A 113,858-nucleotide genomic window follows, 5' to 3' on the forward strand; every position below is an offset into this window, starting at 1 on the left:
TCAACGGCGAAAAACGCCTGGGCTTCATGGCCCGCGGCGTGCCCGGCGCCCATGTGGAAATCGCCCGGCTGCTACCCAATCAGTTGCAGCACCTGGTGGACCAGAGCAGCGGCAGCTTCGCCCGTCCGAATTTTGGCAATGAGTACTTCGACCGTATGGTGGAGCGTCAGTCGCTGGATATTCCGCTGTCGTCCAATGACCCGGCGAAAACCGTCTACGACAACGTCGACCTGAGCCACTACCTCACCGCCAACGGCGGTCGTCGCGGCATCTTTGTGCTCAAGCTCAGCCCTCAGGATGACCCCGCCGAGCGCACGTTCGATTACTCACGCAGCAGCACCAGCGACTTGCGTTTCATCGTGGTCACCGACCTTGGCATCATCGCCAAACGCTCCAGCGACGGCAGCCATGATGTCTACGTGCAATCCATTGGCAACGGCTCGCCGGTGGCCGACGCACAAGTCGACATCATTGGCCGTAACGGTTTGCCGGTCAGCAGCGGCCGCACCGATGCCGAAGGCCATGCGCATTTCGCCAAGCTGGATGAACTGCGCCGTGAGAAAACGCCGCTGATGTATGTCGTCACTCGCGGCAATGACCAGTCGTTCCTGCCGATTGCCCGTCAGTCGCAACAGCTGGATTTGTCGCGCTTTGATGTAGGCGGTTTGGAAGAAGACGGCGCGATTGATCGCCTCAGCGCCTACCTGTTCACCGACCGCGGCCTGTATCGGCCCGGCGAAACGGCGCACCTGGGCATGATCGTGCGCAGCGGCAATTGGAAAGGCGCATTACAAGGCCTGCCGGTGGAGCTGCAAATCACCGACCCACGTGGCCTGGAAGTCATTCGCCAGCCACTGAAACTGTCCACTAGCGGTTTTGAAACCTTTGATTTCCCCAGCAGCGAAGTCGCCCCCGCCGGGGATTACACCGCGACCTTGCAGTTGATTGGCCAGAAAAACACGCGCACCGACCTGGGCAGTGTCAGCTTCAAGGTCCGCGATTTCGAGCCGGACCGCATGAAGGTCAGCCTGAGCCTGCACGACACTCCGGTGTTGGGCTGGATTCCACCGGAACAGGTGGTGGCCAAAGTCACCGCGATGCACCTGTTCGGCGCCCCGGCGTCCGGCCGTCGCGTCACCGCCAAAATGTCCCTGAGCCCTACACTGGCGGCCTTCGACCGTTACCCCGATTACCGCTTCCGCCTCAACGATTCGCTGGAAGAAGCCAGCACCGAAGACCTGGCGGAAACCACTGTCGACGACAACGGCCAGGCGGTGCTCGACCTCAACTTGCAACGCTTCGCCAACAGCACCTATCGCCTGCAAGTGATGACCCAAGTGTTCGAAGCTGAAGGTGGCCGTAACGTTGCAGCGCAAAATGCGCTGCTGGTGTCATCCGCACCTTATCTGGTCGGTGTGAAAAGTCAGGATTCGCTGTCGTACGTCGCCAAAGACGCCCCACGCCAAGTGCAATGGCTGGCCGTCGCGCCAGACCTTACACCCGTGGCGGTGGACGGCCTGACCAGCGAAGTCATCGAGCACCGCTATGTGTCGGTGCTGGTGAAACAGTCCAACGGCACCTACAAGTACGAGTCGCGCATCAAGAACATCAGCCAACCGGCCTCGCCGCTGGTGATGACCAAGGAAGGCGCCAAGCAGACCCTGAACACCGGCACGCCGGGCGATTTCACCCTGCAACTCAAGGACGCCAACGGCAACCTGCTCAACCAGATCGACTACAGCGTGGCCGGGCGCGGCAACACCTCACGCTCCCTGGAGCGTAACGCCGAGTTGCAATTGCGCCTGGATAAACGCAGCTACGCGACGGGTGACGAGATCGCGATCAGCATTCGCGCGCCGTACACCGGCGCCGGCTTGATCACCATCGAGCGTGACAAGGTTTACACACAGCAGTGGTTCAAGGCCGACAGCACCAACAGCGTGCAACATATCCGCGTGCCTGCAGGGCTTGAGGGCAACGCCTACGTCAACGTGCAGTTCGTGCGGGACATCGGCTCGTCCGAGGTCTACATGAGCCCGCTGTCCTATGGCGTGGTGCCGTTCAGCATCAACCTGGATGCACGGCGCATGGCGCTGAAAGTCGAAGGCCCGGCGAAGATCGAGCCGGGGCAGACCCTGGATATCAAGGTCACCGCTGACCGCCCAGGCCGCGCGGTGGTCTACGCGGTGGACGAAGGTATCCTGCAAGTGGCGCGCTATCAGACGCCAGACCCGTTGGGCTTCTTCTTCCAGAAGCGTGCACTTGAAGTCGGCACCAGTCAGATTCTTGACCTGATCTTGCCGGAATTCAGCCGCCTGCTCAGTGGGGCGGCGCCCGGCGGCGATACAGAAGGCGGCCTGGCCAATCATCTCAACCCGTTCAAGCGTAAGCATCAGCCACCGGTGGCCTGGTGGTCTGGGCTGGTGGACTTGCCCGCCGGTGAAACCGTGCTGCATTACCAGGTGCCGGACAGCTTCAACGGCAAGCTGCACCTGTTTGCGGTGGCGGTGGATGCCGACAGCGTCGGTGTCAGCGAGGCCAATACCGAGGTGCGCGGGCCGATTGTGATAACGCCGAACGTACCGGCTTTTGTGGCGCCGGGAGATGTGTTCAATGTAAGCGCCGGGGTGTTCAGCAACCTGGATGCTGCGGCGGATGTGAAGTTTGAAGTGCAGACCAGCGACGGCCTCAACGTGCAGGGCGACAAGGGCAGCACCTTGTCCCTGCAACCGCGCAAGGAAGGCACGGCAGAGTTCAAGATCAAGGTCGGCGAAACCCTCGGCTCGGCGGACCTGCGTTTTATCGCGGTATTGCCGGACGGCAAACGCATTCAGGTCGCGGAAACCACGTCGATCCGCCCACTGAGCGAGCATCGCGTGGCCCTGAGCCTGGGCCGCTTCGACAGCGCCAGCAAAGAACTCAAGCCAACGCGTGAACTGTTCAGCCAATTGCGTGATGTGCAACTGGGTGTGGCGGCCTCGCCGCTGGTGTGGGCCAACGGCCTCAAGCATTACCTGGATGACTACGGGTATGCCTGCACCGAGCAACTGGTGTCCAAGGCCATGCCGGCGTTGATCTGGGGTGGCACTGCGCCAGAAGCCGAGCAAGCGTTCAGCGGCGCGGTGCGCATGCTGCGCCAACGCCAGAACTCGGCCGGCGGCTTTGGCTTGTGGGCGGCCAACCCGGACGTGGCGCCGTACGCCAGCCTGTACGCCACTGACTTCCTGATCGAAGCCAGGGAGCGCGGGCTACCGGTGCCGGAAGACCTGCTGGTACGCGCCAACACGTATCTGACAGACCTGGCCAATGGTCCGAGCGAAGGCCTGTCGGAATTGCGCAACCGTGCCTACGCCAGCTACTTGCTGAGCCGTCAGGGGATTCTGGTGAGCGGCGCACTGAGCGATATCCGCGAGCGCTACGAGAACTACTTCAAGGACACCTGGCAGAACGACCTGGGCGCCGCTTACCTGGCTGCCAGCTACAAGCTGCTTAAGCAAGATCGCCAGGCGGATGCATTGTTCCGCAAAATCCCGTGGCGTTCCCTTGTGGATAAGTGGGACAGCGATGGCCTGTACTACGACCCGCTGGTGCACGATGCTGAACACTTGCACCTGCTGGCGCGTCATTTCCCCGAGTTGCTGGGCGATGTGCCGACGGCGTTGCTGGACAAACTCGGCAAGCGCCTCAACGAACAGCGTTACAACTCGCTGTCGGCCGCCCTGTTGCTGCGCGCTCTGGATAACTATGGCCAGCGTGCGCAAAGCGACATGACCCTCAAGGCCACCGCCTGGTTGGGTGACAAGCAACAGCAACTGCTGGAAATGGCCGGCCAGCCACCGCGCGCCGCCGTGCCGGGCACCACGCAGAAGCTGGTGATGGAAAAAACCGACGGCCCGGCCGCGTTCTACATGCTCAGCGAAGCCGGCTTCGACAAAGGTACCCAGCTCAAGCCAATCAACAACGGCCTGGAAATCATCCACGAGTACCTCGACCTTAAAGGCGAGCCGGTGAGCAAAGTCGCGGTAGGCGATGAGTTCCTGGTGCGTCTGCGTCTGCGCGCCACCGACCGTGATCAAGTGCAGCAAGTGGCCGTGGTCGACCTGCTGCCGGGTGGCGTCGAGCCTGTGTATAACTTGCCGCCGGAGCCGGAAGCCGCCAGTACCGATGAAAGCGAGGGTGAAGACTCCGAATACGCCGAAACCGCAGACGGCGAAGAAACGGACGCCTGGCAGGCGCCCATCGGCGAGACCGAGTTGAGCAATTGGCAGCCGGACTATGTGGATGTGCGTGACGATCGCGTAGTGTTGTACGGCACCGCGCTGCGCGATGTAGGCACGTTCGTCTACCGCGTACGCGCCACCAACGCAGGTACGTTCAATACGCCACCGGCCTATGCCGAAGGTATGTACGAAACCACCCTGCAAGGGCGCGGCAAAGTAGGCCAGCTTGAAATTACCAAGCCTTAAGCGCCTGACGCCGCTGCTGGCAGCGGCGGTGGTATTGGCGGGGCTGCGGCTGTGGCCCCATGCCCCGCTGGAACACGCCGTGACCTCGTCACGGGTAGTGCTGGCCGACGACGGCTCGCTGCTGCGCATGACGTTGGCGGACGACGGACAGTACCGCCTGTGGCTGCCCCTCGAGCGTATGTCGCCGTCACTGGTCGAGGCGTTGCTGCTCAAGGAAGACCGCAATTTCTACTGGCACCCGGGCATCAATCCCCCCGCGTTGCTGCGCGCGGCTGCGGCCACCTACAGCGGCGGCCAGCGCCAGGGCGGTTCGACACTGAGCATGCAACTGGCGCGGCGCCTGTGGGACCTCAACACTCGCCAAGTACCGGGCAAGTTGCAGCAGATGGCGTTGGCGCTGTGGCTGGAAGCGCGCTACAGCAAGCACGACATCCTTGAGGCGTACCTGAACCTGGCGCCCATGGGCGGCAATATCGAAGGTGCCGAAGCGGCCAGTCGCATTTATTTCGGCAAGTCGGCGGCGCAGTTGTCGTTGTCCGAAGCCTTGGCGCTGGCGGTGATTCCGCAACAGCCGGGTCGGCGCGCGCGCTTCGGGCCATCGCTGCAAAACGCACGGCTGCGGTTGATGACCGAATGGCGCGAAACTTATCCACAGGACCCGCGCAACGACAGTTTGCTCGATTTGCCCCTAGAGGCGCGCAACCGCCAGCAGATTCCTTTTCTGGCGCCACATGTGAGCGAACAACTGTTGGCGTCCCAGGCCGGCAACGAACTCAACACCACCCTTAACCTGCCCTTACAGCAATTGCTCGAACGCCTGATCACAGGCTTTATTGCCGAACGGCGCAGCACAGGTGTGGAAAACGCCACAGCAATCCTGATCGACAGTCGCGACCAGAGCGTCAAGGCCTTGGTGGGTTCGGCGGATTACTTATCCACAAGCATCCACGGCCAGGTCAACGGCGTGTTGTCCCGCCGCTCACCTGGGTCGACGCTCAAGCCATTTCTGTATGGGCTGGCGCTGGATCAGGGGGTGATCCACCCCATGAGTATCCTCAAGGACTTGCCGAGTAACTTCGGCTACTTCCAGCCGGAAAATTTCGACGGTAGCTTTGTCGGGCCGCTGACAGCGCGGGATGCCTTGATCCGTAGTCGCAACATTCCGGCGGTATGGCTCGCCAGCCAAGTGCAGTCGCCTTCGCTGTATGGGTTGCTGCAACGTGCCGGCATCAAAGGGTTGCGCAACGAAAGCCATTACGGCCTGGCGCTGGCCTTGGGCGGCGGCGAGATGACGCCGGAAGAGCTGGCGCGCCTGTATGTGATGCTGGCCGGTGACGGGCATTTGCGGCCGTTGCGCTATTTGCAGGAGCAACCGCAATCCACCGGCGCGCAGCTGCTCACGCCCCAAGCCGCGTTTATGGTGCGCGACATGCTTCGGCGCAACCCACGCCCGGATGGTTTGCCCGGCCGCCACTGGCGCACCGCCTGGAAAACCGGCACGTCCTGGGGCTTTCACGATGCCTGGAGCGCAGGCTTGGTCGGCCCGTACGTGCTGGTGGTGTGGGTGGGTAACTTTGATGGCCGACCGAACCCGGCGTTTATCGGTGCCAAGACCGCTGCGCCGTTGTTCTTTCGGATCGCCGACGCCTTGCCTCTGGCGCTGCCCAATGTCGTGATTAAAGCCGACAAACCGCCCGCCGGGCTGGTGCGCATCGATGTGTGCGCCGCCTCCGGCGAGTTACCCAACCACTGGTGCCCGCAAACTCGCAAGACTTGGTACATTCCCGGCGTGTCACCGATTCGCGTGTCTAACCTGCACCGCCCGGTACTGATCGACACGCGTACGGGCAAGGCCGCGTGCCCGCCGTTCGATGCGCAATACACCCGCGAAGAAGTCTTCGAGTTCTGGCCCAGTGACGTGCAGCGCCTGTACCGTGCGGCTGGCCTGCCTCGACGTACGCCGCCCAACGTAATGAAGAACTGCCAACCCAACCGCATCAGCGATCAAAGCGAAGCGCCGCAGATACGCTCGCCGCTGACGCAAGTGAGTTATCAGTTGCGCCTGTCCCAGCCCCAGGAAAGTATCCCGCTCACTGCCAACGCGGCCAGCGATGCAGCGACGCTGTATTGGTTTGCCAACCAGACCCTGATCGGCCAGGGCCCGCCGCAAACCACACTGAACTGGCGGCCGGGCAAGTCGGGGGAATACCGGTTGCGGGTCAGTGATGATCAGGGGCGCAGTGCGAGCCGGGGGTTGAAGGTGGAATTTGTGCCGTGATCAGGCGTCTTCGTCGCCGAAACCGGCTTTACCGACGCGCTTTGCAAAATGGTTGTACGCCGCACCCAGCTTCCGTTGCTCGAAGATTGAAAACACCAAGGTACCCAGCAGGATCAGCATCCACACCAGAAACAGCTTCAAGGTATCCACCTGAGCAACGAACAGCAGTAAGGTCACTACGCCGCCGATGATCATGCCCAGCCCCATCCACGCCCCCAGGACACGGCCGACGGCCAGGCGCATACCTTGGGGCAGGACAAGGCGGGTTGCCATCATCACCACGATGAGCGTCAGGAAGAAGCCAAACGCGGCCATGAAGGGAATCGGGAAACCGCCCTCGCGGTACAACCAGGCCAGCAGTCGATACACCGGGCCCAATGGCTCCATCTGTTGATAGGTATCGGGGCCCGGCAAATGCAATTGGGCAAAATGCGCAGGCGTCATGGCCATGATGCCAACCCCGATCATCCCTATGATTGCGGCATAGAAACCGCCGGCGCGCCACAATGGCGCCAGCACCCGGGTATTTTCCACATCCTGGGTTTGCGAAAGGCCGAACACCGCGTTGCGCTGTTTGCCCTGGGCGATCACCGGCTTGCCCTCGCGCTCGCAGGCGTCGCCGATCAGCATCACATCCAGGTCCTGGACCAGCAGGATTTCACCTTGGCGTCGTGAGCTGCCGACGAGTTCATAGTCGTCAGGCGATTTGTTGCCGAACAGGTCAATACCCTCGGCCATCACGCGGATCTCACCTGTGGCGTCCTGTAACCGAAAGTCATTGCAGCGCGCCTCTCCGGACACCCGGCTCCAACTCCAGCGGCCGTCGTCGTCTTTCTTGCCGTCTTCGACAATCCAGACATACCCCACGCATGGCGTGCCATTGACCGGCGACAGTAGGGTCTTGTCAGCAATCACTGTGCCGCGTACCTCCACCAGTCCCATAGCCAGCGACCGAATCTGGCTGGTGGCCAGCCGCCGTTCGGTTTTGTAAAAGTTGGGACCAAAGCTCGCCAGCAATCCGACCAGAATGCCGACTGGAAAAAACAGCGCGATGAAGAGGTTCGGGGCATACACAATCAAACTGATAAAACCCGCGACCAACGCCAGTGCCAGCAGGGTTTTCCACAGCGGTTTTTTCACAACCTCACCGACCTGAGTGGTTTTCATGCCCCGGGCACCTCAAGCTTCACACCCTCGTAGCGGGTTTCTTCAGCACTGATGGCCAACAAGGGAATGCGCTGATAGCTGAGCATTCGCGCAAAGAACAGATCGGGGAACACCGCGATGGCGATGTTGTAGAGGTTGACCGACTCGTTGAAGAACTCACGTCGGTCGGCAATTCGCTCCTCCACGGCTGAGATGGCCTGCTGCAACTCAACCATGTTCGGTCCTGAGATCAGCGCGGGGTAACTCTCCGCCACCGCAATCACCGACTTGAGTGCCGCATTGAGCTGGTTGGACGCGTCGACCTTGTCGTTAAGGCTGCTGGCGTTGAGGTATTGAGTCCGCGCGTCGCTGAGGCGGGTGAACAGCGCGTTCTCATGGTTCATGGCGGTCTGCACCACGCGCATCAAGTCGGGAATCTGGTCGGCCCGTTGCTTGAGCAGTACGTCGATGTTGGCGAACGCCTTATCCACATCGTTACGCCGCATCACCAGGCCGTTATAGACCCCGACCATCCAGCCGACCAGGCCCACGACAATGATCAGCACGACGATGCCGGCGATTAGCAGTTCTATGTTCATGGTGACGGCGTCCCTGGCTGAGTTATCCACAGGGAAGCATTCTAGGGGTTAGCCTGACTGCGCGCCCGGTAGTAGCCCACAGATTCGACAAGAGGTCGTTGATTCAACGAGCCGCTCGCCGTTACTCAGTAAACTCGATGTAGCTGGACTCCCCACCGCCTGTCGCACCAGACAACCATCCCCATACAAACGTCAGCGTGGTGCGCCCGGCATGATCAACGCCTACCGTGCCGCGAGACCAACCGGCGAGGAGTTCACCTTCGGTGGTCAAGCATTGGTAAAGAAGTTCGAGGGTGTTGGGGCCTGTTACGCGCCCGACCTGCTGACCCATGCGTATCCGGCCGCCTTGGTAAGTGCCCGAAATGGCATCTCCTTCCACCTGGTAATGAAATACCGTCCCTGAGCCGGAAAGCCCTTGATTGTTGTTCGCGACCGTAAATCGGCGATTGTTCAAGCGCTCGTGGACGCGGGAGGAGGTTTGCATCAAATCGAATCCTTTCGTTGGAGCCTGAAGGCCTTGCGGGCCTCCAGGCGCGTGGCGTGTTACTCCACCGTCACCGACTTCGCCAGGTTACGCGGCTGGTCCACGTCGGTGCCCTTGAGCACCGCTACGTAGTACGACAGCAACTGCAGCGGGATGGTGTAGAGGATCGGCGACAGGGTGTCGTGGATGTGCGGCATGTTGATGACGTGGGTGCCTTCACCATTGGTCATACCGGCTTTCTCGTCGGCGAACACGATCAGTTGGCCGCCACGGGCACGCACTTCCTGCAGGTTGGATTTAAGCTTTTCCAGCAGTTCGTTGTTCGGCGCGACGGTGACCACCGGCATGTCGTCATCCACCAGGGCCAGCGGGCCATGTTTCAGCTCACCGGCCGGGTAGGCTTCGGCGTGGATGTAGGAGATTTCCTTGAGTTTCAGCGAGCCTTCCATCGCCACCGGGTACTGCGCGCCACGGCCAAGGAACAGGGTGTGGTTTTTGTCGGCGAACAGTTCGGCGACTTTTTCCACGGTGCTGTCCATGGCCAGGGCTTCACCCAGGCGGGTCGGCAGGCGGCGCAGTTCTTCCACCAGGGTGGCTTCGACGCCTTCGGCGAGGGTGCCGCGAATCTGGCCCAGGGACAGGGTCAGCAGCAACAGGCCTACCAGTTGGGTGGTGAAGGCTTTGGTGGACGCAACGCCGATTTCGCGACCGGCCTGGGTTAGCAGGGTCAGGTCCGACTCGCGCACCAGGGAGCTGATGCTGACGTTGCAGATGGCCAGGCTGGCGAGGAAGCCCAGCTCTTTGGCGTTGCGCAGTGCGGCCAGGGTGTCGGCGGTTTCGCCGGACTGGGAGATGGTCACAAACAGGGTGTCTGGCTGCACCACGACCTTGCGGTAGCGGAATTCGCTGGCGACTTCGACCTGGCAAGGGATGCCGGCCAGTTCTTCCAGCCAGTAACGCGCAACCATACCCGCGTGGTAGCTGGTGCCGCAGGCGACGATCTGCACGTTGCGCACTTTGGCGAACAGCTCGGCCGCTTGCGGGCCGAATGCATTGACCAGCACTTGGTTCTGGCTCAAGCGACCTTCCAGCGTGCGTTGCACCACGGAAGGTTGCTCGTGGATTTCCTTGAGCATGAAGTGGCGGAACGCACCTTTGTCGGCGGCTTCGGCGCCGTCGCGGTATTGCACGGCTTCGCGCTCGACGGAGTTGCCGTTGACGTCCCAGATCGCCACGCTTTCACGGCGGATGTCGGCGATATCGCCTTCTTCCAGGTACATGAAGCGGTCGGTGACCTGGCGCAGGGCCAGTTGGTCGGAGGCGAGGAAGTTTTCCCCCAGGCCCAGGCCGATCACTAACGGGCTGCCACTGCGGGCGGCAACCACGCGGTCGGGTTGGCTGGCGCTGACCACGGCCAGGCCGTAGGCGCCGTGCAGTTCCTTGACGGTGGCCTTGAGGGCAACGGTCAGGTCGCCGAGGTCCTTGAGCTTGTGGTTCAGCAGGTGGGCGATGACTTCAGTGTCGGTGTCCGAGGTGAACACATAGCCCAGGCCCTTGAGCTGTTCGCGCAGCACTTCGTGGTTTTCGATGATGCCGTTGTGCACCACCGCCAGGTCGCCGGAAAAGTGCGGATGGGCATTACGCTCGCACGGCGCGCCGTGGGTGGCCCAGCGAGTGTGAGCAATGCCCAGACGGCCGACCAGCGGCTCGCCGAGCAGCGCTTGCTCCAGCTCAGCGACCTTGCCCGGGCGACGCATGCGCTCAAGCTTGCCGGCGTTGGTGAAAACCGCCACACCGGCGCTGTCGTAGCCGCGATATTCCAGGCGCTTGAGGCCTTCGAGCAAGATGGCGGTGACGTTGCGTTCAGCGACTGCGCCTACAATTCCACACATGGTAAGTCTCCTAGATGATTGCCGCGCATATCAGCGTAATGCCGCGGGCTTGAATCTGGTCGCGGGCCTCAAGCGGCAGGCGATCATCGGTGATAAGGGTATGGACGCTGCTCCAGGGCAGTTCCAGGTTGGGAATCTTGCGGCCAATCTTGTCGGATTCGACCATCACCACCACTTCACGCGCGACCTCGGCCATCACACGGCTCAGGCCCAACAATTCGTTGAAGGTGGTAGTACCGCGCTCCAAATCGATGCCGTCAGCGCCGATGAACAATTGATCAAAGTCGTAGGAACGCAGCACTTGCTCGGCGACCTGGCCCTGGAACGAATCCGAATGCGGGTCCCAGGTGCCGCCCGTCATCAACAGCACCGGCTCGTGTTCCAGTTCGCTCAAGGCGCTGGCCACGTGGAGGGAGTTGGTCATTACGACCAGACCCGGCTGGTGGCCCAGCTCAGGGATCATGGCGGCGGTGGTGCTGCCGCTGTCGATGATGATGCGCGCGTGTTCACGTAGACGCATGACGGCTGCACGGGCGATGGCGCGCTTGTAGGCCGAAATGGGCTGGGCGGCATCGCCCACCAGTTCCTGGGGCATGGTGATCGCGCCACCGTAACGGCGCAGCAACAGGCCGTTGCTCTCCAGAGCGGCCAAGTCCTTGCGGATGGTCACTTCCGAGGTTTCGAAACGCTTGGCCAATTCGTCCACGCTGACTTCGCCCTGTTCATTGAGCATCGTCAGAATGTTGTGGCGTCGTTGAGGTGTATTTCGTTTCGACATGATGATCTTAAGTTTCGTTTCGAAAGATAACGAAGGCAATCAAAACCTATTGGCAGGAAATCGTCAAGCAGATCGAAAAGTCTTTTTGACACAACACTGAGCAAAATGTGGGAGCGAGCTTGCTCGCGAATGCGGTGTGTCAGTCAACTTTTCAGTGCCTGACCCGACGCTTTCGCGAGCAAGCCCGCTCCCACATTTGAACTGTGCTGATTTCGACTCTGTGGATAACTCAGGTCTTTTTGATTTTGACCGGGCGTTTCCAACCGTCGATGTTGCGCTGGCGGGCTCGCGCCACTGCCAGTTGAGACTTATCCACATCCTGATTGATGGTGGAGCCCGCAGCAGTGTTGGATCCATCGCCGATGGTGACGGGTGCAATCAGCGAGTTATTCGAGCCAATGAATACATCCTCACCAATCGTCGTCTGATACTTGTTGGCGCCATCGTAGTTGCAGGTGATTGCACCTGCGCCGATGTTGCTGCGAGCACCGATGACCGCATCACCCAGATAGGCCAGGTGGCCGGCCTTGGCATCGTCGCCCATACGCGCATTTTTCAGTTCGACGAAATTACCCACATGTGCCCTGGCGCCGAGCACGCTGCCCGGACGCAACCGCGCAAATGGACCGGCATCGCTGCCCTCGCCCATCACCGCACCTTCAATATGGCTGTTGGCTTTGACCACCACGCCCTTGCGCAGGGTGCTGTCCTTGATCACGCAGTTCGGGCCAATCACCACGTCGTCTTCAATGATCACGCGGCCTTCGAGGATCACGTTGATATCAATCAGCACGTCGCGGCCGACAGTAACCTCACCGCGTACATCAAAACGCGCCGGGTCGCGCAAGGTCACCCCTTGCGCCATCAGGCGGCGGCCTTCGCGCAATTGGTAGTGGCGCTCCAGTTCTGCAAGCTGCTTGCGGTCGTTGGCGCCCTGCACTTCCATCGGGTCGTGGGGCTGCTCGGTGGCAACCAGCAGGCCATCGCTCACGGCCATTTCGATGACGTCGGTGAGGTAATACTCGCCCTGGACGTTGTTGTTGGACAGTCGGCTCATCCAGTCAGCAAGCTTGTTGGCAGGGACGGCGAGAATGCCGGTGTTGCCTTCGGTAATAGCACGCTGGGCTTCAGTGGCATCTTTGTGTTCAACGATGGCCGCAACCTTGCCGTCGGCATCGCGCACGATGCGGCCATAGCCGGTAGGGTCATCCAGCTCGACGGTGAGCAGGCCCATCTGGCCAGGGACTACGTGCTTGAGCAGGCGTTGCAGGGTTTCCACTTCGATCAGCGGCACGTCGCCATAAAGAATCAGCACAGTATCGGCACTGATGAACGGCACGGCTTGCGCGGTGGCGTGGCCGGTACCGAGTTGTTTGTCCTGCAATACGAAATTCAGGTCCTGCGCAGCCAGGCGTTCACGCACCACATCGGCACCGTGGCCAATCACCACATGAATACGCTGCGGGTCCAGTTGCCGGGCGCTGTGGATAACATGGCCAAGCATGGAGTTGCCTGCTACGGGGTGCAGCACCTTGGGCAGGGCCGAACGCATGCGGGTGCCCTGGCCTGCGGCGAGGATGACAATTTCAAGAGACATGAATGGCTACCAATCCTGGGCGGTCCGGCTTCAGACCTGAGAAGTGTTTTGCTAAAAAAGAAAAAGGGTAGCCGAGGCTACCCTTTTTAATCAATCGCGCTTGAAGCATGGCGGCTGGGCCGCTTACTTCTTGCGGATCTGCTGGAGCGTGCGCAGCTGAGCTGCAGCTTCGGCCAGACGTACAGCAGCAGCGCTGTAGTCGAAGTCCGCGCCCTTTTCGTTCAGGGCCTTCTCGGCAGCCTTGACGGCTTCCTGAGCGGAGGCTTCATCCAGGTCGCCAGCACGTTGCACGGTATCGGCAAGTACCTTGACCATGTTCGGCTGAACCTCGAGGAAACCACCGGAGATGTAAAACACCTCCTTTTCCCCGCCTTGCTTGGTCAGAGTGATCGGACCTGGCTTCAAGCTGGTGATCAATGGCGCGTGGCCCATGGCAATACCCAGGTCACCGAGTTCGCCGTGTGCAATCACCATTTCTACCAGACCGGAGAAGATTTCCCCTTCCGCGCTGACGATATCGCAATGGACTGTCATAGCCATCTGATTGCCTCAACCTGATGAGCGCCCGTTGCCGGGCGCCGGGATTACAGTTTCTTGGCTTTCTCGATCGCTTCTTCGATGCCGCCGACCATGTAGAACGCTTGTTCTGGCAGGTGGTCGTAGTCACCGTTGAGGATGCCTTTGAAGCCAGCAATGGTGTCTTTCAGGGAAACGTATTTACCCGAGGCACCGGTGAAGACTTCAGCCACGAAGAACGGCTGCGACAAGAAACGCTGGATCTTACGAGCACGGTTTACCAACTGCTTGTCGGCTTCCGACAGCTCGTCCATACCCAGGATCGCAATGATGTCCTTCAGTTCTTTGTAACGCTGCAGCACGTACTGAACGCCGCGAGCGGTGTCGTAGTGCTCCTGGCCGATCACGTTCGGGTCCAGCTGGCGCGAAGTCGAGTCGAGTGGATCGACCGCTGGGTAGATACCCAGGGAAGCGATGTCACGGGACAGAACGACGGTGGCGTCCAAGTGGGCGAAGGTGGTCGCTGGCGACGGGTCGGTCAAGTCATCCGCAGGTACGTATACCGCTTGGATCGAGGTGATCGAACCTTCTTTGGTCGAAGTGATACGTTCTTGCAGAACGCCCATCTCTTCAGCCAGGGTCGGCTGGTAACCTACTGCCGAAGGCATACGGCCCAGCAGTGCGGATACTTCAGTACCGGCCAGGGTGTAACGGTAGATGTTGTCGACGAACAGCAGAACGTCGTTACCTTCGTCACGGAACTTCTCGGCCATGGTCAGGCCAGTCAGTGCTACGCGCAGACGGTTACCCGGCGGCTCGTTCATCTGACCGTAAACCAGTGCCACTTTGTCCAGAACGTTGGAGTCCTTCATCTCGTGGTAGAAGTCGTTACCCTCACGAGTACGCTCACCCACACCGGCGAACACGGAATAACCGCTGTGCTCGATGGCGATGTTACGGATCAGTTCCATCATGTTTACGGTTTTGCCTACACCGGCACCACCGAACAGACCGACTTTACCGCCTTTGGCGAACGGGCAAACCAGGTCGATAACCTTGATGCCGGTTTCCAGCAGATCGTTGCCGCCCGCTTGCTCGGCGAACGAAGGTGCCGGACGGTGAATGCCCCAGCGCTCTTCGGTATCGATCGGGCCAGCTTCGTCAATCGGGTTGCCCAGTACGTCCATGATCCGGCCCAGGGTCGCTTTACCGACCGGTACGGAGATGGCAGCGCCAGTGTCCAGAACATCCAGACCGCGCTTCAAGCCTTCGGTGGAACCCATTGCAATGGTACGAACCACGCCGTCGCCCAGCTGCTGCTGAACTTCCAGAGTGGTGCCTGCATCGCTTTGTACTTTCAAAGCGTTGTAGATGCTCGGTACGCTGTCGCGTGGAAATTCCACGTCGATAACGGCGCCGATGATTTGAACGATACGTCCGCTACTCATAGCTGGATCCTCTGAATATTTGAACCGTTAAACCGCGGCAGCGCCGCCGACGATTTCCGAGATCTCTTGGGTGATCGCAGCCTGACGCGCCTTGTTGTAGATCAGCTGCAAATCGCTGATCAGATCACCGGCGTTATCGGTAGCGTTTTTCATCGCGATCATCCGCGCCGCTTGTTCAGCTGCGTTGTTCTCGACCACCGCCTGGTACACCTGCGACTCCACGTAGCGCACCATCAAGCCGTCAAGCAGCTCTTTGGCGTCTGGTTCGTAGAGGTAGTCCCAGTGGTGCTTGAGTTCCTGATCCGGAGTCGCCACCAGTGGAATCAACTGCTCCACGGTTGGCTGCTGGGTCATGGTGTTGATGAACTTGTTGGATACCACGGACAGGCGGTCAATCCGGCCTTCCAGGTACGCATCCAGCATCACCTTCACACTGCCGATCAAATCATTGATCGACGGCTCTTCACCCAGGTGGCTGATAGCTGCAACGACGTTACCGCCGAAGTTGCGGAAAAAGGCCGCACCCTTGCTACCAACAACACACAGATCGATCTCGACGCCCTTTTCGCGGTTTACCGCCATGTCCTTGACCAGGGCCTTGAACAGGTTGGTATTCAAACCACCGCACAAACCACGGTCACTGCTCACTACCACATAACCCACACGCTTAACTTCGCGGTCGATCATGAACGGGTGGCGGTATTCCGGGTTGGCGTTGGCCAGATGCCCAATTACCTGGCGGATACGCTCCGCATAAGGACGGCTAGCAGCCATGCGCATTTGTGCCTTGCGCATTTTGCTGACCGCCACTTTTTCCATGGCGCTGGTAATTTTTTGCGTGCTTTTGATGCTCGCAATCTTACTGCGAATCTCTTTTGCGCCTGCCATGTAACACCTATCAGGTTAGCAAGCGGGAGCCTTGCGGCTCCCGCTGCGGCTTACCAGGTTTGGGTGGCCTTGAACTTCTCGATACCGGCTTTCATGCCAGCGTCGATATCGTCATTGAAGTCACCCTTCACGTTGATCTTCGCCATCAATTCGGCGTGATCGCGGTTGAAGTAAGCAATCAGCGCTTGTTCGAAGCTGCCGATCTTGGTGATTTCAACGTCGGTCAGGAACCCACGCTCAGCGGCATACAGCGACAACGCCATGTCAGCGATCGACATTGGGGCGTATTGCTTCTGCTTCATCAGCTCGGTAACGCGCTGACCATGCTCAAGTTGCTTACGGGTCGCTTCGTCCAGGTCAGAAGCGAACTGGGCGAATGCCGCCAGTTCACGGTACTGAGCCAGAGCGGTACGGATACCACCGGAGAGCTTCTTGATGATCTTGGTCTGAGCGGCACCACCCACACGGGATACCGAAACACCGGCGTTCACAGCAGGACGGATCCCGGAGTTGAACATGGCCGATTCCAGGAAGATCTGACCGTCGGTGATGGAAATCACGTTGGTCGGAACGAACGCGGAAACGTCGCCAGCCTGGGTTTCGATGATCGGCAGTGCGGTCAGGGAACCGGTTTTGCCGGTCACTGCGCCGTTGGTGAACTTCTCTACGTATTCTTCCGAAACGCGGGATGCACGCTCCAGCAGACGGGAGTGGAGATAGAACACGTCGCCTGGGTAAGCTTCACGGCCTGGTGGACGGCGCAGCAGCAGGGAAATCTGGCGGTAAGCCACTGCTTGCTTGGACAGATCGTCATAAACGATCAGCGCGTCTTCACCGCGGTCGCGGAAGAATTCACCCATGGTGCAACCGGAGTACGGTGCCAGGAATTGCAGCGCAGGAGATTCCGAAGCACTGGCAGCCACGATGATCGTGTTGGCCAGGGCGCCGTTTTCTTCCAGCTTGCGAACCACGTTGGCGATGGTCGATTGCTTCTGACCAATAGCTACGTAGACGCAGAAAATGCCGCTGTTCTTCTGGTTGATGATCGCGTCGATCGCCAGAGCGGTTTTACCGATCTGACGGTCACCGATGATCAGCTCACGCTGGCCACGGCCGACTGGGATCATGGCATCGACAGCCTTGTAGCCAGTCTGTACAGGCTGGTCTACCGACTTACGCCAGATCACGCCTGGAGCAACTTTCTCGACCGCGTCGGTCTCGGTGTTGCCCAGTGGACCTTTACCGTCAACAGGGTTACCCAGTGCGTCGACTACGCGACCCAGCAGTTCCTTACCAACCGGAACCTCCAGGATGCGGCCGGTGCACTTGGCGCTCATGCCTTCAGCCAGACTGGTGTACGCGCCCAATACAACGGCACCTACGGAGTCTTGCTCCAGGTTGAGGGCCATACCGTAGACGCCGCCCGGAAACTCGATCATCTCGCCGTACATTACGTCGGCCAGACCGTGAATCCGCACGATGCCGTCAGATACGCTGACGACAGTGCCTTCGTTACGGGCTTGGGAGGTCACATCGAGCTTGTCGATGCGGCCCTTGATAATTTCACTTATTTCGGAAGGATTGAGTTGCTGCATTGCTCTGCTGCCCCTTCAAACTCAAGATTTCAATGCTTCGGCAAGTTTCGCGATTTTGCCGCGAATCGAGCCATCGATAACCAGGTCGCCGGCGCGGATAACGACACCACCAATCAGGGATGCGTCCTCCGTAGCTTGCAGGCGCACTTCCCGATTGAGTCGTGCACTGAGAACCTTGGCGAGTTTGTCTTGCTGTTCTTGGTTCAATGCGAAAGCACTGGTCACTTCAACGTCTACCGATTTCTCTTCTTCGGCCTTGTACAGGTCGAACAGAGCGGCAATCTCCGGCAAAAGCGGGAGACGGTCGTTTTCGGCAACGACGTGAATGAAGTTCTGCACTTTCACATCAAACTTGTCGCCGCACACTTCAATAAAAGTGGCGGCCTTGTCTGCGCTCGTCAGGCGCGGGGCCTTGAGCACGCGCTGCATGGTGTCGTCTTGCGACACTGCTGCAGCCAGGCCGAGCATGGCTGACCAAGAGGCCAGCTGCTGGTGGGCCTGGGCGTGCTCGAAGGCTGCCTTAGCATAAGGTCGGGCCAACGTGGTCAGTTCTGCCATGATCGCCCTCGCTTAAATTTCAGCAGCCAGTTTGTTAACCAGCTCCGCGTGCGCGTTTTGATCGATTGTGGCACCGAGGATCTTCTCAGCACCGCCGACCGCCAGAGCACCCAGTTGGGCACGCAGCGCGTCTTTGACGCCGTTCAGTTCCTGTTCGATCTCGGCATGAGCCGAAGCCTTCACACGGTCAGCTTCGACGCGGGCTTTATCAACAGCCTCTTCGACGATCTGGTTACCGCGTTTCTTGGCTTGCTCAATGATTTCAGCTGCCTGTGCTTTAGCTTCGCGCAGTTGATGACCCGCTTTCTCTTGGGCCAACTCCAGGTCGCGAGCTGCACGGGTGGCAGCGTCCAAACCATCCGCGATCTTCTTCTGACGTTCGTGCAAAGCCGCGATGACCGGAGGCCACACGAACTTCATGCAAAACACTACAAAAATGAAGAACGCAACGGATTGGCCAATCAGGGTTGCATTAATGTTCACGCCAACACCTCGCTCATTCGTTGTCCATCACCCCAATCAACTCGAAAAATTCGAGTGATTAGCCAGCGAGTTGACCAACGAAAGGGTTCGCGAAGGTGAAGAACAGAGCGATACCAACACCGATCATGGTCACGGCGTCGAGCAGGCCGGCGACGATGAACATTTTAACTTGCAGCATTGGGACCATTTCTGGCTGACGCGCTGCGCCTTCCAGGAATTTGCCGCCCAGCAGGCCGAAACCAATGGCAGTACCCAGGGCGCCCAGGCCGATCAACAGTGCAACAGCGATAGCGGTTAGACCAACTACAGTTTCCATCTTTCCTCCCGACTTTTACGTCGTATGGTTTAGGTTTTTTAGATTTTAAAGCGGTAAAACAAATCGTTTCATAGCCCTGGTGGGCCACCTTCCCGTGTTACCGGGAAGGACATCAGACTAGTCGAGACTGGTCTTAATGGTTCTCTTCGTGCGCCATCGACAGGTAGACGATGGTCAGCATCATGAAGATGAAGGCCTGCAGGGTGATGATCAGGATGTGGAACACAGCCCACGCCCACTGCAGAACGATGCCCAGGCCGCTAAGCCAGAGCAGACCACTGCCGAACATCACAGCGATCAGAATGAATACCAGCTCGCCGGCGTACATGTTGCCGAACAGTCGCAGGGCCAGGGAAATCGGCTTGGCGACCAGGGTCACGAACTCCAGCAGGAAGTTCACCGGGATCAGCAGGGCTTGAACGAAGATGTTCTTGCTGCCGAACGGGTGCAGGGTCAGTTCGCCGATGAAGCCGCCGATGCCCTTGACCTTGATGCTGTAGAAAATGATCAACGCAAACACCGACAGGGCCATGCCCAGGGTGGCGTTAGGGTCCGTGGTGGAAACCGCACGGAATGGAATGTGGTGATCGCCGGTGATCAGGATGGCCAGCTGAGGAATCCAGTCGACCGGAATCAGGTCGACGGCGTTCATCAGGAACACCCAGACGAAGATGGTCAGTGCCAGCGGTGCAATCACCGGGCTACGGCCATGGAAGCTGTCTTTCACGCTGCCATCGACGAATTCGACCAATACTTCAACGAAGTTCTGTAAAGCACCTGGCTGACCGGAAGTCGCCTTCTTTGCCGCCATGCGGAAAATCAGGACGAAGATCAGACCCAATGCGACAGACCAACCCAGAGTATCCAGGTGGAATGCCCAGAAGCCCATTTCTTTGGCTTCTGCTGCGGTGTGGGCGAAGCCCCAGCCGCCGTTGGGAAGCTGACCGAAGGTCAGGTTCTGCAAGTGGTGCTGGATATAGCCCGAAGCGGTTGTTTCTGCCATGGTTGCCTCAAACGCCCTAAGGTTTCGAAAGTCTTGTTTTCATTAGCAGGGGAGCGAACCAGCTGACCAGTTGGGTCAACACGAAGACGCCGAATACAGCCAGCGGCGCCAATGGCTTCACACCTGCAAAGGTCAGTGCAAACAGCACTGCCGTCAAAATCAATTTCCCTGCCTCGCCAGCATAAAAAGACCGGACGATGGACTGGGCTGCTCGGGCGCCGGAAAACCGAAAGGCCCTGTGAGCAAAATACATATTGGGCAGCAAGGCTATCAGGCCTCCGCAGAGTCCTGAATACCCGGCTACGACTCCATGCCAATACCAAAGCGCCAATGCGGCGATCAGCAAAACGACAAATTGAGCCAATAAAACCGGGAAAACGGCCAAGCGATGGAACGGCAACGTGTTTGGCGTGCGGGTTTCCATCACTCTTGCTCCTCAATGGTCGGCTGCCGGAAATCAATAACTTGGCATAATTTGTGCCGACAAAATGCGCGCAGAGTATAGGGGCGGTTCTGCCCCTATTCAACTGTCGGGTAGTGTTTTCCGATCGCGCGCTACATAAGCAAATGTTTCAGCGGATGTGGGCAAGGACGCCTTGAAGCTCATCGAGTGAGTTATATCCGATCACCAATTGCCCTTTGCCTTTCTTGCCATGACGAATTTGCACCGCAGAGCCTAGGCGCTCGGCCAGGCGCTGCTCGAGACGCGCGATATCCGGATCAGGTTTGGCCGTTTCGACCGGTGCAGGTTTGCCGCTCAGCCACTGGCGAACCAGGGCCTCGGTCTGACGAACGGTGAGCCCTCGTGCGACAACGTGTCGCGCCCCTTCAACCTGTTGATTTTCCGGCAAACCGAGCAAAGCACGTGCATGACCCATTTCCAGGTCGCCGTGGGACAACATGGTCTTGATAACTTCCGGCAGTGCGATCAAACGCAACAAGTTGGACACAGTCACGCGGGATTTACCCACCGCATCGGCCACTTGTTGTTGGGTCAACTGAAATTCCTGCTGCAAGCGCTGCAACGCGATCGCTTCTTCGATCGGGTTGAGGTCTTCACGCTGGATGTTTTCGATCAACGCCATGGCAATGGCGGTTTCGTCTGGCACATCGCGCACCATCGCCGGGATGGTTTCCTTACCGGCCTGCTGGCTGGCACGCCAGCGGCGTTCACCGGCAATGATTTCGAAGCGGCCACCACCGATCGGGCGTACCACGATCGGCTGCATCACGCCCTGGGCCTTGATCGAATTGGCCAGTTCTTCCAGCGCCTGGGGGTCCATGTCGCGGCGTGGCTGGTATTTACCGCGCTGGATCAGGTCCAGCGGCAGGTGTTGCAGCTCGCGCTCTTCGGCCTGCACCGCTTGTTCTTCTAGCGAAGTGACAGTCGGACCACTCAGCAGTGCATCCAGTCCACGTCCGAGACCTCGTTTCTTGACGGCCATGGGGATTCCTTAAGTTGGCTGGGCAGCAGCGGTGCGTGAGTTGCGGCGTTGACGGCGAACCATCTCGCCGGCCAGTGCCAGGTAGGCAATGGCACCACGCGATGATTTGTCGTACGCCAGCGCAGGCATGCCATAGCTTGGCGCTTCGGCCAAACGGATGTTACGTGGGATCACGGTGTCGTAAAGCTGATCGCCAAAGTGTTCCTTGAGCTGCGCCGACACATCGTTCATCAGGCTCAGACGCGGGTCATACATCGTGCGCAGCAGGCCTTCGATTTGCAGGTTCGGGTTGAGCAATTCAGCGATACGCTTGATGTTATCCACAAGGTCACTCAAACCTTCGAGCGCGAAGTACTCGCACTGCATGGGGATAATCACCCCGTCGGCTGCAACCAATGCGTTCAACGTCAGCATCGACAGCGACGGTGGGCAGTCGATCAAAATGTAGTCGTAGTTCTCGCGGATCGGCGCCAAGGCGCTGCGCAGACGGCTTTCTTTCATCTGCATTTCCAGCAGCACCACTTCCGCCGCCGTCAAATCACGGTTGGCCGGCAGCAGTTGATAACCGCCGTGTTCGGAGTAGTGCATGGCCTGGGCCAGGTCGCACTCGCCGATCAGCAAGTCGTAGACCGAGTTTTCCAGGCCGTGTTTATCCACACCGCTACCCATGGTGGCGTTGCCCTGTGGATCGAGATCGATCAACAACACCCGGCGCTTGGTAGCAACCAGGGATGCTGCGAGGTTGATGCAGGTGGTGGTTTTGCCCACGCCACCTTTCTGGTTCGCTATCGCGAATACCTTAGCCATTCTTGCTTGTGTTCCCAATCATGCCGTGCGGCGCAGTATCAGCAGATGGCGTTGGCCTTGGCAACCGGGTACGGCCAAGGCGTGTTCGCTATCGAGGTGGAAGTCTGCCGGCAATGCTAGCAGCTCGTCGCTTGGATGAACGCCCTTCATTGCCAGCCAGCGGGTGTCGCGGTCGCCCAAATGGCGCGTCCAGTTACTGAAGTTCTCCATGCTGCTGAACGCCCGGGAAACAATTCCATTGAAAGGCAATTCAGGCGTGAACTCTTCGACCCGGCTGTGGATAACTTGCAGGTTATCCAACTTGAGCTCGAGTTTGACCTGGGTCAGGAAGCGGGTTTTCTTGCCGTTGCTGTCCAGGCACGTCACTTGCGAGTCCGGAAACAGGATGGCCAGCGGAATGCCTGGCATGCCTCCGCCACTGCCAACATCGAGCCAGCGACCGTTTTCGATAAACGGCATCACGCTCAGGCTGTCGAGCAAATGTCGGGAAACCATTTCGTCAGGATTGCGTACCGCAGTCAGGTTGTAAGCCTTGTTCCATTTGATCAACAGGGCCAGATAGCCCAGCAGCAACTCGTGCTGGGCTGCAGTCAGGTCAACACCCAACTGGCGTGCACCTGTGGATAACTCTTCGGCGTGTTGCGAGGTGACCAACGAACTCAAGCGCTTTGCTCCAACTGACGGCCCGCGCCGCGTTTTTTCAAATGAATCATCAACAGCGAAATCGCTGCCGGGGTGACGCCGGGAATACGTGAAGCCTGACCCAATGTTTCCGGCCGAGTTATCCCCAGCTTGCTTTGAATTTCTTTCGACAACCCGGAAATCCCGGTGTAATCGATATCCACAGGCAGCTTGGTGTTTTCACTGGCGCGCAGGCGAGCGATCTCATCCTGCTGGCGGTCGATGTACCCGGCGTACTTGGTCTTGATTTCAACCTGCTCGGCGACTTGTGGGTCTTCGGCACCGTGGCCTGTCACTTCGACCAGACCAGCGTAGTCGATTTCCGGACGGGACAGCAGGTTCAGCAAGTTGTATTCGTGGGTCAGCGGCGTGCCGAATTTTTCGGCAATCGCGTCGCCCTGCTCGGTGCCCGGGCGAACCCAGGTACTTTTCAGGCGCTGCTCTTCCAGCGTGATGCTTTCGCGTTTTTTGCAGAAAGCGGCCCAGCGTGCGTCATCGACCAAGCCCAACTCGCGACCTTTTTCGGTCAAGCGCAGGTCAGCGTTGTCTTCGCGCAGGATCAGGCGGTATTCCGCCCGGGACGTAAACATCCGGTACGGTTCCTGGGTACCCAGGGTAATCAGGTCGTCGACCAATACGCCGATGTACGCCTCATCGCGACGCGGGCACCAGCTGTCTTTGCCCTGCGCACGCAGCGCTGCGTTGGTCCCGGCCAGCAAACCTTGGGCCCCGGCTTCTTCGTAACCGGTGGTGCCGTTGATTTGCCCGGCGAAGAACAAGCCGCCGATGACTTTGGTTTCGAGGCTGTACTTCAGGTCACGCGGGTCGAAGTAGTCGTACTCGATGGCGTAGCCCGGGCGCACGATGTGCGCGTTTTCCATGCCACGAATCGACTGCACGATCTGGATTTGCACGTCGAACGGCAAGGACGTGGAAATCCCGTTCGGATAAAGCTCGTGGGTGGTCAAGCCTTCGGGTTCGATGAAGACCTGGTGGCTTTCCTTGTCGGCAAAGCGGTGGATCTTGTCTTCGATCGACGGGCAATAACGCGGGCCAATACCTTCAATCACCCCGGAATACATCGGCGAACGATCAAGGTTCGCGGCAATGATTTCGTGGGTCCGGGCGTTGGTGTGGGTAATCCAGCAGCTGACCTGTTTCGGGTGCTGTTCTTTGGAACCCATGAACGACATCACCGGGATCGGCGTATCGCCGGCTTGTTCGGTCATTACCGAGAAATCCACAGAGCGCCCGTCGATACGCGGCGGGGTCCCGGTTTTCAAGCGGCCAACACGCAGCGGCAATTCACGCAGGCGTTTTGCCAAGGCAATCGACGGTGGATCACCGGCGCGGCCACCGGAATAATTCTGCATGCCGATGTGGATAAGTCCGCCAAGGAACGTACCGGTGGTCAACACCACGGATTCTGCGAGGAAACGCAGGCCCATTTGGGTGACAACACCGCGTACCTGGTCCTGTTCGACGATCAGGTCATCCGCTGCTTGCTGAAATATCCACAGGTTCGGCTGGTTTTCCAGGGTTTCACGTACCGCGGCCTTGTACAGGATGCGGTCTGCCTGTGCCCGAGTAGCCCGTACGGCCGGGCCTTTGCGGCTGTTGAGCACGCGAAATTGAATACCACCTTTGTCGGTAGCCATGGCCATGACACCGCCAAGGGCGTCGATTTCTTTGACCAGATGACTTTTGCCGATCCCACCAATGGCAGGGTTGCAACTCATGGCTCCGAGGGTTTCCACGTTGTGCGTCAGCAACAGGGTTTTGACGCCCATGCGTGCTGAGGCCAGTGCTGCCTCGGTACCGGCATGACCGCCGCCGATGACGATCACTTCAAAACGGGAAGGGAAATCCACCACGCACCTCGTGCCTGCTTATCTAGGTAATCAGGAATTGATTGTTGAAAGAGTTTTAGAGCTTTGGCGGCAAGTATAGGGACTTAGCCCTTCCTAAAGAACCCTTTGCACAAAATTTAACCAGCTGTGGATGAATCACTGACAATAGAAATTAAAAGAGAAGAAATTTATAAGATCTTTGTTTTTATGTTTATTTCTACTGAGCCTACTTTCTGTGGATAGATCTCTACAGGCCTTTATTCACAATGTGTACAGCGATTCAAAAGTCTGTGGTCATGTGCCAATGAGGCCCTTGGATAAGTGCTTTAAGCCTGTGGATTAAACAGGTGGTTATCCACAAGGGGGTTTTTACTCAGGTTTCAAGCCCTGTTATCAACCGGGCACAAGGGCGGTTATTCACAGGGCTTAATCCACAGAAATTTGCCCACATGCCCAAATAGCGCCCACACAAAAGCCGCCATAGGCACAGTGGTGAATCAAAATATGGAATGAAATGCCCTGGAGCGGGCGAAACAGACAGGCGCGAATGGCCTGTCTGTGGACAACGAAGGGTTATTTACCGATGCAGAAGCTGGAAAAGATCCTTCCCAGAAGATCATCGGAGCTGAATGCACCGGTAATTTCGCCCAGCAGCTGCTGCGCTTGACGTAAATCCTCAGCCAGCAGCTCTCCTGCGCCCGCCAACGTCAGCTGAGCCCGACCGTGCTCCAACGCCACGCTGGCATGACGCAGCGCCTCCAGGTGCCTGCGGCGTGCACTGAAGCTGCTTTCCGAGGTCTGCTCATAGCCCATGCAGGCCTTGAGATGATCGCGCAACAACTCCAGGCCGTCGCCGGCCGACTTGGCACTCAGGCTGATGGTGACGTGGCCATCTTCGCTGGTTTCCATGGCGATGGCTTCGCCAGTCAGATCCGCCTTGTTGCGGATCAAGGTCACTTTGGCCGGGTCAGGTCGCTGCTCAAGGAATTCCGGCCACAAGGCAAAAGGATCCACGGCCTCCGGCGCCGTGGCATCCACCACCAGCAGCACCCGATCCGCTTCGCCGATGGCCTTGAGTGCGCGTTCCACGCCGATCTTTTCCACCTGGTCATCGGTATCGCGTAAGCCGGCGGTATCAACCACGTGCAGCGGCATGCCATCGATGTGGATATGTTCACGCAATATATCCCGGGTGGTGCCGGCGATTTCGGTAACGATGGCGGCTTCACGACCTGCCAGGGCATTCAGCAGGCTGGACTTGCCCGCATTCGGACGACCGGCAATCACTACCGTCATGCCGTCACGCAGTAATGCGCCCTGTCCGGCTTCACGCAGCACTGTGGATAACTCATCACGAACTTTATCGAGCATTGCCAGGACATGGCCATCGGCGAGGAAGTCGATTTCTTCCTCCGGGAAATCAATGGCTGCTTCAACGTAGATGCGCAAGCTGATCAGTTGCTCGGTCAGGTTGTGCACACGCATGGAAAAAGCCCCCTGCAGCGAGCGCAGCGCATTGCGCGCCGCTTGTGCAGAACTGGCCTCGATAAGGTCAGCAATCGCTTCGGCCTGGGCCAGGTCAAGCTTATCGTTGAGAAATGCCCGCTCGCTGAACTCTCCCGGACGAGCCAGGCGGCAACCTAACTGCAGGCAGCGCTGTAGCAACATATCCAATACAACCGGGCCGCCGTGGCCTTGTAACTCCAGTACATCCTCACCCGTGAAGGAATTTGGCCCAGGAAAATACAGGGCCAGGCCTTCATCCAGCACCGTGTGATCGGCATCCAGAAATGGGCCGTAGTGAGCGTATCGGGGTTTCAACTCGCGGCCGCTGATGGCCTGGGCTGCCACGCTGGCGAGGGGCCCGGAAATTCGAACGATACCCACACCGCCACGACCTTGAGCGGTAGCGACAGCGGCGATGGTTTCACGAGGAGCGCTCATCAGCAGGTTCCAGAACAAAAGTGACGGAAAGCAAAACGCCCCACTAGGGGGCGTCTTGAGTGGTTATCCACACAGTAAATTATGCCGCAGCTTTGGTAGCCGCTTCAATTTTACGTGTGATGTACCACTGTTGAGAGATCGACAGGCAGTTGTTGACCACCCAGTACAGCACCAGACCTGCTGGGAACCACAGGAAGAAGAAGGTGAAGATGATTGGCATCATTTTCATTACCTTGGCTTGCATCGGGTCCGGCGGAGTCGGGTTCAAGCGCTGCTGGATAAACATGGTTGCGCCCATGATGATCGGCAGGATAAAGAACGGGTCTTTGATCGACAGGTCAGTTATCCACAGCATGAACGGAGCCTGGCGCATTTCCACGCTTTCCAGGAGTACCCAGTACAGCGACAGGAACACCGGCATCTGCACCAGAATCGGCAAGCATCCACCCAGCGGGTTGATCTTCTCTTTCTTGTACAGCTCCATCATGGCCTGCGACATTTTCTGCCGATCATCGCCATGTTGCTCTTTCAGAGCGGCCAGTTTCGGAGCCACGGCACGCATACGCGCCATCGACTTGTAGCTGGCTGCAGACAGAGGGAAGAAGATCCCTTTGATCAGCATGGTCAGCAAGATGATCGAGAAGCCCCAGTTACCGACGATGCTGTGGATATGTTGCAGCAACCAGAAGATTGGCTGGGCAATGAACCACAGAATGCCGTAGTCCACAGTCAATTCCAGACCTGGGGACAACTCTTTCAGCACGGCCTGACTTTTCGGGCCGGCATACAGAGTGGCGCTGGTTTCGGCCTTGGCACCTGGAGCGACGGTCAACGCCGGGCCAGTAAAACCAATGATGTAGTTGCCTTGGCTGTCTTTGCGGGTTTGAACCAGGTTGGCTTCACCCTTGTTCGGAATCCATGCGGTCACGAAGTAGTGCTGCAACCAAGCGACCCATCCACCTTGGACTGTTTCTTTCAGCGCGCCCTTGTCGATGTCTTTCATCGACACTTTTTTGTACGGCTCGCTACTTGTCCACAGGGCGGCGCCCAGGTAAGTCGCGGTGCCGGTGGCGGTGCTGGAAGAAGGATCGGCACTGTTGTCACGCTTGAGCTGGGCAAACAGGTTGCCCGTCCACGGTTTGGCGCTTTCGTTGTCGATCAGGTAAGTGACCTTCAAATCGTACAAACCACGGGTGAAACTGAAACGCTTGATGTAGTTGACGCCGTCCTGACTGAATTTCAGGTCGACATTCAGCTGGTTCTGGCCATCAGCCAGTTGATAAGTCTTCTGTTCGGTCGAATAAACCGGACGACCGGTAGCACGAGCATCCGGACCGTCAGTGCCGGTCAGGCCACTTTGTGCCAGATAAGTACGTTCACCACCGTTATCGAACAGTTGGAACGGAACATCTGGATGGTCTTGGCGACGTGGATACAGCGGCAGTTTCAACTGCGCGATATCACCACCTTGTGGGTCGATAGCCAGGTCGAGCACATCCGTTTTCACGTGGATGAGGTCTTTGTTGGTGACCACTGGCGTTTCTAGAGGGGCGCTTGTCTCGCCATTCGCGCTGGGAACATCGGCACTCGCGGACGCATTGTTACCCAACGGGGTGTCCGGAATAGCCGGCGCAGCCTGATTGGTAGCAACATTCTGAGTCGGCAGGGCAGCTTGGCCGTAGTCCTGGTTCCACTTAAGAACCATGACGTAGGACACGATTGCCAGGGCGACGATCAGGATCGTGCGTTTAATATCCATGATTACTCGGCCATCGAAGAAGAACGGGAGGTAGGGATAGGTGGAACCGGGTCGAAACCACCGGGATTCCACGGATGACAGCGGCCTAAACGACGAAAGGCCAGCCAGCCACCGCGCAGAAGACCATGATTTTCTATGGCCTCTAACGCGTAGCAGGAACAACTGGGGTAGAAACGACAGTGGTCGGCCATCAGAGGACTAATGGCATAACGGTAAAACTGGATCGGAACGAGGGCCAGTTTACGCATTGGTGCTGTCTACCCCTACAGTCTCGGTGCTGACTGCTGGTGCTGGCTTGTTAGTACGCGCCAAACGTTTCCAGAGCTTGCCGAAATGCTGAATCAATTCGGGGTTTTCTACATCCCCCAAGCCTTTGCGCGCGACGATAACAATATCCCAACCAACCAGAGTGTCCTGGTGGAGGCGAAACGATTCGCGCATCAGACGCTTGAGGCGATTGCGCTCAACGGAGAGCTTTACGCTCTTCTTGCCAATCACCAACCCGAGACGGGGGTGATCCAGATCGTTGTTACGCGCAAGGAGCAGGAGATTTTTCCCCGGAACCTTGCCGGTGGGGGAGTCAAAGACTGCCTTGAAGTGCCGGGGTGTAAGCAGACGCTTTTCCCGACTGAAGTCCTGACTCACCACCAGTACCGGATTATCAAACTGCCAGACGCGCACGACCTTTGGCGCGGCGACGCGACAGGACAGCACGGCCGTTCTTGGTAGCCATGCGAGCACGGAAGCCGTGAGTACGGGCGCGTTTGATGGTGCTTGGTTGGAAAGTACGTTTCATGGCGTTGTTACCTGGTTCGTCCACAACGGGCCGGAATGGCCCCCGTTTTAAGAGACCGGCGATTCTAGAGAAAGCAAGCCTCTAGGTCAATTTCCAACCAGCTTTTCCTTTAATTAGATTCTTCAGGCCCATCAGCACGTTTCTGTTCGCTCGGCTTTCATGAGCAGTGCCATAGATATAAAAATAAAGAAGGAAGTTATTTAAAGCTTTTCTGTAAAGCTTATAAAAGCTAGGGGAGCGATCTTCTGTGGATAACTGCCTTAAGGCCATATTCCACCTGATGTACAGAGAATGACAACACGGGGGAGAAACGGTGCTCTGCCTGTGCTGCGCTGTCGGATAAGCTGTGTGTGGAATGGGGTTTTATCCACAGGCCAGTTACCCACAGACTTTCGACCCCACTTGTACAACGAGCTTAGGTGCGCTTATCCACAGAGCTTATGCACAGACCATTGGTCGGCTTTTTTACGCTTAACGCATTGATTTTGGGTGCCCTGTGAGCAACCTACGTGTGGATAAGTAGGCGACTGGCCGCTACAATGGCGGCTGTTTTTGCCTCACCGGCTTTCAACTTAGGGGATATCCGTGTCAGTGGAACTTTGGCAGCAGTGCGTGGAGCTTTTGCGCGAAGAGCTGCCTGCCCAGCAATTCAACACCTGGATCCGTCCGCTACAGGTCGAAGCCGAAGGCGACGAGTTGCGTATCTACGCGCCGAATCGTTTTGTTCTCGATTGGGTCAACGAGAAGTACCTGAGCCGCGTTCTCGAATTGCTCGATGAGCACGGTAATGGCCGCGCGCCTGTGCTTTCCTTATTAATAGGCAGCAAACGTAGCTCTGCACCGCGTGCTGCGCCGAATGCGCCGTTGGCCGCGAGTGCCTCTCAGGCTCAGGCAGCAGTGGCACCTGTTAATAACTCATCAGCACCGGTCGCCCAGACGCCTTCAAAATCGGCGTCACAGAAAAACGCACCTATAAATGAAGAGCCGTCCCGCGACAGCTTTGATCCCATGGCCGGTGCCAGCTCTCAGCAAGCTCCGGTCCGCGCGGAACAGCGTACCGTCCAGGTAGAAGGTGCGCTCAAGCACACCAGTTACTTGAACCGTACTTTCACCTTCGAAAACTTCGTCGAAGGTAAATCCAACCAGCTGGCCCGGGCGGCAGCCTGGCAGGTGGCCGATAACCCCAAGCATGGTTACAACCCGCTCTTCCTTTATGGTGGCGTTGGCTTGGGTAAGACGCACTTGATGCATGCTGTGGGTAACCACCTATTAAAGAAGAACCCGAATGCCAAGGTCGTGTACCTGCACTCGGAGCGCTTCGTGGCTGACATGGTCAAGGCCTTGCAGCTCAATGCAATCAACGAGTTCAAGCGTTTCTATCGCTCGGTTGATGCCTTGCTGATCGATGACATTCAATTCTTCGCGCGTAAGGAACGGTCCCAGGAAGAGTTTTTCCACACCTTTAACGCTTTGCTCGAAGGTGGCCAACAGGTCATCTTGACCAGTGACCGTTATCCGAAGGAAATCGAAGGCCTGGAAGAGCGTTTGAAGTCGCGCTTTGGCTGGGGCCTGACCGTTGCGGTAGAGCCGCCGGAGCTGGAAACCCGTGTCGCGATCCTGATGAAAAAGGCCGACCAAGCGAAAGTCGATCTGCCCCACGATGCCGCTTTCTTCATCGCTCAACGCATTCGCTCCAACGTGCGTGAGTTGGAAGGCGCGCTCAAGCGGGTCATTGCTCACTCGCACTTCATGGGTCGCGACATCACCATCGAGTTGATTCGTGAATCCCTGAAAGACCTGCTGGCACTGCAAGACAAGCTGGTGAGTGTGGATAACATCCAGCGCACCGTGGCTGAGTACTACAAGATCAAGATTTCCGACCTGCTCTCCAAGCGCCGCTCGCGCTCGGTGGCACGTCCTCGTCAGGTGGCCATGGCGCTCTCTAAAGAGCTGACCAACCACAGCCTGCCGGAAATCGGTGATGTGTTTGGCGGTCGCGACCACACCACGGTCTTGCACGCGTGCCGCAAGATCAACGAACTTAAGGAATCCGACGCGGATATTCGCGAGGACTACAAGAACCTGCTGCGTACACTGACTACTTGATGACACCAGCGCAGCTTATTAAGGCAAGGGACTAGACCATGCATTTCACCATTCAACGCGAAGCCCTGTTGAAACCCCTGCAACTGGTCGCAGGCGTCGTCGAGCGCCGACAGACCTTGCCGGTGCTCTCCAACGTATTGCTGGTGGTCGAAGGCCAGCAATTGTCCTTGACCGGTACCGACCTGGAAGTCGAACTGGTTGGCCGTGTTCAATTGGAAGAGCCTGCTGAACCGGGCGAAATCACTGTGCCGGCGCGCAAGCTGATGGACATCTGCAAGAGCCTGCCCAACGACGCGCTGATCGACATCAAGGTTGATGAGCAGAAGCTGGTGGTCAAGGCCGGTCGCAGCCGTTTCACCCTGTCGACGTTGCCTGCCAACGACTTCCCAACGGTGGAAGAGGGCCCGGGCTCGCTGACCTGCAGCCTGGAGCAAAGCAAGCTGCGCCGTTTGATCGAGCGCACCAGCTTCGCCATGGCCCAACAGGACGTGCGTTACTACCTCAACGGTATGTTGCTGGAAGTATCGGAAGGCATTATCCGCGCCGTTGCCACCGACGGTCACCGTCTGGCCATGTGCTCGATGAAGGCCGATATCGGTCAGCCGGACCGTCACCAGGTGATCGTGCCGCGTAAAGGTATTCTTGAGCTCGCGCGTTTGCTCACCGAGCCGGATGGCAATGTCAGCATCGTCCTGGGTCAGCACCACATCCGCGCCACCACCGGCGAATTCACCTTCACCTCTAAGCTGGTTGACGGCAAATTCCCGGATTACGAGCGCGTGCTGCCTAAAGGTGGCGACAAGCTGGTGATTGGTGATCGTCAGGCCCTGCGTGAAGCGTTCAGCCGTACTGCGATTCTGTCGAACGAAAAGTACCGTGGTATTCGCCTGCAACTGGCCAACGGTCAGCTCAAAATTCAGGCCAATAACCCGGAGCAGGAAGAGGCTGAAGAAGAAGTGGGTGTCGACTACAACGGCGGCTCGCTGGAAATCGGCTTTAACGTGAGCTACCTGCTGGACGTACTGGGTGTGATGACCACCGAACAGGTTCGCCTGATTCTGTCGGACTCTAACAGCAGCGCCCTGGTGCAGGAATCCGACAACGACGACTCGGCTTACGTTGTTATGCCGATGCGCCTGTAACCATGCTCAGCAGAAGCTAGATGTCCCTCAGTCGCGTCTCGGTCACCGCGGTGCGCAATCTGCACCCGGTGACCTTCTCCCCATCACCCCGCATCAATATCCTCCACGGCGCCAACGGCAGTGGCAAAACCAGTGTGCTGGAGGCCATTCACTTGTTGGGCCTGGCACGCTCCTTTCGCAGCGCTCGCTTGTTGCCGGTGATTCAGTACGAGCAATTGGCGTGCACGGTGTTTGGCCAAGTCGAATTGGCTGAAGGAGGGCACAGCAGCCTGGGGATATCTCGTGATCGCCAGGGGGAGTTTCAAATTCGCATCGACGGGCAAAATGCCCGTAGTGCCGCGCAACTCGCCGAAATTCTGCCGCTGCAACTGATCAACCCTGACAGTTTCCGCCTTCTGGAAGGTGCGCCGAAAATCCGCAGGCAGTTCCTCGATTGGGGAGTATTCCATGTGGAACCGCGGTTCATGGCCACTTGGCAGCGCCTGCAGAAGGCCCTGCGGCAGCGGAACTCGTGGCTGCGGCATGGTACACTTGACGCCGCTTCGCAAGCGGCCTGGGACCGGGAACTGTGCCTGGCCAGCGACGAAATAGATGAATACCGCCGCGCCTATATCAAAGCCTTGAAACCAGTCTTTGAGCAGACCTTGAGTGAGTTGTTGGATCTCGAAGGGCTGACGCTGAGCTACTACCGTGGTTGGGATAAAGAACGTGAACTGAGCGCAGTGCTCGCCACGTCCTTGCAACGGGATCAGCAGATTGGCCATACCCAGGCGGGGCCCCAACGGGCTGATTTGCGCCTTAGACTAGGCGCACATAATGCCGCGGATATCTTGTCCCGTGGTCAGCAGAAGTTGGTGGTGTGTGCGCTGCGGATTGCCCAAGGGCATTTGGTTAGCCAAGCCCGGCGCGGCCAGTGTATTTATCTGGTGGATGATTTGCCGTCTGAACTAGACGAACAACACCGCCGCGCGTTATGCCGCTTGTTGGAAGACTTACGCTGCCAGGTGTTTATCACCTGTGTAGACCACGAATTATTGAGGGAAGGCTGGCAGACGGAAACGCCAGTCGCTTTGTTCCACGTGGAACAGGGCCGTATCACCCAGACCCACGACCATCGGGAGTGAAGGCATGAGCGAAGAAAACACGTACGACTCGACCAGCATTAAAGTGCTGAAAGGTTTGGATGCCGTACGCAAACGTCCCGGTATGTACATCGGCGACACCGATGATGGTAGCGGTCTGCACCACATGGTGTTCGAGGTGGTCGACAACTCCATCGACGAAGCTTTGGCCGGTCACTGCGACGACATCAGCATTATCATCCACCCGGATGAGTCCATCACGGTGCGCGACAACGGTCGCGGCATTCCGGTCGATGTGCACAAAGAAGAAGGCGTTTCGGCGGCTGAGGTCATCATGACCGTGCTGCACGCCGGCGGTAAGTTCGACGACAACTCTTATAAAGTCTCCGGCGGTTTGCACGGTGTAGGCGTGTCAGTAGTGAACGCTCTGTCTGAAGAGCTGATCCTGACCGTTCGCCGTAGTGGCAAGATTTGGGAACAGACCTACGTGCATGGTGTGCCACAAGAGCCGATGAAAATCGTCGGCGACAGTGAAACTACCGGTACGCAGATCCACTTCAAACCTTCTGACGAAACCTTCAAGAATATTCACTTCAGCTGGGACATCCTGGCCAAGCGTATTCGTGAATTGTCCTTCCTCAACTCCGGTGTGGGTATCGTCCTCAAGGACGAGCGCAGCGGCAAGGAAGAACTGTTCAAGTACGAGGGCGGCCTGCGTGCGTTCGTTGAATACCTGAACACCAACAAGACTGCGGTCAACCAGGTGTTCCACTTCAACATCCAGCGTGAAGACGGCATCGGCGTGGAAATCGCCCTGCAGTGGAACGACAGCTTCAACGAGAACCTGTTGTGCTTCACCAACAACATTCCACAGCGCGACGGCGGTACTCACTTGGTGGGTTTCCGTTCCGCACTGACGCGTAACCTGAACACCTACATCGAAGCCGAAGGCTTGGCCAAGAAGCACAAAGTCGCCACCACCGGTGACGATGCGCGTGAAGGCCTGACCGCGATTATCTCGGTAAAAGTGCCGGATCCTAAGTTCAGCTCCCAGACCAAAGACAAGCTGGTCTCTTCCGAAGTGAAGACCGCCGTGGAACAGGAGATGGGTAAGTACTTCTCCGACTTCCTTCTGGAGAACCCGAACGAAGCCAAGCTGGTTGTCGGCAAGATGATCGACGCTGCACGTGCTCGCGAAGCGGCGCGTAAAGCCCGTGAGATGACCCGTCGTAAAGGCGCGCTGGACATTGCTGGCTTGCCAGGCAAGCTGGCTGACTGCCAGGAGAAGGACCCCGCCCTCTCCGAGCTATACCTGGTGGAAGGTGACTCTGCTGGCGGTTCCGCCAAGCAGGGTCGTAACCGTCGCACCCAGGCGATCCTGCCGTTGAAAGGTAAGATTCTCAACGTCGAGAAGGCCCGCTTCGACAAGATGATTTCCTCCCAGGAAGTTGGCACCTTGATCACGGCGTTGGGCTGCGGTATTGGCCGTGACGAGTACAACATCGACAAGCTGCGCTACCACAACATCATCATCATGACCGATGCTGACGTCGACGGTTCGCACATCCGTACCTTGCTGCTGACGTTCTTCTTCCGTCAGTTGCCTGAGTTGATCGAGCGTGGCTACATCTACATCGCGCAGCCGCCTTTGTACAAAGTGAAAAAAGGCAAGCAAGAGCAGTACATCAAAGACGACGACGCCATGGAAGAGTACATGACGCAGTCGGCCCTGGAAGATGCCAGCCTGCACTTGAACGACGAAGCGCCGGGTATCTCGGGTGAGGCGTTGGAGCGTCTGGTTAACGACTTCCGCATGGTGATGAAGACCCTTAAGCGTCTGTCGCGCCTGTACCCTCAGGAACTGACCGAGCACTTCATCTATCTGCCGGCCGTAAGTCTGGAGCAGTTGGGTGATCATGCAGCGATGCAAGATTGGCTGGCTCAGTACGAAGTACGCCTGCGCACTGTTGAGAAGTCCGGCCTGGTGTACAAAGCCAGTCTGCGTGAAGACCGTGAACGTAATGTGTGGCTGCCAGAGGTTGAATTGATCTCCCACGGCCTGTCGAATTACGTCACCTTCAACCGCGACTTCTTCGGCAGTAATGACTACAAGACGGTCGTGACCCTTGGCGCGCAGTTGAGCACTCTGCTGGATGATGGTGCTTATATTCAACGTGGCGAGCGTAAGAAAGCGGTCAAGGAGTTCAAGGAAGCCTTGGACTGGTTGATGGCGGAAAGCACCAAGCGTCACACCATTCAGCGATACAAAGGTCTGGGCGAGATGAACCCTGATCAGTTGTGGGAAACCACCATGGATCCAGCTCAGCGTCGCATGCTGCGCGTGACCATCGAAGACGCCATTGGCGCAGACCAGATCTTCAACACCCTGATGGGTGATGCGGTCGAACCTCGCCGTGACTTCATCGAGAGCAATGCCTTGGCGGTGTCCAACCTGGACTTCTGATCAGGTGTAGGTGCACAGAATAGTGGTTCGGCTAATCACCACTGATATGCCGACCATGCGAAGAAGGCCCGCGGACAGCGGGCTTTTTTTTGCCCACATTATTTGCTGCAAAGGTCTTGGGACGTTTCTAACGACAGCAGGCTTTTTAGTATGGGGAAAATAATTTTTAGATGGGGGGTTGACCACGTATTCTAATACTGTATTATTCGCCTCCGGCTGACGAGCAACTTGAACAAAGTTGCTACTTAAGTATTTGATTTTATTAAAAGATCATAAAATTTTAAGTGTGTTAGCTGGTGAGGTGCTGTAGAATGCGCACCTCGGTTGAGACGAAAGATCTTAACCAACCGCTCTTTAACAACTGAATCAAGCAATTCGTGTGGGTGCTTGTGGAGTCAGACTGATAGTCAACAAGATTATCAGCATCACAAGTTACTCCGCGAGAAATCAAAGATGTAACCAACGATTGCTGAGCCAAGTTTAGGGTTTCTTAAAAACCCAAAGATGTTTGAACTGAAGAGTTTGATCATGGCTCAGATTGAACGCTGGCGGCAGGCCTAACACATGCAAGTCGAGCGGTAGAGAGAAGCTTGCTTCTCTTGAGAGCGGCGGACGGGTGAGTAATGCCTAGGAATCTGCCTGGTAGTGGGGGATAACGTTCGGAAACGGACGCTAATACCGCATACGTCCTACGGGAGAAAGCAGGGGACCTTCGGGCCTTGCGCTATCAGATGAGCCTAGGTCGGATTAGCTAGTTGGTGAGGTAATGGCTCACCAAGGCGACGATCCGTAACTGGTCTGAGAGGATGATCAGTCACACTGGAACTGAGACACGGTCCAGACTCCTACGGGAGGCAGCAGTGGGGAATATTGGACAATGGGCGAAAGCCTGATCCAGCCATGCCGCGTGTGTGAAGAAGGTCTTCGGATTGTAAAGCACTTTAAGTTGGGAGGAAGGGCATTAACCTAATACGTTAGTGTTTTGACGTTACCGACAGAATAAGCACCGGCTAACTCTGTGCCAGCAGCCGCGGTAATACAGAGGGTGCAAGCGTTAATCGGAATTACTGGGCGTAAAGCGCGCGTAGGTGGTTTGTTAAGTTGGATGTGAAATCCCCGGGCTCAACCTGGGAACTGCATTCAAAACTGACTGACTAGAGTATGGTAGAGGGTGGTGGAATTTCCTGTGTAGCGGTGAAATGCGTAGATATAGGAAGGAACACCAGTGGCGAAGGCGACCACCTGGACTAATACTGACACTGAGGTGCGAAAGCGTGGGGAGCAAACAGGATTAGATACCCTGGTAGTCCACGCCGTAAACGATGTCAACTAGCCGTTGGGAGCCTTGAGCTCTTAGTGGCGCAGCTAACGCATTAAGTTGACCGCCTGGGGAGTACGGCCGCAAGGTTAAAACTCAAATGAATTGACGGGGGCCCGCACAAGCGGTGGAGCATGTGGTTTAATTCGAAGCAACGCGAAGAACCTTACCAGGCCTTGACATCCAATGAACTTTCTAGAGATAGATTGGTGCCTTCGGGAACATTGAGACAGGTGCTGCATGGCTGTCGTCAGCTCGTGTCGTGAGATGTTGGGTTAAGTCCCGTAACGAGCGCAACCCTTGTCCTTAGTTACCAGCACGTAATGGTGGGCACTCTAAGGAGACTGCCGGTGACAAACCGGAGGAAGGTGGGGATGACGTCAAGTCATCATGGCCCTTACGGCCTGGGCTACACACGTGCTACAATGGTCGGTACAGAGGGTTGCCAAGCCGCGAGGTGGAGCTAATCCCACAAAACCGATCGTAGTCCGGATCGCAGTCTGCAACTCGACTGCGTGAAGTCGGAATCGCTAGTAATCGCGAATCAGAATGTCGCGGTGAATACGTTCCCGGGCCTTGTACACACCGCCCGTCACACCATGGGAGTGGGTTGCACCAGAAGTAGCTAGTCTAACCTTCGGGAGGACGGTTACCACGGTGTGATTCATGACTGGGGTGAAGTCGTAACAAGGTAGCCGTAGGGGAACCTGCGGCTGGATCACCTCCTTAATCGACGACATCAGCTGCTCCATAAGTTCCCACACGAATTGCTTGATTCATTGAAGAAGACGATAAGAAGCAGCCCGAAATTGGGTCTGTAGCTCAGTTGGTTAGAGCGCACCCCTGATAAGGGTGAGGTCGGCAGTTCGAATCTGCCCAGACCCACCAATTTTGTGTGGGAAACGCCTGTAGAAATACGGGGCCATAGCTCAGCTGGGAGAGCGCCTGCCTTGCACGCAGGAGGTCAACGGTTCGATCCCGTTTGGCTCCACCACTACTGCTTCTGAAGTGTCGAAAGCTTAGAAATGAGCATTCCATCGTTAAGATGGTGAATGTTGATTTCTAGTCTTTGATTAGATCGTTCTTTAAAAATTTGGGTATGTGATAGAAAGATAGACTGAACGTTACTTTCACTGGTAACGGATCAGGCTAAGGTAAAATTTGTGAGTTACTCGTAATTGAGTATTATCGAATTTTCGGCGAATGTTGTCTTCACAGTATAACCAGATTGCTTGGGGTTATATGGTCAAGTGAAGAAGCGCATACGGTGGATGCCTTGGCAGTCAGAGGCGATGAAAGACGTGGTAGCCTGCGAAAAGCTTCGGGGAGTCGGCAAACAGACTTTGATCCGGAGATGTCTGAATGGGGGAACCCAGCCATCATAAGATGGTTACCTTACACTGAATACATAGGTGTATGGAGCGAACCAGGGGAACTGAAACATCTAAGTACCCTGAGGAAAAGAAATCAACCGAGATTCCCTTAGTAGTGGCGAGCGAACGGGGACTAGCCCTTAAGTGGCTTTGAGATTAGCGGAACGCTCTGGAAAGTGCGGCCATAGTGGGTGATAGCCCTGTACGCGAAAATCTCTTAGTCATGAAATCGAGTAGGACGGAGCACGAGAAACTTTGTCTGAATATGGGGGGACCATCCTCCAAGGCTAAATACTACTGACTGACCGATAGTGAACTAGTACCGTGAGGGAAAGGCGAAAAGAACCCCGGAGAGGGGAGTGAAATAGATCCTGAAACCGTATGCGTACAAGCAGTGGGAGCCCACTTTGTTGGGTGACTGCGTACCTTTTGTATAATGGGTCAGCGACTTATTTTCAGTGGCGAGCTTAACCGAATAGGGGAGGCGTAGCGAAAGCGAGTCTTAATAGGGCGTCTAGTCGCTGGGAATAGACCCGAAACCGGGCGATCTATCCATGGGCAGGTTGAAGGTTGGGTAACACTAACTGGAGGACCGAACCGACTACCGTTGAAAAGTTAGCGGATGACCTGTGGATCGGAGTGAAAGGCTAATCAAGCTCGGAGATAGCTGGTTCTCCTCGAAAGCTATTTAGGTAGCGCCTCATGTATCACTGTAGGGGGTAGAGCACTGTTTCGGCTAGGGGGTCATCCCGACTTACCAAACCGATGCAAACTCCGAATACCTACAAGTGCCGAGCATGGGAGACACACGGCGGGTGCTAACGTCCGTCGTGAAAAGGGAAACAACCCAGACCGTCAGCTAAGGTCCCAAAGTTATGGTTAAGTGGGAAACGATGTGGGAAGGCTTAGACAGCTAGGAGGTTGGCTTAGAAGCAGCCACCCTTTAAAGAAAGCGTAATAGCTCACTAGTCGAGTCGGCCTGCGCGGAAGATGTAACGGGGCTCAAACCATACACCGAAGCTACGGGTATCACGTAAGTGATGCGGTAGAGGAGCGTTCTGTAAGCCTGTGAAGGTGAGTTGAGAAGCTTGCTGGAGGTATCAGAAGTGCGAATGCTGACATGAGTAACGACAATGGGTGTGAAAAACACCCACGCCGAAAGACCAAGGTTTCCTGCGCAACGTTAATCGACGCAGGGTTAGTCGGTCCCTAAGGCGAGGCTGAAAAGCGTAGTCGATGGAAAACAGGTTAATATTCCTGTACTTCTGGTTATTGCGATGGAGGGACGGAGAAGGCTAGGCCAGCTTGGCGTTGGTTGTCCAAGTTTAAGGTGGTAGGCTGGAATCTTAGGTAAATCCGGGATTCTAAGGCCGAGAGCTGATGACGAGTCATCTTTTAGATGACGAAGTGGTTGATGCCATGCTTCCAAGAAAAGCTTCTAAGCTTCAGGTAACCAGGAACCGTACCCCAAACCGACACAGGTGGTTGGGTAGAGAATACCAAGGCGCTTGAGAGAACTCGGGTGAAGGAACTAGGCAAAATGGCACCGTAACTTCGGGAGAAGGTGCGCCGGTGAGGGTGAAGGACTTGCTCCGTAAGCTCATGCCGGTCGAAGATACCAGGCCGCTGCGACTGTTTATTAAAAACACAGCACTCTGCAAACACGAAAGTGGACGTATAGGGTGTGACGCCTGCCCGGTGCCGGAAGGTTAATTGATGGGGTTAGCTAACGCGAAGCTCTTGATCGAAGCCCCGGTAAACGGCGGCCGTAACTATAACGGTCCTAAGGTAGCGAAATTCCTTGTCGGGTAAGTTCCGACCTGCACGAATGGCGTAACGATGGCGGCGCTGTCTCCACCCGAGACTCAGTGAAATTGAAATCGCTGTGAAGATGCAGTGTATCCGCGGCTAGACGGAAAGACCCCGTGAACCTTTACTATAGCTTTGCACTGGACTTTGAATTTGCTTGTGTAGGATAGGTGGGAGGCTTTGAAGCGTGGACGCCAGTTCGCGTGGAGCCAACCTTGAAATACCACCCTGGCAACTTTGAGGTTCTAACTCAGGTCCGTTATCCGGATCGAGGACAGTGTATGGTGGGTAGTTTGACTGGGGCGGTCTCCTCCTAAAGAGTAACGGAGGAGTACGAAGGTGCGCTCAGACCGGTCGGAAATCGGTCGTAGAGTATAAAGGCAAAAGCGCGCTTGACTGCGAGACAGACACGTCGAGCAGGTACGAAAGTAGGTCTTAGTGATCCGGTGGTTCTGTATGGAAGGGCCATCGCTCAACGGATAAAAGGTACTCCGGGGATAACAGGCTGATACCGCCCAAGAGTTCATATCGACGGCGGTGTTTGGCACCTCGATGTCGGCTCATCACATCCTGGGGCTGAAGCCGGTCCCAAGGGTATGGCTGTTCGCCATTTAAAGTGGTACGCGAGCTGGGTTTAGAACGTCGTGAGACAGTTCGGTCCCTATCTGCCGTGGACGTTTGAGATTTGAGAGGGGCTGCTCCTAGTACGAGAGGACCGGAGTGGACGAACCTCTGGTGTTCCGGTTGTCACGCCAGTGGCATTGCCGGGTAGCTATGTTCGGAATAGATAACCGCTGAAAGCATCTAAGCGGGAAACTAGCCTCAAGATGAGATCTCACTGGGACCTTGAGTCCCCTGAAGGGCCGTCGAAGACTACGACGTTGATAGGTTGGGTGTGTAAGCGCTGTGAGGCGTTGAGCTAACCAATACTAATTGCCCGTGAGGCTTGACCATATAACACCCAAGCAATTTGCATGCTCCGAGCTGAAAAGCGAAAGAGACCAGATTGCGGTGTGTGAAGACGATAGAACCGAAAGTTCGATCTCACAAAACACCGAAAGCTGTCACATACCCAATTTGCTGAAGCGAGGCCATCTGGTCACGACTCAGTACCCGAATTTCTTGACGACCATAGAGCATTGGAACCACCTGATCCCATCCCGAACTCAGCAGTGAAACGATGCATCGCCGATGGTAGTGTGGGGTTTCCCCATGTGAGAGTAGGTCATCGTCAAGATTAAATTCCGAAACCCCTACCTGCGCATACAGGTAGGGGTTTTGTTTGTCCGCGAAAAAATTATCCAGGTTTGCCGGGCTTCCCGAATTGTCTATTTTTGGAACCTGCGCCAGGTGATTCTGCAAAAACAAAAAGGCCAACGCTCAGCGTTGGCCTTTTTTATTGGGTGATGAATAGGCGCTTTTGAAATGCTCCACGTGGAACATCGCTATTTTTAGCTTGGGGTCGCAGGCGCAACACTCTCCAATCGGTAGCCGTATCCATAGATCGTCAACAGTTGCCAGCCTCTGTCAGCGGTCAATCCCAGCTTGTTACGCAACCGATAGATATGGGTATCCAGTGGCCTTGAAGACACCATTTCCTCATGGGACCAAAATCGTTCATACAGGTATTCGCGAGAGAGCGGTCGAGCCAGGTTGGCGAACAAGCAACTGGCCAGTCGGTACTCTCGCTCGGTCAAATTGATCGGCTTGCCTGCCCGCGTGACCGTCAATTCGGCGTCATCAAAGGTCAGGTCGTTGAAGCTTTGCAGCTCATTAGTGGCTGATTTTTGCAGCCCATGACGACGTAAGACCGCACTAACCCGAGCCTTGAGTTCGTTAGGCCTAAAGGGCTTACTGACGTAATCATCCGCCCCGCTGTTCAACGCCGTGACGATATCGCTCTCGGCATCCCGGCTGGTGAGCATGATCACGGCGGGCGGTGAATCCATGTGTTCGCGCGTCCAGCGCAGCAGTGCGATACCCGTGATATCGGGCAATTGCCAGTCGAGTATCAACAGGTCAAACGTTTCCCGGCGCAATTGCCGCAGCAGGTCTTCACCGCGCTCGAAGCAATGCAGGGACCAGGGTTGTTCTGCGGTGCCGGGGATCTGTCGCAGTGTCTGTTCAACCCGGCGCAATTCAGCGGGTTCGTCGTCCAGTATTGCGACACGCATGGGTGGGTCCTTCTCCAAAAAAATACGGCAGCCGACGGCCTGTTCAATCACCTACATACAGCGCAGGGTCGGTGGGTGAATCTGAATAATTGTGGCCAGACTCAACGCCTCCTTGGATCTGTCGGTACGCTGATATCAAAGGGCCGTTAATCCGTTTAAAGTCTTCAGTACCTAAGTGGGAAAGATACCGGCTCCCATCCCAGAGGAAAAGGATCAGCCGACACATGCACTGCCGCAGACATGTGCGTCTTGATGCCAGTTGCCTTCTCGAACCACCAACGTGATGAGCTCCATGACCTTTTCTGCCAACCGATTATGCGGTGCCCTACCCTCGTTATTGACCTTGGTCATAGGGGCTACGCAGGCTTCTACGGTGCACCGCTCTGCCTATATCGACGATCAATTATTGTGTCGTGCGCAACCGTTGCCGGCGGTTGTGCAGCATCTGACGGGGGAAGCCTGGAAGCTCGATGCCGCGGGCAAGGCACAGCCGCTGCAGGAAGGCATGACCATTGATGAGCAAGAAGGTGTGAAGACATCAACGTCGGCGTTTGTCAGCCTACTGTTGGGGGACGGTTCGAGGGTGGTGCTGCCCTCCAGTTCACACGTGCGATTGCACCTGGTGGAGAAACAGTCGATTCCCCAGGTCATTCTCGAGCAAGGCCAAGTCGAGACGTATGTGATCAAGCGGGTCAGTGATTACGACCGTTTTCAGATCGTGACACCCGTGGGTGTTCTGGGCGTGCGCGGTACACACTTTCGCGTGCGCAGCGATGGCGAGCAATCGGTGTTGGAGGTGCTCAACGGACAGGTCGCGGTCAATCGCGAGATAAAAACCAGGCCCGTTGAAAGTGAAGTAAAGGTGAGTGCACGACAAGGTTTGCTCATCAAAACACAGGGTGAGCTCAAGCCCGTGGAGCTTCTCCCTGCGCCTGAGTTAATCGGTCAAGATGGCCAGAAAGGCGAGGCACCGATCTGGAGTTTGTACCTGCGGCCATTACCCGGTGCACAGCGTTATCGCGCCCAGGTCGCTACCGATACGGCCTTCATGAACATCAAGCAGGAAAACTTTTCCAGTGAGCCGAAAATGCGCTTCACTGGGCTCAAAGCATCGTTCTATCACGTGCGCCTGTCAGCCTACGACGCGGACGGCCTGGAGGGGGAAACCGGGGTTTATGACATCTTCTATTACCCACCTGCTACCCAGGTTCAGGTGTCCGGTGGCTGACCAATGATGCTTTGGCACAAGGCAGAGAAACGCCAACCCACCCACGCCCAACGTTTATTCCATGGGTTGGTTCGCGAGTGGTTGTGGATAGGGCTGTTGTTGTTGCCTATCACTGCCTACCTATCGTTGAGCCCGGGCCTGGCGCTGAACAATCCGTTGTACGACAGCCTTCGGCGTCTGGCGCCGCTGCCGGTGGATCCACGTATCTTGCTGGTGACCATCGACGACCAAAGCTTGAAAGAGCTGGGGCGATGGCCCTGGCCGCGCAATTTGCATGCTGACCTGATCGATCGCCTGAGTGCTGCGCAACCGTCAGCCATCCTGTTCGATGTGATTTTCAGTGAACCTGGCGTACCCGCCAATGACCAACGCCTCGCAGCAGCGGTGTGTCATGCCGGCAATGTTGTGTTGCCGTTGCTGCGTGAAGAAGTCGCCAGTTACAGCCAACCGGAACCGGAATTGTTGCCGCTGCTCAATTGCGCCAGAGGCCTTGGGCATATCAACGTCGAAGCGGACAGCGACGGCATAGTACGCAGCCTGTTCATGCGCGAAGGCCCACCCGATAACATGGCGCCGCAACTGGCATGGCTGGCCTACACGGTGAGCGGTCAAGTCTCTGAAATGCCCGGGACGCCTCTGCAGCCGATTAGTCAGTACTGGCATCGAGAGAATGCTATTCGTATTCCTTTCATCGCTGCCAATACCCACTTTCCCAGTGTGTCCTACGCCAGCGTATTACGCGGTGAAGTGCCTCCAGAGCGCCTGCGCGGTCGCCTTATCCTGGTGGGCTCCACTGCAACCGGTATGGGCGATCGCTTCGTTACGCCGCTCTCCTCCACCGTCGGCACGACAGCGGGCGTCGAGATCCAGGCCAACGTCCTCAATGGTCTCTTGCTGGAGCGCAGCATTGTTGACCTTCCTGGTGGGGTGTCGGCACTCATGGCGACCGCCTTGGTGGCTCTGTTGCTGGGCTTGTTGCTATACCGCCCGCGCTACGCGCTGTGGATGACCCTGGGTTGCATGACGACTGCGTTGCTTGGCGCGTGGGTGTTGTTGCGCCTGGACCACTGGTGGTCGCCTGCTGCGTGTTTGATTGGGTTGCTGCTCAGCTACCTGATCTGGAATTGGCGCCGCCTCAGCGTGATCCTTGCCTACTTCGGCTGGGAGCTCGCGCGGTTGGATAACGAACCCAAGGTGCTTCCCGAACGTCGCCGTGCGCCCGCCAGTAAGGGTGATGTGTTGCAAGCGCGGATCTTTGCCCTGGAGCAAGCGGTAAGCCGCACACGCGACACCCGACGGTTTATGGCTGACGGTCTGGAATGCTTGCCGGTGGCAACTCTCATTACAGACCCCCAAGGCAACATCCTGCTGGCTAACCGTATTGCGCGGGAGGTGTTCGGTAATGACCTGGTGAACGAAAATCTGCTCGAGCAACTTGCCGACCTGGGCTATCCACCGCTGCACAATGGCGTACGCCCTGCTCTGTCAGTGTTGGAGCTCGTTGAGTTTCGTGACATCCACCAACGCAGCCTGCGCATGGAGCTTGCGCCCTTGCTGCCGGCTGAAGGCGACCTCGCCCTTGGCTGGCTGCTGAGCCTGACGGACCTGAGCAAGGAACGTGAAGCCCAATTGCACCGCGAGACGATGCTACGCTTCCTTTCCCACGACCTGCGTGCGCCACACTCGGCGATCCTGGCGATGCTGGATGTGCACAACGGCCAATCCCCCATATTTTCCCAGATCGAACAACAGGTGAAGCGCGCATTGAGCCTCACTGAGTCCTTTGTGCAGTTGGCCAAAGCCGAAGCTGATGGCTACCACTTCCATCCCTCACTGTTCGCCATGCTGGTAATGGATGCTTTTGACCAAGTGGCGGTGATTGCGCAGCTCAAGGGCATTTACTTGGTTCACGACCTGGACGAGGCGGATGAGGGTATGGTCTCAGCCGATCAATCACTGCTGACTCGGGCGCTGTTCAACATGCTGGAGAACGCTATTAAATATTCCCCATCCGGTACCACCGTCACGTTGAGCCATAGCAGTACGCAAGGGTGGTTGGAATGCAGTATCAGCGATCAGGGGCCTGGCATTGCGCCAGAAGACTTGCCCGAGCTGTTCAGCCAGTATCGACGCTTTGACTCGGCCCAGGGCAGTGAGGGTCTGGGGTTGGGATTGACCATGGTCAAAGCCGTGGTGGAGCGTCATGGCGGCCGCATCAGGTGTGAAAGCGAGCTGGGTAAAGGCTCAACCTTCAGCCTGCAACTGCCTCTGCTTGACGAGTGAAAAACGTACCTTTCGCCTGTGCATAAAAAACCGGTCACTAGGACCGGTTTTTTAATGCGCAAAAAAACTTATGCACGTTTTTCGAGATTTTATGAGCTTGAGAAATATGTAATTAAATCAGCTTGTTATGAATCAAAAACGCCAATTCGCCAACAAACCGTACACAGGTTATCCACAGATCCTCAAATCTCAGGTGTCTCGACTACAACAGCCTGCGCAGGCAACGAACCCATGGCCCGTTGCTGCGCTTCATTCCATGCTGCCGCGCGGTCGTTCAACGCGGCAATCGCACGCGGCCCTTCACCTTCGGCGTACATCGGTTCGCCGATGACTACGGTGATGGTGCCTGCAGTTTTGGCCCAACCGGACTTCGGCCAGAATTTGCCGGCGTTATGTGCAATCGGCAATACCGGCAGATTGGCATTGACCGCCAACGCGGTGCCGCCTCGCGAAAACTTGCCCACGGTGCCATAAGGCACCCGAGTACCTTCCGGGAATATCAGCACCCAAACGCCATCCTTGAGCAGCTCGTCACCCTTCTTGGCCACGTGCTTGAGCGCAGCCTTCGGGTTGTCACGGTCGATCGCAATCGGACGCAACATGGCCATCGCCCAGCCGAAGAACGGCACGTACAGCAACTCACGCTTGAGCACCTGGCTCAGCGGCGAGAAGTACGCTGAAAGGAAGAACGTTTCCCAGGTGCTCTGGTGGTTCGACAGAATCACGCAGGGTTGGTCCGGGACGTTTTCAGCGCCCTTGATCTCGAAACGGATGTTCAGGAACACCTTGGTCAGCCATAACGCGCAGCGGCACCAAAAGACGTTGATAAAACGATAGCGCGCCTTGAACGGCAGGAATGGCGCGATAAAAAAGCTCAGGGTGCACCAGAGAAACGAACTGGTGCCCAACAGCAGGTAAAAGAAGAAGGTTCTGATGGCCTGCAAAATCGACATGGCGGCATTTACCGTTGCGGGACAGGGCCCGCCTGTTAAAAGCGCACTCCCGAACAATCCTTGGTCAGGAAGTCGAGGGCGGCTAGTTGTTGATAAGTTCTGCGGCAACGGCCGCCAGATCGTCAAAAATCAAGGTGCCTACCGGCAGGTTTTTCGCCTGGGTCTTTTCGCCTTTCCCGGTTTTAACCAAAACTGGCTGAGAGTCGACGGCTTTGGCCGCCTCCAGGTCACCGAGGCTGTCCCCGACGAACCATAGCCCAGCTAATGGCACCTTGTAATGTTCTGCAATGGTTTTCAACATGCCAGGCTTGGGCTTGCGGCAATCGCAGCCCTCATCCGGCCCATGGGGGCAGTACACAACCAGCCCCACGTCACCGCCCTGCTCAGCCACTAACATGCGCAAGCGCGCGTGCATGGCGTCCAGGGTGGCAATGTCGTAGTAACCGCGGGCGATGCCGGACTGGTTGGTGGCGATGGCCACCGTCCAGCCGGCTTTGCTCAACTGCGCAATGGCCTCGATCGAACCCGGCAGGGGAATCCATTCCGCCACCGACTTGATGTAAGCGTCGGAGTCGTAATTGATGACACCGTCCCGATCGAGAATCAGCAGTTTCAACATGATCAGCCCAGTACGGAAATGTCAGCGATATTGATGAACAAGCCACGCAGACGCGCCAGCATGGCGTAGCGGTTTTTCCGCACGCCCGCATCTTCGGCATTGATCATCACCGCTTCGAAGAACGCATCCACCGGCTCACGCAAGGTGGCCAGGCGCGCCAATGCTTCGGCGTAGTTGCGTTCGGCGAGCAGCGGTTTCACTGCGTTTTCTGCCTTGGCGATGGCCGAGTTCAGCGAGAACTCCTTGGCATCGGCAAACAGGCCTGGGTCGACTTCGGCATTGCCGAGGTTGTCGGCCTTGCTCAACAGGTTCGACACACGCTTGTTCACAGCGGCCAGTGCCCCGGCTTCCGGCAGTTTGCGGAACGCCTGGACGGCTTGTACGCGTTGGTCGAAGTCCAGCGCCGAACCCGGCTGCAGGGCACGTACCGACAGGTAGACGGAAACGTCCACGCCTTCGTCTTCGTAACGCGCCCGCAGGCGGTCGAACACGAATTCCAGCACTTGCTCGGCCAGGCCGGCTTGCTTGACCTTGCCACCGAACTGGCCGACAGCGAACACCACGGCCTGGGTCAGGTCGAGGTCAAGCTTCTTGTCGATCAGGATACGCAGCACGCCCAGCGCGGCACGGCGCAGGGCATACGGGTCTTTGCTGCCGGTAGGCAGCATGCCGATACCAAAAATACCCACGAGGGTGTCCAGCTTGTCGGCGATGGCCACGGCCGCACCGGTCAGGGTGGTCGGCAGTTCAGCACCGGCACCGCGTGGCATGTACTGCTCGTTCAGCGCCAGCGCCACATCGTTTGGCTCGCCGTCATTGAGGGCGTAGTAGTAACCGGCAACACCTTGCATTTCCGGGAACTCGCCGACCATCTCGGTGGCCAGGTCGCACTTGGACAGCAACCCTGCACGGGCGGCCCAGGCAGCGTCACCGCCGATGCGCGGCGCAATGTACGCGGCCAGTTTGGAAACACGCACAGCCTTGTCGTAGACGCTGCCGAGTTTTTCCTGGAACACCACGTTTTGCAGGCGCAGGTTGAAATCTTCGAGCTTCTGCTTCTTGTCTTGCTTGAAGAAGAACTCGGCATCAGTCAGGCGCGGACGAACGACTTTCTCGTTACCGGCGATGATCTGCTGCGGGTCTTTGCTTTCGATGTTGGCCACGGTGATAAAGCGCGGCAGCAACTTACCGTCAACGTCCAGCAGGCAGAAGTACTTCTGGTTGTCCTGCATGGTGGTGATCAGGGCTTCTTGCGGCACATCGAGGAAACGCTCTTCGAACGAGCACACCAGCGGCACCGGCCATTCAACCAGCGCGGTCACTTCGTCGAGCAGGCTTGGCGGCACGATGGCGGTGCCTTCCTGCAGGCGCGCCAGTTCTTCGGTGCGCTTGCTGATCAGCTCACGACGCTCATTGGCATCGGCCAGTACATAAGCCGCGCGCAGGTCGGCGGCATAGTTGGCGGGCGATGTGATGCGCACGGCTTCTGGATGGTGGAAGCGGTGACCGCGGGAATCACGGCCAGCCTTCTGAGCCAGGATCGTGCAGTCGATGACTTGGTCACCGAGCAGCATCACCAGCCATTGGGTCGGGCGTACGAATTCTTCCTTGCGAGCACCCCAGCGCATGCGCTTGGGGATCGGCAGGTCGTTCAGCGAGTCTTCAACAATAGTGGGCAACAGGCTGGCGGTCGGCTTACCGGTGATGACCTGGCTGAACCGCAGTTTCGGGCCGCTCTGGTCGATCTCGCTCAGCTCGACGCCGCACTTCTTGGCGAAACCAAGGGCCGCTTGAGTCGGGTTACCTTCAGCGTCAAAAGCCGCCTGACGCGGCGGGCCGTCGAGGTTGATGCTGCGGTCCGGCTGCTGGGTTTCCAGCGCGGTCAGCAACACGGCCAGGCGACGTGGCGCGGCGTAGACTTTCTTTGCAGCGAACTTCAAGCCGGCGGTTTGCAGGCCTTTTTCGATACCGGCCAGGAACGCGTCGGCCAGGGTATTCAGTGCCTTGGGTGGCAGCTCTTCGGTGCCCAGTTCAACCAGGAAATCTTGAGCACTCATTGTGCAGCCTCCAGCTTAGCCAACACTTCATCACGCAGGTCCGGGGTAGCCATCGGGAAGCCCAGCTTGGCGCGAGCCAGCAGGTAGGCTTGGGCGACGGAACGCGCCAGGGTGCGTACACGCAGGATGTATTGCTGGCGCGCGGTTACCGAGATGGCACGACGGGCGTCCAGCAGGTTGAAGGTATGGGACGCCTTCAACACCATTTCATAGCTTGGCAACGGCAGCGGCTGGTCGAGTTCGATCAAGCGCTTGGCTTCGCTTTCATAGAAGTCGAACAGTTCGAACAGCTTCTCGACGTTGGCGTGTTCGAAGTTGTAGGTGGACTGCTCTACCTCGTTCTGGTGGAACACGTCGCCGTAGGTCACTTTGCCGAACGGGCCGTCAGCCCACACCAGGTCGTAGACCGAGTCCACGCCTTGCAGGTACATGGCCAGGCGCTCGAGACCGTAAGTGATCTCGCCGGTTACCGGGTAGCACTCGATGCCGCCGGCTTGCTGGAAGTAAGTGAACTGCGTCACTTCCATGCCGTTGAGCCAGACTTCCCAGCCCAGGCCCCAGGCGCCGAGGGTTGGCGATTCCCAGTTGTCTTCGACGAAACGGATGTCGTGTACCAGCGGGTCCAGGCCGACATGTTTCAGCGAGCCCAGGTACAGCTCCTGGAAGTTGTCCGGGTTCGGCTTCAATACCACCTGGAACTGGTAGTAGTGCTGCAGACGGTTCGGGTTTTCGCCGTAGCGGCCGTCAGTCGGGCGACGACTGGGCTGCACATAAGCGGCGTTCCAGGTTTCCGGGCCGATGGCCCGCAGGAAGGTAGCGGTGTGGAAAGTGCCGGCGCCTACTTCCATATCGTAGGGCTGAAGTACCACACAACCTTGCTCGGCCCAGTATTGCTGGAGGGCGAGGATCAAGTCTTGGAAGGTACGCACGGCTGGCGTAGGCTGGCTCACGAAATTCACCTGTTACTTGGGCTGCGATTTAAAGAGCGGGAGTATACCCGATTCGGCCGCGCCACCATCCCCTGGAGCCTTATGCCACGCTGCTTTTGGTGTTCTGAAGATCCGCTGTACATGGCTTATCACGATCAGGAGTGGGGAACGCCGCTGCGCGATGCGCAGGGTCTGTTCGAGTTGCTTTTGCTCGAAGGGTTCCAGGCGGGCCTTTCCTGGATCACCGTTTTACGCAAACGCGAGCGTTATCGGAAGGTCTTGTTCGGTTTTGATGCCCAGCGTTTGGCGCGACTGACCGACGCTGAGATCGAAGCGTTGATGCTCGACCCTGGCATCGTACGCAATCGCCTCAAGCTCAACGCCACCCGCCGCAACGCCGCTGCCTGGCTGGCCCTGGAAGACCCGGTTGGCTTGCTCTGGTCGTTTGTCGGCGGCGTGCCCAAGGTCAATCACTTCAAGGATCGCAGCCAAGTCCCGGCCATTACGCCAGAAGCTGAAGCCATGAGCAGAGCTCTGAAAAAAGCCGGTTTCACGTTCGTCGGGCCGACCATTTGCTACGCGTTCATGCAGGCCTCGGGCATGGTCATGGACCACACTCAAGACTGCGACCGTTACGCGGACTTGGCCAACGCCGGTTAGAATGGCGGCTTTGCGCACCACACACGATCAGGAGTGACCTGTGGAAAAGTTTAAAGGCGCCTTGCTGGTAGGCGCTCTTCGGTTGTTTGCCCTATTGCCCTGGCGCGCGGTTCAAGCGGTCGGCACGGCGATTGGCTGGATCATGTGGAAAACCCCCAACCGTTCCCGCGAGACGGTGCGGATCAACCTGTCCAAATGCTTCCCCGACATGGACCCCGCCGCACGCGAGCGCCTGGTCGGCCAGAGCCTCATGGATATCGGTAAGTCCCTGACTGAAAGCGCCTGCGCCTGGATCTGGCCCGCCCAGCGTTCCATCGACCTGGTGCGTGAAGTCGAAGGCCTGGAGGTGCTGCATGAAGCATTGGCCTCGGGCAAAGGCGTGGTCGGCATCACCAGCCACCTGGGTAACTGGGAAGTGTTGAACCACTTCTATTGCAGCCAGTGCAAACCGATCATCTTCTACCGACCGCCGAAGCTGAAAGCGGTGGACGATTTGTTGCGCAAACAGCGGGTGCAGTTGGGTAACCGAGTAGCCGCATCGACCAAGGAAGGCATTCTCAGCGTCATCAAGGAAGTGCGCAAAGGTGGCCAGGTGGGCATTCCCGCCGACCCGGAGCCGGCGGAATCGGCAGGCATCTTCGTGCCGTTCTTTGCTACCCAGGCGCTGACCAGCAAGTTCGTGCCTAACATGCTCGCGGGCCACAAAGCCGTGGGCGTGTTCCTGCATGCCCTGCGACTGCCGGACGGCTCGGGTTACAAAGTGATTTTGGAAGCAGCGCCGGAAGATATGTACAGCACCGACACCGCCACGTCCTGCGCGGCGATGAGCAAGGTGGTGGAGCGCTATGTCGGCGCCTACCCGAGCCAGTACATGTGGAGCATGAAGCGCTTCAAGAAACGCCCGCCCGGTGAGGCGCGGTGGTACTGATTTACGACTGACTTACGGTCGATGCAAAACTAATGTGGGAGCGGGCTTGCTCGCGAATGCGGTGTAACAGACACACATTAAGTGACTGACACGACGCCTTCGCGAGCAAGCCCGCTCCCACATTTTGGATCCGCTTAGGCCTGGCGATCGAGTTTTTTCAGGAACACCGTCATCTCTTTCTCGGCCTGCTTGTCGCCATGCGCCAGGGCCGCTTCGATACCCTTTTCCCACGCCTGCCGTGCTGCCGCATTATCACCCAGCCCTTGCTGCGCCTTGCCTAACAACTTCCATGCCGCCGAATACTTCGGGTCAAACTCGACGCATTTTTGCAGATGCTCCGCCGCCTTGGCGTTGTCCTTCACGTCCAGATAACCCTTGCCCAAGCCAAAGCGCAGCAGTGAATTATCCACACCCTTGGCGAGCATTTTTTCCAGGGATTCGAGCATGGCTGTGCATCCTTTAGCTAGGTAGGGTTTTCAATAACGCACCGCGGGCAAACCCGCTCCCACAGCAGCTATCCGATTACCTGTGGGAGCGGGCTTGCCCGCGATGACGGCCGCAGGCTCAGCTGAATTTGTTGATCAGAAAAAGCTCAACCCCACGTGGAACAACTTCTCCACATCGCGGATATGTTTTTTATCCACCAGGAACAGAATCACATGGTCACCCGTGGCGATCACCGTATCGTCGTGGGCGATGATCACCTCTTCGTCACGAATGATCGCGCCGATGGTGGTGCCCGGCGGCAGGCCGATATCGCGGATGGCCTTGCCGATGACCTTGCTCGACTTTGAATCACCATGCGCAATCGCCTCAATGGCTTCCGCCGCGCCCCGGCGCAGGGAGTGCACGCTGACGATATCGCCACGGCGCACGTGGGCGAGCAAAGTGCCAATGGTGGCCAACTGAGGGCTGATGGCGATGTCGATATCGCCGCCCTGGATCAGGTCGACATAGGCCGGGTTGTTGATGATGGTCATCACCTTCTTGGCCCCCAGCCGCTTGGCCAAGAGCGAGGACATGATGTTGGCCTCGTCATCGTTGGTCAGGGCCAGGAAGATATCGGCATCGGCGATATTCTCTTCCATCAATAGGTCGCGGTCTGAGGCGCTGCCTTGCAGTACGACGGTGCTGTCGAGGGTGTCGGACAAATGCCGGCAGCGTGCCGGGTTCATCTCGATGATCTTCACCTGGTAGCGGCTTTCGATCGCCTCCGCCAAACGCTCGCCGATCTGCCCGCCGCCGGCGATGACGATGCGCTTGTAGGTCTCATCCAGGCGGCGCATTTCGCTCATGACCGCGCGAATATTCGCTTTGGCGGCGATGAAAAATACTTCGTCGTCTGCTTCGATCACCGTATCGCCCTGGGGCAGAATCGGCCGATCGCGACGGAAAATCGCCGCTACGCGGGTTTCCACATTCGGCATGTGCTCGCGCAGTTGGCGCAGTTGCTGGCCCACCAGCGGGCCGCCGTAGTAAGCCTTAACCGCCACCAGTTGCGCCTTGCCCTCGGCAAAGTCGATCACCTGCAAAGCACCGGGGATTTCGATCAGGCGCTTGATGTAGTGGGTCACGACTTGCTCGGGGCTGATCAACACGTCCACCGGAATCGCGTCGTTGTCGAAAAGCCCTGCACGAGTCAGGTAAGCCGCCTCACGTACGCGGGCGATTTTGGTTGGGGTGTGGAACAGAGTGTGGGCGACCTGGCAGGCGACCATGTTGGTTTCGTCGCTATTGGTGACGGCCACCAGCATGTCGGCATCGTCAGCACCCGCCTGGCGCAGCACCGTCGGGAATGACGCGCGGCCTTGCACGGTGCGGATGTCCAGGCGGTCACCGAGGTTGCGCAGGCGCTCGGCATCGGTGTCGACCACGGTGATGTCGTTGGCTTCGCTGGCCAAATGTTCAGCCAGCGTGCCGCCGACCTGCCCAGCTCCAAGGATGATGATTTTCATCCGGTCACTCCCTTAAACCCGTTCAGCCGCGTGCGGCGGCAATCTTGATCAGTTTGGCGTAGTAGAAGCCATCGTGTCCGCCTTCCTGTGCAAGCAATTGGCGGCCGTGGGGCTGCTTGATGCCGGCCGTTGTAGCGAGGTCCAGCTCGCGCGCGCCGCTGGTGCGGGCGAGGAAGGCTTCGATCACCTCTGTGTTTTCGGTGGGCAAAGTGGAGCAGGTGGCGTAAAGCAGGATGCCGCCAACTTCGAGGGTCGGCCACATGGCGTCGAGCAGTTCGCCTTGCAGTACGGCCAGGGCGGCGATGTCGTCGGGCTGGCGGGTCAGCTTGATGTCCGGGTGGCGACGGATGACGCCGGTGGCGGAGCATGGCGCATCCAGCAGGATGCGCTGGAACGGTTTGCCGTCCCACCAGGTGGCAGTGTCGCGACCGTCGGCGGCGATCAGGTCGGCACTCAGGCCCAGGCGCGCGAGGTTTTCGCGCACGCGCACCAGGCGCTTGGCTTCCAGGTCGACGGCGACCACACCGGCGAGGTCTTTTTCGACTTCCAGAATGTGACAAGTCTTACCGCCTGGCGCGCAGCAGGCGTCGAGTACGCGCTGGCCCGGTGCCAGGTCGAGCAGGTCGGCGGCCAGTTGCGCGGCTTCGTCCTGCACGCTGATCCAGCCTTCGGCAAAGCCCGGCAGGCTGCGTACGTCGGCGGCGGCTTCCAGCACGATGCCATCAGGGCTATACACACACGGTGTGGCGCTGATGCCGGCCTCGGTGAGCAATTGCAGGTAAGCGTCACGGCTGTGATGACGGCGGTTAACCCGCAAAATCATCGGCGGATGTGCATTGTTGGCCGCGCAAATGGCTTCCCATTGTTCAGGCCAGAACGCTTTCAAGGACTTTTGCAGCCAGCGCGGGTGCGCGGTGCGCACCACGGGGTCGTGTTCCAGTTCGGCCAGCAGCGCTTCGCTCTCGCGCTGAGCACGGCGTAGCACGGCATTGAGCAGGGCTTTGGCCCAGGGCTTTTTCAGTTTGTCGGCGCAACCAACGGTTTCACCGATGGCGGCGTGGGCCGGCACGCGGGTGTAGAGCAACTGATACAGGCCGACCAGCAGCAGCGCTTCCACGTCGGCATCGGCTGCCTTGAATGGCTTTTGCAGCAGCTTGGCCGCCAGCGCCGACAAGCGTGGCTGCCAACGGGCCGTACCAAACGCCAGGTCCTGGGTGAAGCCGCGATCGCGGTCTTCGACTTTATCCATTTGAGTAGGCAGCGAACTGTTCAACGAAGCCTTGCCGTTGAGGACGGCGGCGAGGGCCTTGGCGGCGGCCAGACGCGGGTTCATTGAGCGACCGCCCCGAGAACCGTGCCCAGGGCGAATTTCTCACGACGGCTGTTGAACAAATCGCTGAAATTAAGCGCTTTGCCACCGGGCAATTGCAGACGCGTCAGACACAACGCCTGCTCTCCGCAGGCGACCAGCAGGCCTTCCTTGCTGGCACCGATGATTTCACCGGGAGCGCCTTTGCCGTCAGCCAAGGTGGCGGCCAACACTTTCAAGGCTTCACCGCTGAGGGTGCTGTGGCAGATCGGCCATGGATTGAACGCGCGCACCAAGCGTTCCAGCTTCACGGCCGGGCGGCTCCAGTCGATACGCGCTTCGTCTTTGTTCAGTTTGTGCGCGTAGGTGGCAAGGCTGTCGTCCTGCACTTCGCCTTCCAGGGTGCCGGCAGCCAGGCCGGCGATGGCCTGGAGCACGGCAGGTGGGCCCATCTCGGCCAAGCGGTCGTGCAGGCTGCCGCCGGTGTCTTCGCCGGTGATCGGGGTGGTGACTTTGAGCAGCATCGGGCCGGTGTCCAGACCCGCCTCCATGCGCATCACGGTCACGCCGCTTTCGCTGTCACCGGCTTCCACGGCGCGCTGGATCGGCGCCGCACCGCGCCAGCGTGGCAGCAGCGAAGCATGGCTGTTGATGCAGCCCAGGCGCGGAATATCCAGCACTGCCTGAGGCAGGATCAAGCCATAGGCCACGACCACCAGCAGGTCTGGCTTCAACGCGGCCAGCTCTGCCTGGGCATCGGTGTTACGCAGGGTCGGTGGTTGCAGCACGGCAATGTTGTGCTCAAGCGCCAGCTGCTTGACCGGGCTCGGCATCAGTTTTTGCCCGCGACCGGCCGGGCGATCCGGCTGGGTGTACACCGCGACGATGTCATAAGGGCTGGCAAGCAGGGCCTTTAGGTGTTCGGCGGCAAATTCAGGAGTGCCGGCAAAAACAATGCGCAGTGGCTCGGTCATGGGAGTTCTCGGTTAAAAACAGTCACAAAAGAAAAAGGCTTGCCGCAGCAAGCCTTTGGAAGAAGGGCATCAAGCTTGCTGGCGATGCTTTTTTTCCAGCTTCTTCTTGATCCGGTCGCGTTTAAGCGTGGACAGGTAATCGACAAACAGTTTGCCGTTGAGGTGGTCGCATTCGTGCTGAATGCACACCGCCAGCAGGCCCTCTGCGATCAGCTCGTAGGGCTTGCCGTCACGGTCCAGGGCTTTGATCTTCACGCGCACCGGGCGTTCGACGTTCTCGTAGAACTCCGGCACCGAGAGGCAGCCCTCCTGGTATTCGCCCATCTCCTCGGTCAGCGGTTCGAACTCGGGGTTGATAAACACCCGAGGCTCGCTGCGATCTTCCGACAGGTCCATGACCACGACGCGCTGATGCACGTTGACCTGGGTCGCGGCGAGGCCGATGCCCGGGGCTTCATACATTGTTTCAAACATGTCATCGACCAACTGACGAACCTTGTCGTCCACTACGGCCACCGGTTTGGCGATCGTGCGCAGGCGCGAGTCGGGGAATTCGAGGATGTTCAAAATAGCCATAAGCGTAATTGCTGCACATGTGAGGTAGAGGCAAATCGGCGTTGGGATGGACCCAGACAGCCGGTGTGAAAGGTTCGAAAGCCGCGAAGGCTATGGCATTTCACGCGAACGTACATAATAAAGGAGATTCACCCCATGAGGAAATCGCTACTCGTCTTGCTGCTGTGGGCGCCGCTCACCATGGCGCTGCTGAAACTGCCCGAACAGCGGCTGAATCAGGCGGCGCAACAGGCCATACAGCGCTTTTTGCTGCATAACCGCATCCTCGATACGCCTCAGGATCTGGATAACGCGCCTTATATTGTTGCGGCCGAGGCGGGTCGAGTGCTGGGCGCCAATGACGAACGTGTGCACGCCAGGGGCAACCTGGACCCGGTCCAGCCAAGCTATGGAATCTTTCGCCGAGGCAAGGTTTACACCGACCCGGACACCCAGGAACTGCTGGGGGTCAACGCCGACGACATCGGCACCGCGCGGTTTTTGATGGCCGGCGACCTCACCACCCTTGCAGTGCAGCGAGTGACCCAGGAAGTCCGCCCAGGCGACCGATTGCTGCGCGCCGAACCTGGCGTCGAGTTGTCCAGGCTGCAAACGCCGCCGCACCCCGCGGCCCTTATCAAAGGGCACATCATCGACGTTCCCAAAGGCGTGACCCAGATCGGCGTGTTGGACGCCGTCACCTTGAACAAGGGCCGCCGCGACGGCCTGGTCGAAGGCCAAGTGCTCACGGTGATCAAGCAGGGCGCCACCGTAAGGGATGTCCTCAGCGGCGCTTTGACGAAACTTCCTGATGAGCGCGCCGGCACCCTGCAGGTGTTCCGCGCCTATGAAAAGCTCAGTTATGGCCTGGTTCTCAGCGCTTCAAGGTCGCTGGCGGTGATGGACCGTTTTGAGACTGCCCAACAAACACAATAAATAGCCTGCTAAATAAGTTACCAACAGAGTTATCCACAGCTTGTTCCGATCAAGGATGATCAAATGTATCCGACAAACAGCCATGAAATTTCCCCGTCAGAACTGGAAGCCCGACTACGCTTGCACAGGCTGCCAGAACTGGGCCCCAAGCGTTTTCGTGTGTTGATCGAAGCATTCGGTTCTGCCTCAAAGGCTATCAGTGCGCCTGCCAGTGCCTGGCGCTCCCTCGGGTTACCGCCTGGCAGTGCGGATGCCCGACGCAGCCCACAAATCCGTGACAGCGCCAGTGACGCGCTCGCGTGGTTGGAGCATCCCGCCCAGCATTTACTGATGTGGGACCAACCTGAGTACCCTGCCTTGCTTGCACAGATTGACGACGCCCCACCGTTATTGTTCGTCGCCGGCGACCCCAATATTCTGGAAAAACCGCAGTTGGCCATGGTCGGCAGTCGGCGCGCTTCCAGACCCGGGCTGGACACGGCCGCCGCCTTTTCCCGCAGCCTGGCGAGTGCCGGTTTTGTCATCACCAGCGGGTTGGCCTTGGGCATTGACGGCGCTGCGCATCAAGCGGCATTGGACGTCGGCGGGCAGACAATCGGTGTGCTTGGCACCGGCCTGGAAAATTTTTATCCACAGCGACACCGGCAGCTCGCAGCCGCGATGATTGCCGAAGGTAGCGCGGTGGTTTCCGAGTTTCCGCTGGACGCCGCGCCTCAGGCCGCTAACTTTCCACGGCGCAACCGGATCATCAGTGGCCTGTCGCTGGGGGTGCTGGTGGTAGAAGCCAGCTTGGCCAGCGGCTCGCTGATCACTGCAAAGCTCGCCGCCGAGCAGGGGCGTGAGGTGTATGCGATCCCCGGCTCCATCCATCATCCGGGCGCCAAGGGCTGTCATCAGTTGATTCGCGATGGTGCGACGTTGGTCGAGTCCATCGAGCATATTCTTGAAGGGTTGCGCGGCTGGCAGGCCTTGTCTCGCCCGGCACCGATGCCGGTGACTCACCCGCTGGTGGCGCTGCTGCATGCCGCGCCTCATACCAGCGAGGCCCTGGCGATTGCCAGCGGGCGACCCTTGTCCCACGTGCTGGCGGCCCTTACCGAGCTCGAGCTCGAAGGCCAGGTGATCTGTGAAAGCGGGCGGTGGCTTGCGCGCTGCTAGGTTTTGTAAAGAACATCGGTAAACTGCGCAGAGCTTTAGTTCGGAGAGTGAGCAATGGTCAACAGGTGGCGTGTGCTGGAAACCGCACGAGAAATTCGCGCAGGCGCGGTGATCGCCTACCCGACCGAAGCGGTCTGGGGCCTTGGCTGCGACCCGTGGAATGAAGAGGCGGTGGACCGATTGCTGGCGATCAAGAATCGGTCGGTGGACAAGGGGCTGATCCTGGTGGCGGACAATATTCGCCAGTTCGATTTTCTTTTTGAAGATTTCCCGGACACCTGGATCGAGCGCATGGCCAGCACTTGGCCTGGGCCGAATACCTGGTTGGTTCCCCATCAGGACTTGCTGCCTGAATGGGTGACAGGTGTGCACGACACAGTCGCCTTGCGGGTCAGCGATCATCCGCTGGTGCGGGATTTATGCTCATTGGTCGGGCCGCTGATATCCACGTCGGCCAACCCGCAGGGCCGCCCGGCAGCGCGCACGCGGCTTCGTGTGGAGCAGTACTTCCGTGGCCAGGTTGATCGGGTATTGGGCGGCGCCCTGGGTGGGCGCAAGAACCCAAGCCTGATTCGCGATTTGGCGACAGGCGAGGTTGTGCGGCCCTCCTGATACCGAGGTGTGGCCATCGCGGGCAAGCCCGCTCCCACATTCGATGGCGTTCCTTCAGTTGGAATCCGATCAAAATGTGGGAGCGGGCTTGCCCGCGATGAGGCCCTCACAGCCCTGGTAGATCAGTCGCCTTACGGCAACAGAATGGTCGACCCCGTCGTCCGCCGGCCCGACAATTCCGTCTGCGCCTTCGCAGCCTCAGCCAGCGAAAACCGCTGGTTGATATCAATGCGCACCTTGCCGCTCTTGATCATCGAGAACAGGTCATCGGCCATGGTCTGCAAGTCTTTTGGATTGCTGGCATAGGTCGCCAAGGTCGGCCGGGTGACATACAGCGAGCCCTTTGCGGCCAGAATCCCCAGGTTCACCCCGTCCACCGCGCCTGACGCATTGCCAAAACTCACCACCAGCCCACGCGGCGCCACGCTGTTCAGCGAGGTCAGCCACGTGTCCTTGCCGACGCCGTCGTACACCACAGGCACTTTTTTGCCGTCGGTCAATTCCAGTACGCGTTGTGCGACGTTTTCCTTGCTGTAGTCGATGGTTTCCCAGGCACCGAGGGATTTGGCCAGGGCGGCTTTTTCCGGGGAGCTCACGGTACCGATCAACTTAACGCCCAAAGCCTTGGCCCATTGGCAGGCCAGGGAGCCCACGCCACCGGCAGCGGCGTGGAACAGAATGGTTTCGCCACCCTTCAACTCGTAGGTCTGGCGCAGCAGGTACTGCACGGTCAGGCCTTTGAGCATGGCGCCGGCGGCTTGTTCGAAGCTGATCTCATCCGGCAGGTGCACCAGGTTGGCGGCGGGCAATACATGCAGCTCGCTGTAGGCGCCAAGTGGGCCACTGCCGTAGGCCACGCGGTCACCGACCTTGAACTGGGTGACCTCGCTGCCCACCGCATCCACCACACCGGCACCTTCTGCGCCCAGGCCCGATGGCAGGGCCGGCGGCGCATAGAGACCGCTGCGGAAGTAGGTGTCGATGAAGTTCAGGCCGATGGCCTCGTTGCGCACGCGAACCTGCTGAGGGCCCGGTTCTGCCGGGGTGTAGTCCACATACTCAAGCACTTCGGGGCCGCCATGGGCACGGAACTGGATACGTTTGGCCATCTGCACTTCTCCTGAGGTCGATTCGCGTAGCCCTCTATCGGACTCCTAAGCTTGATCTTCGTCAACTGCGGCTTACTGGAGTGCGGTGGTATCCTGTGCGCCCATTTGCCGCCGACGCCCAATGGCCTCGCGTAGCTTTGCCCGATTCAAGGTGATGCCATGACTACCCGCACCGAGGCTGTTAAAGCCTACCTGCTCGACCTGCAAGACCGCATTTGCAGCGCCCTGGAAACCTTTGAGACGGACACTCGCTTTATCGAAGACGCCTGGACCCGGCCTGCGGGCGGTGGCGGTCGCACCCGTGTGATCGAAAACGGTTCGGTGATCGAAAAAGGCGGTGTTAACTTTTCCCACGTGTTTGGCAGTGGCCTCCCACCGTCCGCCAGCGCGCATCGTCCTGAGCTGGCCGGCCGTGGGTTTGAAGCCCTCGGCGTGTCGCTGGTGATCCACCCGCACAACCCCCATGTGCCGACGTCCCACGCCAACGTGCGCTTTTTCATCGCCGAAAAAGAAGGCGAAGAGCCGGTGTGGTGGTTCGGTGGTGGCTTCGACCTCACGCCGTACTACGGCAATGAAGAAGACTGTATCCATTGGCACCGCGTGGCCGAGCAGGCCTGTGCGCCATTCGGCGCGGATGTGTACTCGCGCTACAAGGCCTGGTGCGACACCTACTTCCACATCAAACATCGCAATGAGCCACGCGGTATTGGCGGCCTGTTTTTCGATGATTTGAACGAGTGGGACTTCGACACCTGCTTCGCCTTCATCCGCGCCATCGGCGACGCCTACATAGACGCCTACCTGCCGATCGTGCAGCGCCGCAAGGCCGCCGCCTACACCGAGCAGCAGCGTCACTTCCAGGAGTTCCGCCGTGGGCGCTATGTCGAGTTCAACCTCGTCTACGACCGTGGCACGCTGTTTGGCCTGCAATCGGGCGGCCGTACCGAGTCGATCCTGATGTCGCTGCCGCCGCAGGTGCGCTGGAGCTACGACTGGAAGGCCGAGGCTGGCAGCGAAGAGGCGCGCCTCACCGATTACTTCCTGCAAGATCGCGACTGGCTTGGCATCGCTGCGCCCAAGGCGGCTGTCTGATGGACCGTTATGTCGTCTTCGGCAACCCCATCGGCCACAGCAAGTCGCCGCTGATTCACCGTATGTTCGCCGAGCAAACCGGTGAGCAATTGGACTACAGCACCCTGCTCGCGCCGCTGGAGGATTTCACCGGCTGTGCCCGTGAGTTTTTTCAACAAGGCCGTGGCGCCAACGTCACCGTGCCGTTCAAGGAAGACGCGTATCGCCTGGCCACTCGCCTGACCGAACGCGCTCAGCGCGCCGGGGCGGTGAACACCTTGAGTAAGTTGGCCGATGGCGGCCTGCTCGGCGATAACACTGACGGCGCAGGCCTTGTGCGGGACCTGACGGTGAACGCCGGGTTGAGCCTGAAAGGTAAACGCATCCTGCTGCTGGGCGCCGGTGGCGCAGTACGCGGGGCGCTGGAGCCATTGCTGGCTGAGCAACCGGCTTCGCTGATCATCGCCAATCGGACGGTGGAAAAAGCCGAGTTGCTTGCCGAGCTGTTCGACGACCTGGGCCCGGTGTCTGCCAGCGGTTTCGACTGGCTGCGTGAGCCGGTGGACGTGATCATCAATGCCACGTCCGCCAGCCTGTCAGGCGATGTACCGCCGATTGCCGGCAGCCTTATCGAGCCGGGCAAGACCTTCTGCTACGACATGATGTACGCCAAGGAACCGACCGCGTTCTGCCGCTGGGCCTCTGAGCAGGGCGCAGCGGTGTCGATGGATGGCCTGGGCATGCTGGTGGAGCAAGCAGCGGAAGCCTTCTTCCTGTGGCGTGGTGTGCGCCCGGATTCGGCGCCTGTATTGGCCGAGTTGCGTAGGCAGTTGGCCTGACACAAAGCGAATGTGGGCACAGTCAGTGTGGGAGCGGGCTTGCTCGCGAAAGCGGTGCGTCAGTCAATAATTACTTAACTGAGCCACCGCATTCGCGAGCAAGCCCGCTCCCACAGTTTTAACCGTGTTTATTCTTCAAAATGGATGAGGCAGTTGTCGGCCCCTTCCAATTTCTTTAATTCTTCCACTACCTGCGGCCTGGCTCGGCGCAACGTCAGGCTACGTCCCGCTCTGTGCAAGCGCCGCGCCTCCTGGTGCAACATTTCCACCCCGGAATAGTCGATAAAGTTGATCTGCTGCGCCTCGATCACCACCCGCTCGCCTTGCAGGCTTTGCAGGCGCACTTGCAGGTAATGGCTGGCGCCAAAAAAGATCGAGCCGCCGACCCGCAATACATCCTCGTCACCGTCACGCCATTGCTGAACCCGTGGTTGCGACGTGCGTTTGAGGTAGAAAAACAGCGACGCCAGCACCCCCGCGTAAATCGCCGTCTGCAGCTCCAGCAACAAGGTGGCGACGCAGGTCAGGCTCATCACCACAAACTCGGCACGGCTCACGCGAAACAATGCGCGAATGCCGCGGTGGTCCACCAGGCCCCAGCAAATCAAAAGGATGCTCGCGGCCATGCTGGGAATCGGAATGTGCGCGATCAACGCCGCGCCAAACAGCGCAAACAGCGCCACCCACGCTGCGGAAAACACACCCGCCAAGGGCGAACACGCACCCGCCTCATAGCTGAGGCCGGAACGCGTAAAGGAACCGGCTGACAAGTAGCCAGAGAAAAATCCGCCCACGATATTGGATAAACCCTGCGCCCGGACTTCCTGATTGGCGTCGAGTAACTGCTGCGAGCGCGCCGACAGCGAGCGGGCAATCGACAGGCTCGTCACCAGCCCCAGCATGCCCACCGCCACGGCGCTGGGCAGCAGGCGCAGGAGCATATCCAGGTCCATCGGCAATGGGCTGAACGGCGGCAGTTTGCCCACGAATGAACTGACCCGCGCCACCTGCCCGAACATCGTCGGCCACAGCCACGCGGCCAGGCTGCCCAGAGCCAGAGCGATCAATAGCGTGGGCCAGCGTGGCACCAGGTACTTGAGCAAAGCACCCACCAGCAAGGTGCCCAAGCCGAGGGCGAGTGAGGCATGGTCCCACTCGCCGGCATGGTTGATCAGCGCCAACAGGCTATTGATCGCCGTGGCCTCGCTTGGTAAATCCAGCCCCAACAGGTTGGGTAACTGCCCTAATGCAATCACCACGGCAGCACCCAGGGTGAAACCCAGCACCACGGAATGGGAGACGAAATTCACCAGCGCACCGAAGCGCAGCATGCCCAGCAACCACTGGAAAACGCCGGCGAGGAAGGTCAGCAGCAGGATCAAGGTGATGTAGTCCTGCGACCCCGGCACGGCCAAGGGACTGATGCTGGCGTAGAGCACGATGGAAATTGCCGCTGTAGGGCCGCAGATCAGGTGCCAGGAGGAACCCCAGAGGCAGGCGATCAGCACCGGAATAATCGCGGCGTACAAGCCGTATTCGGGTGGCAGGCCGGCGATCAGCGCGTAGGCAATCGACTGCGGCAAGGCGAGTACCGCGCCGCTGAGGCCGACCATCGCGTCCCGGCCGACACTGGCGCGGGTTTGGCGCGGGAGCCAGGCGAGGAAGGGGAAGAGTGTATGGCGGTTGAGCCGGGGCATCGCAAACTCGGTAGAAAGGGTTAGCTCAGAGTATCAGTCCACACCGACCCCTGTGGGAGCGGGGGTGTGTGGGAGCTGGCTTGCCTGCGATCCAGGCACCTCGGTATTACTGATACACCGCGGTGATGCTATCGCAGGCAAGCCAGCTCCCACAGGCATTAGAGTTTGGCTTTTACCGCCGCTAACGCATCCTGGCCATCCACGGTTTTTACGCCATCGAGCCACTTATCCAACACCGCCGGGTTCGCCTTGATCCAGGCCTTGGCGGCATCAGCATTGCTGACTTTTTTATTCACCACTTCAGCCATGATGCTGTTTTCCATGTCCTGGGTAAAACTCAGGTTGGTCAGCAGCTTCCCGACATTCGGGCAGGCCTGTGCATAACCCTTGCGGGTCAGGGTAAACACGCTGCCTTTGTCACCGAAGTACTTCTCGCCACCCTTGAGGTAATGCATTTTCAACTGCACGTTCATCGGGTGCGGCGTCCAGCCGAGGAAGGTGACGAAACGCTGTTTCTTCACCGCGCGTGATACCTCAGCCAGCATCGCCTGCTCACTCGACTCGATCAGCTTCCACTGGCCCAGGTCGAAGTCGTTCTTTTTGATGATTTCCTGCAGCGAGATATTCGCCGGCGCGCCGGAGCCGATGCCGTAGATCTTTTTGTCGAACTTGTCCGCAAACCTGTTCAAGTCGGCAAAGTCATGCACCCCGGCGTCCCATACGTAGTCCGGGACGGCGAGGGTGAACTCGGTGCCGTCGAGGTTTTTCGCCAGTTGCACCACATCGCCGTTGGCCACGAACTTGTCATAGAAGCCCTGCTGCGCCGGCATCCAGTTACCCAGGAACACATCCACCTGGCCGTCCTTGAGCCCGCCAAACGTAATCGGCACCGCCAGGGTGTCGACTTTGGCCTTGTAGCCCATGCCGTTCAACAGAAAACCGGCGATGGCATTGGTGGCGGCGATATCACTCCAGCCCGGATCGGCCATCTTCACGGTATCGCAGCTTGAGTCCGCATAGGCGCCGGCGCTGCTCAACGCCAGCAGTGCAACGCTCAACACGGTGGATAACTTTTGCATGGCCTTCCCCTCAGTTTTATTGGTTTTGGCAGGGTTGTGGATAACGTGCCTTGCGCTCCAGATCGTCGAGGTCGATATGGTTGCGCATGTATTGCTGACTGGCGTCTACCAGTGGCTGGTGGTCCCAGCTCTTCAGCTTGCCCTGGGTCAGCGCCTCAAACACCAGGCGACGACGGCGTTGGCTGGCGAGCACCTGTTGGTGGATCGCCGGGATGTCCCATTTGGCCCGCGCCTCACGCAAAAACGCCTCGAACAGTGGCCGGTGTTCCGGTGACTGGCTGAGGTTCTCCCGCTCGTGCGGGTCGTTGTGCACATCGAACAGTAGACAAGGGTCGTCTTCGCTGTAGATGAACTTGTAAGCGCCACGGCGAATCATCATCAGCGGGCTGATGGTGCCTTCGGCCATGTATTCGCCGAACACTTCGTCGTGCCCGCCCAGCCCCTGCAAGTGCGGGACCAGTGAGCGGCCGTCCAGCGGCAAACGCGGGTCCAGCTCGCCGCCGGCCAGTTCCACCAGTGTCGGCAACAGGTCGGCCGTCGAGACGGCCCGGGACACGCGGCCAGCGGCAAACTGGCCTGGCGCACTGACCAGCAGCGGCACGCGGGCGGCCATTTCAAACCAGTGCATTTTGTACCAGAGGCCGCGCTCGCCGAGCATGTCGCCGTGGTCGCCGGAGAAGATGATGATGGTGTCATCGGCCAGGCCGGTGTCTTCCAGCGTCTGCAGGAGTTTGCCGACGTTGCTGTCGATGTAGCTGCACGCGCCGAAGTAGGCGCGGCGGGCATCGCGGATCTTGTCCAGCGGCAGCGGCTTGTCCCACAGGTCATACACCTTGAGCAGGCGCTGGGAGTGCGGGTCGAGGTCGACCTGGGCTGGCGTCGTAGGCAATGGGATGTCGCTGTTGTCGTACAGGTCCCAGAACGGTTTGGGAATGGTGTACGGGTCGTGTGGGTGAGTCATCGACACGGTCAGGCAGAACGGCTGGTCGCCGTCTTCACGGATATGGTCGAACAAATACTGCTGGGCCTTGAACACCACCTCTTCGTCGAAATCCAGCTGGTTGGTGCGCACGCACGGCCCGGCTTGCAGCACCGAGGACATGTTGTGATACCAGGTGGGGCGCACGTCCGGTTCATCCCAATTCACCGCCCAGCCATAGTCGGCGGGGTAGATGTCGCTGGTCAGGCGTTCTTCGTAACCGTGCAGTTGGTCTGGCCCGCAGAAGTGCATCTTGCCGGACAGCGCGGTGCGGTAGCCCAGGCGACGCAAGTAATGGGCGTAAGTCGGCACATCGGCGGGGAAATCCGCCGCGTTGTCGTAGGCGCCGATCTTGCTCGGCAACTGGCCACTGACCAGGGTGAAACGTGACGGCGCGCACAGGGGGCTGTTGCAATAAGCGGCGTCGAATACCACGCCCTGTGCAGCGAGGCGGCTCAGGTTGGGCAACTTGATCGGGGAAGGTCCGTAGAACGGAAGCATCGGCGCGGCCATTTGATCGGCCATGATGAAAAGAATGTTCTTGCGCTTCATGAGTCTTCGGCATTCCATAGGCGGTGTTTATGCGAATGAGCATGCAGCCCATGGAAAATGGGGTAAAGCCCATGAAAGGCAATGTCTAGGATAAGCACAGCTTATGTATGAAGCCCTCGGTGATGTGTCGCTCGACCTGCTGCGTGCCTTCGAAGCGGCGGCGCGCCATCGCAGCTTCACCGCCGCCGCGATGGAGTTGGGCACCACTCAGCCGGCCATCAGCCAGCAAATCAAACGCCTCGAAGAACAGCTGGCGATCCGCCTGTTTGATCGCATCTACCGCGGCATCGAACTGACCGACGCCGGGGCTCTGCTGTTCGAGCACGTCCAAGGCGGTTTGCAGACCATCAATCAGGGCCTGAGCGCGATCAGCCAACAGGACCAGCATGAAGTGCTGCAAGTGGCCACCGACTTCGCCTTCGCCGCCTATTGGCTGATGCCGCGCCTGCATCGCTTCCACCAGGCCAACCCGCAAGTTGATGTGAGCCTGGTCACCAGCGAGCGCAACCACGCCACCTTGCGCAGCGATATCGACGTGGCGGTGTTGTTCGGCGACGGTCGTTTCAAGCAGGGTGACAGCCTGTGGCTGTTCAATGAGGAAGTGTTCCCGGTGTGCAGCCCGCAATGGCTCAAGGACCAGGCCACGGCGCTGACCGTGCAGACCTTGCCGGAGTATCCGCTGCTGCACCTGCGCCAGGAAAACAACAGCCAATGGTTCGACTGGAGCGGTGTGTTTCGCGAGCTGGGCATTACCACTGCGCCGACGCCCGGCCAGCTGCGTTTCGACAACTACACGTTGCTGATCCAGGCGGCGATTGCGGGTCAGGGCGTGGCCATCGGCTGGCGCCATTTGGTGGATGACCTGCTCGAACAGAACTGGCTGTGCCGGCCGATCACCGACACGGTGATCTCGCGCTTCGGCTATTACGTGGTGCAGCCCCAGCGCAAACGCCGCGGGCAGTTGGTCGAGCGCTTTGTCGACTGGCTGGTGGCCGAACAAGCCAGCAGCGCGCAGTCGTTGACCGGGCTGGCCCTGCCGTCGATTGCGGTCTAGGATCGGGGCATATTGGATCCGGATTTCGCCATGCAACGTATCAAGGGCTATCACGCCCATATCTACTTCGACGCCAACACTATCGACCAGGCGCGCAGCCTGTGCGAAGACGCGGCACGCCTGTTCCCGTTGCGCATGGGCCGTGTGCACGAACGGCCAGTGGGCCCGCACCCTGACTGGAGCTGCCAACTGGCATTCGAGCCGGAATACATCGGCGTGGTGCTGCCGTGGCTGGCGTTGCATCGCGAAGGGCTGGTGGTGTTTCTGCACCCTGAAACCGGCGATGACTTGAAGGATCACACCGATTACGCGATCTGGATGGGCGCAATGCGCGAACTGGACCTGTCTATTTTTTAACCACGAACCAGACGAATCCCGTTCTCTTGTGCAAAGGCGACGGGATTTTTTATGTATTTACCCAATATATGGGACTGTTATTTATATATTGAGATATCGCCAGTCATAGGTTTATATTCGCCCATCTGCTTTTTTCAGCACCCACTCATTTCAGGTGAAGCGATGCAGGCGCAATTGATCGCGCTCGACTGGGGGACCAGCTCCCTTCGTGCTTATAAACTCGGCCCGGCTGGCGAGGTGTTGGAACAGCGCTCGCTGGCGTTCGGCATCATGCACCTGCCCAGCGAACCGCGGGAGATTGCCGGCGTTCGCTGCAGCGATGGCTTCGAGTTGGCGTTCGATGCCGCCTGCGGCGATTGGCTCGACGCCGAGCCCAACTTGCCGGTAATCGCCTGCGGCATGGTGGGCAGCGCCCAGGGTTGGAGCGAAGCGGCCTATCGCAATACCCCAGTCGATGTTGCCAGCCTGGGCCAGGCGCTCCACACAGTGCGCAGCCTGCGCGGTGTGGAGGTGCATATCGTGCCGGGCGTTATCGAACAGGTCGGCTTGCCCAATGTGATGCGTGGCGAAGAAACCCAGGTGCTGGGCGTGCTGCAAGGCCTTGAGGCCGAGGTCCTGATCGGCCTGCCCGGCAGCCATTCCAAATGGGTCGAGGTGATGGGCGGCTGCATCACTCATTTCGACACCTTCATGACCGGCGAGCTGTTCGCGGTGCTGAGCAAGCACAGCCTCCTTGGGCGTACGCAAAAAACATCCGAACACTTCCAGGCCGAGGCGTTTGATCGCGGCGTGAACGTGGCGTTATCAACAGACGGCCAACGTGGCGTGCTATCGACACTGTTCAGCGCGCGCACCCTGGGATTGACCGCCGAACTGGCACCCGAGCAGCAACCGGATTATCTGTCCGGCCTGCTCATCGGCCATGAACTCGCCGGTTTGCCGGACCAGGCGGAACACAAGCCTATCGTTCTAGTCGGCGCCGCACCGCTCTGCGCCCGCTACCAACGCGCCCTCGCCCTGTGCGGTTTCGCCCATGTCAGCCTGGCGCAGGAAGCCACCGAGCGCGGCTTGTGGCAACTGGCAGTCGCGGCCGGGCTCACTCAACGTGTATCGGAGACCTGACATGCTCAAGCAAGCACTCGCACACAACGGTTTGATCGCAATCCTGCGCGGTATACGACCGGACGAAGCTGAGGCAGTTGGCCAGGTGCTCTACGAGGCTGGCTTTCGCGTGATTGAAGTGCCGCTGAACTCCCCCGACCCTTACACCAGCATCCGCACACTGCGCGACAGCCTGCCCGCCGATTGCCTGATCGGCGCGGGTACGGTGTTGACTGCGGAGCAAGTGGAACACGTGAAAGCGGCCGGCGGCCAAGTGATCGTCATGCCCCACAGCGACGCCAAGGTGCTACGTGCTGCGAAAGCGGCGGGCCTGTACCTGTCGCCGGGTGTGGCCACGCCGACCGAAGCCTTCGCCGCGCTGGCCGAGGGCGCCGACGTATTGAAACTGTTCCCTGCCGAGCAAATGGGCCCGGCGGTGATCAAGGCGTGGCTGGCGGTATTGCCGACGGGCACGTTGCTGCTGCCGGTCGGCGGTGTGACCCCGGACAACATGCAGGTGTATTTCGACGCTGGCGCGAAGGGCTTCGGCCTGGGTTCCGGGTTGTTCAAACCGGGTATGTCGGTGGCGCAAGTGGCGAGCAGTGCCCAGGCCTATGTCGCGGCCTGGAACGCGCTTAACTGATGCCCCTGAACTGAGTGCAAGCATTGCGCCCTGGGCGCTGCATCGACAAGAGAGATAAGAGATGAAAATCACCAAACTGACTACCTTCATCGTCCCGCCGCGCTGGTGCTTCCTCAAGGTTGAAACCGACCAGGGCGTGACCGGTTGGGGCGAGCCCGTGGTCGAAGGCCGCGCCCACACGGTGGCCGCTGCCGTCGAGGAACTCTCCGACTACCTGATCGGCAAAGACCCACGCAATATCGAAGACATCTGGACCGTGCTCTACCGTGGTGGCTTCTACCGTGGCGGCGCCGTGCACATGAGCGCCCTCGCCGGTATCGACCAGGCGCTGTGGGACATCAAGGGCAAGGCCCTTGGCGTGTCGGTCAGCGACCTGCTGGGCGGCCAGGTGCGCGACAAAATCCGCGTGTATTCATGGATCGGCGGCGACCGCCCGGCTGACACCGCCCGCGCCGCCAAAGAGGCGGTGGCCCGTGGTTTTACCGCGGTGAAAATGAACGGCACCGAAGAGCTGCAGTTCGTCGACAGCTTTGAAAAAGTTGACCTGGCCCTGGCCAACGTGGCCGCCGTGCGCGACGCCGTCGGCCCTAACGTTGGCATTGGCGTCGACTTCCATGGCCGCGTGCACAAGCCGATGGCCAAGGTGCTGATGAAAGAGTTGGACCCGTACAAACTGATGTTTATCGAAGAGCCGGTGCTCAGCGAAAACTATGAAGCGCTGAAAGAACTGGCGCCGCTGACCAGCACACCGATTGCCCTGGGCGAGCGGCTGTTCTCGCGTTGGGACTTCAAGCGCGTGCTCAGCGAAGGTTACGTCGACATCATCCAGCCGGACGCGTCCCACGCCGGCGGCATCACCGAAACCCGCAAGATCGCCAACATGGCCGAAGCCTACGACGTAGCCCTGGCCCTGCACTGCCCGCTGGGCCCAATTGCCCTCGCGGCCTGCCTGCAATTGGACGCGGTTTGCTACAACGCGTTTATCCAGGAGCAAAGCCTGGGCATTCACTACAACGAGAGCAATGACTTGCTCGACTACGTGCGCGACCCGGGCGTGTTCGACTATGACAAAGGCTTTGTGAAGATCCCCAATGGGCCGGGCCTGGGCATCGAGATCAACGAGGAATACGTGATCGAACGCGCGGCCATCGGCCACCGCTGGCGCAACCCGATCTGGCGCCATGCCGACGGCAGCTTCGCCGAGTGGTAAGCCCCGCGAACCTGAGGTGAAAACCCGATCAATGTGGGAGCGGGCTTGCTCGCGAAAGCGGTCCAACAGCCGAAGAAGTGTCGACTGACACTCCGCCTTCGCGAGCAAGCCCGCTCCCACAGTTTGATTCGGTTTCGTCAGTAATACCCGTCCTCAATAACCATAAGAAGAGGCACCCCCCATGCACCCTGAATCCTTCACCGGGCAGGCGTCTTTAGTCACGCCCAGCAGAAAGCGCTTCTTCATCATGGTGTTGCTGTTTATCACCGTGGTGATCAACTACCTCGACCGCAGCAACCTGTCGATTGCCGCCCCGGCGTTGACCAGCGAGCTAGGCATCGACCCGGTGCACGTCGGGCTGATCTTCTCTGCTTTCGGCTGGACCTACGCCGCCATGCAGATCCCCGGTGGCTGGCTGGTGGACCGAGTGCCGCCCCGTATTCTCTACACCGTCGCCCTGCTGCTGTGGTCGATTGCCACCGTGATGCTTGGGTTCGCCGCCAGCTTTATCGCGCTGTTCGTACTGCGCATGGCCGTCGGTGCCCTGGAAGCGCCGGCCTACCCGATCAACAGCCGCGTGGTCACCACGTGGTTTCCCGAGCGTGAGCGCGCCACGGCGATTGGTGTTTACACCTCGGGGCAATTTGTCGGGCTCGCCTTTCTTACGCCGGTGCTGGCCTGGCTGCAGCATGCGTTTGGCTGGCACATGGTGTTCGTCGCCACCGGTGGCGTGGGCATTCTATGGGCGCTGATCTGGTACGCGGTGTACCGCGAGCCGAAGGATTTCAAAGGCGCCAACGCGGCTGAAATCGAACTGATCCGCGACGGCGGCGGGCTGGTGGATATCCAGGCGCAAACCGCCAAGGCGCCGTTCAGTTGGGTCGACCTGGGGGTCGTGCTGAGCCAGCGAAAGTTGTGGGGCATCTACCTGGGGCAGTTCTGCCTGAACTCCACGCTGTGGTTCTTCCTGACGTGGTTCCCGACCTACCTGGTGAAATACCGTGGCATGGACTTCATCAAGTCCGGGCTGTTGGCGTCGTTGCCGTTTCTGGCTGCGTTTGTCGGCGTGCTGTGTTCGGGGATTTTTTCTGACTGGCTGATTCGCCGGGGCGCGTCGGTAGGTTTCGCGCGCAAGCTGCCGATCATTGGCGGGCTGCTGATTTCCACGGCGATCATTGGCGCCAATTATGTGGACTCGACGGCGTGGGTGATTGCGTTTCTGGCGGTAGCGTTTTTCGGCAATGGCTTGGCGTCGATTACCTGGTCACTGGTATCGACCTTGGCACCCGCGCGGTTGCTGGGGCTGACGGGGGGCGTGTTCAACTTTATCGGTAACTTGTCGGCGATTACCACGCCGATAGTGATCGGCTTTTTGGCCAGTGGGGATTCATTCGCACCAGCGATTACCTATATCGCGGTGCTGGCATTGCTTGGGGCGCTTTCCTACGTGTTGCTGGTGGGCAAGGTCGAACGTATCGAACTGTGAACCCATTATCAGGGGGGCGACCGACCCCTGTGGCAAGCCCGCTCGCGACGACAAGCCGACTTGCCACACAAGCATTGGTGTCAGTTGAGCACGCCGTTCAGGATTTCGTAGACGATACCCGTGCCCACTGCGATCAACACCACGTCCGGCCCGGAACGACGCCATTCATACCCTTGATAAACCGGCAGGCGTGACAGGGCGCGATTGTCGAGGCGTTCACCGTAGTAGCCGCGTGGCAGCGGCTGGCCGCGAACCAGGCGTACATTCGGCGGCGGTGGTGCACCGCGCGAGAATTGGCCGTGGTTGTCGTGGATGATCTGCCGCACCGGGCCGAAGTCCTGAGGCGGGCCGCCGCGACGATTGTCCTGCGGGCCGCGATGGTCATCGCCACGTTGTTCGTGCTGGCCTTGCGGGCCGCCACGGCCTGGGCCGTCGCCATCGCCCCGTTGGTCAGGCGGCGCGGCCTGCACCAGGGCACTCGCGCCGAGCATCAGCACGCCGAGACCAGCGATCAAGCGTTTAGGCATTTTCATGGGGTGTTTCCTCAGTACTGCACGAACAAAAAAGGGATTTCGAACCGGGTTCGAAATCCCTTGGTCTTGTCAGTTTAGGTACTGATTCGACAGTATGATTCCTCTGTATCAGGAACTTTACCTACCGCTACACGGCGTTTACTTACGGGCGTTACGGACACCATCCGACAATGCCGCGCACAAGCTCAACACGCCATCAATCGCTTGCTGATCATTTTTGGCATTGGCAATGTGGTCGATCAGTGCTGAACCCACCACCACGCCGTCAGCCAAGCGTGCGATGGCCGCAGCTTGTTCCGGGGTGCGGATACCAAAACCGATGCTGATCGGCAGGTCGGTGTGGCGGCGCAGACGGGTCACCGCTTCTTCAACGTGTTCCAGGGTGGCCGCGCCGGCGCCGGTCACACCGGCTACCGACACGTAATACACAAAGCCCGAGCTGCCGTTGAGCACGGTCGGCAGGCGCACGTCATCGGTGGTTGGCGTGGTCAGGCGGATAAAGTCGAGGCCCGCAGCCTGGGCCGGGTCGCACAGCTCGCCGTTATGCTCGGGCGGCATGTCGACCACGATCAGGCCGTCAACGCCGGCTTCTTTGGCGTCGGTGATGAACTGTGGCACACCGTATTTGTGGATCGGGTTGAAGTAACCCATCAACACCAAAGGCGTGTCGTTGTTGTCCTGGCGGAACTCGCGAACCATCTGCAGGGTTTTCGTCAGGTTCTGCTTGGCTTCCAGCGCGCGGATGTTGGCCAGTTGAATCGCCGGGCCGTCGGCCATCGGGTCGGTGAAGGGCATGCCCAGCTCGATCACGTCGGCGCCGGCTGCCGGCAGACCCTTGAGGATCGCCAGCGAGGTGTCATAGCCCGGGTCGCCGGCGGTAACGAAGGTCACCAGGGCCGCGCGGTTTTGTTCTTTCAGCTGCGCAAAGCGGGTTTGCAGGCGGCTCATTTAGTGTTTCTCCTGCTGAGACTGTTCCATGTGATGCATCACGGTCTGCATGTCTTTGTCGCCACGGCCGGAGAGGTTGACCACCATCAGGTGATCCTTCGGCAGATTCGGTGCGCGTTTGAACACTTCGGCCAAGGCGTGGGCTGTTTCCAGTGCCGGAATAATCCCTTCCAGACGGCAGCATTTGTGGAATGCGATCAGGGCCTCGTCGTCAGTCACCGAGGTGTATTGGGCGCGGCCGATATCATGCAACCAGGCGTGTTCAGGGCCGATGCCGGGGTAGTCGAGGCCGGCGGAAATCGAGTGGGCGTCGATGATCTGGCCGTCGTCGTCCTGCAGCAGGAAGGTGCGGTTGCCGTGCAGCACGCCCGGTACGCCGCCGTTGAGGCTGGCGGCATGCTTGCCGGTTTCGATGCCGTAGCCGGCCGCTTCAACGCCGATAATCTCGACGCTGGCGTCATCCAGGAACGGGTGGAACAGGCCCATGGCGTTGGAGCCACCGCCGATGCAGGCCACCAGGCTGTCCGGCAAGCGGCCTTCCTGGGCTTGCATCTGGGTGCGGGTTTCCTTCCCGATCACGGCCTGGAAGTCGCGCACCATCGCCGGGTAGGGATGCGGGCCAGCCACGGTGCCGATCAGGTAGAAGGTGTCGTCGACGTTGGTCACCCAGTCACGCAGGGCTTCGTTCATCGCGTCTTTGAGGGTGCCGGTGCCAGCGACCACCGGGATCACTTCGGCACCCAGCAGCTTCATGCGAAATACGTTGGCCTGCTGACGCTCGATGTCGGTGGTGCCCATGTAGATCACGCAGTCGAGGCCAAAGCGTGCGGCCACGGTGGCGGTTGCCACGCCGTGCATGCCGGCGCCGGTCTCGGCGATGATGCGTTTTTTGCCCATGCGCCGTGCCAGCAGGATCTGGCCGATGCAGTTGTTGATCTTGTGCGCGCCGGTGTGGTTCAGCTCTTCGCGCTTGAGGTAGATCTTGGCGCCGCCGCAGAACTCAGTCAGGCGCTCAGCGAAATACAGCGGGCTTGGGCGTCCGACGTAGTCGCGCTGGAAGTAGGCCAATTCTTCGTTGAAAGCCGGATCGATCTTGGCCGCTTCGTATTCGCGGGCCAGTTCGAGGATCAACGGCATCAGGGTTTCAGCGACGTAACGGCCGCCAAACGCGCCAAAGAGGCCGTTGGCGTCAGGGCCGTTGCGCAGATCGGTCTGGGACTGAGTCATGGGGCGCTCCAGGAAATAATTCGTGTGAGAGGCAATGACGGTCACTCTACCCCTCACATCCGTCGCTGAAAACCGATAAGATCGCCGTAACCTGTCAGGAAAACTCACAGATGAGCCGAGACCTTCCGCCCCTCAATGCCCTGCGCGCGTTCGAAGCCACTGCCCGGCTCAACAGCGTGAGCCAAGCGGCTGAGCAACTACATGTGACCCACGGTGCCGTCAGTCGCCAGTTGAAGGTGCTGGAAGAGCACTTGGGCGTCAGCCTGTTCGTCAAGGATGGGCGCGGCCTTAAACTCACAGATGCCGGTATCCGCCTGCGAGACGCGAGTGCCGAAGCCTTCGAGCGCTTGAGGGCTGTGTGCGCAGAACTCACCCAAGCCAGCGCCGATGCGCCGTTCGTACTGGGCTGTTCGGGCAGTTTGTTGGCCCGCTGGTTGATCCCGCGCCTGGGCCGCTTGAACGCAGACTTACCGGACTTGCGCCTGCACCTGTCCGCCGGTGACGGCGACCTCGATCCCCGGCGCCCCGGTCTTGACGCCCTGCTGGTCTTCGCTGAACCGCCGTGGCCGTCGGATATGCAGGTGTATGAACTGGCCAGCGAGCGAATCGGCCCTGTGATGAGCCCGCGCTTCGCCGGTTATGAACACTTGCGTCATGCGCCGGCCTCGGCGTTGTGTGGCGAAGCGTTGCTGCACACCACCTCACGCCCGCAGGCCTGGCCCAGTTGGGCACAGCAACACGGTATCGAGCCCGGCGCGCTGAAACTCGGCCAGGGTTTTGAGCATTTGTATTATTTGCTGGAGGCGGCGGTTGCGGGTCTGGGGGTGGCGATTGCGCCTGAACCGCTGGTGGCAGAGGACCTGCGAGCGGGTCGCCTGGTGGCGCCGTGGGGTTTCAGTGAAACCCCGGCGCACCTGGCGTTGTGGCTACCCAAGCGCGCCGCAGACGGGCGCGCCGGTCAACTGGCGCAGTGGCTCAAGGCAGAGCTGCTGCGCCAGCCGCTGTAGCCGGTCAATCAGTCACCGCGTTTGCACAGCAGGTAAGCAGCCAGCAGGCCCAGTGCGCCAACGGCGACGCCGGCGGTAGTCCATGGGTGCTCTTGTGCGTAGTCCCGGGTTGCGACGCCGGTTTCGCGGATTTTGACTTTGCTTTCTTCGTAAGCATCGCTGATCAGGTGGCGGGAGTGCTTGAGGGCATTCTCGGCATTACTTTTCAGGGCCTTCAGCGTTTTGCGCGACTCATCGGACGCATCATCCTTGAGGCTCTCAAGGGACTTGAGCAGGCTCGAAATCTCGGCTTCCATGCTTTCCAGCGACGCTTTGCGTAAAGAAGTGTTGGCCATGTGGGCTCTCCTGAAGTGATTGAGTGGCATGTGTAGATACCGACTACGGCGTTTTCAGAAAGTGCAGTAAATCTGAACTTTCACGTAGGAATGGCCGCCAGAAGCAGTACGAACATTGACTGCTACGCTTCAGTAGAGACCTCAGGAGAAACGCTATGTCAGATCATCACACCTACAAGAAAGTCGAACTGGTGGGCTCGTCGACGACCAGCATCGAAGACGCCATCAACAACGCCATTGCCGAAGCGCATAAGAGCATCAAGCACTTGGAGTGGTTTGAAGTGACCGAAACCCGTGGTCACATCAAGGACGGCAAGGCCGCGCATTTCCAGGTCACGCTGAAGGTGGGATTCCGAATTGCCAGTAGTTGATCACGTTGGTTGAACTTGCTGACTGGCCGATTGCCATAACCTGCGCTACAACCTTGGGGTGCCGATGCAATGCGTCGGCACGCTCTTTTTGATCAGCGCAAGGAAAGTATCGGATGAAGAAGTTCCTGTTAGCGGTAGGTTTGTTGAGCATTGCGGGTACAGCCCTGGCGGCGGGCAAGCCTTGTGAAGAGCTGAAAAGTGAACTCGCAGCGAAGCTTGATGCGAAAGGCGTTCAGCATTATTCCCTGGATGTTGTCGATAAAGGCGCTGCAGCCGGTGGAAAGGTGATTGGCTCCTGCGAAGGCGGCACCAAGGAAATCGTCTACAAACGCGGTTAATCCCGTGTTCCAGACATAAAAAACCGACGCGAGTGCGTCGGTTTTTTTTCGCCTGAGGGTTATCCCTTCATCAGTTGTGCCAGCAACTCGTAGGAATGAATCCGGTCAGCGTGCTCGTACAGGTCGCTGGTGAAGATCAGCTCATCGGCACCGGTTTGCTCGATCAGCACTTCCAGTTTGGCGCGGATCTTGGCCGGGCTGCCGACCATGGCCAAGCCGAGGAAGCTGCCGACGGCGTCTTTTTCATGGGGCAGCCACAGGCCATCCATGGTTTTCACCGGTGGGCGCTGCACCAGGCTTTGCCCGCGCATCAGCGCCAGAATGCGTTGGTACACGGACGTGGCGAGGTAATCGGCCTGCTCGTCGGTATCGGCCGCCACCAGCGGAATGCCGAGCATCACGTAGGGCTTGTCCAGCACGGCTGAAGGCTTGAAGTGATTGCGATACACGCGGATCGCCTCGTGCATCAAACGCGGTGCGAAATGCGAGGCGAAGGCGTAGGGCAAACCCCTCTCTCCCGCAAGCTGCGCGCTGAACAGGCTGGAACCCAGCAGCCAGACCGGTACGTTGGTGCCGGTGCCGGGCACGGCGATCACCCGTTGGTCTGGCGTGCGCGGGCCGAGGTAGGCCATCAGTTCGGCCACGTCTTCGGGGAAATCGTCGGCGCTGCCCGAGCGTTCACGGCGCAGGGCGCGAGCGGTCATCTGGTCGGAACCGGGCGCGCGGCCCAGGCCCAGGTCGATACGGCCGGGGTACAGGCTTTCCAGCGTGCCGAACTGCTCGGCGATTACCAAGGGCGCATGGTTGGGCAGCATGACGCCGCCGGAGCCGACGCGAATGGTCGAGGTGCCACCGGCCAAATAACCCAGCAAAACCGAGGTGGCCGAGCTGGCGATGCCGTCCATGTTGTGGTGTTCGGCCACCCAAAAACGGTTGTAGCCGAACTTTTCCACGTGCTGGGCCAGGTCCAGAGAGTTGTGCAACGATTGCGCGATGCTCCCGTTGGCGCGCACGGGCACGAGGTCGAGGGTCGAGAACTTCACGTCGGACAGCGATTTCATAAGCCTGCTTCTCCATTAGGTGCGCAGGCTTATAGACGAACCAAAACCTGCCGCTTCATGTGCATGCTCTATGCAATGAGGGCATATACCCGAGATTCAATAGAGATTGCGAAATTTCCTACTAAAAAGCTAGGTTTCTCCGACAAGATGAACTTTGCCAGCGCATCTATCCTCAGAACCCTTACTGAAGCAAAACCACCGTTCGAGGAGACAGCTATGAGTATTGTTAAAAAAGCATCCGCGCATTGGGAAGGTGATCTGAAGACAGGCCTGGGTTCCATTTCCACCGAAACCGGCGTGCTGCGCGAAGCGCCTTACGGCTTCAAGGCCCGTTTCGAAGGCGGCAAGGGTACCAACCCTGAAGAACTGATCGGTGCGGCCCACGCGGGCTGTTTCTCCATGGCGTTTTCCATGATTCTCGGTGACGCCGGCCTCAAGGCCGACAGCATTGACACCCAGGCTGAAGTGACCCTGGACCAAGTGGAAGGTGGCTTTGCAATTACCGCCGTGCACCTGATCCTCAAGGCCAAGATCCCCGGCGCGAGCCAGGCCCAGTTCGACGAACTGAGCAAGAAGGCCAAGGAAGGGTGCCCGGTATCCAAGGTACTGAATGCGAAAATCAGCCTGGATGCCACGCTGGTTAACTGATAAAGCATCTTCCAATGTGGGAGCGGGCTTGCTCGCGAATGCGGTGGACCAGTCAATATCACTGTGACTGACCCACCGCATTCGCGAGCAAGCTCGCTCCCACATTTAGTTGTGCGTTAAATCAGAACTCGTATTTCCCGGATGTGGTCCTATACGCTATGCAGCCTAGGCGCACACCCGTGCGCATGCATTCAGGGAGCTACACACATGAAACGTTTTGCCTTGGCGATCATCTGCGGTGTTTTGGCCACGTCGGCCGTGGCCGCGCCAAAAGATTGTGAAGAGCTCAGGAAAGAGATCGAGGTCAAAATCCAGGCTAACGCAGTGCCGTCCTACACCTTGGAAGTCGTCAGCAAAGAAGAAGCCGACAAGCACGACAGTGCCATGGTCGTCGGCAGCTGTGAGAACGGTACCAAAGCTATCGTCTACCAAAAGAACAACGACTGATCAGATGCAGTTGACGCTGCGTTCTTCCGCCAGCAACTGCCGCGCTGTGTTGTACAGCCGGATGTTGGGCGTAAAGCCCAGCGAGCGGCCCTCCAGCACATAGCGCTGGCCTGCCTGGAAACTGTCGTACTGCAAGGTCATGAAGCAGGTCCGGTCCTGGGTCTGCGACAACCCGCCCAAGCTGCCCCCGGTCGGCACCTCGAAATCAAAGCGCACCATCAGTTCGTGGCTGCCGGGTGGCACCTGAAAGAAACGCCCGTCGTTGAGGTTCTTGCCGTCCAGGCGCTGGGCCATCACCAGTTTGGCGCCCGGGGTCGGGGTGGCGAAATCGACCCATGCCTGATGCGGATCGACCGGTGGCAATGGGGTCGAAGCACAGGCGCTGAGAAACAGGGCAGTGATGGGAAGCAAGAGCTGGCGCATGGCAGGCACTCAACGGAAGGAAAGAATTAAGCCCGGCGCACAGGGCGGCAGACTCTCTATGAGTATAAACACGTCATGGCATGGAAAAATCCCGCGCAGGCAGGATAGTCTGGCGAGCCAATTACCCAGGAGCGGTCGGAGCATGTTGAGGCGTTTTCTTCCAGGGTTAATGGTCGTGTTGCTCAGCGGCTGCTCCAGCGTCAGTTATTACAGCCAGTTGGCTGACGGCCAATGGCAGTTGCTGAGGGCGCGGGAGCCGGTTTCCGAAGTCATCGCCGACCCTTCTCGCCCACAGGCGCTGCGCGATCACCTGGAGCAATCGCAGAAGGCGCGTGCCTTTGCCAGCGAGCACCTGCACTTGCCTGACAACCAGAGTTACCGGTTGTACGCGGACATTGGCCGACCCTATGTGGTCTGGAATGTGTTCGCCACGACTGAATTCTCTCTATCCCCGCAAACCCACTGTTTCCCGATCGCCGGCTGCGTCGCTTATCGCGGCTATTACAACCAGGGCGCTGCACGCGGCGAGGCGGCGTTGTTGCGGCAACGGGGCATGGACGTGTCAATTGGCGGTGTCGAGGCCTATTCCACCTTGGGGTGGTTCAACGACCCGATCATGAGCTCGATGATGCACTGGGGCGATGAGCGCCTGGCCACGCTGATTTTTCATGAGTTGGCGCACCAGCGTTTTTATGTGAAGGACGACACCGAGTTCAACGAGTCTTATGCCAACTTCGTCGAGCAGGAAGGCACCCGCCAATGGCGTGCAGCACGGGGTTTGGCGCCTGTCAGCGATGCAGCGTTGCAGCAGCGTGACCAATTTATCCGGCTGATTCTTGATACCCGCAAACGCCTGGATGCGTTGTACGCAAAACCGTTGGTGGCGGACGTGATGCGACAGGCCAAGGCAGCGGAATTTGAGCGATTGCGCAGCGAGTACCGGCACATGCGCGATTGCCAATGGGGCGGGGATAAACGTTACGACGTGTGGATCAACCAGCCGATGAACAATGCGCGGTTGTTGCCATTCGGGCTGTATGACCAGTGGGTGCCGGCGTTTGCGGCGTTATTTGCGCAGGAAGGCGGGGATTGGGTGAAGTTTTTTGCGGCGGTTGAGAAATTGGGTGGGTTGCCGGTGGCGCAGCGTAAGGCGGCGTTAAGGCAATTGGAGAGTGGTGGCCGTTAGGGCCTCTTCGCAGGCAAGCCAGCTCCCACATTCGACCGCATGCTCATGTTGAAACTCGGTCAAGTGTGGGAGCTGGCTTGCCTGCGATAGCGGTCTCAAGCCCGCTGCAAAAACGCCTGATGCATCTCATCCAACGTCTCAAAATGCCAAGTCGGCGCCTCGGCATTCAACTCTTCAAAACTGCCGAACCCATACCCTACAGCCGCCGAGTCCAGCCCATTGCTGCGCGCCCCGATCAGGTCGTGCTTTCGATCACCAATCATCAAGGTGGTCGCCGGGTCCAGGCCCTCTTCGCTGATCAAGTGAGCGATCAGCTCGACTTTATGGGTGCGCGTCCCATCCAGCTCGCTGCCGTAGATGACCTTGAAGTGCTTGGCAAAATCGAAATGGCGGGCGATCTCGCGGGCGAACACCCACGGCTTGGACGTAGCCACATACAGCTGACGGCCCTGGTTGTTCAGCGCTTCCAGTAACGGCATCACGCCGTCGAACACGCGGTTTTCATACAGGCCGGTGACCTTGAAACGCTCGCGATAAAAATTCACCGCCTTCCAGGCCTTGGCCTCGTCGAAGCCGTAGAACTGCATGAAGGCTTGCAGCAACGGCGGGCCGATGAAGTGCTCCAGCTTGGTCAGGTCCGGCTCGTCGATGCCGAGCTTGCCAAGCGCGTACTGGATCGAGCGGGTGATGCCCTCACGCGGGTCGGTCAGGGTGCCATCCAGGTCGAACAGGACAGTTTGGTAACGCTGGGTCATTGGTCGAATCCTTCAGCCAGGTGCAGGTCTTTAAGCTTCACGTAGTTCGCCGCGCTGTAAGTGAAAAAGGCGCGCTCCTTGTCAGTCAGCGCACGGATTTGTTTAACCGGGCTGCCCACATACAAAAAGCCGCTGTCGAGTTTCTTGCCCGGCGGCACCAGGCTACCGGCGCCGATGATGACGTCGTCTTCGACCACGGCGCCGTCCATCACGATGCTGCCCATGCCGATCAAGATCCGATTGCCCACGGTGCAGCCATGCAGCATGACCTTGTGGGCGATGGTCACGTCATCGCCGATCAGCAGCGGGAAGCCGTCCGGGTTGAACGGCCCGGCGTGGGTGATGTGCAGCACGCAGCCGTCCTGCACGCTGGTGCGCGCACCGATGCGGATGCGGTGCATGTCGCCGCGAATCACGGTCAGCGGCCAAACCGAGCTGTCGGTGCCGATTTCGACATCGCCGATCACCACCGCCGAAATATCGACAAAAGCCCCGGCGCCCAGGGTTGGCGTGTGGTTCTGATAGGTGCGAAGGGTCACGATAGCCTCTCTCTCTTCTGCTGATAGCTGCGGTGGGCGTTGATTGTAATTAAGATGGCCCCATCTTTGTTCTTACATGTTTCTTCAGCCAAGGTGTCAACCGTGAGCGCGAACAACCCTCTTCTACAGTCCTACGACCTGCCGCCGTTCTCGGCGATCCGTGCCGAGCACGTGCAGCCGGCCATCGAACAGATCCTCGCCGACAACCGCGTTGCCATCGAAGGCATCCTGCAAAGCCAGGGCAAAAATCCGACGTGGGCCGGTCTGGTGCTGGCCATGGACGAGCTGAATGACCGCCTGGGCGCCGCCTGGAGCCCGGTCAGCCACCTCAACGCCGTGTGCAACAGTGCTGAGCTGCGCGAAGCTTACGAAGGCTGCCTGCCTGCGTTGAGTGCCTACTCCACCGAGATGGGCCAGAACCGCGCACTGTTCCAGGCCTTCGAAGCCCTGGCCAACAGCCCCGAAGCGGCCGGCTTCGATGTGGCGCAAAAAACTATCCTGGAACACGCCCTGCGCGACTTCCGTCTGTCGGGTATCGATTTGCCGCCCGAACAGCAAAAGCGTTACGCCGAAGTGCAAAGCAAGCTTTCCGAACTGGGCAGCAAATTTTCCAACCAACTGCTGGATGCGACCCAGGCCTGGACCAAACACGTCACCGATGAAGCCACTCTCACCGGCCTGACCGACTCCGCCAAGGCGCAAATGGCTGCCGCCGCCCAGGCCAAAGGCCTCGACGGCTGGCTGATCACCCTCGAATTTCCGAGCTACTACGCGGTGATGACCTACGCCCAGGACCGCGCCCTGCGTGAAGAAATCTACGCGGCCTACTGCACTCGTGCGTCGGACCAAGGCCCGAATGCCGGTCAGAACGATAACGGCCCGGTGATGGAGCAGATCCTCGATCTGCGTCAGGAACTGGCCAAGCTATTGGGCTATGCATCGTTCTCCGAGCTGAGCCTGGCCACCAAAATGGCTGATTCCAGCGATCAGGTACTGAGCTTCCTGCGTGACCTGGCCAAGCGCAGCAAGCCGTTTGCCGCTCAGGACCTGCAACAGCTCAAGGCCTACGCCGCCGAACAAGGCTGCGCCGACCTGCAAAGCTGGGACAGCGGTTTCTACGGTGAAAAACTGCGCGAGCAACGCTACAGCGTTTCCCAGGAAGCCCTGCGCGCCTACTTTCCGATCGACAAAGTGCTCGGCGGGCTGTTTGCCATCGTCCAGCGCCTGTACGGCATCGAAATCGCCGAGCAAAAAGGCTTCGACACCTGGCACCCGGATGTTCGCCTGTTTGAAATCAAGGAAAACGGCCAGCACGTCGGGCGTTTCTTCTTCGACCTGTACGCCCGCGCCAACAAGCGGGGCGGTGCCTGGATGGATGGCGCGCGCGACCGTCGCCGCACGATAGACGGCGTATTGCAAAGCCCGGTGGCTAACCTGGTGTGCAACTTCACCCCGGCTGACAGCGGCAAGCCTGCCTTGCTGACCCACGATGAAGTCACCACGCTGTTCCACGAATTCGGCCACGGCTTGCACCACCTGCTGACCCGCGTTGAACACGCGGGCGTGTCCGGCATCAACGGCGTGGCCTGGGATGCAGTGGAATTGCCGAGCCAGTTCATGGAGAACTGGTGCTGGGAGCCGGAAGGCCTGGCGCTGATCTCCGGCCACTATGAAACCGGTGAACCGCTGCCACAGGACCTGCTGGAAAAAATGCTGGCGGCGAAGAACTTCCAGTCCGGCCTGATGATGGTGCGCCAGCTGGAGTTCTCGCTGTTCGACTTCGAGTTGCACGCCACCCATGGCGATGGTCGCACCGTGGCGCAAGTGCTTGAAGGCGTGCGCGATGAGGTCTCGGTCATGCGTCCACCGGCCTACAACCGTTTCCCTAACAGCTTTGCGCACATCTTCGCCGGCGGTTACGCGGCGGGTTATTACAGCTACAAATGGGCTGAAGTGTTGTCGGCGGATGCCTTCTCCAAGTTCGAGGAAGACGGTGTGCTCAACGCTGAAACCGGCCGTGCATTCCGCGAAGCGATTCTGGCGCGGGGTGGTTCCCAGGCGCCGATGGTGCTGTTCGTCGACTTCCGCGGACGTGCGCCGTCGATTGACGCACTCTTGCGCCACAGCGGCCTGAGTGAGGACGCGGCAGCATGAGTGAAGGGCCTGTGATTACCAAAAAGCAATTTATCGCCGGGGCGGTTTGCCCGGCGTGCAGCGAGCCGGACAAGTTGAAGATGTGGACCGAGGACAGCGTGCCGCACCGTGAGTGTGTGGCCTGCGGTTATACCGACACGCTCAATGATCAAGGTTTGTCGGTGCCCAAGGAGTTGGGCACGCGGGTCAATACATCGGCGTTGAAAGCGCCGGACCCGAAGGTGCAGGCCGTGCAGTTTTTCCCCAATCCCAAGCTGAAAAAAGACTGATACCCGTTCTTAGGGTGTGAGCACTAATTCAGCATCTTTCTTTGGCTCAACACGGCTGCTGGTGGCCGTGTTGAGCCAACTGTTCATCGAGCACAGGGCAAACGCGCTGGTGCTGCAATCGCCATTCGCCAAGGCTGTACGCAACTTGTCGATATCGGCTTTCATCATGTAGCGAACGCCGTCCTTGAAGCCGTTACTGGTGCCGAAACCGCCCAAGGTCATCTCGTTCAGCGCGTCTTCTTTGCTCCACCCCTGAATCACCACCCGATACATCGCGGCCATCAGGCCAGTGCGGTCGGAGCCGTGTTTGCAGTGCATCAGCACCGGGCCGTTGGCTTCTGCTTGCTGGATGGCCCTGAGCGCCGCCAGCACGTCGGAATCGTCGACGTGGTTAGTGCGATAAGTCAGCTGCACCTGTTTGATATCAGATGTCTTCAGCCATGCCGCATCAGATTCCGGCAAAAAGTTGATCACCGTGCCGATCTTGAGTTTTTCCAATACGGGCACTGCACTGCTGTCTGGCAATGCGCTGCGATACAGCGTCGGCGTCATCTGGTGCAGATTGAATTGGTCGCCCACAGGCTGGGCCCATTCTGCTGAGCGCAGGGACGTGGCCTCGTCGGCTTGGGCCTGGAGCGTGCTGAGCAAAGCCATGAACGCCAGGCCGAGGGCAGGCAGCAAACGAATTGTGAACATGCGCATTGGGACCGAATAGGGAAATGGCTGATGGGCCACAGATTCGCCTGCGAGGGGTCAACGCGGCGTGAGGTACTCGTCAAAGAATCGTGAATACCCGACCTGATCCGGTGTTTTTCTCGCTTAATCGATTCTTCTCAATTCTTAGCCTGCTATCATTTGTAACTATTGTTTGCCAGTCTGCTCTAGCCCATTGGATCCTATTTGCTCGGCAAGCCTTCACGCTGCTCTCAGAAGCGGCTGATCAACCCGTGACCACATGATGAGGTGCACCCATGTCTGATCAAGATCAAGACAACCCCCGGCGTGACTTTTTGCGCAAATCCTTGACCTTGATCCCGGTGGTCACGGTTGCCAGTACGGGCCTAGGCGGCTCGATATTGATGGCCACGCCGGAGCCGGTTCAGGCCGCTCCTGCCAAGCCGCCCGTCAGCGACAAAGCCTATGAGCCGAGCTATTTCACTGCCGAAGAGTGGGCGTTTATCAACGCGGCCGTCGCCCGCCTGATTCCCGCTGACGCCCAAGGCCCTGGCGCCCTGGAAGCCGGCGCGCCGGAATACATCGACCGTCAGATGAACACGCCGTATGCCGCGGGCGCGCTGTGGTTCATGCAAGGCCCGTTTAACGCCGATGCGGCGCCGGAGATGGGCTGGCAGAGCAAACTGGTACCCAAGGACATCTATCGCCTGGGCATTGCCGCGACGGATGCCTGGTCGAAGGCGTTCAATGGCAAGGCTTTTGCCGCGCAAGACAGCGCTACCCAGGACGACATGCTGCGGCGCATGGAGGCTGGCGGCAGTGAAATGACGGCGCATTTCGAAGCCGTGCCGGCAAAGATGTTTTTCAACCTGCTGCTGCAAAACACCAAGGAAGGGTTTTTCTGCGACCCGATCCACGGCGGCAATAAAGGCATGGTCGGCTGGACGATGATCGGCTTCCCCGGCGCCCGCGCCGATTTCATGGACTGGGTTGAACGCAACGAGCAATACCCCTTCCCGGCTGTTTCCATTCGCGGCGAGAGGGCATAAACGTGGCGACCATCATGAAGAAAGTGGACGCGGTGATCGTGGGTTTCGGCTGGACCGGCGCGATCATGGCCAAGGAACTGACCGAAGCAGGCCTCAACGTGGTAGCGCTGGAGCGCGGCCCGATGCAGGACACCTACCCCGACGGCAACTATCCGCAGGTCATCGACGAACTGACCTACAGCGTGCGTAAAAAACTCTTTCAGGACATCTCCAAGGAGACGGTGACCATTCGCCATAGCGTGAATGATGTTGCCTTGCCCAACCGCCAATTGGGCGCGTTCCTGCCGGGCAATGGCGTGGGCGGCGCGGGCCTGCACTGGTCGGGCGTGCATTTTCGCGTCGACCCTATCGAGCTGCGCATGCGTAGCCACTATGAAGAGCGCTACGGCAAAAATTTCATTCCCAAAGACATGACCATCCAGGACTTCGGTGTGAGCTACGAAGAATTGGAGCCGTTTTTCGACTACGCGGAAAAAGTCTTCGGCACCTCCGGCCAGGCCTGGACCGTAAAAGGTCAGGTGGTGGGCGAAGGCCGTGGCGGCAACCCATATGCACCGGATCGCTCCAACCCGTTCCCGTTGGAGTCGCAGAAAAACACCGTGTCCGCACAGCTGTTTCAGAAGGCGGCTACCGAGGTCGGTTACAAACCCTACAACCTGCCGTCGGCCAATACCTCGGGGCCGTACACCAACCCCTACGGCGCGCAGATGGGCCCGTGCAACTTCTGCGGGTTCTGCAGCGGTTACGTGTGCTACATGTATTCCAAGGCCTCGCCAAACGTAAACATTCTGCCAGCACTGCGCCAGGTGCCGAACTTCGAGCTGCGGCCCAATTCCCACGTGCTCAAGGTCAACCTCGACAGCACCAAGAGCAAGGCCACCGGCGTGACCTATATCGACGGCCAGGGGCGGGAATGCGAGCAACCGGCGGATCTGGTCATCATCGGCTCCTTCCAGTTCAACAACGTACGCCTGATGCTGCTGTCGGGTATCGGCAAGCCCTACGACCCGATTACCAATGAGGGTGTGGTGGGCAGGAACTTCGCCTACCAGAACATGGGCACCATCAAGGCCTTCTTCGACAAGGACACCCACACCAACAACTTCATCGGTGCGGGCGGCAATGGCGTGGCCATTGATGACTTCAACGCGGATAACTTCGACCACGGGCCGCACGGCTTTGTGGGGGGCTCGCCGATGTGGGTCAACCAGGCTGGCAGCCGGCCGATCGCCGGTACGTCCAACCCGCCGGGCACCCCCGCGTGGGGCAGTGCCTGGAAACGCGCCACCGCCGATTACTACACCCACCAGGTGTCGATGGACTCCCACGGCGCGCATCAATCCTACCGGGCCAACTACCTGGACCTGGACCCGGTGTACCGCGATGCCTACGGTCTGCCATTGCTGCGGATGACGTTCGACTGGCAGGAAAACGACATCAAGATGAACCGTTTCATGATGGAGAAAATGGGCAAGGTCGCCCAAGCGATGAACCCCAAGGCCATTGCCGTGCTGGGCAAAAAGGTCGGAGAGCAATTCAACACTGCGGCCTACCAGACCACTCACCTCAACGGCGGCGCGATCATGGGCACCGACCCGAAAACCAGCGCGCTGAACCGCTACCTGCAGAGCTGGGATGTGCACAACGTGTTTGTCCCGGGCGCGTCCGCTTTCCCACAAGGCTTGGGTTACAACCCTACCGGCCTGGTGGCGGCGTTGACCTACTGGTCGGCGCGGGCGATCCGCGAGCAGTACCTCAAGAATCCCGGCCCACTGGTTCAGGCATAAGGAGCGATGACCATGAAAGCACTCGTTATCGCCACCCTGGCGTTGCTCAGCAGTTGCTCGGTAAGCGCCGCCGAAACCGACTTGATCAAGCAGGGCGAATACCTGGCCCGCGCGGGTGACTGTGTGGCCTGCCACACCGCCAAGGGCGGCAAGCCGTTCGCTGGCGGCCTGCCGATGGAAACGCCCATCGGCGTGATCTATTCCACCAACATCACCCCGGACAAGACGGGCCTGGGCGACTACAGCTTCGAAGACTTCGACAAGGCCGTGCGCCATGGTGTCGCCAAGAACGGTAGTACGCTTTACCCGGCGATGCCGTATCCGTCCTACGCGCGCGTCAGCGACAGCGATATGCAGGCGTTGTATGCGTACTTCATGAAAGGTGTTGAGCCGGTCGCCCAAGAGAACAAGGACAGTGACATTCCATGGCCCTTGAGCATGCGTTGGCCGTTGGCGGCCTGGCGCTGGATGTTTGCACCGACGGTTGAGGAGCATCCGGCACAGGTCGCCGCCGACCCGGTGATCAGCCGTGGCGCCTACCTGGTTGAAGGCCTCGGCCACTGTGGCGCCTGCCACACGCCGCGCGCGCTGACCATGCAGGAAAAAGCCCTGAGTGCCACTGACGGCGCTGCCTTCCTGTCCGGCAGCGCGCCGTTGGAAGGCTGGATCGCGAAAAGCCTGCGTGGCGACCACAGGGACGGCCTCGGTAGCTGGAGCGAGGAGCAACTGGTGCAGTTCCTCAAGACCGGTCGCAGTGACCGCAGCGCGGTGTTTGGCGGCATGAGTGATGTTGTCGTGCACAGCATGCAGTACATGTCGCAGGACGACTTGACCGCTATTGCCCGTTACCTCAAAAGCCTGCCGGCGGTCGATCCCAAGGATCAGCCGCATCAGTACGATAAGCAGGTGGCCGAGGCGCTGTGGAAAGGCGATGACAGCAAGCCGGGCGCGTCGGTGTATATCGACAACTGCGCCGCCTGCCACCGTACGGACGGCCATGGTTATACGCGGGTGTTCCCGGCACTGGCGGGTAACCCGGTGTTGCAGACGGCGGATGCCACGTCGTTGATCAACATTGTGTTGAACGGTGGAACCTTGCCCGCAACTCATACGGCGCCGTCTACATTCACCATGCCGGCTTTTGCCTGGCGTTTGTCGGACCAGGAAGTGGCGGATGTCGTCAGCTTTGTTCGCGGCAGCTGGGGCAACAAAGGCGCGCCCGTGAAAGCCAGTGACGTGGCGGACCTGCGCAAGAGTGATATGCGCACCACCTCGGGCGATGACCTGGGGCAGGTAACGCAAAAGCACTGATCCTGCCCTGACCGCCAAACGGCACTGGTCAGAACCCCCGCGCCTCGATACTGTATATAAAAACAGTATCGAGGCGTTTTCATGTCTACTCCGCTGCCGCCCCGTGGCCGGGGCACGGCCACCAACCTGCACAACCGTTTTGCGCCGACCACCAGCGTGGTCGAGGACGACGGCTGGTTTCAGGAAGTGCCGCCGACCCAGGGCACCGAAGTGCGTATCGAGACGGCCAAGAGCATCATCACCCGCAACAACTCGCCGGACTTGCCCTTCGATCGCTCGATCAACCCTTATCGCGGTTGCGAGCATGGTTGCATCTACTGCTATGCGCGGCCCAGCCATGCCTATTGGGACATGTCGCCGGGGCTGGACTTCGAAACCAAACTGATCGCCAAAACCAATGCCGCCGACGTGCTCGAACAGCAGCTGTCGAAGCCGGGCTATGTGTGTGCACCGATCAATCTGGGCTCCAATACCGACCCGTACCAGCCTATCGAGCGCGAATACAAGATCACCCGGCAGACCCTCGAAGTGCTGCTGCGTTATCGGCACCCGGTGACGATCATCACCAAGGGCTCGCTGATCCTGCGCGATCTCGATTTGCTCACTGAATTGGCGCGCCAACGTCTGGTGGCGGTGATGATCAGCCTCACCAGCCTGGACGACGAGCTCAAGCGCATCCTGGAGCCGCGCACGGCGGCGCCCAAGGCGCGATTGCGGGCGATCCGAGTGATGCGTGAGGCAGGCATACCAGTGGGTGTGCTGTGTTCACCGATGATTCCGATGATCAACGACAGTGAACTGGAAAGCCTGCTGACCGAAGCTCACGCGGCGGGTGCGCAGAGTGCGGCGTATATGATGCTGCGCTTGCCATTGGAAGTGGCGCCGTTATTCGAGGAGTGGCTGGCGGCGCATTACCCGCAGCGTGCGGCCCATGTGATGAGCCTGGTGCGGCAGGTACGTGGGGGTGAGGTGTACGACAGCCGCTTCGGTGTGCGCATGCGCGGCGAGGGGCCGTTTGCTGATTTGTTGGCGCAGCGCTTCAGCAAGGCGATCAAGCGGCTGGGGCTCAATCGCCGGGAGGGTTTTAACCTGGATTGTTCGGCGTTTTGCCCGCCTGGCAGGCAAATGGCATTGTTGTAGACTGACGAGGAAGAACGCATTATTTCTGTAGGAATAGTCGCGTTTTGACATCAGCGAAACCCTCGATCTAGAGCGGTTCATTCAGTTTGAGTTAAGTTTCGACGGTTACCTTGTTCAGCGAGTGACTGATGAGTCGGCGCCTCGGTTTGTGTAGTTTGCTAACTATTTCAAAGGCTGGGCGTCGAATAGACCTGAACACTCACCCTGCATTAATCAAGAGGATGAATCATGAGTGACAAGGATAAACAGCCGTTGGCTGCGTCGGCTTCAGCCCCTCAGGTGGCGGAAACCGCCGATGCAGCGCTAAAGCACATCGTTGACGGCTTTTTGCATTTCCATCACGACGTCTTCCCTCAGCAGGAAGAACTCTTCAAGAAACTCGCCACAGCCCAGAGCCCGCGCGCAATGTTCATTACCTGCGCCGACTCACGCATCGTGCCCGAGCTGATTACCCAAAGCTCGCCCGGCGACCTGTTCGTGACCCGTAACGTGGGTAACGTGGTGCCGCCTTACGGCCAGATGAATGGTGGTGTTTCCACGGCCATCGAGTACGCGGTACTTGCCCTGGGCGTGCAGCACATCATCGTGTGCGGGCATTCCGATTGCGGCGCCATGCGCGCAGTGCTCAACCCCCAGAGCCTGGAGAAGATGCCGACGGTGCGGGCCTGGTTGCGCCACGCCGAGGTCGCCAAGTCCATGGTCGAGGACAACTGCGACTGCGCCAATGAAGGCGAAAGCATGAAGGTGCTGACCGAAGAAAACGTCATCGCCCAGTTGCAACATTTGCGCACCCACCCTTCCGTGGCTTCGCGCATGGCCAATGGTCATTTGTTTATCCATGGCTGGATCTACAACATCGAGACCAGCGAAATTCGCGCATACGACGCTGACCAGGCGGCGTTCCGACCGCTGAGCGGCGACGGGCCAATCCCTTGCGCGACGCCTAAAGCGCGCTTCTAAAACACTTCCCTGCCGGGTAAAGCGGTGGCTGCCATGGATGCAGCCAGGCTTTGCCGCGCCCGGCGAATGCCTCGGGAGAGTCATCATGCGTGCTGCTCAATTGAAAGCTGTATTGCCACGGGAGCTGCTCGCGTCCGTGGTTGTGTTTCTGGTCGCCCTGCCCTTGTGCATGGGCATTGCGATTGCTTCCGGTATGCCGCCGGCCAAAGGGCTGATCACCGGGATTATCGGTGGGCTGGTAGTGGGCTGGTTGGCGGGTTCGCCGCTGCAGGTCAGCGGCCCGGCAGCGGGTTTGGCGGTGTTGGTGTTCGAGTTGGTGCGCCAGCACGGCATGATGATGCTCGGGCCGATCCTGCTGCTGGCGGGTTTCCTGCAACTGGTGGCGGGGCGCTTGCGCCTGGGCTGTTGGTTCCGGGTCACGGCCCCGGCCGTGGTGTACGGCATGCTGGCGGGGATCGGCGTGCTGATTGTGCTGTCCCAGGTCCATGTGATGCTTGACGGCGCCCCCAAACCTTCAGGGCTGGATAACCTGGCGGGCTTCCCGGCCGCATTGGTCGAAGCCATTCCGACCCTTGGCGGTGGCCTCGGCTGGCAGGCCGGTTTGCTGGGGCTGTCGACGATGCTGGTGATGTACCTGTGGGACAAATTCCGTCCGCACGCACTACGCTTCGTGCCGGGTGCCTTGTTGGGCGTGGGCCTGGCGACGGTCACCAGCCTGGTGCTGGCGTTGCAGGTCAAGCGCGTGGAAGTCCCGGAAAACCTCGCTGACGCGATCGACTGGTTGCGCCCCAGTGACCTCCTCAACCTGGCTGATCCACAGCTGTTGATCGCCGCGTTCGCCGTAGCGTTTATTGCCAGCGCCGAAACCCTGCTGTCCGCCGCAGCGGTGGACCGTATGCACAGCGGTCAGCGTTCTGATTTCGACAAGGAATTGTCTGCTCAAGGTGTGGGCAACATGCTATGCGGCCTGGTGGGTGCCCTGCCGATGACCGGCGTGATCGTGCGCAGCTCTGCCAATGTGCAGGCCGGCGCTACCACGCGGTTGTCAGCGATGTTCCATGGCCTGTGGCTGTTGGGGTTCGTGCTGCTGCTGTCGAGTGTGCTGCAAAGCATTCCGGTGGCGAGCCTGGCGGGCGTGCTGGTGTACACCGGGATCAAGCTGGTGGACGTAAAGGCGTTCCGGGCGTTGGGCCGCTATGGGCGGATGCCGATGTTCACCTATGCCGCGACGGCGCTGGCGATCATCTTTACCGACCTGCTCACTGGTGTGCTGGTGGGCTTCGGGCTCACATTGGTGAAGCTGGCCTTCAAGGCTTCGCGACTGAAAGTCAGCCTGATCGACCTGCCTCAGGACGGTGAGATGGAGTTGCGCTTGACCGGTGCGGCGACCTTTTTGAAAGTCCCGGCGTTGACCCAGGTGCTGTCGACGGTGCCTGCGGGGACCACGTTGCATGTGCCGCTGAGTAACCTGAGTTACATCGACCATTCGTGCCTGGAATTGCTCGAGGAATGGGGGCGGGCCAATGCGGCCAAAGGCTCCAGGCTGGTGATTGAGGCGCGGGGGTTGAAGCGCCGGCTGGAAGGCCGGGTGCGCACGACAGTGGGAATCGGTTCGGCGCCTGTCTGAACACCACAAAACACTGTGGGAGCCGGGCTTGCCCGCGATGAGGGCGTGTCAGTCAACACATTGGCTGACTGACACGCCCTCATCGCGGGCAAGCCCGCTCCCACATGTGATCTGTATCAGGTCGCAAGTTTAAGCAGGCTGATCCAGCGCCAACTCAACCCCCAATTGCCGCGACAGGCACGGCCAGCGCTTCCACGCCGCTTCCGTGTTCGGGCTCTTGAGCGTCTCGCGATACGCCTCGACCGACTCCAGCGCAAAGCTGTCTTCGTTGAGCATTTCATCCACCGCCAAGTGCACGGCTTCATCCAGCTGGTTGGCGAATGCTTCACCGATCAGTTGGTGGGCAATCACGTTGGCCACAGTGGTATCCGCCGGAATCAACGGTTGGCCGAAATGCTTGATATACAGATCGTTGACTTCCTCCACCAAACGATGGGCCAGGTAGGCCTCGTCCAGCAGCCCGTCGAGGCCTTCATGGCCGGCCAGAATCGCGGGCGGTTGCAGGAAGAAATGCTCGGCGATTTTCAGTACCGGCTTGATCTGGCTTTCGATCCCGGCTTCGCGGGCCACGTCATTGGCGGCTTCCAGCAAGTCCGGGACGAGCTCGATGTAGGCGGTGACAAAACGGGTCATGACAATGTTGCGATCACCGTCAGCCAGGGAGATGGCCGAGTGCAGGTGCGGCAATTGTTTTTCCAGTTGCTGGGCAAGCTGGCCAGTGCTGGCTTCGTGTTGATGGGCACGGGAAATCTGCTCGCGCAATGCAGCGGTGTTCATGAAAGCTCCAGTGAAGCAGGCGTAGGAAAAGGGAGAAGATAAGGTAGCTCGTTTATACGAGCACCTAAGACGCATTTGTCATAATTATTTCATGGTTATGCGCAGGCGTTATATCGAAATGCCATCGCTCGTCGGATAAACGTTTCCGCCCCCGGCTTTATTAGGCCCGCCCGTCTGTTTTTGCTCATTTGCCCCTACACATTGCGGGGTTGGTGCGGCTGTCTATACTCGGTTTTGTACGCAATTAGCTGATGACGCCCAACTGCATGAAGCAGGCAAGGCTTGGCGGTTGTAAGCAGTATGGAAGCCGCTCCCTTCGCCGCAGGTGCAAACCGGCGGGATAACAAGAAACATAAAGGGGAACCCGCAATGACGCGACATCCACATGTTTGGATGGGCCTACTGTTGTGGTCAGTATTCGGCCAGGCGCAAGCCGCCTGGACAACGAATATGGCGCCAGGGGCTACTGAAGTCAGTCACGCCGTGTTTGACCTGCACATGACCATTTTCTGGATTTGTGTGGTGATCGGCATTGTCGTGTTTGGCGCGATGTTCTGGTCGATGATCATGCACCGCCGGTCCACGGGCCAGGTGGCCGCCAAGTTCCACGAGAGTACGACCGTGGAAATCCTCTGGACCGTGGTGCCCTTGCTGATCCTGGTGGCCATGGCTATTCCGGCGACCATGACGCTGATCAAGATGTACGACACCAGTGAATCGGATATCGACATCCAGATTACGGGCTACCAATGGAAGTGGCACTACAAATACCTGGGTCAGGACGTCGAGTTCTTCAGCAACCTGGCCACGCCCGCCGAGCAGATTCATAACCAGGCCGTCAAAGGCGAGCATTACCTGCTGGAAGTCGACCAGCCGCTGGTGCTGCCGGTAGGCGCCAAGGTGCGTTTCCTGGTGACGGCTGCTGATGTGATCCACTCCTGGTGGGTGCCGGCGTTTGCAGTCAAGCGCGACGCGATTCCTGGGTTCATCAACGAGGCCTGGACCCGGATCGAGAAGCCCGGCATCTACCGCGGCCAATGCGCCGAGCTGTGCGGCAAGGACCATGGGTTCATGCCCATCGTAGTGGATGTCAAATCCAGGGCCGACTACGACACCTGGCTTGGCGAGCGCAAGGCTGAGGCCGCCAAGCTCAAGGAGCTGACCTCCAAAGAGTGGACGCTCGAAGAGTTGGTGGCGCGCGGTGACAAGATCTATCACACCACCTGCGTGGCCTGTCACCAGGCAGAAGGCCAGGGCCTGCCGCCGATGTTCCCGGCACTCAAAGGTTCGCCGATTGCCACCGGGCCCAAGGAAGATCACCTGCACCGCGTGTACTTCGGCAAGCCCGGCACCGCCATGGCCGCGTTCGGCAAACAGCTGTCGGAAGTGGATATCGCCGCCGTAGTGACTTACGAACGCAATGCCTGGGGCAACAACAAAGGCGACATGGTCACGCCTAAAGACGTGCTGGCCATCAAGCAGGCGGAAAGCAAATGACTGCCTTCATAGCGTATGCCCTGAACCGCCTCGCCCACTCGTTTGCAGGAGAACGGCCATGAGCACTGTGATCGATGACCATGGTCACGCCGACCATGCCCACGGCCCCGCCAAAGGCCTGATGCGCTGGGTACTGACCACCAACCACAAAGACATCGGCACGATGTACCTGTGGTTCGCCTTCACCATGTTCCTGCTGGGCGGCTCGTTCGCCATGGTGATCCGCGCCGAACTGTTCCAGCCGGGCCTGCAGATCGTGCAGCCGGCGTTTTTCAACCAGATGACCACCATGCACGGCCTGATCATGGTGTTCGGTGCGGTGATGCCGGCGTTCGTCGGCCTGGCCAACTGGATGATCCCGCTGATGATCGGCGCGCCGGACATGGCCCTGCCGCGCATGAACAACTTCAGCTTCTGGCTGCTGCCGGCGGCGTTCCTGCTGCTGGTCTCGACCCTGTTCACCCCCGGCGGCGGGCCGAATTTCGGCTGGACCTTCTACGCCCCGCTCTCCACCACTTACGCGCCGGAAAGCGTGACGTTCTTTATCTTTGCCATCCACCTGATGGGCATCAGTTCGATCATGGGCGCGATCAACGTGGTCGCCACCATCCTCAACCTGCGGGCCCCCGGCATGACGCTGATGAAGATGCCGCTGTTCGTCTGGACCTGGCTGATCACCGCGTTCCTGCTGATTGCAGTGATGCCGGTACTGGCCGGGTGCGTGACCATGATGTTGATGGATATCCACTTCGGCACCAGCTTCTTCAGCGCGGCCGGTGGCGGTGACCCCGTATTGTTCCAGCACGTGTTCTGGTTCTTCGGCCACCCCGAGGTGTACATCATGATCCTGCCGGCCTTCGGCGCCGTCAGCTCGATCATCCCGACCTTCTCGCGCAAGCCATTGTTCGGCTACACCTCGATGGTCTACGCCACCGCGAGCATCGCGTTCCTGTCGTTTATCGTCTGGGCACACCACATGTTCGTGGTCGGCATTCCGCTGGTGGGCGAGTTGTTCTTCATGTACGCCACGCTGCTGATCGCCGTGCCCACGGGCGTGAAGGTGTTCAACTGGGTCAGCACCATGTGGCAAGGCTCGCTGACCTTCGAGACGCCGATGCTGTTTGCCGTGGCCTTCGTGATTCTGTTCACCATCGGCGGCTTCTCCGGGCTGATGCTGGCGATTGCCCCGGCGGACTTCCAGTACCACGACACCTACTTCGTAGTGGCGCACTTCCATTACGTACTGGTGCCCGGTGCGATCTTCGGCATCTTCGCCTCGGCCTACTACTGGCTGCCGAAATGGACCGGCCACATGTACGACGAAACCCTGGGCAAGCTGCACTTCTGGCTGTCTTTCGTGGGCATGAACATGGCGTTCTTCCCGATGCATTTCGTGGGGCTGGCCGGCATGCCGCGCCGGGTGCCGGACTACAACCTGCAGTTCGCCGACTTCAACATGGTCTCGTCCATCGGCGCGTTCATGTTCGGCGCTACACAGATCTTCTTCCTGTTCATCGTGATCAAGTGCATCCGTGGCGGCCCGCCGGCCCCGGCCAAGCCGTGGGATGGCGCTGAAGGCCTGGAATGGAGCATTCCTTCGCCTGCGCCGTACCACACGTTCACCACGCCGCCGGAGGTCAAGTGAACACCTGGTTCGTTGTACCTACACAAATCCACTGTGGGAGCGGGCTTGCTCGCGAAAGCGGTGTGTCAGTCGCCGCAAAGGGTGCCTGGCCTACCGCATTCGCGAGCAAGCCCGCTCCCACATTGACCGAGTTCATCTCAGGTGGCTGCCATGCTTGAGTCCGTGCCCATCAAGCGCCTGGTCACCCGCCTGCTGATCCTGGTGGTGGCGATGTTCGCCTTCGGCTTCGCCCTGGTGCCGATCTACGACGTGATGTGCAAGGCGTTCGGCATCAACGGCAAGACCGCCGGGCAGTACGAGGGCGAGCAGGTGGTCGACCCTACGCGCCAGGTGCGCGTGCAGTTCCTGTCGACCAACGCTATCGACATGGTCTGGGAGTTTCACTCCAAGGCTGACGAGGTGGTGGTTAACCCTGGTGCGGTCACCGAAATGCTGTTCGTCGCCTACAACCCCACCGACAAAGCCATGACCGCCCAGGCGGTGCCGAGCATCTCCCCGGCGGAAGCGGCGATGTACTTCCACAAGACCGAATGCTTTTGCTTCACCCAGCAAGTGCTGCAGCCCGGTCAGCGTATCGAAATGCCGGTGCGCTTCATTGTCGATCGCGACATGCCCAAGGAAGTGAAGCATTTGACCCTGGCGTACACGCTGTTTGACATCACTGCGCGCCAGCCGCCCGTGGCTGTACATAACGGCGGCTAGCGACTGTTTGCAGGCTTAATCAGGAGAGCGAATACATGTCGGCTCATGATACGTACTACGTACCAGCGCAAAGCAAATGGCCAATAATTGCGACCTTGGGCATGCTGACCACCGTGTACGGTTTGGCGGTGTGGTTCAACGACTTGAAGGCGGCGCGCCCGGAATCCCACGGGCCGTGGATCTTTTTCGTCGGCGGCCTGTTACTGGCCTACATGCTCTTCGGATGGTTCGGCGCGGTCATCAAGGAAAGCCGCGCGGGGTTGTACAGCCCGCAGATGGACCGCTCGTTCCGCTGGGGCATGACCTGGTTCATCTTTTCCGAGGTGATGTTCTTTGTCGCGTTCTTCGGCGCGCTGTTTTATGTGCGGCACCTGTCCGGCCCCTGGTTGGGCGGTGAAGGGCATAAGGGCATCGCGCACATGCTGTGGCCGAACTTCCAGTTCACCTGGCCGTTGCTCAATAACCCAGACCCCAAAATGTTTCCCGCGCCAGAAGGCACCATCAGCCCGTGGGGCTTGCCGCTGATCAACACGATCTTGCTGGTCAGCTCCAGCGTGACCATCACCATCGCCCACCATGCCTTGCGCAAGGGCCATCGTGGCGCGCTGAAAATCTGGCTGGCGCTGACCGTGCTGCTGGGCTGGGCGTTCCTGGCCTTCCAGGCCGAAGAGTACATGCACGCCTACAAGGAACTGGGCCTGACCCTCGGCTCGGGCGTGTACGGCGCGACCTTCTTCATGCTCACCGGCTTTCACGGCGCGCACGTGACCATCGGCACCATCATTTTGTTTGTGATGCTGATGCGCATCCTGCGCGGGCATTTCAATGCCGAGCACCAGTTCGGCTTTGAGGCGGCGAGCTGGTATTGGCACTTTGTGGACGTGGTGTGGATCGGGCTGTTTTTCTTCGTTTATGTGCTCTGAGGCGCCTTACCACGGTGCATGAGAAACCAGCTGGCCGCTGAAAAAGCCCCAGGCGATTAACCCCACGGTGATCGCGGCCAGTACGACACGCACGGTCAAGGCAGTGACGAGGCGGTTGGAGTTGCCCTCGTCCTTGACCAGAAAGAACAAGCCACTGAACAGGCTTACGACAGTCGCGATCAGCATCAGGGCAATGGCTGCTTTGAGCATGGTCAGGTTCCATTCGGATGGGCGGGCAATGAAAACCAGTATAGCCAGCGCCATAAAAGACTTTCGCCCAGGGCTCGCGCCGACGCTGGTAGTGCTGGTGCTGCTGCCGTTGATGGTGGGCCTGGGGTTCTGGCAATTGGCGCGCGGCCATGAAAAACAGCAGCTGGTAGACAGCTACGCTGAGCGACGCGTGGCCGAGCCGATGAACAGCGTGCAACTGAATGACATGGCCGACCCGGCTTTTCGCCGCGTGCGCCTGCGCGGCCAATTCGACGCCGAGCACAGCGTGTTGCTCGACAACCGCATGCGCGACGGCAGGGCCGGTGTAGAGCTGTTGCAACCCTTTCACGACCAAGCCAGCGGTGCGTGGCTGTTGCTCAATCGCGGCTGGCTGCCGTGGCCGGATCGGCGCACACCCCCCGTCTTTACGACCCCCGAGCAACCTTTGAATCTCGACGCCTGGGTGTACGTCGCCCCCGGCGAAACCTTCCAACTGCACGCCGACCCTGCCACCACGCAATGGCCGCGTTTGCTCACCGCGCTGCATCCCGCCGCGCTGTGGGCTGAATTGGGTCGCAGCGGTTTTGCCTACGAACTGCGCGCCGAACCTGGCCCCGGTACGTACGACACCACCTGGCCCATCGTCGCCATGGGCCCGGAAAAGCACTTGGGCTACGCCGTGCAGTGGTTCGCCATGTCGTTGGCGCTGCTGGCGCTTTACCTCTACCTCGGATGGCACAACAAAAAGGAGAAGTCCCATGGGAGCGGCCATGAATCCACCCAGCACGTCTGAGGCACCCGATCGGCGCAAAGGCCGCTGGCAGCTGATGTTGATCCTGATGATGGTGATCGGCCCGATGGCGCTGGCCACCTTCATGTACAAACTGCAGTTCTGGGTGCCAGACAGCCGCAGCTACCACGGCGAGATGATCGGCAACGGCCAGACCCGCGCCGACATAGGCGTGCAGGCGGACGAGGATCGTTGGCAACTGCTGGTGACCGCGCCCACCGCCTGCGCTGCCGAGTGCCAGCAACTGGTGTACCTGGCGCGCCAGCTGCAAATCAGCCTGGGCCGTGATGCTTCCCGCGCCAGCCATGCCCTGGCCAGTGCGCAGCCGGTGAGCACCGAATACGACGCCAAGCTCAAGGCCGAATACCCGCAATTGCAACGCTACCCGCTGGACCTGTCGACCTTCACCAAGGACGCCGCCGCGCCCGGCGACGCGCAACTGTGGATCGTCGACCCCCACGGCAACCTGGTGCTGCGCTACGACGCCAAGGTCAAGGGCAAGGACTTGCTCAACGACCTGCGCCTGCTGCTGAAACTGTCGAACATCGGATAAGGGCATCGTCATGGCCAAACCTGGATTTCGCCTCGCGTTGTTTGCCACCTTGTTAGCGTTGATCGTCGTGCTGCTCGGCGCCTACACCCGGCTGACCCATGCCGGCCTCGGCTGCCCGGACTGGCCGGGCTGCTACGGCTTCATCAGCGTGCCGCAAAGCGAAGCCCAACTGGCCCATGCCGAGCTGCATTTTCCCGACACGCCGGTGGAGGCCGACAAGGGGTGGGCCGAGATGACGCATCGCTACTTTGCCGGCACCTTGGGCATGTTGATCGTGCTGCTGGCGGCGCGCTCGTGGAGCCATCGGCGTGACCCTGGCCAGCCGGTGAAACTGCCGCTGTTCCTGTTGGCAGTGGTGTTCGCCCAGGCGGCGTTTGGCATGTGGACGGTGACGCTGAAGCTGTGGCCGCAAGTGGTGACCGGCCATCTGCTCGGTGGTTTTGCCACCTTGAGCTTGCTGTTTTTGCTGACGTTGCGCCTGTCCGGCGTGCTGCCGGCGTTGATCGTGCCCAAGCGCCTGCAATATTGGGCGACCGCCGGTTTGGTGTTGGTGATCGGCCAAATTGCGCTGGGCGGTTGGGTCAGTTCCAACTACGCGGCGGTGGCCTGTATCGACCTGCCCACCTGTCATGGCGAGTGGTGGCCGGCGGCGGACTTTGCCAACGGTTTTCACCTGACCCAGCACATCGGGCCCAATTACCTCGGTGGCCAGCTTGATAGCGAAGCGCGCACGGCCATTCACCTGACCCATCGCGTTGGCGCGATGCTGGTTACGCTGGTGTTGTTCGGCCTGGCCTGGCAGTTACGCGCCGTGGGCATGACCCGGCTCGCGGGCCTGTTGCTGATCGCCCTGGCGGCGCAAATCGGCTTGGGCCTGAGCAACGTGTACTTTCATCTGCCGCTGCCGGTTGCGGTCGGCCATAACGCCGGTGGCGCGGCGTTGTTGCTGACGCTGGTGCTGGTCAATTACCACGCGCGCACCAGCCTGGTCCGGGTGCGCAATCAGCTGCCGTTCGGCTGGCGCTTCATCCCCCGTAAACACGTATCGGGCCTCATCACCCTTAAAGGAGAGATGCCATGGCGACCTTGATCGGCGCGCGTCGCGATCAGGCGATCTGGCGTGACTACCTGGAGCTGACCAAGCCGAAAGTCGTGGTGCTGATGCTCATCACCTCGCTGGTGGGCATGTTCCTCGCGACCCGCGCCGGGGTGCCGTGGACGGTGCTGATTTTCGGCAACCTGGGTATTGCGCTGTGCGCCGGTGGCGCGGCGGCGGTCAACCATGTGGTGGATCGACGGATTGATGCGGTGATGGCGCGCACGCATAAACGGCCCATGGCAGAAGGGCGGGTATCGCCGGTGGCGGCATTGGCCTTTGCATTGTTTCTAGCCGTTGCGGGGTTGGCCTTGTTACTGGCGTTCACCAACCCGCTGGCGGCCTGGCTGACGCTGGCGTCGCTGCTCGGCTATGCGGTGATCTACACCGGCTTTCTCAAGCGTGCGACCCCGCAAAACATTGTCATCGGTGGCCTCGCGGGCGCCGCGCCGCCGCTGTTGGGTTGGGTCGCCGTCACCGGGCATGTCAGCGCCGAGCCGCTGCTGCTGGTACTGATCATCTTCGCGTGGACCCCGCCGCATTTTTGGGCCCTGGCCATTCACCGCAAGGAGGAATACGCCAAGGCCGACATTCCGATGCTGCCGGTCACCCACGGCGAGCATTACACCAAGGTGCATATCCTGCTTTACACCTTCGCCCTGCTGGCGGTGAGCCTGATGCCTTATGTGATCCACATGAGCGGCCTGCTGTACCTGGCGTGTGCGCTGGTATTGGGCGGGCGCTTTCTGCAATGGGCCTGGGTGCTGTACCGTGGCAGCAAGCCGCACGCGGCGATCAACACGTTCAAGTACTCTATTGGGTACTTGCTGTTGCTGTTTATCGCCCTGCTCGTAGACCACTACTTACTGTTGAACCTATGACTCGAACTCAAAAAACCGTCTTTATCCTGGTGGCCATCGTCGCGTTGATCATGGGCCTGACCGTCAACAAAGTGCTGAACAGCAAAGGTCAGGGCGACCCTACCGCGCTGATCGACGCCGGTATCATCCTGCTGCCGCAAAGCCGCCAGTTGCCGCCGGTGACCATGACCAACCAGGACGGCCAGCCGGTAGTGGTCAACGAGTTGAAAGGCAAGTGGAGCCTGCTGTTCTTCGGCTACACCTTCTGCCCGGACATCTGCCCGACCACGCTCGCCCAACTGCGCCAGATCAAGAGCGAGCTGCCTAAAGAGGTGGTGGATAAGTTGCAGGTGATCCTGGTCAGCGTTGACCCGAACCGCGACACACCGACCCAGCTCAAGCAGTACCTGGGCTACTTCGACCCGCAATTCGAAGGCCTGACCGGCGCGAATGTGGAGGATGTGCAGAAGGTCTCGAATGCGGTGAGCATTCCGTTTATTCCGGCGGACACCAGCAAGCCGAACTACACCGTCGACCACAGCGGCAACCTGGCGCTGATCGGCCCGGATGGTACGCAGCGTGGGTTTATCCGTGCGCCGTTGAACAACCAGAAGCTGGTGGCACAGTTGCCAGGTCTGCTGCAGCGCAAATAAGCCGATCGCCAACCCAGCCAACAACACAAATCACCTGTGGGAGCGGGCTTGCCTGCGATAGCGGTGGGCCTGCTTGCATCCCACTTGCTGACCCACCGCCATCGCAGGCAAGCCAGCTCCCACAGTGGTTTTGTGCAAGGGTTGAACGCAAGTGTGTTGCACTGATCTTTCAGGCAACACAAAACAAGTGTGGGAGCGGGCTTGCCCGCGATAGCGATAGTTCAGTGGCTAATAGGCTGACTGACCCCACGCTGTCGCAGGCAAGCCAGCTCCCACAGTGGTTCTGTGCAAGGGTTGAACGCAAGTGTGTTGCACTGATCTTTCAGGCAACACAAAACAAGTGTGGGAGCGGGCTTGCTCGCGAAGACGGTGGTTCAGTCGACAGATTCGGTGACTGACACTCCGCTTTCGCGAGCAAGCCCGCTCCCACATTGGGTTTTGAGCAAGGGTTGAATAGTGAGTCGTCGGACATTTCCTGCAAGTTGTGGCGCTGTGCGTGAACTTGTTGGGTGCGGTTGGGGTGGCTAGTCTTTGCGCTGTCGCTGCCAATTCAGTGACAGGGCGTAGGAACCCTTTTGTGTACCCTCGGCGTCATAACGCCACCGTCTGATTGCGGCGTTTTTTTTGTGCCCGTAATATCAGTCGCGGCGGCTATGCGCGGGCACGTTTCGACGTGGCTGAGATCCCTGGGTACTCGGTTCCTACCCCGCGTATGGCTGCCACCCAAGCCCGTAGGAAGGCCGTTGGCAGCTCCTGTTCATACCCGGAGTTGTCCCAATGCAAGCACTTACCCCCGACCCACCCATCACCCCCGAAGTCTTCACCCGCCACCATCACCAACTGCACGCCGTGTTGATCGACAGCCAACCCTGGTTCAGCGCCGCTGACATCGGCCACTTGATGGGCCTGCACCTCAATCCAGCGTTACTGCGCAAACTCGACCCCGATCAACAGCACGCCGTGCCCCTGATCACCCACGGCCAGTGCGCGCCGACCTTGATGGTCAGCGAGTCCGGCGTGTACGCGCTGCTCATCTACCACTACTACCCGGAGAACCGCTGCCTGCGCCAGTGGCTGACCCATGCGGTGATACCGGCCTTGCGCGGTAAACAGCAGACAGGTGTGTTGGCCTGATCTAGCCAACAACACAAAACAAATGTGGGAGCTGGCTTGCCTGCGATAGCGGTGGGCCAGTCAACATCTTCGCTGACTGACGCTCTGCTATCGCGAGCAAGCCCGCTCCCACATTTTTTGATCTTCGGTGTGTTGAGGATCGAGTTTGATCAGAACGCCGGCAGAATCGCGCCTTTGTACTTCTCTTGGATGAATTTCTTCACTTCTGGGGTGTGCAGGGCTGCAACCAGCTTTTTCACCGCGTCCGAATCCTTGTTGTCTTCGCGGGTCACCAGGATGTTCACGTAAGGCGAGTCGTTGCCTTCGATCACCAGTGCATCCTTGGAAGGGTCCAGCTTGGCTTCCAGGGCGTAGTTGGTGTTGATCAGTGCCAGGTCGACCTGGGTCAGCACGCGCGGCAGGGTGGCGGCTTCCAGTTCGCGGAATTTCAGGCTTTTAGGGTTACCGGTGATGTCCTTGATGGTCGACAGGATGTTGGTCGGGTCCTTCAGGGTGATCAGGTTGTGCTTGGCCAGCAGCAGCAGGGCGCGGCCGCCGTTGGTGGCGTCGTTCGGAATCACCACGTTGGCGCCGTCAGGCAGATCTTCGAGTTTTTTGTATTTGCTGGAGTAGGCGCCCAGAGGCTCCAGGTGCACAGCGCCGACGCTCACCAGGTGAGTGCCCTTGGCTTTATTGAACTCGTCCAGGTACGGCTGGTGCTGGAAGAAGTTGGCGTCCAGGCGCTTTTCGGCTACCTGTACGTTCGGCTGCACGTAGTCGGTGAAGACTTTGACCTGCAAATCCACGCCTTCTTTGGCGAGTGCAGGCTTCACGAATTCCAGGATTTCCGCGTGGGGCACCGGCGACGCGGCAACCTTGAGGGTCTCGGCGGCGTGAGCGGAAAACGCGGCAACGGCGGCGAAAGCAACCAGTAGTTTTTTCATTCAACAAGCTCCTTGTTCGGGCATTTGCCGGCTTTTTGGCCGGCAATGGCCGTTATTTTCGAGAAAAGTGCACCACCAGCTTGTCGCCGACGGTTTGCAGAATTTGCACCAGGATCAACAGCATCACCACGGTGACCACCATCACATCGGTCTGGAAACGCTGGTAACCGAAACGGATCGCCAGGTCACCCAGGCCACCGGCGCCTACGACACCGGCCATTGCCGTGTAGGAAACCAGTGTAATCGCCGTGACCGTAATCGCCGCGAAAATGCCGGGGCGTGCTTCGGGCAACAGGGCGTTGGTGATGATCTGGCGCGTGCTCGCGCCCATTGACTGCGTGGCTTCGATGATGCCACGGTCCACTTCACGCAAGGCGGTTTCCACCAGGCGCGCAAAGAACGGCGTTGCGCCCACGACCAGCGGTGGAATCGCCCCGGCGACCCCCAGCGAGGTGCCGGTGATCAGTACCGTAAACGGGATCATCACGATCAGCAAAATGATAAACGGCAGCGAGCGCAGGATGTTCACGATCAGCGACAGCAGTGCGTAGAGGCCTTTTTGTTCGAACAGTTGGCGCGGGCTGCACAGGAACAGCAGCACGCCCAGCGGCAGGCCGAGCAATACGGTAAAGAACAGCGAGCCGAACAGCATGGTCATGGTGTCGCCGGTGGCGAGCCAGATTTCGGACCAGTCGATATTGGCGAAGAAACTCAACAGGACTTCCATTAGCGCAGAACCTCCATGTGGACGTCTGCCGCGGTAAAGCGGGCAAAGGCAGCTTCCATGTCCCCACCGGTCACGGCGAGGGTCAGTTGGCCGTAGGGAATGTCTTTAATGCGGTCGATACGACCGGCGAGGATGCTGTAGTCCACGCCCGTTTCGCGGGCGACGGTGCCCAGCAGCGGTGCGTAGGTCGCTTCGCCCTGGAAGGTCAGGCGCACGATGCGGCCCGGCACGTGCGCGAAGTCATCGCGCTGCTCGCTTTCGTCGATCTGATCGGCTTCTTGCACGAAGCGCTTGGTGGTCGGGTGCTTGGGGTGCAGGAACACATCAGCCACCGAGCCGTGCTCGACGATCACGCCGGCGTCCATCACGGCCACTTGGTCGCACACGCGGCGGATCACGTCCATCTCATGGGTGATCAGCACGATGGTCAGCTTCAGCTCGCGGTTGATCTCGGCCAGCAGTTGCAGCACCGAGGCGGTGGTCTGCGGGTCGAGGGCGCTGGTGGCTTCGTCGCACAGCAGGATTTTCGGCTTGGTCGCCAGGGCGCGAGCGATGCCGACGCGCTGCTTCTGGCCGCCGGACAACTGCGCCGGGTACTTCTTGGCGTGGTCCGACAGGCCTACACGGGCGAGCAATTCAGCCACGCGTACGTCGATTTCCTTGCGCGACAATTCGCCGGCCAGGGTCAGTGGCAGCGCCACGTTATCGGCAACGGTCTTGGACGCGAGCAGGTTGAAGTGCTGGAAGATCATCCCGACTTGCTGGCGGAAACGGCGCAGGCCGTTGGCGTCCAGGGCGGTGACTTCTTCGCCGTCGACGTTGATCTGGCCACCGCTGGGTTGCTCCAGGCGGTTGATCAGACGCAGCAGGGTACTTTTTCCCGCGCCGGAGTGGCCAATCAGGCCGAACACCTGGCCGTTTTCGACACGCAGGCTGGTGGGATGCAGCGCGGGGATTTCCTTACCGGCGACGCGGTAGGTTTTATGGACGTTATGAAACTCGATCACGTAGCGAACCTTGTGGGGCGCATGAAAAGGGGATCAGCGGTTAGCCGGGCGCGCATTTTAGCCTGTCCGTATAGCGTTTCTTAGCATTTATTTCGCATTCAACCAGCGATTTGGCAATAACGCGATCAAAGGTCATAAAAAAGGAACGGTGCAAAACCGCGTCAGTCACTACTTAAGCAACTCGATTTCCCAGGTGCCGTGCCTGGGGTTTTTGCTCAAACGAGCCGGGGACCGCTCTGGCCAATTTGAATAAGGAGTTTTGTCTGATGAGTACCAAGAAGCCAGCTACCCCGCCGAAGAGTGAGCTCGCGGGCACCGATACCCTGGACCGTGGCAACACCAACGCCAAGTTGCAGGCCCTGGAGGAATTCCGCTCAGATGCAACCGGCCAGGCGCTGCGCACCAACCAAGGCGTCAAGATTTCCGATAACCAGAACACCCTGAAAGTCGGCGCCCGTGGCCCTTCGCTGCTGGAAGACTTCATCATGCGTGAAAAAATCACGCACTTTGACCATGAGCGAATCCCGGAGCGCATCGTGCATGCCCGTGGCACGGGGGCCCATGGTTATTTCCAGACTTACGAGAACCATTCGGCGCTGACCAAGGCCGGTTTCCTACGCGACCCTGGCCATAAAACCCCGGTATTTGCGCGATTTTCCACCGTGCAGGGCCCGCGTGGTTCCGGCGATACGGTGCGTGACGTGCGCGGCTTTGCCGTGAAGTTCTTCACTGACGAAGGCAACTTCGATCTGGTGGGTAACAACATGCCGGTATTTTTTATTCAGGACGCGATCAAGTTCCCCGACTTTGTGCACGCGGTGAAGCCTGAGCCGCACAACGAGATTCCTACCGGTGGCTCGGCTCACGATACGTTCTGGGATTTTGTCTCGCTGCAGCCGGAGTCGGCGCACATGGTGATATGGGCCATGTCTGACCGTGCCATTCCAAAAAGCCTGCGCAGCATGCAGGGCTTTGGTGTGCACACGTTCCGCCTGGTGAATGCCGAGGGTAAATCCAACTTCGTCAAATTCCACTGGCGCCCTACGGCAGGCACCTGCTCGCTGGTGTGGGACGAGGCGCAAAAGCTGGCCGGTAAAGATACCGACTACCACCGCCGCGATTTGTGGGAGTCGATTGAAAGTGGCGATTACCCTGAGTGGGAGCTGGGCGTACAGGTGATTCCTGAAGACAAGGAGCACTCGTTCGACTTCGATATCCTCGACCCGACCAAGCTGATCCCCGAAGAGCTGGTACCGATCACGCCGCTGGGCAAGATGGTGCTGAACCGCAACCCGGATAACTTCTTTGCTGAAGTCGAGCAGGTCGCGTTCTGCCCAGGCCATATCGTGCCGGGTATCGACTTTTCCAACGACCCGCTGCTGCAAGGTCGCCTGTTTTCCTACACGGATACGCAGATCAGCCGTCTCGGTGGCCCGAACTTTCACCAACTGCCGATCAACCAGCCGGTGACACCGCTGCATAACAACCAGCGCGATGCCATGCACCGCAGCACCATCGACAAGGGGCGCGCGTCCTACGAGCCGAATTCGATTGATGGCGGCTGGCCGAAAGAAACCCCGCCGGCGGCACAGGACGGTGGGTTCGAGTCTTACCCAGAGCGCATCGATGCTCACAAGATCCGTGAGCGCAGCGAGTCGTTCAGCGATCACTTCTCCCAGGCGCGCCTGTTCTTCCGCAGCATGAGCAAGCACGAGCAAGAGCACATTATTGCGGCTTACAGCTTTGAGCTGGGCAAGGTCGAGCGTGAGTTTATTCGTGCCCGTCAGGTCAACGAGATCCTGGCCAATATCGACCTGGAACTGGCCAAGCGTGTGGCACACAACCTGGGCCTGCCTGCGCCGACCAAAGGCACGGTGCCTGAGCGCAAAACCAAGCCGGAGCGTTCACCTGCACTGAGCCAGGCCAACTTGCTGCCCGGCGATATCAAGACCCGCAAGGTGGCGATTCTGGCGGCGAATGGCGTGGAGGGGGCTGCGATTGATGCACTCAAGAAGGCGCTAGAAGCGCAAGGCGCGCACGCCAAACTGTTGGGGCCTACCTCGGCACCCGTGAAGACGGCCGATGGCAAGAGCTTGCCGGTGGATGCGTCGATGGAAGGCATGCCGTCCATCGCGTTTGATGCGGTGTTCGTACCCGGCGGTAAAGAGTCGATCAAGGCGTTGAGCGGTGATGGCGTGGCGTTGCACTTCCTGCTGGAGGCGTACAAGCATCTGAAGGCGATTGCGGTGGCCAGTGATGCGAAGCCATTGCTGGATCTGCTGAAGCTTGAGGTGGATGCGGGGCTGATTGTTGGCGAGGATGCCAAGGCGTTCAAGGCGTTTTTTGCCGCGATCGGCCAGCACCGGGTTTGGGATCGTGAGCCTAAGGCTAAGGCGATTCCGGCTTAAGCTTTTGGTTGTTTGTTAGACCTCTATCGGGAGCAAGCCCCCTCCCACATTTGGAATGCATTTCAAATGTGGGAGGGGGCTTGCTCCCGATAGCTTTATTGCGCCTTGCGCGGTATCAGCACAATCTGCGCCGGAATACGTTTCAAGATCTGCCGGTGAATCTTCAGGTCATACCCCGAATCAATTCGCTTCACCCGTTTGGTCAGCAACGTGGCCAGCCATGGGTAATCCTGCGTGCGCGGCGCCTGGATGCTCACGTCGCACTGGTAATTCACCACGTCGGTGGCGATCGCATCCAGCTGATGGCGAAGTTCTTCGATGTCAGTGAGGTTCAGCGCCACGGTGGTGCTTTCAGCGGCAGGGTCGATGACTTTGGCAGCCGGCTTTGCTTCGGCCGCTTTCAAGGCGGCTTCGGCTTTATCCAGCTCGGCCTTGCGGGCATGGCTGATGGCGCTGTTTACGCCACCGGTCAGCGCCGGGGCCTTGGGCATCAGCGCGCGGGCGCGGCTGAGGGCGGTGGCGGCGGCGTTGACGTCACCTTTTTGCAGCACGATCTGGCTGCGCTGCAGGTAGGCTTCGGCCAGTTGGCGCTGGTAAGGCTCCAGGGCCGGGTCGTTAGGCGATTGGGCCTGCAAGGCGGCAAGCTCGTCTTCGGCGGTAGCCAGCTCGCTGCTGGCCAGGTTTTGCTCCAGCTGCGCGATCGCCGCAGCGCGGGTGTCCGGTACCTCGGTGGCAGCGGGCGGTGTGCTTTGACAGGCGCCCAGCAGCAGGGAAAATGCGGCAAGGAGCAGATAACGGAAGTTGAACGGCTTCATTCCTGCGACTCTCTATTTGCGCAAAAAGCGAGCAAGTCTACACCCCTCGACGGGGCAGGACAAAACTCAGCAGAAACAGGGCGGCCGCCGCTACTACAATCGACGGCCCGGCCGGCGTGTCCTTGAACCAGGACAGCGCCAGGCCCCCGCACACTGCAAGCATCCCCAGCAGGCTGGCGCCGATCGCCATCTGCTCGGGTGAGCGAGCGTGGCGCTGGGCAGCGGCCGCGGGAATGATCAGCAGCGACGTGATCAACAATACGCCGACAATCTTCATCGCGACAGCAATCACCACTGCGATCAATAGCATCAGGGTCATGCGCAGGGCCGGTACGGGCAAACCTTCCACCGTGGCCAGCTCTTCATGCACGGTGATCGCCAGCAATGGGCGCCACAGCGCTACCAGCAAAACCAGCACGGCGGCGCTGCCGCCGAGGATCCAGGCAAGGTCGGTCGGGCTGATCGCCAGCAGGTCGCCGAACAGGTAGGCCATCAGGTCGATGCGCACTTCATGCATGAAGCTCAGCACCACCAGGCCCAGGGACAAGGTGCTCGGCGCCAGGATGCCGAGCAGGGTGTCGGACGCCAGCGGCTGGCGCTGTTGCAAGGTCACCAGCAGCACCGCCAGCAGCAGGCAGCCGACGGTCACGGCGATGGTCGGGCTCACATCCAGCAAGAAGCCCATGGCCACGCCCAGCAGCGCGGCGTGCGACAACGTGTCGCCAAAATAGGCCATGCGCCGCCAAACCACGAACGAGCCCAATGGGCCCGCCACCAGTGCCAAAGCCAAGCCTGCCAGCAGGGCGTAGAGCAGAAAATCAGCCATGCTTGCAGCTATCTCCATGAACGTGGGTGTGGGGCGTAGCGGGATCGTCGACAACGGCGCCATGCAGATCGTGGGCGTGGTCGTGATGGTGGTGATAGATCGCCAGGCTTTGGGCGTTTTTGCCGAACAACTCGACGAACGCCGGATCGCCGCTGACCTGTTCCGGGTGGCCGGAGCAGCAGACGTGGCGGTTGAGGCACACCACTTGGTCGGTGGTGCTCATGACCAGGTGCAGGTCGTGGGAGACCATCAACACGCCGCAGCCATGACGGTCGCGCAGGCGGGTGATCAGGCTGTACAGCTCGGCCTGGCCGGCGACGTCAACGCCTTGCACGGGCTCATCGAGCACCAGCAATTCTGGTTCGCGCAACAAGGCGCGGGCCAGCAAGACGCGCTGCATTTCGCCGCCCGAGATACTTTGCACCGGGCTGTCGATGACTTGTTCGGCGCCGACTTCCTTGAGCGCAGCCTGCGCGCGGGTGCGGTCTACGCCCGGCACCAGGCGCAAGAAGCGCAGCACGGACAATGGCAGCGTCGGGTCGACGTGCAGTTTTTGCGGCATGTAGCCGACGCGTAGCTTGGGCTTGCGCCACACGCTGCCGGTGTCGGGCTTGAGCAGGCCGAGCACGGCGCGAACCAGCGTGGTCTTGCCGGCGCCGTTGGGGCCGATCAGGGTGACGATCTGCCCCGGTTCGACGCTCAGTGCGATGTTATCGAGCACGGCTTGACCGGCGAACGTGACCCCGACCTGTTCCAGGCGGATTAACGCGTTGCTCATCAAGCCCCCTGGCAGCCCGAGCACAGCCCGACCACTTCGACCGTTTGCCCTTCGACCTTGAAGCCGACCTCGGCGGAGCTCTTGATGATGGCGTCGCTGATGCTTTTTTGTTCAAGCTCGATGGCAGCGTGGCACTCGCGGCAGATCAGGAACTGGCCCTGATGCGCGTGTTCCGGGTGGTTGCAGCCAACAAAGGCGTTGAGTGAGGCGATGCGGTGCACCAGGCCGTTTTCCAGCAGGAAATCCAGCGCACGGTACACCGTAGGCGGCGCAGCGCGGCGGCCGTCCTGCTCGCTGAGCACGCCAAGAATGTCGTAGGCGCCCAGCGGCTTGTGGCTCTGCCACACCAGCTCCAGCACGCGACGACGCAGCGCAGTCAGCCGCAGGCCTTGGCGTGCGCACAGGGTATCGGCCTCCGACAACGCGGTATGCACGCAGTGAGAGTGGTCGTGGGGACGGCTGGCAAGCGGTGTAATAGGCATGAGCGGCGACAGACATTTGATAGAGACGTTATTATGTTACCCGTTCCTACGCCATTGAGTGGTCATCGTGTCCCGACTTTTTCCTGTTTTTGTCGTATTTGTCACCAGTTTGCTCATCGCCGGGGCTGCTCAAGCCGAGGTCAAGGTGCTGACCAGCATCAAGCCGTTGCAGTTGATCGCCGCGGCTGTGCAGGACGGCGTGGCCATTCCGGAGGTGTTATTGCCGCCCGGCGCTTCGCCGCACAACTATGCCTTGCGCCCATCCGACGTACGGCGTGTGCAGTCGGTGGACCTGTTGTATTGGATCGGCCCGGACATGGAGAGCTTCCTGCCGCGCGTGCTCAAGGGGCGTAGCCTGCCGACCGTGGCGGTGCAGGACCTTGCGGGCATGAAACTGCGTCGTTTCGCCGAAGATAGCCACTCGCATGCAGAGGATGCCGACGAGCATGATCACGATCACCGCCCAGGCAGCCTGGACGCGCATTTGTGGTTGTCGACCGTAAACGCTCGCGTCATCGCGGCGCGCATGGCGGCTGACCTCAGCACCGCCGACCCGGACAATGCCGCGCGCTATCAGAGCAACGTGAAGGCGTTCGATGAGCGTCTGGATGCGTTGGATGCGCGCTTGAAAGCTCGTTTGGCGAGTGTGGGTGACAAGCCTTACTTCGTCTTCCACGAGGCCTTTGATTACTTCGAAGACGCTTACGGGCTCAAGCACACCGGCGTGTTCAGCGTTGCCGCCGAAGTACAGCCAGGCGCCCAGCATGTGGCGGCGATGCGTACGCGATTGCAGGAAGTCGGCAAGACCTGCGTGTTCAGCGAGCCGCCGCTGCGCCCGCGCCTGGCCGAGACGCTGGTCGCCGGTTTGCCGGTGAAATTGGCGGAGCTGGATGCGTTGGGCGGTTACACGCCAGCTACAGCGCAGGGTTACGAGCAGGTGCTGGAGAAGTTGGGGAATGATTTGGCTGGGTGCCTGGAATCGTTATAACAACCAATACAGAACTACTGTGGGAGCGGGCTTGCCCGCGATGGCGATGTGTCAGTCGACACCGCTATCGCAGGCAAGCCCGCTCCCACATTTTTTGACCGAGCAGGTCTTTAGAGTGCGAACGGCAAGTGCACGCTGACCTTT

General features: G+C 59.3%; 104 protein-coding genes, 2 tRNA genes and 3 rRNA genes (2 of these 109 cut by a window edge). 52 read left to right on the top strand and 57 right to left on the bottom strand.

What is annotated here, in order from left to right:
- Both ACLBW8_RS09880 and pbpC read left to right on the top strand, forming a co-directional pair.
- On the top strand, nt 1–4,466 hold the 3' portion of the coding sequence (locus ACLBW8_RS09880; protein WP_447805268.1) for an alpha-2-macroglobulin. Its footprint begins 1,342 nt before the window's first position; 4,466 of the gene's 5,808 nt are visible here — the last part of the coding sequence; the start codon falls outside the window, past its left edge; its stop codon occupies nt 4,464–4,466.
- Entirely contained in the window at nt 4,447–6,744 is a 2,298-nt protein-coding gene (gene pbpC, locus ACLBW8_RS09885; protein ID WP_447805269.1) for a penicillin-binding protein 1C, read from the top strand. The genes ACLBW8_RS09880 and pbpC overlap by 20 nt, the downstream gene beginning before the upstream one ends.
- Here pbpC and ACLBW8_RS09890 read toward each other — a convergent pair whose 3' ends face one another.
- The 24 genes from ACLBW8_RS09890 to rpmH all read right to left on the bottom strand — a co-directional run bounded on the left by ACLBW8_RS09890 (nt 6,745) and on the right by rpmH (nt 29,329).
- A complete protein-coding gene (locus ACLBW8_RS09890) occupies nt 6,745–7,911 on the bottom strand; it encodes a hypothetical protein (RefSeq protein WP_447805270.1) in 1,167 nt (388 codons plus the stop codon). It lies immediately after the preceding gene.
- Nucleotides 7,908–8,489, bottom strand: a complete 582-nt coding sequence (locus tag ACLBW8_RS09895; RefSeq protein ID WP_064454818.1) for a LemA family protein — start codon at nt 8,487–8,489, stop codon at nt 7,908–7,910. The genes ACLBW8_RS09890 and ACLBW8_RS09895 overlap by 4 nt, the downstream gene beginning before the upstream one ends.
- A 121-nt stretch (nt 8,490–8,610) precedes the next feature.
- A complete protein-coding gene (locus ACLBW8_RS09900; RefSeq protein WP_447805271.1) occupies nt 8,611–8,973 on the bottom strand; it encodes a hypothetical protein in 363 nt (120 codons plus the stop codon).
- Between the two features lie 59 nt (nt 8,974–9,032).
- Complete coding sequence (gene glmS, locus ACLBW8_RS09905; protein ID WP_447805272.1) at nt 9,033–10,865, bottom strand: glutamine--fructose-6-phosphate transaminase (isomerizing); 1,833 nt, start codon at nt 10,863–10,865, stop codon at nt 9,033–9,035.
- Between the two features lie 10 nt (nt 10,866–10,875).
- A complete protein-coding gene (locus tag ACLBW8_RS09910) occupies nt 10,876–11,646 on the bottom strand; it encodes a DeoR/GlpR family DNA-binding transcription regulator (protein WP_208604482.1) in 771 nt (256 codons plus the stop codon).
- A 226-nt stretch (nt 11,647–11,872) separates the two neighbouring features.
- A complete protein-coding gene (glmU, locus tag ACLBW8_RS09915) occupies nt 11,873–13,240 on the bottom strand; it encodes a bifunctional UDP-N-acetylglucosamine diphosphorylase/glucosamine-1-phosphate N-acetyltransferase GlmU (RefSeq protein ID WP_447805273.1) in 1,368 nt (455 codons plus the stop codon).
- 123 nt (nt 13,241–13,363) lie between these two features.
- Entirely contained in the window at nt 13,364–13,780 is a 417-nt protein-coding gene (locus ACLBW8_RS09920) for a F0F1 ATP synthase subunit epsilon (RefSeq protein ID WP_003177061.1), read from the bottom strand.
- 44 nt (nt 13,781–13,824) lie between these two features.
- Complete coding sequence (gene atpD, locus ACLBW8_RS09925) at nt 13,825–15,204, bottom strand: F0F1 ATP synthase subunit beta (protein ID WP_064454823.1); 1,380 nt, start codon at nt 15,202–15,204, stop codon at nt 13,825–13,827.
- Nucleotides 15,205–15,231: 27 nt separating this feature from the next.
- A complete protein-coding gene (gene atpG, locus ACLBW8_RS09930) occupies nt 15,232–16,092 on the bottom strand; it encodes a F0F1 ATP synthase subunit gamma (RefSeq protein ID WP_010207685.1) in 861 nt (286 codons plus the stop codon).
- A 50-nt stretch (nt 16,093–16,142) separates the two neighbouring features.
- Nucleotides 16,143–17,687: a F0F1 ATP synthase subunit alpha gene (atpA, locus tag ACLBW8_RS09935; RefSeq protein ID WP_053258793.1), complete on the bottom strand. Its 1,545-nt coding sequence runs from the start codon at nt 17,685–17,687 to the stop codon at nt 16,143–16,145.
- A 21-nt stretch (nt 17,688–17,708) separates the two neighbouring features.
- Entirely contained in the window at nt 17,709–18,245 is a 537-nt protein-coding gene (locus ACLBW8_RS09940; RefSeq protein WP_064454824.1) for a F0F1 ATP synthase subunit delta, read from the bottom strand.
- 12 nt (nt 18,246–18,257) lie between these two features.
- On the bottom strand, nt 18,258–18,728 hold the full coding sequence (locus ACLBW8_RS09945) for a F0F1 ATP synthase subunit B (RefSeq protein WP_016970692.1): 471 nt from the start codon (nt 18,726–18,728) through the stop codon (nt 18,258–18,260).
- A gap of 58 nt (nt 18,729–18,786) precedes the next feature.
- Entirely contained in the window at nt 18,787–19,044 is a 258-nt protein-coding gene (gene atpE, locus ACLBW8_RS09950; protein ID WP_002555987.1) for a F0F1 ATP synthase subunit C, read from the bottom strand.
- A 133-nt stretch (nt 19,045–19,177) separates the two neighbouring features.
- Nucleotides 19,178–20,047 (bottom strand): F0F1 ATP synthase subunit A, encoded by an 870-nt coding sequence (gene atpB, locus ACLBW8_RS09955; RefSeq protein WP_053258795.1) that lies wholly within the window; start codon nt 20,045–20,047, stop codon nt 19,178–19,180.
- A 16-nt stretch (nt 20,048–20,063) separates the two neighbouring features.
- Entirely contained in the window at nt 20,064–20,471 is a 408-nt protein-coding gene (locus ACLBW8_RS09960) for a F0F1 ATP synthase subunit I (RefSeq protein WP_053258796.1), read from the bottom strand.
- A 148-nt stretch (nt 20,472–20,619) separates the two neighbouring features.
- Nucleotides 20,620–21,492: a ParB/RepB/Spo0J family partition protein gene (locus ACLBW8_RS09965; RefSeq protein WP_064454825.1), complete on the bottom strand. Its 873-nt coding sequence runs from the start codon at nt 21,490–21,492 to the stop codon at nt 20,620–20,622.
- A gap of 9 nt (nt 21,493–21,501) precedes the next feature.
- Nucleotides 21,502–22,299, bottom strand: coding sequence for a ParA family protein (locus ACLBW8_RS09970; RefSeq protein WP_017477894.1), 798 nt, complete (start codon nt 22,297–22,299; stop codon nt 21,502–21,504).
- Between the two features lie 18 nt (nt 22,300–22,317).
- Nucleotides 22,318–22,962 (bottom strand): 16S rRNA (guanine(527)-N(7))-methyltransferase RsmG, encoded by a 645-nt coding sequence (rsmG, locus tag ACLBW8_RS09975; protein ID WP_064454826.1) that lies wholly within the window; start codon nt 22,960–22,962, stop codon nt 22,318–22,320.
- The gene (gene mnmG / locus ACLBW8_RS09980) at nt 22,959–24,851 is read right to left on the bottom strand and encodes a tRNA uridine-5-carboxymethylaminomethyl(34) synthesis enzyme MnmG (protein ID WP_064455033.1); all 1,893 of its coding nucleotides are present in this window, start codon (nt 24,849–24,851) and stop codon (nt 22,959–22,961) included. The genes rsmG and mnmG overlap by 4 nt, the downstream gene beginning before the upstream one ends.
- A 552-nt stretch (nt 24,852–25,403) precedes the next feature.
- Nucleotides 25,404–26,774, bottom strand: coding sequence for a tRNA uridine-5-carboxymethylaminomethyl(34) synthesis GTPase MnmE (gene mnmE, locus ACLBW8_RS09985; RefSeq protein WP_259763285.1), 1,371 nt, complete (start codon nt 26,772–26,774; stop codon nt 25,404–25,406).
- Between the two features lie 79 nt (nt 26,775–26,853).
- The gene (yidC, locus tag ACLBW8_RS09990) at nt 26,854–28,533 is read right to left on the bottom strand and encodes a membrane protein insertase YidC (RefSeq protein WP_064454828.1); all 1,680 of its coding nucleotides are present in this window, start codon (nt 28,531–28,533) and stop codon (nt 26,854–26,856) included.
- Nucleotides 28,534–28,535: 2 nt separating this feature from the next.
- Nucleotides 28,536–28,781 (bottom strand): membrane protein insertion efficiency factor YidD, encoded by a 246-nt coding sequence (yidD, locus tag ACLBW8_RS09995; protein ID WP_073636650.1) that lies wholly within the window; start codon nt 28,779–28,781, stop codon nt 28,536–28,538.
- Nucleotides 28,774–29,178 carry a ribonuclease P protein component gene (gene rnpA, locus ACLBW8_RS10000; RefSeq protein ID WP_026013533.1) on the bottom strand — a complete coding sequence of 135 codons (405 nt, stop codon included), beginning with the start codon at nt 29,176–29,178 and terminating at the stop codon, nt 28,774–28,776. Before rnpA ends, yidD begins: the two co-directional genes overlap by 8 nt.
- A 16-nt stretch (nt 29,179–29,194) precedes the next feature.
- The gene (rpmH, locus tag ACLBW8_RS10005; RefSeq protein ID WP_003213577.1) at nt 29,195–29,329 is read right to left on the bottom strand and encodes a 50S ribosomal protein L34; all 135 of its coding nucleotides are present in this window, start codon (nt 29,327–29,329) and stop codon (nt 29,195–29,197) included.
- 585 nt (nt 29,330–29,914) lie between these two features.
- Here rpmH and dnaA point away from each other — a divergent pair.
- From dnaA to rrf, 9 genes are all read left to right on the top strand, one after another.
- Nucleotides 29,915–31,435: a chromosomal replication initiator protein DnaA gene (dnaA, locus tag ACLBW8_RS10010; protein ID WP_447805274.1), complete on the top strand. Its 1,521-nt coding sequence runs from the start codon at nt 29,915–29,917 to the stop codon at nt 31,433–31,435.
- 38 nt (nt 31,436–31,473) lie between these two features.
- Nucleotides 31,474–32,577: a DNA polymerase III subunit beta gene (gene dnaN / locus ACLBW8_RS10015; protein ID WP_053258802.1), complete on the top strand. Its 1,104-nt coding sequence runs from the start codon at nt 31,474–31,476 to the stop codon at nt 32,575–32,577.
- Nucleotides 32,578–32,597: 20 nt separating this feature from the next.
- Nucleotides 32,598–33,701, top strand: a complete 1,104-nt coding sequence (gene recF / locus ACLBW8_RS10020; protein WP_064449986.1) for a DNA replication/repair protein RecF — start codon at nt 32,598–32,600, stop codon at nt 33,699–33,701.
- A gap of 4 nt (nt 33,702–33,705) precedes the next feature.
- Nucleotides 33,706–36,123, top strand: coding sequence for a DNA topoisomerase (ATP-hydrolyzing) subunit B (gene gyrB, locus ACLBW8_RS10025; RefSeq protein ID WP_447805275.1), 2,418 nt, complete (start codon nt 33,706–33,708; stop codon nt 36,121–36,123).
- Between the two features lie 510 nt (nt 36,124–36,633).
- A 16S ribosomal RNA gene (locus tag ACLBW8_RS10030) occupies nt 36,634–38,170 on the top strand.
- Between the two features lie 82 nt (nt 38,171–38,252).
- Nucleotides 38,253–38,329 (top strand) — tRNA-Ile (locus ACLBW8_RS10035).
- A gap of 30 nt (nt 38,330–38,359) precedes the next feature.
- A tRNA-Ala gene (locus ACLBW8_RS10040) sits at nt 38,360–38,435 on the top strand.
- 250 nt (nt 38,436–38,685) lie between these two features.
- Nucleotides 38,686–41,577 (top strand): 23S ribosomal RNA (locus ACLBW8_RS10045).
- Between the two features lie 167 nt (nt 41,578–41,744).
- A 5S ribosomal RNA gene (gene rrf, locus ACLBW8_RS10050) occupies nt 41,745–41,860 on the top strand.
- Together the 16S, 23S and 5S rRNA genes with 2 tRNA genes alongside form the textbook arrangement of a ribosomal RNA operon.
- Before the next feature lie 214 nt (nt 41,861–42,074).
- On the opposite strand, the gene ACLBW8_RS10055 is transcribed toward rrf, so the two are convergent.
- The gene (locus tag ACLBW8_RS10055; RefSeq protein ID WP_221295971.1) at nt 42,075–42,797 is read right to left on the bottom strand and encodes a response regulator transcription factor; all 723 of its coding nucleotides are present in this window, start codon (nt 42,795–42,797) and stop codon (nt 42,075–42,077) included.
- 292 nt (nt 42,798–43,089) lie between these two features.
- Here ACLBW8_RS10055 and ACLBW8_RS10060 point away from each other — a divergent pair, with 292 nt between their 5' ends.
- Together ACLBW8_RS10060 and ACLBW8_RS10065 are read left to right on the top strand one after the other, a co-directional pair.
- Nucleotides 43,090–44,025, top strand: coding sequence for a FecR family protein (locus ACLBW8_RS10060; RefSeq protein WP_447805276.1), 936 nt, complete (start codon nt 43,090–43,092; stop codon nt 44,023–44,025).
- 3 nt (nt 44,026–44,028) lie between these two features.
- On the top strand, nt 44,029–46,308 hold the full coding sequence (locus ACLBW8_RS10065; protein WP_447805277.1) for a CHASE2 domain-containing protein: 2,280 nt from the start codon (nt 44,029–44,031) through the stop codon (nt 46,306–46,308).
- A gap of 182 nt (nt 46,309–46,490) precedes the next feature.
- Here ACLBW8_RS10065 and ACLBW8_RS10070 read toward each other — a convergent pair whose 3' ends face one another.
- The 4 genes from ACLBW8_RS10070 to glyQ all read right to left on the bottom strand — a co-directional run bounded on the left by ACLBW8_RS10070 (nt 46,491) and on the right by glyQ (nt 50,887).
- The gene (locus ACLBW8_RS10070) at nt 46,491–47,261 is read right to left on the bottom strand and encodes a lysophospholipid acyltransferase family protein (protein WP_064449991.1); all 771 of its coding nucleotides are present in this window, start codon (nt 47,259–47,261) and stop codon (nt 46,491–46,493) included.
- 82 nt (nt 47,262–47,343) lie between these two features.
- On the bottom strand, nt 47,344–47,883 hold the full coding sequence (gene gmhB, locus ACLBW8_RS10075; RefSeq protein ID WP_208604456.1) for a D-glycero-beta-D-manno-heptose 1,7-bisphosphate 7-phosphatase: 540 nt from the start codon (nt 47,881–47,883) through the stop codon (nt 47,344–47,346).
- Nucleotides 47,883–49,937, bottom strand: a complete 2,055-nt coding sequence (gene glyS / locus ACLBW8_RS10080) for a glycine--tRNA ligase subunit beta (RefSeq protein WP_407017427.1) — start codon at nt 49,935–49,937, stop codon at nt 47,883–47,885. Before glyS ends, gmhB begins: the two co-directional genes overlap by 1 nt.
- Nucleotides 49,934–50,887 (bottom strand): glycine--tRNA ligase subunit alpha, encoded by a 954-nt coding sequence (glyQ, locus tag ACLBW8_RS10085; RefSeq protein ID WP_003213601.1) that lies wholly within the window; start codon nt 50,885–50,887, stop codon nt 49,934–49,936. Before glyQ ends, glyS begins: the two co-directional genes overlap by 4 nt.
- Nucleotides 50,888–50,968: 81 nt before the next feature.
- Here glyQ and ACLBW8_RS10090 point away from each other — a divergent pair, with 81 nt between their 5' ends.
- On the top strand, nt 50,969–51,526 hold the full coding sequence (locus tag ACLBW8_RS10090) for a DNA-3-methyladenine glycosylase I (RefSeq protein ID WP_447805278.1): 558 nt from the start codon (nt 50,969–50,971) through the stop codon (nt 51,524–51,526).
- A gap of 40 nt (nt 51,527–51,566) precedes the next feature.
- Complete coding sequence (locus tag ACLBW8_RS10095; protein WP_064449994.1) at nt 51,567–52,454, top strand: lysophospholipid acyltransferase; 888 nt, start codon at nt 51,567–51,569, stop codon at nt 52,452–52,454.
- 134 nt (nt 52,455–52,588) lie between these two features.
- On the opposite strand, the gene ACLBW8_RS10100 is transcribed toward ACLBW8_RS10095, so the two are convergent.
- The 5 genes from ACLBW8_RS10100 to def form a co-directional block, all read right to left on the bottom strand.
- Complete coding sequence (locus ACLBW8_RS10100; protein WP_064449995.1) at nt 52,589–52,900, bottom strand: hypothetical protein; 312 nt, start codon at nt 52,898–52,900, stop codon at nt 52,589–52,591.
- Nucleotides 52,901–53,035: 135 nt separating this feature from the next.
- Nucleotides 53,036–54,409: a Trk system potassium transporter TrkA gene (gene trkA / locus ACLBW8_RS10105; RefSeq protein ID WP_064449996.1), complete on the bottom strand. Its 1,374-nt coding sequence runs from the start codon at nt 54,407–54,409 to the stop codon at nt 53,036–53,038.
- A 22-nt stretch (nt 54,410–54,431) separates the two neighbouring features.
- The gene (gene rsmB, locus ACLBW8_RS10110) at nt 54,432–55,742 is read right to left on the bottom strand and encodes a 16S rRNA (cytosine(967)-C(5))-methyltransferase RsmB (RefSeq protein WP_447805279.1); all 1,311 of its coding nucleotides are present in this window, start codon (nt 55,740–55,742) and stop codon (nt 54,432–54,434) included.
- A complete protein-coding gene (fmt, locus tag ACLBW8_RS10115; RefSeq protein WP_447805280.1) occupies nt 55,739–56,692 on the bottom strand; it encodes a methionyl-tRNA formyltransferase in 954 nt (317 codons plus the stop codon). Before fmt ends, rsmB begins: the two co-directional genes overlap by 4 nt.
- A 69-nt stretch (nt 56,693–56,761) precedes the next feature.
- Nucleotides 56,762–57,268 carry a peptide deformylase gene (gene def, locus ACLBW8_RS10120; RefSeq protein WP_064449999.1) on the bottom strand — a complete coding sequence of 169 codons (507 nt, stop codon included), beginning with the start codon at nt 57,266–57,268 and terminating at the stop codon, nt 56,762–56,764.
- 135 nt (nt 57,269–57,403) lie between these two features.
- On the opposite strand from def, the gene ACLBW8_RS10125 reads away from it, so the two are divergent.
- The 3 genes from ACLBW8_RS10125 to ACLBW8_RS10135 all read left to right on the top strand — a co-directional run bounded on the left by ACLBW8_RS10125 (nt 57,404) and on the right by ACLBW8_RS10135 (nt 59,953).
- A complete protein-coding gene (locus tag ACLBW8_RS10125) occupies nt 57,404–58,183 on the top strand; it encodes a peptidoglycan-binding protein (protein ID WP_447805281.1) in 780 nt (259 codons plus the stop codon).
- Nucleotides 58,184–58,246: 63 nt separating this feature from the next.
- Nucleotides 58,247–59,341: a DNA-processing protein DprA gene (gene dprA, locus ACLBW8_RS10130; RefSeq protein WP_447805282.1), complete on the top strand. Its 1,095-nt coding sequence runs from the start codon at nt 58,247–58,249 to the stop codon at nt 59,339–59,341.
- Nucleotides 59,342–59,395: 54 nt separating this feature from the next.
- On the top strand, nt 59,396–59,953 hold the full coding sequence (locus ACLBW8_RS10135; RefSeq protein ID WP_053253621.1) for an L-threonylcarbamoyladenylate synthase: 558 nt from the start codon (nt 59,396–59,398) through the stop codon (nt 59,951–59,953).
- 131 nt (nt 59,954–60,084) lie between these two features.
- On the opposite strand, the gene ACLBW8_RS10140 is transcribed toward ACLBW8_RS10135, so the two are convergent.
- The gene (locus ACLBW8_RS10140) at nt 60,085–61,062 is read right to left on the bottom strand and encodes an NADPH:quinone reductase (protein ID WP_447805283.1); all 978 of its coding nucleotides are present in this window, start codon (nt 61,060–61,062) and stop codon (nt 60,085–60,087) included.
- Nucleotides 61,063–61,221: 159 nt separating this feature from the next.
- Here ACLBW8_RS10140 and hemF point away from each other — a divergent pair, with 159 nt between their 5' ends.
- Together hemF and aroE are read left to right on the top strand one after the other, a co-directional pair.
- The gene (gene hemF, locus ACLBW8_RS10145) at nt 61,222–62,154 is read left to right on the top strand and encodes an oxygen-dependent coproporphyrinogen oxidase (protein WP_221295978.1); all 933 of its coding nucleotides are present in this window, start codon (nt 61,222–61,224) and stop codon (nt 62,152–62,154) included.
- Nucleotides 62,154–62,972, top strand: a complete 819-nt coding sequence (gene aroE / locus ACLBW8_RS10150; RefSeq protein WP_447805284.1) for a shikimate dehydrogenase — start codon at nt 62,154–62,156, stop codon at nt 62,970–62,972. The genes hemF and aroE overlap by 1 nt, the downstream gene beginning before the upstream one ends.
- Before the next feature lie 128 nt (nt 62,973–63,100).
- On the opposite strand, the gene ACLBW8_RS10155 is transcribed toward aroE, so the two are convergent.
- From ACLBW8_RS10155 to betC, 3 genes are all read right to left on the bottom strand, one after another.
- Complete coding sequence (locus tag ACLBW8_RS10155) at nt 63,101–64,669, bottom strand: SulP family inorganic anion transporter (RefSeq protein WP_447805285.1); 1,569 nt, start codon at nt 64,667–64,669, stop codon at nt 63,101–63,103.
- Between the two features lie 158 nt (nt 64,670–64,827).
- Nucleotides 64,828–65,748, bottom strand: coding sequence for a choline ABC transporter substrate-binding protein (gene choX, locus ACLBW8_RS10160; protein WP_447805286.1), 921 nt, complete (start codon nt 65,746–65,748; stop codon nt 64,828–64,830).
- A gap of 16 nt (nt 65,749–65,764) precedes the next feature.
- Entirely contained in the window at nt 65,765–67,279 is a 1,515-nt protein-coding gene (betC, locus tag ACLBW8_RS10165) for a choline-sulfatase (RefSeq protein WP_447805287.1), read from the bottom strand.
- Between the two features lie 103 nt (nt 67,280–67,382).
- Here betC and ACLBW8_RS10170 point away from each other — a divergent pair, with 103 nt between their 5' ends.
- The 6 genes from ACLBW8_RS10170 to ACLBW8_RS10195 all read left to right on the top strand — a co-directional run bounded on the left by ACLBW8_RS10170 (nt 67,383) and on the right by ACLBW8_RS10195 (nt 73,130).
- Nucleotides 67,383–68,333: a choline sulfate utilization transcriptional regulator gene (locus ACLBW8_RS10170; RefSeq protein WP_447805288.1), complete on the top strand. Its 951-nt coding sequence runs from the start codon at nt 67,383–67,385 to the stop codon at nt 68,331–68,333.
- A gap of 30 nt (nt 68,334–68,363) precedes the next feature.
- Nucleotides 68,364–68,690 (top strand): DOPA 4,5-dioxygenase family protein, encoded by a 327-nt coding sequence (locus tag ACLBW8_RS10175; protein WP_447805289.1) that lies wholly within the window; start codon nt 68,364–68,366, stop codon nt 68,688–68,690.
- Nucleotides 68,691–68,852: 162 nt separating this feature from the next.
- Nucleotides 68,853–69,812 (top strand): 2-dehydro-3-deoxygalactonokinase, encoded by a 960-nt coding sequence (locus ACLBW8_RS10180; protein ID WP_447805290.1) that lies wholly within the window; start codon nt 68,853–68,855, stop codon nt 69,810–69,812.
- Between the two features lies 1 nt (nt 69,813).
- Nucleotides 69,814–70,434: a 2-dehydro-3-deoxy-6-phosphogalactonate aldolase gene (locus ACLBW8_RS10185; RefSeq protein ID WP_407017438.1), complete on the top strand. Its 621-nt coding sequence runs from the start codon at nt 69,814–69,816 to the stop codon at nt 70,432–70,434.
- Nucleotides 70,435–70,495: 61 nt separating this feature from the next.
- Nucleotides 70,496–71,644: a galactonate dehydratase gene (gene dgoD / locus ACLBW8_RS10190; RefSeq protein WP_017137927.1), complete on the top strand. Its 1,149-nt coding sequence runs from the start codon at nt 70,496–70,498 to the stop codon at nt 71,642–71,644.
- Between the two features lie 181 nt (nt 71,645–71,825).
- Nucleotides 71,826–73,130, top strand: a complete 1,305-nt coding sequence (locus tag ACLBW8_RS10195) for an MFS transporter (RefSeq protein WP_262666644.1) — start codon at nt 71,826–71,828, stop codon at nt 73,128–73,130.
- Nucleotides 73,131–73,210: 80 nt separating this feature from the next.
- Here ACLBW8_RS10195 and ACLBW8_RS10200 read toward each other — a convergent pair whose 3' ends face one another.
- From ACLBW8_RS10200 to trpB, 3 genes are all read right to left on the bottom strand, one after another.
- Entirely contained in the window at nt 73,211–73,663 is a 453-nt protein-coding gene (locus ACLBW8_RS10200) for an anti-virulence regulator CigR family protein (RefSeq protein ID WP_064450013.1), read from the bottom strand.
- Between the two features lie 138 nt (nt 73,664–73,801).
- Nucleotides 73,802–74,611: a tryptophan synthase subunit alpha gene (trpA, locus tag ACLBW8_RS10205; RefSeq protein WP_447805291.1), complete on the bottom strand. Its 810-nt coding sequence runs from the start codon at nt 74,609–74,611 to the stop codon at nt 73,802–73,804.
- Nucleotides 74,612–75,838 carry a tryptophan synthase subunit beta gene (gene trpB, locus ACLBW8_RS10210; protein WP_064450015.1) on the bottom strand — a complete coding sequence of 409 codons (1,227 nt, stop codon included), beginning with the start codon at nt 75,836–75,838 and terminating at the stop codon, nt 74,612–74,614.
- Nucleotides 75,839–75,948: 110 nt separating this feature from the next.
- Here trpB and ACLBW8_RS10215 point away from each other — a divergent pair, with 110 nt between their 5' ends.
- Nucleotides 75,949–76,845, top strand: coding sequence for a LysR family transcriptional regulator (locus tag ACLBW8_RS10215; protein ID WP_447805292.1), 897 nt, complete (start codon nt 75,949–75,951; stop codon nt 76,843–76,845).
- A gap of 8 nt (nt 76,846–76,853) precedes the next feature.
- On the opposite strand, the gene ACLBW8_RS10220 is transcribed toward ACLBW8_RS10215, so the two are convergent.
- Nucleotides 76,854–77,180 carry a DUF883 family protein gene (locus ACLBW8_RS10220; protein WP_003170746.1) on the bottom strand — a complete coding sequence of 109 codons (327 nt, stop codon included), beginning with the start codon at nt 77,178–77,180 and terminating at the stop codon, nt 76,854–76,856.
- Nucleotides 77,181–77,335: 155 nt separating this feature from the next.
- On the opposite strand from ACLBW8_RS10220, the gene ACLBW8_RS10225 reads away from it, so the two are divergent.
- Nucleotides 77,336–77,551 (top strand): dodecin, encoded by a 216-nt coding sequence (locus ACLBW8_RS10225; protein ID WP_016969657.1) that lies wholly within the window; start codon nt 77,336–77,338, stop codon nt 77,549–77,551.
- A gap of 113 nt (nt 77,552–77,664) precedes the next feature.
- Entirely contained in the window at nt 77,665–77,889 is a 225-nt protein-coding gene (locus tag ACLBW8_RS10230; RefSeq protein ID WP_447805293.1) for a DUF1161 domain-containing protein, read from the top strand.
- A gap of 59 nt (nt 77,890–77,948) precedes the next feature.
- Here ACLBW8_RS10230 and ACLBW8_RS10235 read toward each other — a convergent pair whose 3' ends face one another.
- Complete coding sequence (locus ACLBW8_RS10235; protein ID WP_447805294.1) at nt 77,949–78,950, bottom strand: LLM class flavin-dependent oxidoreductase; 1,002 nt, start codon at nt 78,948–78,950, stop codon at nt 77,949–77,951.
- A 216-nt stretch (nt 78,951–79,166) separates the two neighbouring features.
- Here ACLBW8_RS10235 and ACLBW8_RS10240 point away from each other — a divergent pair, with 216 nt between their 5' ends.
- Complete coding sequence (locus ACLBW8_RS10240) at nt 79,167–79,598, top strand: OsmC family protein (RefSeq protein ID WP_169876331.1); 432 nt, start codon at nt 79,167–79,169, stop codon at nt 79,596–79,598.
- A 207-nt stretch (nt 79,599–79,805) separates the two neighbouring features.
- Nucleotides 79,806–80,045 (top strand): DUF1161 domain-containing protein, encoded by a 240-nt coding sequence (locus ACLBW8_RS10245; RefSeq protein WP_064450020.1) that lies wholly within the window; start codon nt 79,806–79,808, stop codon nt 80,043–80,045.
- On the opposite strand, the gene ACLBW8_RS10250 is transcribed toward ACLBW8_RS10245, so the two are convergent.
- Nucleotides 80,046–80,468, bottom strand: a complete 423-nt coding sequence (locus ACLBW8_RS10250) for a PA0061/PA0062 family lipoprotein (protein WP_447805295.1) — start codon at nt 80,466–80,468, stop codon at nt 80,046–80,048.
- A 142-nt stretch (nt 80,469–80,610) separates the two neighbouring features.
- Here ACLBW8_RS10250 and ACLBW8_RS10255 point away from each other — a divergent pair, with 142 nt between their 5' ends.
- Nucleotides 80,611–81,654, top strand: coding sequence for an aminopeptidase (locus ACLBW8_RS10255; protein ID WP_447805296.1), 1,044 nt, complete (start codon nt 80,611–80,613; stop codon nt 81,652–81,654).
- 95 nt (nt 81,655–81,749) lie between these two features.
- Here the strand turns inward: ACLBW8_RS10255 and ACLBW8_RS10260 are convergent, their stop codons facing one another.
- Both ACLBW8_RS10260 and ACLBW8_RS10265 read right to left on the bottom strand, forming a co-directional pair.
- The gene (locus ACLBW8_RS10260; protein WP_447805297.1) at nt 81,750–82,409 is read right to left on the bottom strand and encodes an HAD family hydrolase; all 660 of its coding nucleotides are present in this window, start codon (nt 82,407–82,409) and stop codon (nt 81,750–81,752) included.
- Nucleotides 82,406–82,948 carry a gamma carbonic anhydrase family protein gene (locus tag ACLBW8_RS10265; protein WP_099601826.1) on the bottom strand — a complete coding sequence of 181 codons (543 nt, stop codon included), beginning with the start codon at nt 82,946–82,948 and terminating at the stop codon, nt 82,406–82,408. The genes ACLBW8_RS10260 and ACLBW8_RS10265 overlap by 4 nt, the downstream gene beginning before the upstream one ends.
- A gap of 54 nt (nt 82,949–83,002) precedes the next feature.
- Between ACLBW8_RS10265 and prlC the strand changes: the two genes are divergently transcribed.
- The gene (gene prlC / locus ACLBW8_RS10270) at nt 83,003–85,102 is read left to right on the top strand and encodes an oligopeptidase A (protein ID WP_447805298.1); all 2,100 of its coding nucleotides are present in this window, start codon (nt 83,003–83,005) and stop codon (nt 85,100–85,102) included.
- Nucleotides 85,099–85,371 carry a YheV family putative zinc ribbon protein gene (locus tag ACLBW8_RS10275; protein ID WP_027608125.1) on the top strand — a complete coding sequence of 91 codons (273 nt, stop codon included), beginning with the start codon at nt 85,099–85,101 and terminating at the stop codon, nt 85,369–85,371. The genes prlC and ACLBW8_RS10275 overlap by 4 nt, the downstream gene beginning before the upstream one ends.
- 9 nt (nt 85,372–85,380) lie before the next feature.
- Here ACLBW8_RS10275 and ACLBW8_RS10280 read toward each other — a convergent pair whose 3' ends face one another.
- Complete coding sequence (locus ACLBW8_RS10280) at nt 85,381–86,067, bottom strand: dual specificity protein phosphatase family protein (RefSeq protein ID WP_064450026.1); 687 nt, start codon at nt 86,065–86,067, stop codon at nt 85,381–85,383.
- A gap of 275 nt (nt 86,068–86,342) precedes the next feature.
- Between ACLBW8_RS10280 and ACLBW8_RS10285 the strand changes: the two genes are divergently transcribed.
- The 6 genes from ACLBW8_RS10285 to ACLBW8_RS10310 all read left to right on the top strand — a co-directional run bounded on the left by ACLBW8_RS10285 (nt 86,343) and on the right by ACLBW8_RS10310 (nt 93,920).
- On the top strand, nt 86,343–87,095 hold the full coding sequence (locus tag ACLBW8_RS10285; RefSeq protein WP_447805299.1) for a gluconate 2-dehydrogenase subunit 3 family protein: 753 nt from the start codon (nt 86,343–86,345) through the stop codon (nt 87,093–87,095).
- Between the two features lie 2 nt (nt 87,096–87,097).
- On the top strand, nt 87,098–88,882 hold the full coding sequence (locus ACLBW8_RS10290) for a GMC family oxidoreductase (protein WP_447805300.1): 1,785 nt from the start codon (nt 87,098–87,100) through the stop codon (nt 88,880–88,882).
- Nucleotides 88,883–88,894: 12 nt separating this feature from the next.
- Complete coding sequence (locus ACLBW8_RS10295; RefSeq protein WP_447805301.1) at nt 88,895–90,193, top strand: c-type cytochrome; 1,299 nt, start codon at nt 88,895–88,897, stop codon at nt 90,191–90,193.
- Nucleotides 90,194–90,274: 81 nt separating this feature from the next.
- Nucleotides 90,275–91,333 (top strand): PA0069 family radical SAM protein, encoded by a 1,059-nt coding sequence (locus tag ACLBW8_RS10300; protein WP_447805302.1) that lies wholly within the window; start codon nt 90,275–90,277, stop codon nt 91,331–91,333.
- 228 nt (nt 91,334–91,561) lie between these two features.
- The gene (locus ACLBW8_RS10305; protein WP_447805303.1) at nt 91,562–92,293 is read left to right on the top strand and encodes a carbonic anhydrase; all 732 of its coding nucleotides are present in this window, start codon (nt 91,562–91,564) and stop codon (nt 92,291–92,293) included.
- Nucleotides 92,294–92,378: 85 nt separating this feature from the next.
- Nucleotides 92,379–93,920 (top strand): SulP family inorganic anion transporter, encoded by a 1,542-nt coding sequence (locus ACLBW8_RS10310; protein ID WP_221295990.1) that lies wholly within the window; start codon nt 92,379–92,381, stop codon nt 93,918–93,920.
- A 129-nt stretch (nt 93,921–94,049) separates the two neighbouring features.
- Here ACLBW8_RS10310 and ACLBW8_RS10315 read toward each other — a convergent pair whose 3' ends face one another.
- Nucleotides 94,050–94,697, bottom strand: a complete 648-nt coding sequence (locus tag ACLBW8_RS10315; RefSeq protein WP_064450033.1) for a hypothetical protein — start codon at nt 94,695–94,697, stop codon at nt 94,050–94,052.
- Between the two features lie 369 nt (nt 94,698–95,066).
- On the opposite strand from ACLBW8_RS10315, the gene coxB reads away from it, so the two are divergent.
- The 4 genes from coxB (at nt 95,067) to ACLBW8_RS10335 (ending at nt 99,464) form a co-directional block, all read left to right on the top strand.
- Nucleotides 95,067–96,194, top strand: coding sequence for a cytochrome c oxidase subunit II (gene coxB / locus ACLBW8_RS10320; RefSeq protein ID WP_064450034.1), 1,128 nt, complete (start codon nt 95,067–95,069; stop codon nt 96,192–96,194).
- Nucleotides 96,195–96,252: 58 nt separating this feature from the next.
- Complete coding sequence (gene ctaD / locus ACLBW8_RS10325) at nt 96,253–97,839, top strand: cytochrome c oxidase subunit I (protein WP_064450035.1); 1,587 nt, start codon at nt 96,253–96,255, stop codon at nt 97,837–97,839.
- A 150-nt stretch (nt 97,840–97,989) separates the two neighbouring features.
- Nucleotides 97,990–98,541: a cytochrome c oxidase assembly protein gene (locus ACLBW8_RS10330; RefSeq protein WP_064450036.1), complete on the top strand. Its 552-nt coding sequence runs from the start codon at nt 97,990–97,992 to the stop codon at nt 98,539–98,541.
- Between the two features lie 35 nt (nt 98,542–98,576).
- Complete coding sequence (locus ACLBW8_RS10335) at nt 98,577–99,464, top strand: cytochrome c oxidase subunit 3 (protein ID WP_064450037.1); 888 nt, start codon at nt 98,577–98,579, stop codon at nt 99,462–99,464.
- 6 nt (nt 99,465–99,470) lie between these two features.
- Here ACLBW8_RS10335 and ACLBW8_RS10340 read toward each other — a convergent pair whose 3' ends face one another.
- The gene (locus ACLBW8_RS10340; protein ID WP_016969525.1) at nt 99,471–99,674 is read right to left on the bottom strand and encodes a twin transmembrane helix small protein; all 204 of its coding nucleotides are present in this window, start codon (nt 99,672–99,674) and stop codon (nt 99,471–99,473) included.
- Nucleotides 99,675–99,702: 28 nt separating this feature from the next.
- Between ACLBW8_RS10340 and ACLBW8_RS10345 the strand changes: the two genes are divergently transcribed.
- The 6 genes from ACLBW8_RS10345 (at nt 99,703) to ACLBW8_RS10370 (ending at nt 104,760) form a co-directional block, all read left to right on the top strand.
- Complete coding sequence (locus ACLBW8_RS10345) at nt 99,703–100,467, top strand: SURF1 family protein (RefSeq protein WP_064450038.1); 765 nt, start codon at nt 99,703–99,705, stop codon at nt 100,465–100,467.
- The gene (locus ACLBW8_RS10350) at nt 100,433–101,017 is read left to right on the top strand and encodes a hypothetical protein (RefSeq protein WP_064454831.1); all 585 of its coding nucleotides are present in this window, start codon (nt 100,433–100,435) and stop codon (nt 101,015–101,017) included. Before ACLBW8_RS10345 ends, ACLBW8_RS10350 begins: the two co-directional genes overlap by 35 nt.
- Nucleotides 101,018–101,027: 10 nt before the next feature.
- The gene (locus tag ACLBW8_RS10355) at nt 101,028–102,107 is read left to right on the top strand and encodes a COX15/CtaA family protein (RefSeq protein ID WP_221295993.1); all 1,080 of its coding nucleotides are present in this window, start codon (nt 101,028–101,030) and stop codon (nt 102,105–102,107) included.
- Nucleotides 102,095–102,994, top strand: coding sequence for a heme o synthase (gene cyoE, locus ACLBW8_RS10360; RefSeq protein ID WP_221295994.1), 900 nt, complete (start codon nt 102,095–102,097; stop codon nt 102,992–102,994). Before ACLBW8_RS10355 ends, cyoE begins: the two co-directional genes overlap by 13 nt.
- Nucleotides 102,991–103,626, top strand: coding sequence for an SCO family protein (locus ACLBW8_RS10365; protein WP_064450041.1), 636 nt, complete (start codon nt 102,991–102,993; stop codon nt 103,624–103,626). The genes cyoE and ACLBW8_RS10365 overlap by 4 nt, the downstream gene beginning before the upstream one ends.
- A gap of 777 nt (nt 103,627–104,403) precedes the next feature.
- On the top strand, nt 104,404–104,760 hold the full coding sequence (locus ACLBW8_RS10370) for a BRO-N domain-containing protein (RefSeq protein WP_262666666.1): 357 nt from the start codon (nt 104,404–104,406) through the stop codon (nt 104,758–104,760).
- Nucleotides 104,761–104,909: 149 nt separating this feature from the next.
- Here the strand turns inward: ACLBW8_RS10370 and ACLBW8_RS10375 are convergent, their stop codons facing one another.
- The 3 genes from ACLBW8_RS10375 to ACLBW8_RS10385 are packed head-to-tail and all read right to left on the bottom strand — an operon-like array spanning nt 104,910 to nt 107,417.
- Nucleotides 104,910–105,683: a MetQ/NlpA family ABC transporter substrate-binding protein gene (locus tag ACLBW8_RS10375; protein WP_064450043.1), complete on the bottom strand. Its 774-nt coding sequence runs from the start codon at nt 105,681–105,683 to the stop codon at nt 104,910–104,912.
- A gap of 52 nt (nt 105,684–105,735) precedes the next feature.
- Complete coding sequence (locus tag ACLBW8_RS10380; RefSeq protein ID WP_064450044.1) at nt 105,736–106,410, bottom strand: methionine ABC transporter permease; 675 nt, start codon at nt 106,408–106,410, stop codon at nt 105,736–105,738.
- The gene (locus tag ACLBW8_RS10385) at nt 106,410–107,417 is read right to left on the bottom strand and encodes a methionine ABC transporter ATP-binding protein (protein ID WP_064450045.1); all 1,008 of its coding nucleotides are present in this window, start codon (nt 107,415–107,417) and stop codon (nt 106,410–106,412) included. Before ACLBW8_RS10385 ends, ACLBW8_RS10380 begins: the two co-directional genes overlap by 1 nt.
- A 263-nt stretch (nt 107,418–107,680) precedes the next feature.
- On the opposite strand from ACLBW8_RS10385, the gene katE reads away from it, so the two are divergent.
- Nucleotides 107,681–109,825, top strand: a complete 2,145-nt coding sequence (katE, locus tag ACLBW8_RS10390; protein ID WP_257784307.1) for a catalase HPII — start codon at nt 107,681–107,683, stop codon at nt 109,823–109,825.
- 95 nt (nt 109,826–109,920) lie between these two features.
- Here katE and ACLBW8_RS10395 read toward each other — a convergent pair whose 3' ends face one another.
- The 4 genes from ACLBW8_RS10395 to zur are packed head-to-tail and all read right to left on the bottom strand — an operon-like array spanning nt 109,921 to nt 112,726.
- The gene (locus ACLBW8_RS10395; RefSeq protein WP_064450047.1) at nt 109,921–110,640 is read right to left on the bottom strand and encodes a PA5502 family lipoprotein; all 720 of its coding nucleotides are present in this window, start codon (nt 110,638–110,640) and stop codon (nt 109,921–109,923) included.
- 37 nt (nt 110,641–110,677) lie between these two features.
- Complete coding sequence (gene znuB / locus ACLBW8_RS10400) at nt 110,678–111,466, bottom strand: zinc ABC transporter permease subunit ZnuB (protein WP_064450048.1); 789 nt, start codon at nt 111,464–111,466, stop codon at nt 110,678–110,680.
- Nucleotides 111,459–112,244: a zinc ABC transporter ATP-binding protein ZnuC gene (znuC, locus tag ACLBW8_RS10405; RefSeq protein WP_407017454.1), complete on the bottom strand. Its 786-nt coding sequence runs from the start codon at nt 112,242–112,244 to the stop codon at nt 111,459–111,461. The genes znuB and znuC overlap by 8 nt, the downstream gene beginning before the upstream one ends.
- The gene (gene zur, locus ACLBW8_RS10410) at nt 112,244–112,726 is read right to left on the bottom strand and encodes a zinc uptake transcriptional repressor Zur (protein ID WP_053253668.1); all 483 of its coding nucleotides are present in this window, start codon (nt 112,724–112,726) and stop codon (nt 112,244–112,246) included. The genes znuC and zur overlap by 1 nt, the downstream gene beginning before the upstream one ends.
- Before the next feature lie 58 nt (nt 112,727–112,784).
- Between zur and ACLBW8_RS10415 the strand changes: the two genes are divergently transcribed.
- Nucleotides 112,785–113,714 carry a zinc ABC transporter substrate-binding protein ZnuA gene (locus tag ACLBW8_RS10415; RefSeq protein WP_064450050.1) on the top strand — a complete coding sequence of 310 codons (930 nt, stop codon included), beginning with the start codon at nt 112,785–112,787 and terminating at the stop codon, nt 113,712–113,714.
- Between the two features lie 110 nt (nt 113,715–113,824).
- On the opposite strand, the gene ACLBW8_RS10420 is transcribed toward ACLBW8_RS10415, so the two are convergent.
- Nucleotides 113,825–113,858, bottom strand: the final stretch of a protein-coding gene (locus ACLBW8_RS10420) for a homoserine kinase (RefSeq protein WP_064450051.1). Its footprint extends 920 nt past the window's final position; 34 of the gene's 954 nt are visible here — the last part of the coding sequence; its start codon lies off the right edge, out of view; it ends in the stop codon at nt 113,825–113,827.

This window comes from Pseudomonas sp. M5A4_2d, assembly GCF_053345295.1.

What these genes read in the sequence shown, in the direction of transcription:
- ACLBW8_RS09900 (WP_447805271.1), bottom strand. Translation starts at nt 8,973, where the DNA reads ATGCAAACCTCCTCCCGCGTCCACGAGCGCTTGAACAATCGCCGATTT.
- ACLBW8_RS10090 (WP_447805278.1), top strand. Translation starts at nt 50,969, where the DNA reads ATGCCACGCTGCTTTTGGTGTTCTGAAGATCCGCTGTACATGGCTTAT.
- ACLBW8_RS10215 (WP_447805292.1), top strand. Translation starts at nt 75,949, where the DNA reads ATGAGCCGAGACCTTCCGCCCCTCAATGCCCTGCGCGCGTTCGAAGCC.
- ACLBW8_RS10365 (WP_064450041.1), top strand. Translation starts at nt 102,991, where the DNA reads ATGACTCGAACTCAAAAAACCGTCTTTATCCTGGTGGCCATCGTCGCG.
- ctaD (WP_064450035.1), top strand. Translation starts at nt 96,253, where the DNA reads ATGAGCACTGTGATCGATGACCATGGTCACGCCGACCATGCCCACGGC.
- choX (WP_447805286.1), bottom strand. Translation starts at nt 65,748, where the DNA reads ATGCAAAAGTTATCCACCGTGTTGAGCGTTGCACTGCTGGCGTTGAGC.
- mnmE (WP_259763285.1), bottom strand. Translation starts at nt 26,774, where the DNA reads ATGAGCGCTCCTCGTGAAACCATCGCCGCTGTCGCTACCGCTCAAGGT.
- atpE (WP_002555987.1), bottom strand. Translation starts at nt 19,044, where the DNA reads ATGGAAACTGTAGTTGGTCTAACCGCTATCGCTGTTGCACTGTTGATC.
- ACLBW8_RS10175 (WP_447805289.1), top strand. Translation starts at nt 68,364, where the DNA reads ATGCAACGTATCAAGGGCTATCACGCCCATATCTACTTCGACGCCAAC.
- prlC (WP_447805298.1), top strand. Translation starts at nt 83,003, where the DNA reads ATGGCCCCATCTTTGTTCTTACATGTTTCTTCAGCCAAGGTGTCAACC.
- ACLBW8_RS10055 (WP_221295971.1), bottom strand. Translation starts at nt 42,797, where the DNA reads ATGCGTGTCGCAATACTGGACGACGAACCCGCTGAATTGCGCCGGGTT.
- ACLBW8_RS10305 (WP_447805303.1), top strand. Translation starts at nt 91,562, where the DNA reads ATGAGTGACAAGGATAAACAGCCGTTGGCTGCGTCGGCTTCAGCCCCT.
- ACLBW8_RS10250 (WP_447805295.1), bottom strand. Translation starts at nt 80,468, where the DNA reads ATGCGCCAGCTCTTGCTTCCCATCACTGCCCTGTTTCTCAGCGCCTGT.
- ACLBW8_RS09920 (WP_003177061.1), bottom strand. Translation starts at nt 13,780, where the DNA reads ATGGCTATGACAGTCCATTGCGATATCGTCAGCGCGGAAGGGGAAATC.
- ACLBW8_RS10225 (WP_016969657.1), top strand. Translation starts at nt 77,336, where the DNA reads ATGTCAGATCATCACACCTACAAGAAAGTCGAACTGGTGGGCTCGTCG.
- ACLBW8_RS10275 (WP_027608125.1), top strand. Translation starts at nt 85,099, where the DNA reads ATGAGTGAAGGGCCTGTGATTACCAAAAAGCAATTTATCGCCGGGGCG.
- ACLBW8_RS10140 (WP_447805283.1), bottom strand. Translation starts at nt 61,062, where the DNA reads ATGGCCAAACGTATCCAGTTCCGTGCCCATGGCGGCCCCGAAGTGCTT.
- atpG (WP_010207685.1), bottom strand. Translation starts at nt 16,092, where the DNA reads ATGGCAGGCGCAAAAGAGATTCGCAGTAAGATTGCGAGCATCAAAAGC.
- coxB (WP_064450034.1), top strand. Translation starts at nt 95,067, where the DNA reads ATGACGCGACATCCACATGTTTGGATGGGCCTACTGTTGTGGTCAGTA.
- ACLBW8_RS10375 (WP_064450043.1), bottom strand. Translation starts at nt 105,683, where the DNA reads ATGAAAAAACTACTGGTTGCTTTCGCCGCCGTTGCCGCGTTTTCCGCT.
- ACLBW8_RS10230 (WP_447805293.1), top strand. Translation starts at nt 77,665, where the DNA reads ATGAAGAAGTTCCTGTTAGCGGTAGGTTTGTTGAGCATTGCGGGTACA.
- ACLBW8_RS09960 (WP_053258796.1), bottom strand. Translation starts at nt 20,471, where the DNA reads ATGGAAACCCGCACGCCAAACACGTTGCCGTTCCATCGCTTGGCCGTT.
- fmt (WP_447805280.1), bottom strand. Translation starts at nt 56,692, where the DNA reads ATGACCGAGCCACTGCGCATTGTTTTTGCCGGCACTCCTGAATTTGCC.
- ACLBW8_RS10135 (WP_053253621.1), top strand. Translation starts at nt 59,396, where the DNA reads ATGGTCAACAGGTGGCGTGTGCTGGAAACCGCACGAGAAATTCGCGCA.
- ACLBW8_RS09970 (WP_017477894.1), bottom strand. Translation starts at nt 22,299, where the DNA reads ATGGCTAAGGTATTCGCGATAGCGAACCAGAAAGGTGGCGTGGGCAAA.
- dgoD (WP_017137927.1), top strand. Translation starts at nt 70,496, where the DNA reads ATGAAAATCACCAAACTGACTACCTTCATCGTCCCGCCGCGCTGGTGC.
- ACLBW8_RS10295 (WP_447805301.1), top strand. Translation starts at nt 88,895, where the DNA reads ATGAAAGCACTCGTTATCGCCACCCTGGCGTTGCTCAGCAGTTGCTCG.
- betC (WP_447805287.1), bottom strand. Translation starts at nt 67,279, where the DNA reads ATGAAGCGCAAGAACATTCTTTTCATCATGGCCGATCAAATGGCCGCG.
- atpD (WP_064454823.1), bottom strand. Translation starts at nt 15,204, where the DNA reads ATGAGTAGCGGACGTATCGTTCAAATCATCGGCGCCGTTATCGACGTG.
- atpB (WP_053258795.1), bottom strand. Translation starts at nt 20,047, where the DNA reads ATGGCAGAAACAACCGCTTCGGGCTATATCCAGCACCACTTGCAGAAC.
- ACLBW8_RS10340 (WP_016969525.1), bottom strand. Translation starts at nt 99,674, where the DNA reads ATGCTCAAAGCAGCCATTGCCCTGATGCTGATCGCGACTGTCGTAAGC.
- gyrB (WP_447805275.1), top strand. Translation starts at nt 33,706, where the DNA reads ATGAGCGAAGAAAACACGTACGACTCGACCAGCATTAAAGTGCTGAAA.
- ACLBW8_RS10380 (WP_064450044.1), bottom strand. Translation starts at nt 106,410, where the DNA reads ATGGAAGTCCTGTTGAGTTTCTTCGCCAATATCGACTGGTCCGAAATC.
- ACLBW8_RS10310 (WP_221295990.1), top strand. Translation starts at nt 92,379, where the DNA reads ATGCGTGCTGCTCAATTGAAAGCTGTATTGCCACGGGAGCTGCTCGCG.
- ACLBW8_RS10240 (WP_169876331.1), top strand. Translation starts at nt 79,167, where the DNA reads ATGAGTATTGTTAAAAAAGCATCCGCGCATTGGGAAGGTGATCTGAAG.
- yidC (WP_064454828.1), bottom strand. Translation starts at nt 28,533, where the DNA reads ATGGATATTAAACGCACGATCCTGATCGTCGCCCTGGCAATCGTGTCC.
- ACLBW8_RS10070 (WP_064449991.1), bottom strand. Translation starts at nt 47,261, where the DNA reads ATGTCGATTTTGCAGGCCATCAGAACCTTCTTCTTTTACCTGCTGTTG.
- trpA (WP_447805291.1), bottom strand. Translation starts at nt 74,611, where the DNA reads ATGAGCCGCCTGCAAACCCGCTTTGCGCAGCTGAAAGAACAAAACCGC.
- znuC (WP_407017454.1), bottom strand. Translation starts at nt 112,244, where the DNA reads ATGAGCAACGCGTTAATCCGCCTGGAACAGGTCGGGGTCACGTTCGCC.
- ACLBW8_RS10280 (WP_064450026.1), bottom strand. Translation starts at nt 86,067, where the DNA reads ATGTTCACAATTCGTTTGCTGCCTGCCCTCGGCCTGGCGTTCATGGCT.
- dprA (WP_447805282.1), top strand. Translation starts at nt 58,247, where the DNA reads ATGTATCCGACAAACAGCCATGAAATTTCCCCGTCAGAACTGGAAGCC.
- cyoE (WP_221295994.1), top strand. Translation starts at nt 102,095, where the DNA reads ATGGCGACCTTGATCGGCGCGCGTCGCGATCAGGCGATCTGGCGTGAC.
- ACLBW8_RS10330 (WP_064450036.1), top strand. Translation starts at nt 97,990, where the DNA reads ATGCTTGAGTCCGTGCCCATCAAGCGCCTGGTCACCCGCCTGCTGATC.
- ACLBW8_RS09890 (WP_447805270.1), bottom strand. Translation starts at nt 7,911, where the DNA reads ATGAAAACCACTCAGGTCGGTGAGGTTGTGAAAAAACCGCTGTGGAAA.
- zur (WP_053253668.1), bottom strand. Translation starts at nt 112,726, where the DNA reads ATGCCTATTACACCGCTTGCCAGCCGTCCCCACGACCACTCTCACTGC.
- rpmH (WP_003213577.1), bottom strand. Translation starts at nt 29,329, where the DNA reads ATGAAACGTACTTTCCAACCAAGCACCATCAAACGCGCCCGTACTCAC.
- rsmB (WP_447805279.1), bottom strand. Translation starts at nt 55,742, where the DNA reads ATGAACCCGCGTCTGGCCGCCGCCAAGGCCCTCGCCGCCGTCCTCAAC.
- ACLBW8_RS10395 (WP_064450047.1), bottom strand. Translation starts at nt 110,640, where the DNA reads ATGAAGCCGTTCAACTTCCGTTATCTGCTCCTTGCCGCATTTTCCCTG.
- ACLBW8_RS10370 (WP_262666666.1), top strand. Translation starts at nt 104,404, where the DNA reads ATGCAAGCACTTACCCCCGACCCACCCATCACCCCCGAAGTCTTCACC.
- znuB (WP_064450048.1), bottom strand. Translation starts at nt 111,466, where the DNA reads ATGGCTGATTTTCTGCTCTACGCCCTGCTGGCAGGCTTGGCTTTGGCA.
- ACLBW8_RS10195 (WP_262666644.1), top strand. Translation starts at nt 71,826, where the DNA reads ATGCACCCTGAATCCTTCACCGGGCAGGCGTCTTTAGTCACGCCCAGC.
- ACLBW8_RS10125 (WP_447805281.1), top strand. Translation starts at nt 57,404, where the DNA reads ATGAGGAAATCGCTACTCGTCTTGCTGCTGTGGGCGCCGCTCACCATG.
- ACLBW8_RS10350 (WP_064454831.1), top strand. Translation starts at nt 100,433, where the DNA reads ATGGGAGCGGCCATGAATCCACCCAGCACGTCTGAGGCACCCGATCGG.
- ACLBW8_RS10355 (WP_221295993.1), top strand. Translation starts at nt 101,028, where the DNA reads ATGGCCAAACCTGGATTTCGCCTCGCGTTGTTTGCCACCTTGTTAGCG.
- ACLBW8_RS09895 (WP_064454818.1), bottom strand. Translation starts at nt 8,489, where the DNA reads ATGAACATAGAACTGCTAATCGCCGGCATCGTCGTGCTGATCATTGTC.
- atpA (WP_053258793.1), bottom strand. Translation starts at nt 17,687, where the DNA reads ATGCAGCAACTCAATCCTTCCGAAATAAGTGAAATTATCAAGGGCCGC.
- recF (WP_064449986.1), top strand. Translation starts at nt 32,598, where the DNA reads ATGTCCCTCAGTCGCGTCTCGGTCACCGCGGTGCGCAATCTGCACCCG.
- ACLBW8_RS10245 (WP_064450020.1), top strand. Translation starts at nt 79,806, where the DNA reads ATGAAACGTTTTGCCTTGGCGATCATCTGCGGTGTTTTGGCCACGTCG.
- ACLBW8_RS10285 (WP_447805299.1), top strand. Translation starts at nt 86,343, where the DNA reads ATGTCTGATCAAGATCAAGACAACCCCCGGCGTGACTTTTTGCGCAAA.
- aroE (WP_447805284.1), top strand. Translation starts at nt 62,154, where the DNA reads ATGGACCGTTATGTCGTCTTCGGCAACCCCATCGGCCACAGCAAGTCG.
- glmU (WP_447805273.1), bottom strand. Translation starts at nt 13,240, where the DNA reads ATGTCTCTTGAAATTGTCATCCTCGCCGCAGGCCAGGGCACCCGCATG.
- ACLBW8_RS10060 (WP_447805276.1), top strand. Translation starts at nt 43,090, where the DNA reads ATGACCTTTTCTGCCAACCGATTATGCGGTGCCCTACCCTCGTTATTG.
- glyS (WP_407017427.1), bottom strand. Translation starts at nt 49,937, where the DNA reads ATGAGTGCTCAAGATTTCCTGGTTGAACTGGGCACCGAAGAGCTGCCA.
- ACLBW8_RS10155 (WP_447805285.1), bottom strand. Translation starts at nt 64,669, where the DNA reads ATGCCCCGGCTCAACCGCCATACACTCTTCCCCTTCCTCGCCTGGCTC.
- ACLBW8_RS10220 (WP_003170746.1), bottom strand. Translation starts at nt 77,180, where the DNA reads ATGGCCAACACTTCTTTACGCAAAGCGTCGCTGGAAAGCATGGAAGCC.
- trpB (WP_064450015.1), bottom strand. Translation starts at nt 75,838, where the DNA reads ATGACTCAGTCCCAGACCGATCTGCGCAACGGCCCTGACGCCAACGGC.
- dnaN (WP_053258802.1), top strand. Translation starts at nt 31,474, where the DNA reads ATGCATTTCACCATTCAACGCGAAGCCCTGTTGAAACCCCTGCAACTG.
- ACLBW8_RS10255 (WP_447805296.1), top strand. Translation starts at nt 80,611, where the DNA reads ATGTTGAGGCGTTTTCTTCCAGGGTTAATGGTCGTGTTGCTCAGCGGC.
- ACLBW8_RS10180 (WP_447805290.1), top strand. Translation starts at nt 68,853, where the DNA reads ATGCAGGCGCAATTGATCGCGCTCGACTGGGGGACCAGCTCCCTTCGT.
- ACLBW8_RS10100 (WP_064449995.1), bottom strand. Translation starts at nt 52,900, where the DNA reads ATGCTCGAATCCCTGGAAAAAATGCTCGCCAAGGGTGTGGATAATTCA.
- hemF (WP_221295978.1), top strand. Translation starts at nt 61,222, where the DNA reads ATGACTACCCGCACCGAGGCTGTTAAAGCCTACCTGCTCGACCTGCAA.
- ACLBW8_RS10200 (WP_064450013.1), bottom strand. Translation starts at nt 73,663, where the DNA reads ATGAAAATGCCTAAACGCTTGATCGCTGGTCTCGGCGTGCTGATGCTC.
- ACLBW8_RS09940 (WP_064454824.1), bottom strand. Translation starts at nt 18,245, where the DNA reads ATGGCAGAACTGACCACGTTGGCCCGACCTTATGCTAAGGCAGCCTTC.
- glmS (WP_447805272.1), bottom strand. Translation starts at nt 10,865, where the DNA reads ATGTGTGGAATTGTAGGCGCAGTCGCTGAACGCAACGTCACCGCCATC.
- ACLBW8_RS10315 (WP_064450033.1), bottom strand. Translation starts at nt 94,697, where the DNA reads ATGAACACCGCTGCATTGCGCGAGCAGATTTCCCGTGCCCATCAACAC.
- def (WP_064449999.1), bottom strand. Translation starts at nt 57,268, where the DNA reads ATGGCTATTTTGAACATCCTCGAATTCCCCGACTCGCGCCTGCGCACG.
- ACLBW8_RS10300 (WP_447805302.1), top strand. Translation starts at nt 90,275, where the DNA reads ATGTCTACTCCGCTGCCGCCCCGTGGCCGGGGCACGGCCACCAACCTG.
- ACLBW8_RS10170 (WP_447805288.1), top strand. Translation starts at nt 67,383, where the DNA reads ATGTATGAAGCCCTCGGTGATGTGTCGCTCGACCTGCTGCGTGCCTTC.
- ACLBW8_RS10335 (WP_064450037.1), top strand. Translation starts at nt 98,577, where the DNA reads ATGTCGGCTCATGATACGTACTACGTACCAGCGCAAAGCAAATGGCCA.
- trkA (WP_064449996.1), bottom strand. Translation starts at nt 54,409, where the DNA reads ATGAAAATCATCATCCTTGGAGCTGGGCAGGTCGGCGGCACGCTGGCT.
- ACLBW8_RS10235 (WP_447805294.1), bottom strand. Translation starts at nt 78,950, where the DNA reads ATGAAATCGCTGTCCGACGTGAAGTTCTCGACCCTCGACCTCGTGCCC.
- ACLBW8_RS10185 (WP_407017438.1), top strand. Translation starts at nt 69,814, where the DNA reads ATGCTCAAGCAAGCACTCGCACACAACGGTTTGATCGCAATCCTGCGC.
- ACLBW8_RS10260 (WP_447805297.1), bottom strand. Translation starts at nt 82,409, where the DNA reads ATGACCCAGCGTTACCAAACTGTCCTGTTCGACCTGGATGGCACCCTG.
- yidD (WP_073636650.1), bottom strand. Translation starts at nt 28,781, where the DNA reads ATGCGTAAACTGGCCCTCGTTCCGATCCAGTTTTACCGTTATGCCATT.
- ACLBW8_RS09965 (WP_064454825.1), bottom strand. Translation starts at nt 21,492, where the DNA reads ATGGCCGTCAAGAAACGAGGTCTCGGACGTGGACTGGATGCACTGCTG.
- ACLBW8_RS10065 (WP_447805277.1), top strand. Translation starts at nt 44,029, where the DNA reads ATGATGCTTTGGCACAAGGCAGAGAAACGCCAACCCACCCACGCCCAA.
- ACLBW8_RS10345 (WP_064450038.1), top strand. Translation starts at nt 99,703, where the DNA reads ATGAAAACCAGTATAGCCAGCGCCATAAAAGACTTTCGCCCAGGGCTC.